The following is a 115,343-nucleotide window of genomic DNA, read 5'->3' as shown; positions in this document are numbered from 1 at the left end:
GCCGAGCGCAGCACGGCGCTGAGCGTCGCCGTGCCGACGGCGAAACCGGGTGCCGGAGCGAAGTCCGCCGCTCTGTCCTCCAGCCCCTGGGGCATCCAGGTCGGCGCCTTCTCGACCCAGGCCGCGGCGCTGCGCAGCGCCCGCGAGACCGCCAAGCGCCTGGGGACCGCCGCCGCCGGAGCCAGTCCCGAAATCGTCCGCTCCGGCGGTCTCTACAAGGCGCGCCTGACCGGGCTGGCCGCGGCGGACGCAGCCACCGCCTGTGCCGCCCTGAAAGCCGCCGGCCAAGGCTGCTTTGCCGTGAAGGGGCAGTGAGGCGCGCGCAGACGCACGTCCTGGCCGCACGTCCTGGCGGTTCCGGTGTGAAGAACGGCCTCAGTGCCGTTCGTGCAGGCAGTGGGCATGGTCGGCAAGCACTTCGATGACGTGGCAGCTGCGCACCTCCCCCTGTCCGCACTCCTCCACCATCCGCCGCACCTCGTCGCGCAGGGCCTCCAGCCGGGTGATCTTCGACTCGATCTCCGCCAGATGGGCGCGGGCCAGCTGGTCGGCTTGGTCGCAGGGTTGGGCCGGCTGGTCGGCCAGGGCCAGCAGCCGGCGGATCGCCTCCACCTCGAAGCCCAGCTCGCGGGCATGGCGGATGAAGCGCAGGCGCCGGACCGAGGCATCGTCGTAGGTGCGGCGGTTGCTGCCGGTGCGCGGCGCCTCCGGCAGCAGGCCGATGCTCTCGTAATAACGGATGGTCGGAATCTTCACGCCGGTCCGCGCGGCAAGCGCCCCGATCGTCAGGCTGGGCGTCGGATTGGCCATTGGTCGAATTTCCCTCTTGATCCTCCAGTCGCTGGAGATTTTAGGCTCGGTATCCGTCGGCGGCAATGGGCCGGCAGAAGGAGCTTTGCCATGCATGGGATCGAGGACGACATCCACACCGGCGAGACCGGCCGCCGTACCAGCCGCTACCGGGTCTCCGGCATGGATTGCGGGTCCTGCGCCGCCAAGATCGAGACGGCGCTGCGCCGGGTGCCGGGGATCGAGGCGGTGCGGGTGTCGGTGCCGGCCGGGACGGTGACCGTCGCCCATGAGGCCGGACTGGCGGCCGACGCGGTGGTCCGGCCGCTGGCGGCGCTGGGCTATGGCGCCACCCCCGCCGATCCTGTCGAGGCCGGCCCGGTAGCGTCCTGCGGCGGAGGCTGTTGCGATCATGGACATGAGCATGGCCATGACCACGGGCACGATCATGTCGGCGAGCATACCCATACCCATTCCCAGGGCCATCCGCAGGGCGATGAGCCCTGGTGGCGCGGACGCAAGGCGCGGCTGACCCTGGCGGCAGGCGCCGCGCTCGCCCTTGCGACGGCCTTCGGCATGCTGGTTCCGGCGACGGCGCCCTGGGCTTTTCCGCTGGCGCTCGCCGTCGGGCTGGTGCCGGTGACACGGCGTGCCCTGGCGGCGGCGCGGGCCGGCACGCCCTTTTCCATCGAGACGCTGATGACCATCGCCGCCGTCGGCGCCCTGGTCATCGGTGCGGTTGAGGAGGCGGCGACGGTGCTGGTCCTCTTCCTGGTCGGCGAGTTGCTGGAAGGGGTGGCGGCCGGCCGGGCGCGGTCCAGCATCCGCGGCCTGACCGCGCTGGTGCCCGATACCGCCCTGCTGGAGCGGGACGGGGCGGCTCCGCAGACCGTCCCCGCCGCCGGCTTGGCGGTCGGCTCCGTCATCCTGGTGCGCCCTGGTGACCGGGTGGCCGCGGACGGGATCGTGCTGTCCGGCGCGAGCGCGGTCGACGAATCCCCGGTTACCGGCGAAAGCCTGCCCAAGCCCAAGGCCGCTGGCGACCCCCTCTTCGCCGGCACCATCAATGCCGAAGGTGCGCTGCGCGTCCGCGTCACCGCGGCAGCGCGCGACAACACCATCGCCCGCATCGTCCGGCTGGTGGAGGAGGCGCAGGAAAGCAAGGCGCCGACCGAACGGCTGATCGACCGTTTCGCCCGCTTCTACACGCCGGGCATCGTCGCGGTGGCGGCGCTGGTCGCCGTTGTGCCGCCGCTGGCCTTCGGCGGTGGCTGGGCGGAGTGGGTCTACCGCGCCCTGGCGGTGCTGCTGATCGGCTGTCCCTGCGCGCTGGTGATCTCCACCCCGGCGGCGATTGCGGCTGGTCTGTCGAACGGTGCGCGGCGCGGGTTGTTGCTGAAGGGCGGTGCCGTGCTGGAGGCGCTGGGCCGCATCACCGCCGTCGCCTTCGACAAGACCGGCACGCTGACGGAGGGTAAGCCGCGCATCACCGACCTGATCCCGTTCCAGGGAAACGAAGCGGATCTGCTGGCCGATGCCACGGCGCTGGAGATGGGGGCGAACCATCCGCTGGCCCGTGCAGTGCTTGCCGAAACAGCGGTACGCGGCCTTGCCCCGGCCGCGGCGGACGAGGTCACGGCACTTCCCGGAGCGGGGGTGCGCGGCCGGGTGGGAGGTGGCCGGTCAGGGGAACGGATGATGGCGCTGCTGTCGCCGCAGGCCGCCGGTTCCGTTCTGACAGCCGACCAGGCCGATCGGGTCGCAGCCCTCGCCCAGGACGGCAAGACGGTCTCGGTCCTGCTGGCCGGCGAGGCGGCCGTCGGGCTGATCGCGCTGCGCGACGAGCCGCGTTCCGACGCCCGCAGCGGGATCGAGGCGCTGGAGCGCGCCGGCATCCGGTCGCTGATGCTCACCGGTGACAACGCCCGGACCGCGCAATCCGTCGCCCGGGCCCTTGCGGTGGAGCCGCATGCCGAATTGCTGCCGCAGGACAAGCTGCGCATTGTCCGCGACCTCCAGGCCCGCGGCGAGCGGGTGGCGAAGGTCGGCGATGGCATCAACGACGCCCCGGCACTCGCCGCCGCCGATGTCGGCATCGCGATGGGCGGCGGCACCGACGTGGCGCTGGAAACCGCCGACGCCGCGATTCTGCACGGCCGGGTCGGCGACGTGGCGGCGATGGTGGCGTTGTCACGCCGCACCATGGCCAACATCCGCCAGAACATCGCATTGGCCCTGGGCTTGAAGGCGGTGTTCCTGGTCACCACCGTGTTCGGCGTCACGGGGTTGTGGCCCGCCATCCTGGCGGATACCGGCGCCACCGTGCTGGTCACTGCCAACGCCTTGCGCCTGCTGTCCGCCCGCTCCTGAGCGATGGAAGCAGTGTTTTGATCTTGTTTGGAGAATTGCGATGAATATGACGAGGCGGATGATGTTGCGGGGGGCCGCGACGGCGGTTCTGGCGCTCGGCCTCGGGGCCGTGGCGCTGCCGGGAGCGGTCCGCGCCGCGCAACCTGCTGTGGAGGTCTGGAAGGCCGCGGGCTGCGAATGCTGCGACGGCTGGGTGCGGCACATGCGCACAGCCGGCTTCGACGTGACTGTCCATACCGTCGACGACGTGACCCCGCTGAAGCGGTCTGCCGGCGTGCCTGACGAGCTCGGTTCCTGCCACACGGCGCGGGTCGGCGGCTATGTGCTCGAAGGCCATGTGCCGGCCGCCGACGTGACGCGGCTGCTCGCCGAACGGCCCCAGGCCCGCGGGCTGGCGGTTCCCGGCATGCCCCAGGACGCCCCCGGCATGGATATGGCCACCGGCCAGCCCTATCAGGTCATGCTGTTCGGCGTGGCCGGCGGTCCGCAGGTCTTCGCCCGGCATTGATCGTCCGACGTAGGACGCTTTATCGCCCGCCGGCCCACCCCGCCGCCGGTGAACTGTCTGCGGGGTGGGCCAGGATGCTGCTGACAACGGCATCAAGATCGCCGCCGCGGTAAAGCGTCCCTTCGATGCCTACCCGTTGCGCCGCCAGCAGGTCGGTATCGCGGTCGCCGATCAGGAAGCTGCCCTTCAAATCCACCGGCCAGTCAGCCATGGCCTGCAGCAGCATTCCCGGTTCGGGCTTCCTGCAGCTGCAGTCGGTCCGGTATGGCGGTTCGCCATGCTCGGGATGGTGCGGGCAGTGATAGAAGGCGTCGATGTGGGCGCCGACGGCGCGCAGTTCGTCCTGCATCCAGCGATGCAGGGTCCTCACATGCTCTTCGCTGTAATAGCCGCGGGCGACCCCGCCCTGGTTGGTGACGACGAAAACCAGGAAGCCCGCATCGTTCAGTCGCTTCACTGCCTCCTTTGCGCCCGGCATCCAGGTGATCTGGCCGGGAAGGTGTGCATAGCCGACATCCTCGTTCAACACGCCGTCGCGATCGAAGAAAGCGGCCCGGCGGCGGCTGCGGGCAGGAATGGTCGACTGGGCCAGGGCAAAGTCGTCGGGCACGCCGATGTCGAGGAAGAAGCCATCATAGACGCGCCCCTCGATCGCCTTCTCCGCCACCAGCCGGGGGAAGAGATCGGTCTCGATCGAGCAGGGCGAAGCCGGCAGCCGATCGATCACCCGGCGGTCGAGCAGATAGACGCCGCCGTTGATCAGTCCCTCTCCCCGCCCTCCCTTCCCGTGCATGGCGGCGACCCGGCCATCTTCCAGGGCGATGGCGCCGTAGCGGGCAGTGTCGGGAACCCGCCGCAGGGCCAGCCGGGCTAGAGTGCTGCCGTCGGCCGGCAGGGGGGGGGTGGCAAGGTCGTTGAGGTTGATGTCGAACAGTGTGTCGCCGTTGAGCATCAGGAATTGCGGGGCGAGCAGGTCCGCCACCGGCCGCAGGGCGCCGCCGGTGCCGGCCGGCTCCGGCTCCGCCACGCAGCGCAGCTGCAGGCCCGGGTGCCGCATCTCTTCGCAGAAACGCTCGATCTGCTCGCCGCGGTAGCCGGCCAGCATGACGATGTCGTCGAAGCCCTGCCGGACCAGCCCGTCGACGAGATAGGCCAGGAATGGCCGCCCTGCCAGCGGCAGGAGGGGCTTCGGCGTGTCGTCGGTCAGCGGCCCGAGCCGCGTTCCCCGTCCGCCGACAAGAATGACAGCCTGATGCACCATGGTTGCGAAGACTCTTTCTCTCGATCGGCCAGCCGGGACCTTCGGCGGGAAGCAGGCCTGGTTCGCGTTGAAGATCCGTCCGGATGTGCTGTTGTCAATCGGGATGTGGTGCTTCCCGTCCGCCGGATGTCCGGCCTGCCCGTTTCCCTGGATGGTTCCTGTTTCCCCGTCATCGAGTCCGTTTTTCTTCCTGGGTGAACCAAGCTTAGCCTTGGGTGCCGATGGCATGGGAAAACTATCCAGTCAGGCGAGACGCCAGTTGGCGCGGTAATTGACGATGAAGGTGAAGGCGGTTGCCGTTTCGTCATGAGGCAGCAGCGGCTCATGCTGGGGCAGGCAGGACATGACGAAACAGAGCCCGGCCGGGACTGCCCGCAGGGGCAAGGCATCGGCGATCGCCAGAGCCTTCGCCTCTCCGGCGAGATAGTCGGGATCCCGGGTCTGGGTCTGGAAGGAAAGCTTGCGAAGGCCTTGCGCATAGTCGCGCCGAGCCCCGCCGCGCGGCAGGAAGACCGATCCTGCGACATTATCATCCTGCGGCGCCCGCCCCAGGAACAATGACACCCCTTCGATCCCCAGCCCTTCGGCTTCGACGCGTTTGAGCAGTGCGTGCAACAGCATGTCGTCAAGCCTCCGACGCACCGGCGACGGAGGCTTTTCATTTGAGGGCGGATCGGCGGCCGGCGGTCAGGCCGGCGTTGCCGTCAACCGGTGTGCCAGGAAGAAGCGCATCATCTCCGCCGTCGCGTCCGGTCCCTGCGGGTCGGTATAGGAGCCGGCGGGGCTTCCGCCGGCCCAGGCATGGCCGGCCCCATGGATGCTCCAATGTTCGCACAGCGTCCGGCCGGAGGAGTCGGTGTGCAGGGTTCGGCTGTGGGCGCGCCGGCCGGGGGCCGCGCCCTGCTGCACCTCCGTACGCAGGCCGGTCGCGGTGGCGATCGCCTGGGCGGCCACCCGGTCGCCGTTGTTCGGATGGACGACGGCATCCCGGTCGCCGTGGAAGACGATGGTTGGGACCGGCCGGGCTGCCCGTGCGCCGTCGGGCCTTCCGCCGTTGCCTTGGCGCATTGCGGCAAGGGCGGAGGGAAGGTCGTGGGCAGCGCCGGCCGGCAGGCCGGAATGCACGCCGACCGCTGCATAGAGGTCGGGATAGGCCGTCCCCATGATCGCCGCCGCGGCGCCGCCGGCCGACAGCCCGGCGATGTAGACCCGGCCCGGGTCGACCGGATGGTCGCGCATGATCCGGCGGGTGATGCCGGCCAGCAGTTCCGGCTCGCCGCGGTCGCGCCGCTGGTCCTCGGGGTTGAACCAGTTCCAGCAGCGCTGGGCGTTGGCGGAGGCCGGCTGCTCCGGATAGGCGACGAGGATCCCATGCCGCTCGGCGAAGACGTTCATCCGGGAGCCGGCGGCGAAATCGTCGGGCGACTGGGTGCAGCCGTGCAGCATCACGACCAGCGGCCGCAGCCCGTCGCCGTGGTTGGCGGGTACATAGAGCTTGTAGGTGCGCGTCCCCGCCGCCCCGCTGTAGCTGTCCGTCACGAAGGATGCGCCGTCCGGCAGCGGGGCGGCGGCCGGGCGCAGGGCACCGGTGCCGCCGGCTCGGCCGCCCATCGTCCGCAGGCGCGTGGCAAGATCGCGCAGGGTTTCGCCCAATCCGGTTCTGACCAATCCGGTTTTCTGCCCCCTGCCCGCCCCTTTTCCCGGTCCGTCCGCGGGTTGGGCATCGCCTTGGGGGATGAGTTGGGGGGAGGAATCGAGTTTTTCGAACTCGCCTTCCAGGACAGTTGGAGCCGGTGCGGCCGTGGGAGCGGCGGCGCGCTCCCCCCGCAGCAGGCGCTGGACGAGGCCGGTCGCTTCGGTGAGACGGCCGGCCCTGGTCAGGCGGGCGACCTCGGCCATGCCGGGAAGGCCGGTGGGAGGTGTTTGGGGCATGTGGAGCTTTCTCGGTTCGGGGGGGGGCCGGGGACGGCGATGCCGCAGGCGTCAGCGGATGCGGTCGGCGAGTGCCGTTTTGACGGCTGCCGGCGCATGCAGCGCGCCCAGCACTGTCAGCGAGGCGATGGTGGCGCGGGCAAGCTCGGGGGGGACATCTTGGGCGATGGTGGCGAGCCCGAGGATACGGATGTCCAGCATCCGCCCTTCGGCCTGTACGGTTTCCAGGTCGGCTCGGCTGAAATGGCGCAGGCCCAGGTCCACGCTCTTGCGCGTCACCGTCTGCCGGATCACGTCGGCGTGCCGGTCGACCTGGTTGCGGATGGCGGTGCGGATGAAGTCGGTGCGGTTCGAATAGAACCCCTCTTCGACCAGCAGGTCGATATTGCCGAGATCGACATAGCCGAGGTTGATCGTGATCTTTTCGCTGTCACCCGCCTTCGGTCGCAGGTCGTGCACCGTGCCGTTCATCATTACCATCCATTTACCATCTGAATGGATGGTAAATGGATGGTGGAAGCCATGGCTTCAAGGCAGGCACCCATTTTCCCAACGGTCGTTTTCCGGAAGGAGAGCTGGCGGCGAAGACGGAGGTTGCCTTTGCCGCGCCTGACCATGGACAATGCTCCAGACATCCGGGCGATTCCGATGCGTCGGGCAATCTCCGGCCTCGGACCCGTTCCGGCCCAGTTCCAGGTTCCGTCCGATCCCTCCGGCCGCGGGTCGGCATCACCAATCTTTTCATCGGAGGGTCTTCATGCGCATACGCCTGGGCTACCAGTTGAACTTCAGCTTTCCCGCGCCCACGCCGATGATCGTGATGCTGAACGTGCATTACACGCGCGTCGGCGATCTGGAGCGGCCCGACCATATCGTCACCAGCGTGCCGGCGCCGATCCAGGGCTATCGCGACAGCTTCGGCAACTGGTGCAGCCGGCTGGTCGCGCCCGCCGGCCTCGTCACGATCAGCGCCGACAGCATCATTCGGGACAGCGGGATCCCCGATCCGGTCGAACCCGGCGCCGTGCAGCACCGTGTGGACGAGTTGCCGGCCGATACCCTGCTGTTCCTTCTGGGTAGCCGCTATTGCGAAACCGACGTCCTGTCGGACGAGGCGTGGCGGCTGTTCTCAGGGGCCGCGCCGGGTTGGGCGCGGGTGCAGGCGATCTGCGATTTCGTCCACAGCCACATCACCTTCGGCTACGAGCATTCGCGCCCGACGCGGACCGCCGCCCAGGCCTATGCCGAGAAGCGCGGGGTCTGCCGAGACTATGCCCATCTCGCCATTGCCTTCTGTCGCGCAATGAACATTCCCGCGCGCTACTGCACCGGCTACATCAGCGACATCGGCCAACCGCCCCCCTATGGGCCGATGGATTTCGCGGCCTGGATGGAGGTGTATCTCGGCGGCCGCTGGCATATCTTCGACCCGCGCAACAACGCTTCCCGGATCGGGCGCATCCTGATCGCGCAGGGGCGCGACGCGGCGGACGTGCCGCTCACCCACACTTTCGGTCCCAACACGCTGACGGGCTTCCAGGTCTGGACCGATGAGGTCGTCGCCTGAGACGCCGTTGATTTGCAAGAGAGATCTTGCGCCGTAGGGAGGGCCCCGGGGCGGAAAACCGAAGCCTCCTGCCGGCCGGTCACGGCCAGCCTATCCATTCGGACCATTATGCCCGGCCGGTCATCGCGGTCTCCGGGCCGGCTTTTTCCAACACCATGGAAGGGGCCGGCGGGACGGGCGCGCGGGCGCGTTCCCGCCGCGGCAACTGCGCGGTCCGGTGCAAATCCTCCACCCAGGGCGACGGGTAGGTGTCGGTGCCGAAGACCCAGACGGTGGCGGTGCGGCCGTCCGCCGTGCGCAGCAGCACACGGGCGTCATGGCCATCCTTCCCGGCATGGTTGGCGGCCTGCACCGCAGCGATGAGCGCGCCGACCTGTCCGTTGGGGAAGGGGCCGTAGCGTTCCCCTTCCAGCACGATGAACCAACCGTCCGTTCGGCACGATACGATGTAATGGGCTGACAGGCTCATGGATCATTGCTCCTTGAAGGCGGTTGCGAAGGCGTTTGTGCCGGCCGCGGCCCGGGCGATGGTGAGGCGTGTCAGCAAGGCGCCCCGCAGCAGGCTGGCATGGCCCGGCGGCGGATAGGCTGGGGGAAACCGGTCGGGCAGCGCGCCAGGGAGCACCGGATGCCAGCGACGTTCGGCATCCACCCAGCGCACCTGTTCGCGCAGCACGTCGGCGCCATGGGGGCACCGTCCCTCGATGGACCGGAATGGGGGGATCATGGCCGCTTCTCCGGTTGGAAAGCCGGCGGCAGGATGCCTGCCATGGATGGAACCGTTTCCGAAGCCGCCGGGCGGAGGGCGTCGGCGGCGGCCTGCGGCATTCCGCCGTCGTTCGCACAGGACCAGCGGAGATGGCAGCGCTCTCCTGCCGCCGATTGCGCCAGCACGACGCTGGCGAAGCCGAGGCGTTCCGCCGCCTGGGCTTCGCGAATGGCCATGGCGAGCGCATCGGCCTGATCGGCGCAGGGCGGATAGACGAATCCGTCCGCCCGGACGATCCAGCCGGCATGGGTTTTCAGGATGAAGAAGGCAAGCCTTGTCCTGGCAGCCATGGAGGTCCTCCGATCTGGGCCGGAAGCCCGTCTGCCCGACCAACCGGACAGCCGCCTTCCGCCTTGGTTTGCGGGCGGCGTTCCCGACTGGTGCGGGACCTCATGGAACGGCTGTGGAAGGATGACCCTGCTTTCCGCCGCTCTTTCCGCCAGTTGGGCCGGGCCGATTTGTCGGCTATGGGGGCGGCGACCATGCCGTCCGGATCGGGTCATGCCAGGCAAGTCTTCGGATCCATGATCCTCAGCAGAAAGGGACGAGCCTGGAACAGTTTCAGCAGATTCCAAATGGTGCTCTGACGGACTGTTTGCAATGTTCATTGCGTGGCGGCCTTGCCGCATGCAGCAGCCCGCCCCAGCCGCAACCGGGAAGGTTGCGGTCAAGGCGGGCTGGGCATCCTGCGGGCGATTCTGCCCCGTCGGCACGTGACGTCGATCGGCGCCTGGCGGGTCACCAGTCGATCCGCACTTGCCGGATCAGCGCTTGCCGGGCTTGCCGCCGACAGGCTCCACCTTGACGTCGGTGCGGCGGGCGACAGCCTCGACGGTCTTCTCCTGCTCGGAGGCCGTCTTGGACAGGACGACCTCCTCGACCACGCGTGCCTCCTTGGTGATCTCCGGTGTTTCGGAGGTCGCCGTCAGTTCGACGGTCTTGTCCTCGAAGGCGGCCTTTCCCTCGTCCGGGCTCAGGGCCCGGTCGACCGTGCGACGCTCGACGTCTACCGTCTCGTCGCGCAGCATGATGGTTTCCCGCACCGGGGTCTCGGTGACCTGCGATGTGAGCTTCATCCCGCCCTTGGCGACCCGGCGCTTGCCGATCCCGATCTCCTCGTTCACCACCTGGAGGGTTTCCTCCTCGACGTTGCGGCTGCCGGACGCCTTCTGCGATGCCGGAGCGGCGGGCAGATCGATGGCCCCGTTCTTGTCGAGGATCGCCTCCGCGGCGTCGGCATCCTGGTCGGCGATGTCGGCCGCCACCAGGGTGTGTCCCTGCCGGACGGCAGCGCCATACCGATCGGCCAGTTCCTTGCGGAAGCCGTGTCCCAGCAGGCCCTGGGCAGCCTTGTCGGCGCTGTCGGCGCCGCCGAAGGTTTCGATGTCCTTTTCCTGGCAGCCCGCCGCGATCAGGGCCTGGAAGGCCTTCTTGGCGGAACCGGTTTCCTTGTAAAGTCCGACGACGATCGTGCTCATGATGCTCTCCGTTTGGATTTTGGGTGTTTTGGATGGATGCTTGAAGCGTTTCAGGCTGGCCGTTCCGCGGGATCGTTCACCGGAGCGTCCGGAGTGGGGTCCTGTTCCACGATGACCTCCTGACGGCGCACCGTGATGCGGTCGGTCATCTTGCGGCTCGTGGTGCGGCGGGTGATCCGGACCTCCTCCACCAGCTTCAGGCGGACCTCGACGGTCGCCACCTCCTCGATCACCGAGATGATGGTCGTGTCGCCATCCTGGCGGTCGGGGATCGGATGATCGACGAACCGTCCGATGGGAACACGCTCGACCTCCAGCGTCTCCACCGTTAGCTCCGCTTCGACAGGCTGCATGTGTTCATGATTGACGGTGCGGGCGCGAACGGTCCCGGTCACCTGTCCGCGCTTGTGCAGGGTCACCTGCTCTTCGACGGCGAGAAGCGTCTGCGGCCCATTTTCAGAACTGGTCAACGGAGGTCCTCCTGCGGCCCTGATGGGCAGTCGATTGGAACGACGGCCGCACGGGGCGTCAGGCGCCGAACCGGCCGGGGCTCTGCTTCTTCACATCGTCCGTCAGGCGTGACGCGGCCTGGGCGACGCGGACATTGACCTCGAAGAAGGCCAGCCATCCGCCGAGCAGGTAGCGGTTTCCCGCCTGCACGATGTCCAGCGGCCCCTGTGCGCGGAGCATGCTGCCCATCATCTCGTTCTGTCGTTCGACGGCCCGGTTCATGAAGGTGACGGCTTCCGAGAAGGCCGTTCCATAGCCCGCCGTCAGGGCGCTGCCGAGTTCCGTTGCCCGATTGAGGGACTGTTCGGCCGCCCGGCCAACATCCGGAATGCTTTGACCATTGCCGGCGCCGGGCAGCTTCGGCGGCCAGGGCCTTTGCTGCTGGCCGACACCGCGGGCGCCTTGCATGGCCACTGCGTCGGCTTTCGGTGCATGCTCTTCGCTGGCGCTGCGGATGCTGCGTCCCTTGGACATTTCCGTTTTCGTTGCAGTTTCGTCGCTGGCGCTGCGGATGGTGGGGGTCGTATGTGTGCCGTCGTCCATATCGTCTCCGTTGTGTATTTTGGGCTTTTGAATTTCTGGAAGGAGCAGGGAGCGTTGCGCTCGACCTGAATGACTTATGCGTATATTATGCTGCGTTGCGAAAAATCAATATACGATCAAACAAAAATCGGATATTTGCACTATAAATAGTTTGAGAAAAAGATTTCAGTCCCAAAATTTATCATTTTTGATTTGTTAAGTTAATGATATAACGGCAAAAATCATCAATAAATTCGATTTCACAATTTTTGTTTCAGCAATATTTATAAAAATATGTTGGCTTTTCGTAAATATTTTGGTGTTTTCGGTATCCATCGACGCCGACGGGCTTGCTTGGACGGTGCATCTTGAGCTGCACATGACGACGGGCGGTCACGGTTATTTCGAGAGAGCGAAGAATGGTCTGCCTGGATGAAGGCTCGACAAGCAGGAAAGCCGACAGGGTGTATCATATAAGATATTCATCACTCATGATGAGCAGCCGCCACTCCGCTGCAGCCCTCGCTGCCGCCTACCCTTTCATGGAAGTTCCTTCGATGACCAGCCGTACGACTGCCGTGACCGTCGCGTTCGCCCACCCCTTCAAGTTCCGCAACATGGACGAGGAGCGTCCGGCGGGTTCCTATTCGGTGGAGATCGACGAGGAACTACTGGAATCGCTCTCCTTCGCCGCCTACCGCCGCACCGGGGCGTGGATCCGCCTGCCGTCTGGCCCGGGCGGGAGCGGCATGGAGCAGTTGGTACCCATCGAGCCCGATGAAATAAGCGGGTCTTTGGAGACGGCGATCGCGGCCCGCGTCATCTGATGCATCGAATTCATTGAGGACCACCGGGACTACTTTCCTGTCCGGGTGCATGTGCATGGTGCTTTGGGTGTCTGCGAGCAGCCGTTACGCATGGCGTGGGCTGCCGAAAAGTGGTCGGGCGGCTGGAAGCCTCCGACCGAGGTCCGGCGCCATGGGCGCCGTCAGGGCCGCCATGACCTGTCAATGGCCCCCGACCTGTTGGGCCAGGCATTCCAGGTGGCCGAGCCCACCAACCCGGGTCTGGCTTGCCTCACCTAATCTGCCCACCGGCGAGGGCTGGCCATATCCGTTGGCGGTGCTCGACCTGGCGACCTGCAGATGGCGGGCTGGGCGGAGGAGAATGCCCATGTCGATCAGGTCCTGAGTGCGACCATCTGGCGCAGGGCCTGCTCGGCGGCGGCGAAGACGCTGTCCCAGTCGCCGGGGGTGGTCTGCCGGAACAGGCGCATCGACGGGTACCAGGGGGTAGTGTCTCCCTTGTTCCCGTAGACCCAGTAGGGCATGAACTGCAGCAGGTTCCACACCGGACGGCCGAGCGATCCGGCCAGATGCGCCACCGAGCTGTCGGTCATGATCACCAGATCCAGCCGTTCCAGCACAGCCGCGGTGTCGGCGAAGTCGTTGAACTGCGGCCCCAGCGGCGTGATCAGCGTCGAGGTCCCGAGCGTGTCCATCTCCGCCTCCGGCGGGCCCTTCTGGATGCTGTAGAGCCGGACCTTCGGCACGTCGAGGAAGCGCAGGAAGCGGGTCAGCGCGGTGGCGCGGCGGGCATTATCCTTGAAGGTGACGCGGCCGGACCAGATGATGCCGACCTTCAGTGTGCCGTCCGGGCCGGGTACCAGTCGTGCGGCCTTTGCGCGCGCCTCGGCCGGGATGGTCAGGCGGGTCGGCGGCGGTACCGTCTCGATCATGGTGCCCAGCCGGTGCGGCAGGCTCATCAGTGGGCAATGCACGTCATAGGGCGGATAAGCGGTGCCGGCCTGGATGAAGGCATCGACGCCCTCGAGGCCGGTCAGCAGCCGTTGCAGCTCCGGATGGCATTCCAACAGCACCCGGCCGCCGCGAGCCTTGACCATCGGTGCGTAGCGCGCGGTCAGCAGGACGTCGCCGAAACCCTGCTCGGTGGTCAGCAGGATGGTTTTGCCATTCAGCGGTCCACCATCCCACATCGGGCCTGCCGCGATACGGTTCTGATAGGTGGGCAGCGACAGGCGGGAGTCGTAGTCGCCGAACCCCTCGACATAGCGGCCGAGCTGAAGCAGCGTCAATGCGCGGTCCCAGAGCAGCGACGGATCGCCGGGCTTGGCACGCAGGGCGACGTCCAGGATCTCCAGCGCGCGGTCGAAGCGGCAGCCGAGGCGGAGCGCCACCACCAGATTGGACAGCAGGCCGGAGCTGCCGCCGGACAGCACCACTGCGTGCTCCTGCGCGGCGATGGCCTCGTCATAGCGCTCGACGTCGCCCAGCACGTTGCCAAGGTTGGTCCAGGCGCCGACATGGCGCTGGTCGAGTTCCAGGGCACGCCGCTGGCAGGCGATGGCCGCTTCCGGCTTGCCGGCCTGCCGCAGCAGGGCGCCCAGCGCGCTCCACACATTGGGGTCGGTCGGCTGCTGCTCCAGCATCCGCTCCAGCAGGTCGATGCTGAGGCCATGGGTCCCCTGGGGCGTTGCCGGGGCGGCCTGAGTCATGTTTGCCTTCATATCACTGTCGCTGGTGGTCGGCGGATGGTGGAACGGATCGTTCGAGGGTGCGGGAAGGGGATAGACGGCCCGTCAGGGAGAGTCAAACCGTCCCTTCGCCATCCCTTCGCCATGCCTTGTCCGCCGGTGAGGGGGTGGAAGGCGGTGAAGAGGGATCAGCGCCGGCGCAGATCCTGAAGGTCGATGTCGTCGATCCGGAAACCGGCCTGCCGCAGCGCCTTCAGGACGATGACCTTCTGGGCGGTGCCTTCGCGGGCAGCGGCCTGCCGCAACTCCTCCACCAGATAATCCGGCAACATGGCCTGCCAGGGCCGGGTCGGTGCCGGTCGCAGGATGGCCGGCGCCGGAACGGGGGCTGGCGGGATAGCGGCCGGGGCAGCGGGCGTCGCGGCAGGGGCATCGACAACGGCGGCAACGGCCGGAGCGCCGAGGGAGGTGCTGGCGGCGGCTGGCGCCGGCTCCGTGTCGGTCGGCAGGAAGCCCTTGCTCAACCCGTACTGGCGGATCGGATCGATGTCGTCCATGTCCGAACCGCTCATGCCGATGCCGCCGAGAGGCGGACGGGACGGCTTGGCGGCGGGTTTCACGGACGGTTTGGCGTGGCTGTCGGTCGGCATGGGCGCTCCGGTTGGGCGACGGCAGGTAAGCCATGAAGACTTATCATGACTTGGTCTCCTGTCTTCAGGACATGCATCGGACACAGGGATGGCCTTGACGAAATACCGTCCGCCGTTGCTCCGGAAGCACAGCGGGTAAGTGCTTGAGGGGGCGGGAACTGCTACAGCTTCGACAGAAAGATCATGATAATAAATGAAGTCATGATATATTATTTTGATAATGAGAGCGGGCTGGAGGCGTGGTGGTGCCGTGAACCTTGTCGGCGGTTCTGCTGTGGGGCGCAAGATCGGCGATGATGGTCCAGGTGTTCTGCCACCAGAGTTGCCGCTGAACAGGTGCGCACAATAAAATCAAATTATATCATAAAGAACAAACATGATATGAATTCATGAAAGACAGAGTTCGTTGGTGGTCATATAATCTGGAACGGCGGCGTGAGGCCGGTGTTCATCCTTGCCATTCCGCTGCGCTTTTCGGCTCGCAAGACCGATGGGGCGCGTTGATGAGTACAGGGCGCCGATCACGGCGCGGCGGGCTTGAAAGACATATCATTAAATAATAAGATCATGAAATATTATGATCCCCTTAGATTGGGCGCAGCCCTGTGATGGACGCACCAGTTGTGGGCGTTGTGGGCAGAGCCCCCTATGCGGTGGTGATGTGCGGTGGCGAGGTCCATGTTGTCCTTCCCGCAGAAACCAAGTCAATGTGCCGAACCTCTGACACATCCGGTTGTTGTCCTGCTCGGCTGGCCTCCCTGCATCCGGTTCATCAAGGCAACCGCACATGCCGAGCTCGCTGGCCGTTGCGGGCGGTCTTGCTCCAATTTTTATTATTTCATGAAATAATATAATTATTTCTTACTCCGTGAGATCCCTTTGAAGGAGCCACCGGGCAATGGGCTTTCCGCTGTGATCGAACTGAAGTCCGTCAACGCATCAAGAAAACATTGTATAACATGATATAAAGTTGATTAATCATATTATAATTTCATGATAGTATAGGCTGCTGCGGGGGGAACCGTTACGCCGCCACGAGCCGGGCAGGCCGGATGAGGGTGGGGATGCCACCCACCCTGCCCTGCTTCGCTCCCGCCCGGGCAATCAACCAGACGGTAAGTGTGGGATGCACCGTATGGGATCAGGCGCGCGGGATCAGCGGGTTGGCCGGGGAGTTTTCCAGGAAGGACACGAACTCGTCGGTGAGCGCCCGGACGTTGAGGTCGGCGTTGCTGTCGGGGTTGACCTCGCCCGGGCCGTGGCCAGTGTAGGTCATTTCTTTCAGCAGCGAACGCTCGATCAACTCGGTGCGGAAGGTCGGCACGGCGTGCTCCTCCAGCAGGCTGCGAGCGTGTCGGTCGACGCGGGATTCGATCGCCGCCTGGGTGCGCACGATCACCACGCTGGAGGCCGGGGTATGTTTCAGCACGCCCACGGAATCCGCCACCACTTTGAAGGTACGCACCGTTTCCTTCACGTCCATGAAGGACTGCTGGGTTGGGATCAGAACCCCGTCGCTGACCGAGAAGGCGTAGAGCATGGTCAGGTTGCCGAAGCCGGCAAGGTCGATCAGCGTGTAGTCGAACTGGGGGGCGTTCTCCTGGACCGTCTGGCGGACATTCGATTCCGTGATCTCGTCGATCACCCGCACGCCGACGTCGCGCCGCCGGCGGGCCCATTCGGCCAGATGGCGGTTGGGATCGCAGTCGAGCAGCAGCACGCTTGCGTCGCGCCGACGCAGTTCGGAGGTGAGGGCCATGACCAGGCTCGTTTTGCCGACACCGCCCTTGGTGGAGGCGAAGCTGTTGATCCGAGGCATGCAGGAGGTTCCCGGCTGAAGGGAGAAGGCGAACCCGAAGAGGGATTTCGCTGATTTGCAGGGCGGATTTACACGTAAGAACAGGAAAGATGGAAGTGGTTTCACGTCATGAAGACGAACCATGAAATCATGAATAATGATTTCATGGTTCGTCTTCATGATTTTTCCGTCCAGCTGTCATCCCCGCGGCGCCTCGGCGGTGGTGCCGGCACGACGCTTCAGCCGGTGTACCGCGTGCTGGCCGCCGCCGGTGGCGCGGACCGAATAGAAATAGGCGCTGTCGTCGGTCCAATAGCGGCCCTCGCCGTCGACCATCACCGTCCGGCTGTGGATGTCGGTTGGGTAGATGGTCAGCCGCGGTGCCGGTTCGTCGGTGAAGCCGGCCAGATGCACGGCGGCGAGCGCGGCCTGATCCAGAAACCAGTAGGGCGCGCCGGCGTCCAGGAAATGGCGGATATAGCGCCGGGTCAGGTCGAGGAAGCGCAGTGCCCCGCGGGTCGGCCGGACATGCAGCACGTCGGCATAGAGCAGGCTCCAGATGTCCAGCCGCTTCAGTGCGTGGCTCATCATGCCGAGGTCGGAGTGGGCCGATGAGGCCAGCAACGGGGTGAGGTCGCGGATCGCCAGCAGGTCGACATCCAGCATCAGCACCGGCCGCTGCCAGCGGATCAGCAGGTCGGGCAGCACCAGGAAACGGCTGCATGCGAAGTAGGTCTTGGCGAACGCGCCGAGCGGGGCGAGGTCGATCGTCTCGCGCAGGACGACGAAGCGCTCGCGGCCATGGGTGGCGGTCAGCGCGGCGAGCGTCGCTTCCGTTGCAGCATCGGGATTGATCAGGTGGAGCGCGATGGCGCAATCGAGGCCGCTGTCCTCGACGATGGAGCGCACCATCGCAGGCAGGAACTTGCCGGCATAGACCGCGTCGCAGGAGGCGTAGACAACCAGGGGGCGGGCGGAGGCCGCGGCACCCTCCTCGATGGTGGCGCGGATGCCCGCAGGGGGCGGGGCTTGGCGCAACGCGCGCAGGAAGGCCGGGTCGGTGCGGGTCACGCCGTCGCGTCCGCCATGGCGCTCGGCCGCTTGGCGGAACAGGGTGTCGGCCTCCTCCAACCGGTGCTGTTCGGCACACAGGCAGGCCAGCCGGCTGAGGGTGAAGGACAACTCGGGGAAGCGCTCCAGCGCCCGGCGGTAGGCCCGTTCGGCGCGCAGCCCCTGGCCGTCGCGGCGCAACGCGTTGCCGCAGGCGACCAGTCCGACGGCATCTTGCCGCCCCTGGAAGCGGGCGACATCGCCGGCTTCGCCCAGATGGGTCAGCAACTGCCACAGGTTGGAGCGGCGGGTCGGGTCCTGCGGGGTGAGGCGCCACGCGTCGAGCGCATGCTCGGCCGCCGCCGCCATGTCCTCGCCCACCAGCAGCCGGGCGAGTGCGTCGTGCGCGGCGAGTCGCTCCCCGCTGCCGGTGCCGGCGCTCTCCAGCGCTTGGCGGCACAGCGCCTTGGCGGTCTCGCGTTCGCCCGCCGCTTCGGCACGGAGGGCGGCCTGGAGAGTGTCCTGGGCGGCGTGAAGAGGATCGGGGATGGTCATCGTCGGCTCGGCCAGGGACGGGGTGGCGGTTTCATCCCACGGGCTCCGCCTGTCTGGCAAGCAGCGGCAAACGGCGGGGCGGAGCCGTCACCCGTGGAATGTCTGGAACCAAGCGAAACAGGTTGGACCGCATTCCCCTCGCGGTGGAGGGGGCGGAGGCCTCCGAGTCGCGGTTCCGGGTCGGCATGGGGTGGCGCAGGGCCGTGGAAAAGAGACGAAGACCGAGGAATTTCCGCCCTTTGGAAGACGCATGGCTGCCAAAAGCGGAAACGCAGCCGTTCTTGAAGAACGCGCTTGAACAACCGCGAGAATACCATCAACTGTTTGTATGGACCCGGGAAAGGGTTCCAGCCGAAACTGTGCCGCGTCGGTTCGTCCGACGCGGCACTTTTATCGTCGGAGGCGATGGTTTCGACGTCAATCATCGGCCGGCATGCGGTCCGGACCGCAAGCCGTGGCGGGAGCGCCGGGTCATGAGCATCGCCGACGGGCTGAAGATCGCCTTCGACATCCATCTCGCCGGTGACCTGGAGCGGGCCGAGGCCTTCTATCGCGAGATCCTGCGGCTCAGCCCGGGGAACCCGATGGCGGCGACCCTGCTGGGCCTGATCCGCTCGCAACGGGCGATGACCCGCCAGAGCAAGCACAAGACCCTGGCCCTGCTGCGCGGCCGGGGCTTCCGGCCGGCCACCGTGATCGACGTCGGCGCGCAGACCGGCACCCCGCCGCTCTACGAGGTGTTCCCCGATGCCCACCATGTGATGATCGAGCCGGTGGAGGAGAACGAGCCGGCGCTGCAACGGCTGTGCGCGCAACTGCCCAGTGCCGAATACCTCATCGCCGCCATTGCAAACCAGGGCGGGACGGTGTCGCTGGCGGTATCCGACAACCGGCTCTATGCTTCCGTCGTCCTGGCCGGCCACCAGCCAGGGTCGGGGGACACACTGCGGACCGTGCCGGCCGTCCAACTCGATGTCCTGTGCGCCGAACGCGGCTGCGCCGGCCCCTTGTTGGTGAAGATCGATGTCGACGGGTTGGAGCTCGAGGTGCTTGCCGGCGCGGCGACGCTGATGACGCCGGACACCGTTTTCGTGATCGAGGCGACGGTGGGCGACGCGACCCCGCGCTTGGCCCCCATCATCAACGCGATGGCGCCATTCGGCTTCCAGGTCTGGGACATCGTCGATGCCCTGTACCGGCCCGACAGCGACCGGCTCTGGCAGGTGGATTTGGTGATGGTCCACCGCGACGGCCCTTACGCCTCCACCCCCTGAACCGGCATGTCCTGAGCCGCTCCCTCGTCGGCGCGGTGGTCGGATGCTCGGTGGCGCAGCGCGTCTTCGATGCGGTCGATGGCGTCGTCCCAGCGGCCCGGGGCGGACTGTCGGAACAGGCGCATGGTAGGGTACCAGGGGCTGTCCTCACGGTCGAGCATCCAGCGCCAGTCCGGGGCGAAGGGGATGAAGACCCAGACGGGGACGCCGAGCGCGCCGGCGAGATGGGCGACGGAGGTATCGACGCAGATCACGAGGTCGAGGCCTGCCATGATGGCGGCGGTGTCGGCGAAGTCGCGGATGTCGGGGGAGAGGTTGAGGATTGGGAAGCCGCCGGGCGGGTCGGCGGCGAGCCCCTCGGTCGGTCCCTTCTGGATGGAGACCAGGGTGACGCCGGGGATGGCGGCGAGCCGTGCGAAGGGGGCGAGCCCGATGGAGCGGTTCCTGTCGTTGCCGTGGGTGGGCGATCCGGCCCAGACGATGCCGACCTTCAGGCCTCCTGCCGCCGCCCGCAACCGCTCCGCCCAGCGCGCCACCAGCGCCGGCTCCGCCGACAGGTACGGCACGCGCGACGGCACCGTCTCCAGCCGGGTGCCGAACAGCAGCGGCAGGCTCATCACCGGGATCTGCACGTCGAAATCGGGTAGCGGCCCGCCGGTTTCCACCACGGTCACGCCGGGCAGGCTGCGCAGCACCGGGGCCAGGGTGTGCTGGCATTCGAGAAAGATGCGGCCTTGCTCCCCCGCTTCGCGTGCCAGCAGCGGCAGGTAGCGCACGAATTGCAGCACGTCGCCGAAGCCCTGCTCCCAATAGACCAGCAGGCGGCGGCCCTGCAGCGCCGACCCGTCCCAGCGCGGCTGCACGAAACTGCGTTGCGGCGAGGGCAGGCGGCCGTGCTTCCAGCGCCATTCGTAGCGCCGCCATCCCTCGACGAAGTCGCCGATCAGCAGGCGGACCAGGGACTCGTTCCAATGGGCGCCGGCGAAGGCCGGGTCCAGGGTGCGGGCGCGTCGGAAGGCCAGCAGCGCTTCCCAGAAGGCGCCCCGGTCCTTCACCGTCGAGCCAAGATTGCTGTAGGCCCCGCTGTGCTGCGGGTTCAGCGCGATGGCACGGCGAAACCGCACCGCCGCCTCGTCCAGCCGGTGGGCCATGCGCAGCAGGGCACCGTGGTTGTTGGCATATTCCGCCTCGTCCGGGACCAGGGCGACGGCGCGGCCGAAGACTTCCTCCGCCTCGTCCAGGCGCTGCAACCCTTCCAGCAGGATGCCCAGCTCGTTGAGGACGGCCGGCTGGTCGGGCTTGAGCCGCGCCGAGGCGCGGTAGGCCGTCGCCGCCTCACCCCGGCGGCCGAGCCGGTACAGCAGCGAACCCAGGTTGTTCCAGCTGTTGAGCGCCGCCGGCGTCAGCATCAGCGCCCGCCGGAACAGGGCCGCCGCCTCGGCGGTCCGGCCCCGGTCGGCGTACAGCAGCCCCAGATTGTTGATGGCCGGGGCGAAGGTCCGATCCTGGGCGATGATCCGTTCATACAGCCGGCAGGCCTCGTCGGCGCGGCCGCTTTGCTGGAACTGGACCGCCGTCGTAAAGGCTTGCTCGATGGTCATGAGGTCCGCGGCGCCCCGGCATGAAGGATCCCTGGCAAGGATCCGGGTGGAGGGTGTGGTGACCGGCAGGGAAGGAACGGCCGGATCAGTAGCAGAGATTGCCGGACGCTGCCAAGGAGCGGCACGGGTTGTCATCGCCAAGAGGGCCATCGTCAAACAGGCTATCGTCAAACAGGCCATCGTCAAACTCCAGGCCGGTGCGCTAGGAATGCCCGACGGCTGACCTCGCGACGGACCCTCCCATGGCCCTCTCCCCTTCCGAGCTGTTCGGCCAGGCGGTCGGGCATCACATGGCCGGCCGGCTGGCCGAGGCGGCGCGGCTGTACCGGGCGCTGCTGGACGCCTGTCCGGGGCTGGGGCCGCCGGCCCGCAACCTGGACCGCCTGCTGCACGACCTGATGGTGCAGGCCGGGGAGCGGTGGCGCGCCGGCGACCCTGCCGCCGCCATCGCGCTGCTGGCCGGGGTGGCCGCGGCGCTGCCCGACCGTGCTGCGCTGTGGCACGAGCTGGGGGGGCTGCGGCTGGCCGCAGGCGATCCGGCCGGGGCGGAGTGCAGCTTCGTCCGGGCCGGCGCGCTGAGCCCGGCGGACGCCATCCATGTCTTCGCGCTTGGCAGTGCGCGGCTGGGGCGTGGCGACGGCGACGGGGCCGAGATCCTGTTCCGCCGCGCCCATCTCCTGGCGCCGGACCTGGCGGAGGCGTTCGGCAACCGCGGCATGCTGGCCCAGGCCGCCGGACGGCCGGCAGTGGCGGTGACGCTGCAGCACCGGGCGGCGGCGCTCCAGCCCGGCGGGGCGGGGCACCATTACAATCTGGCGGTCGCCCTTGCCACGCTCGGCCGGCATGGCGAAGCGCTGTCCGGTTACGAGCGCGCCTTGCGGCTCGACCCCGGCGATGGCCGGGTGCGGCTGAACCGCGCGCTCACCCGGCTGCGGCTGGGCGACCTGCCCGGCGGCTGGACCTTGTGGGCGCAGGCGGGGGCGGAGCGCTTCCCCGGCGTTCCGGCTTGGAACGGCGAGCCGCTGGAGGGGCGGCGCATCCTGCTGCATGCGGTCGAGGGGAACGGCGATACCCTGCAATGCGTGCGCTACGCCCCGCTGGTCGCCGCGCGCGGCGGGCGCGTGGTGCTGGAGGTGCAGCGGGGGCTGGTGGCGCTGCTGCGCGGGATGGACGGGGTCGAGGCGGTGGTGGCGCAAGGGGCGCCGCCAGGGCCACCGCCGGTCGACTGCCATGCCGCCATCATGGATCTGCCGCGGCTGTTCGGCACCAGGCTGGACAGCATTCCGGCGATCATGCGACTTGCCGCCGATCAGGCACGTGCTGCGGCGTGGCGGGATTGGCTGGGCGCCCTGCCGGCGGCATGCCTGACGGTCGGTCTGGTCTGGGCCGGCGATCCCCGGCCGCATGACCCCGACGCCCACGCGATGGATGCCGTGCGCAGCCTGCCCCTTGCCCGGCTGGCGCCGCTGGGCATGCCTGGATCCGATGCCGCATCCGGTGCCGCGGGAGGCATCCGCTTCATCAGCCTCCAGAAAGGGGCGGCAGCGGCCCAGGCCGCCGATCCGCCGGCCGGCATGGTCCTGCACGACCCGTCCATGGCGCTGCGCGACTTTGCCGACACCGCCGCCCTGATCGACGGGCTCGACCTGGTCATCACGGTGGACACTGCGGTGGCCCATCTGGCCGGGGCGCTGGGCAAGCCGGTCTGGGTCCTGTCGCGCTTCAACGGCTGCTGGCGGTGGCTCGACGGGCGGGAGGACAGCCCCTGGTATCCGAGCCTGCGCCTGTTCGTGCAGCCTGCACCGGGCGACTGGGACAGCGTCGTCGCCCGCGTCGCCGCCGGACTCGCCGCCACCCTCGCCGGCCGGCTGCGGGCGCCGGTGGGCTGATAGGCGCTGCGGCCGGGGCTTGCATCGGCGGGCCGGCCCCCGCATCAATGGCGCTCGTCGAAAAGGGGCAAGAGCGGGTGGCATGACGCGGCTTCTGCTGATCAATTACGAGTTTCCGCCGCTGGGCGGCGGGGCTGCCAACGCCACCGACAACACCGCGCGCGAGCTGGTGGCGCTGGGGGTGGAGGTGGTGGTGGTGACCTCCGCCTTCGCCGGGCTGCCGCGGGTCGAGCGCCGGGCCGACGGGGTGGAGATCCGCCGCATCCCCACCCTGCGCCGTCGCCGCGACCGCAGTTCGGTGGTGGAAATGCTGGCTTTCCTCGCCAGTTCGCTGGTGATGGTGCCATGGATCGCCGCCCGCTGGCGCGCGCATGCCACCATCGCCTATTTCGGCCTGCCCTGCGGACCGGCGGCCTGGACGGTCAAGGCGCTGTTCGGCGTGCCCTATGTCGTCAGTCTGCGCGGCGGCGACGTGCCGGGCTTCCAGTATGACGGCATCTCGCTCTATCACCGGCTGGCCGGGCCGGTGATCGGCTGGTTGTGGCGCCGGGCGTCGGCCGTGGTCGCGAACAGCGGGGGGCTTGCCGATCTGGCGCGTCGCTTCGCGCCGGATCAGCCGGTCGCCATCATTCCCAACGGCGTCGACGCCCGGCGCTTCACGCCTGCCACCGCAGCGGCCGACGCGGCTGGCGGCCTCTCCCTGCTGTTCGTCGGCCGGGTGGTGCGGCAGAAGGGGCTGGACGTGCTGTTCGACGCATTGGCATCCTTGCCGCCCGCCCTGCTGGCGGGCGTGACGCTGCGCATCGTCGGCGACGGCCCGGCCCGGCCGGAGCTGGAGGCGCAGGCGCAACGGCTCTGCCTGTCGGAGTGCATCCGGTTCCTCGGCTGGCTGGGGCGCGACGAGCTTCCCGCCGCCTACCGGTCGGCCGACGCCTTCGTCTTCCCGTCGCGCGACGAGGGCATGCCGAATGTGGTGCTGGAGGCTATGGCCGCCGGCCTGCCCGTGGTGGCGACCCGCATCGCCGGCAACCGCGATCTGGTGGTGGACGGGGAGACCGGCCTGATGCTGGAGCCCGACGACGTGCCGGCGCTCGCCTCCGCCATCGCCCGGCTGGCCGGCGATGCGCCCTTGTGCCGCCGGCTTGGCGAGGGCGGACGACGCCGGGTGGTGGAGCATTTCTCCTGGCGCGCGGTCGCAAGCTCCTACCGTGACCTTGCGCTCGCCGCTTCTTGAGGCACCCTTGCGAACGTTCGGGTTGTTGACATCCGGCGGCTTTCGGGAGCGTATGGCGGCGCGGCGGATCGGGTCGGACAGCAAGGGATTGGGCAGCGTGGTGGAACCGGCAAAGGCGGCGGATGGGCAGACGGGAAGCAACCCCGCCCTGGCCTTCGACTTCGGCGAGAACTGGGACCATTATTCGCGCACCGTGCTGGACGAGCCGCGGCTGGCCGCCGCCGTCGACAGCCTCGCCGGGCTGGTCGGCACCGACCGGCTGAAGGGCGCGCGGTTCTGCGACGTCGGCTCCGGTTCCGGCCTGTTCACCATCGCCGCGGGCAAGCTGGGCATTGCCCGGGGCCTCGGCTTCGATGTCAACCCGACAGGCGTGGAGGTGGCGCGCCGCAACCTCGGCCGCTTCGCGCCGGAGCTTGGTCCCGAGGGGGCCGACCGCATCGAGTTCCGCCGCGGCTCGGCGCTGGATGCCGGGTTCGTCGGCTCGCTCGGCCGGTTCGAGGTGGTCTATGCCTGGGGCTCGCTGCACCACACCGGGGCGATGTGGCCGGCGATCGAGACGGTGGGACAGTTGGTGGAGCCGGGCGGCACCTTCGTGCTGGCGCTCTACAACCGGCACTGGACCTCGCCGCTGTGGACCCTGATCAAGGTCGTCTACAATTTGTCGCCGGGCATCGTCCGGAAGCTCTGGGACTGGATCCTGGGCTCGCTTATGTTCCTGGCGACCTGGGCCGTCACCGGCTCCAACCCGTTGCGCAAGGAACGCGGCATGGAGTTCTGGGTCGACGTGACCGACTGGCTCGGCGGCTACCCCTACGAATATGCCAGCGTGGACGAGGTACGGGCGCGGATGGACGCGCAGGGCTTCGACCTGCTGGAGGTCCGTCCGCCGCGCGTGCCGACGGGCTGCAACGAATTCATCCTGCGCCGGAGGCCCGCATGAGCGACGACGCCGTCAAGACCGCCCATCACCCCGCGGCCGCCGCGGACCATCCCGGCGGCGTCGATTACGACGACAGCTGGGAGAACCGCTGGAACGACATGCGCAAGTTCGGCCCGACCGGCCGCCACCTGCGCCGCATCGTCACCGAGATGGTGAGCGGGCTGGACTATGACAGCCTGCTTGATGTTGGCTGCGGCCAGGGTTCGCTGCTCGCCACGCTGATGCCGCTGAAGCCGCAGGCGCGCTACGCCGGCGTCGATTTCGCCGCCAAGGCGATCGACGTCGCCCGCCGTCGGGCGCCGCAGGCGGAGTTCGCGCTGCTCGACGTCACCGCCGGCCATCTCGACCGCCGTTACGATCTGGTGGTCTGCACCGACGTGGTCGAGCATATCGAGGACGACGTGACGGCTCTGCGCAACCTCGCCGCCATGACCGACCGCTATCTGCTGGTTTCCACCCTGCAGGGGCGGATGCGCGACTTCGAACGCACGGTCGGCCACCACCGCAACTATGCCCGCGGCGAGCTGCAGGCCAAGATCAGGTCGGTCGGGCTGGAGATCGAGCGGGTGGTGGAGTGGGGCTTCCCCTTCTTCTCGCCGCTCTACCGCAACGTGCTGGGCGCCGCCAGCGGCCAGGGCACCGAGGGGCAGTACGGTCCCGGCCGCCGCCTGATCGCCGAAGCGCTGTTCCACCTGTTTCGCCTGAACTCCTGGTCCAACGGCGACTACATCTACGTGCTGGCCCGCCGGCCGGGGTCGTGAGGACATTATTTCCTCGTACCACTTCATGATCTCATGAAAAAGTATCATTAGAGTGGGTCATCGCCTGAAAGCCGTGGTCAGTGTGCTGCTGGTCGCCCTGCTGCTGTGGCGGGTCGATGTGGCGGAGGTCGGGCGGGTGCTGGCGGTGGCTTCGCCCGGACTTATGGCGCTTGCCGCCTTGCTGTTCTTCCTGATGCACGCGCTGAACGCCCTGAAGCTGCGGGTGCTGCTGCCGGAACAGCGGGCGGGGCGGCTGCTCGCCTACACGCTGGTGGCGCAGCTCTACGCGCTGGTGCTGCCGGGCCAACTGGCTGGGGAGGCGGTGAAGGCCTACCGCCTCAGCCGCGACGAGGGGCGGGGCGAAGGGCAGGGCGAGGCCGACGGCGGGCGCATCGTTTCGGCCGTCGCCTTCGACAAGATGACGGGGATCGGCGGGCTGCTGCTGCTGACTGGCGGTGGGCTGGCGGTACAGTCGGCGCGCTTCGGCGACGGGCTGCTGCTGGCGGTCGGGCTGGTGCTGGCCGGGCTGGTCGCTGCGGCCGGGCTGCTGGCCTGGACACCGGCGCGCGCCGCGCTGCTGACCGTGCTGGGCTTCCGTGCCGGACCGAAGCGCGAGGCGTGGCTGCTGGGACCGCTGCGCCGTTTCCTCGACGCCTGGCACGCCCAGGCGCGGCGGCCGGGGCGGGCGGCGCTGTCAGTCGCCGGCGGGATCGCGGTACAGGTCTGCGCTGTCGCCGGAAGCCAGGCGCTCGGGCTGGCGGTCGGCATCGATCAGCCCTTTTCCGTTTGGTGCGCGGTGATTGGGCTGATGTCGGTGATCGTGCTGATGCCGGTCACCGTCGCCGGCATCGGCCTGCGGGAGGCGTCGCTGATCGGTCTCCTGGAACTGGTCGGCGTGCCGCACGCCCAGTCGCTGGCGCTGGGCTTCGGCATCCTGGCCTTCCAGGTGCTGGTGGCGCTGCTGGGCGCCGTCGTCGACCTGACGATCCTGCGCGAACGCCGCCCGGCCTGAGGGCGGTCGCCATCCCCGTCCCGTAAACCAATTATCCGTTGCGCTCGCCGGAGCCACCGGCCATACCATGGCCGGGCGTTTCACCCCACATGACCCGCACCCTCGGACCTGCTCGATGACCCTCCTGTTCTCCCCCGGATCCGCCACCACGGACACCGGGACGGTTTCCGTCTCGGTCCTGATCCCGGTCTACAACGAGGAGGACAACATCGCGCCGCTGTGCGGCCGGCTGATCCCGGCGCTCGACGGACTGGGGCGCAGCTTCGAGGTCATTTTCGTCAACGACGGCTCCACCGACGGGACCGAGGCGGAGTTGCAGCGCGTCGCCTCCGATCCCCGCATCCGCGTCATCAACTTCCGCCGCAACGTCGGCCAGACCGCGGCGATGATGGCCGGCATCGACCACGCCCGCGGCGACGTCATCGTGCCGATGGACGGCGACCTGCAGAACGACCCGCAGGACATCGGTGGGCTGCTGGACAAGCTGGACGAGGGCTACGACGTGGTGTCGGGCTGGCGCGCCGACCGCCAGGACGGCTTCCTGCTGCGCACGCTGCCCAGCAAGATGGCCAACAAGCTGATCTCCACCATCTCCGGCGTGAAGCTGAACGACTATGGCTGCACGCTGAAGGCCTACCGGCGCCAGATGCTGCAGGGCTACCGGCTCTATGGCGAGATGCACCGCTTCGTGCCGATCTACGCCCGCTGGCAGGGAGCTAAGCTGACCGAGATTCCGGTGCGCCATCATCCGCGCCGCCACGGCCAGTCGAAATACGGGCTGGAGCGGGTGCTGAAGGTCGTGCTCGACCTCGTCGTCGTGAAGTTCCTGACCCAGTACGAGACCAAGCCGATCTACATCTTCGGCTTCGCCGGCCTGATGTTCATGGGGTTGGCCTTCCTGGGCGGGCTCTATGCGGTCTACCTCAAGCTGGTCGACGGCATCTCCTTTATCATGACGCCGCTGCCGTTGTTGGTGACGATGGGGCTGGTCACCGGCGTGATGTGCATCCTGATGGGGCTGCTGGCCGAACTGCTGGTCCGCATCTATTTCGAGAGCCAGGGCAAGAGCCACTATTCGATCAAGACCATGCTGAATTTCGACGAGCCACCGCCGCGCGGCTGATCGGACGTCTCTCCAAAAGAAGACAGCCCCGGCATCCTCCTCGGTGCCGGGGCTGTTTTGCGTCATGGTGCCGGCGGTGCCGCCACCACCCCGCCGGGCGGCGTCAGTTCCTTCAGCGCGCCGGAATGCGCCATGGCGAACAGCCGGATCCGCTGGCCGGCCGCCTCGGCCGGCAAAGGCAGGGTGAAGCCGCTGTCGGCGAGGCGCTCGTCGTGGAAGGCGGCGGCGACGTCGCTGCGGGCGCCGCCGGTGGAACCGGTCGCGACGACCCGGTCGCCGATGACCGCCAGCACGAAGCTGGCCGGCGCCGCCACGGCGGTATCGGCGGCCCAGCCGGCCAGAGCCAACGGCCCGTTGGGGATCTGCAGGATCCGGTCGAGCGAGCCGTTCACCTCGCTGTTCCCCTTGGGGGAGCCCAGCGGCATGTCCAGCCGCAGACCGGACTGGTTGAACCCGGATCCGTCGAGCCGCCCGTCCTGCAGCAGCGTCTGAAGGATCGCGCGTTCCGAGTGATTGGCCATGTCGGCCAGGATCGGCGCCAGGAAGTCGGCCTTCAGGTCATAGGCGGCGTGCAGGAAGGGGGCGATGTTCCGTGGCGAACTGGACAGGCAGACCAGCGGGCGGGTCCAGTCCAGCCCGGCGGGCGTCCGGATGGCCTGGAGGTGGGTGGCGATGCAGCGCTGCGCCATGGCGTCGCGCCCGGCCACCATCCGGTTGAAACCGGCCACGCTCCAATGCCGCAGGACACCGCCGCCCACCCCATGGCCGAGGGCGAGCAGGGCAACCAGCGCCAGCCCGATGGGAACCGCTGTCCGACGGCCGGCCAGCAGGGTCCAGCCGGCGACCGCCGCCGGGAAAACCAGCAGGACCGGGTAGGCATAGCGCGGGGTCAGGCCGCAGCGCATCGCGGCGGCGATGCCGTCGCCGCACAGGCCGGCCCGGCCGAAGGCGGTGGTCATGGTGACGATCACCGCCCCGGCGATCAGCGACGCGATGCAGAAGACGGCGTGCCGGCGCTCCACCCCCGCCCGGCCGAAGGGCAGGACGGCCGCCGGGATCAGGCAGAGGACGAAGGCCGCGATGCCCACCGCCAGCGACAGCGGCGCCCCCACCGTTTCCACCGGCAGGCCGGTGGCGGTGGCGAAGGCGCTGAACAGGAAGCCCCAGAACTCCGGCCGCCAGGGGCCGACCAGCGGCTGGCCGGTGTGGTTGGCGTAGGAGCCGCCGAAGGTCATCCACAGCATCGCCGCGGTCAGCAGCAGCCCGCCGCCGACCGCGACCACGGTGCGGCGGTCGCCCAGCCGCTCCTGCCACGATCCGCCCTGGCGCAGGGCAAGCACCGTCCCGACCCCGGCCGCCCCCAGCGCATAGCTGGCGCCGAACACCCCGGTGGAGCCGAAGGCCAGCAGGAACAGCGTCGCCAGGGCCGCCCGGCCGCGGGCGATGCTGTGCAGGAACAGGAACAGGCAGGTGAAGAAGATCGGCTGCGCCAACCCCATGTGCTGGAAATAGAAATACTCGTTGTTCAGCGTGCCGGTCAGGAACAGCCCGGCCGCAGCCACCGGCACTGCCGCCCAGCCCGGCCGCACGCAATCGCGCAGCAGCACCACGGCGTAGGACGCCAGCATCGCCGCGAAGGCCAGCCAGCCCAGCAGGCGGAAGGCGATGAAATCGACGCCGATGGCGTGCCACAACCCGTGGGTCAGCAGCTTGAAGAACGGCGCCACATGGTCGCTGTCCTTGGCGAAGATCGAATGCAGGGTCAGCGGCTGCTGCACCCCCTGCGCCGTGCCGAAGAAATAGCCCCAGTCGTCCCAATAGGGCAGGCCGCTGCTGGCGTGCATGTTCATGGCGCACTGATAGGCGACGATCAGCGCCCCCACCCCCAGCAGCAGCTTCAGCAGGATGCGGGCAAGCGCCGAGCCGTGGCCGGCCTCGCGTGTGGCCGTGTCCAGGGTGAAACGGCCGGAGATGTCGCCGGAAATGTCGGAAATCATGCGGCACTTTCCATCGGTGTCGGAATGGTCGCGGGACGGTCCAGCGCGGTGGCGAGCGCGGTCCAGGCCCACAGCAGGCCGCGGTGGTCGGCCTGTCCGCTGCGGTGCTCGTCCCAGCGTGCCGCCAGCCAGGCGCCGTCCACCCCCAGGCGCGCCGCGGTGTCCAGCGACGGCTGGGGCAGATGGCGCAGCCAGCGGCTCAAGGGTATGCCGAAGCCCTTCTTGGGCCGGGCCAGGATCTCTGGCGGCAGCAGGGGGGCCATCGCCTTGCGCAGGATCCACTTGCGCGTGCCTTTATGGAGCTTCGAGGAGGCCGGCAGGCGGCTGACGAAGGCGACGAGGTCGCGGTCGAGGAAGGGCGAGCGGGTCTCCAGCGAGCAGAACATGCTGGCGCGGTCGGCCTTGATCAGCAAATTCTCTCCCAGATAGAAGCGGCCGTAGAACTCGATGGAGCGGTCGACGTCGTGGCGGCTGGCGCCCGACGACCACAGAGCCTCGGCCTCGTCGTAGAGGTCGTCGGCGGTCAGGCTGACGCCGAACAGTCGCGACACCTCCTCCACCGAGGCCGGACCCAGCCAGGACGGCATCCAGTGCGGCGGCCGGTGGCCCAGCCCGCGTAGCGCCCGGCGCAGCTTGAAGTCGAAGCTCATGTTGCGGTCCGACCGCGGCAACCGGTGGGCCACCGCCTCCGCCAGCCGGTGCAGCGGGCCGGGCACCGTGTGATGGTAGAGCCGCGCCGTCCTCAGCGCATCGAAGGTGTCGTAGCCGGCGAACAGCTCATCGCCGCCATCGCCGGTCAGCGCCACCGTCACCTGTTCGCGGGCGAAGCGTGACAGCAGGTGGGTCGGTAGCAGCGAGGCGTCGGCGATCGGGTCGTCCAGCCGGCCGAGCAGGCCGGGCAGCAGGCCGGCGGCGGTGTCGAGGTTCAGCGTGCGGCAGGCATGGTCGGTGCCGTAGTGGCGCGCCGCATCCGCGGCATAGCCGGATTCATCGAAGCTCGGCTCGTCGAAGCCGATGGTGAAGGTCTTCATCGAGGCGGGATCGCGGTGCCGGGCGGCGAGGGCCACGATGGCGGCGCTGTCGATGCCGCCCGACAGGAAGAAGCCGACCGGCACGTCGCTCAGCATCCGGCGTTCGACCGCGCGGTCCAGCAGTTCGCGCAGTTCCTCGGCCCATTCGTCGGGACCGCCCGGTGGCTGGTCGTCGACCACCATGCGGTATTCCCAATAGCGGCTGACCGACAGCCGGCGGCTCGTCAGGTCGTAGACCATGGTGCAGCCGCCCGGCAGCTTGCGCACCGCGGCGTGGGCGCTGAGCGGGGCGGGGATGAAGCCGTAGGCGAAATACTTGATCAGCGCCTGGCGGTCGAGGCCGGCAGGGACGTCCGGGTGGGCCAGCACCGCGGTGGCTTCCGAGGCGAAGACCAGTCCGCCGGCCGTTTCGGCGTAGAACAACGGCTTCTTGCCGAAACGGTCGCGTCCCAGCACCAGCCGTTGCCGGCGGCGGTCATACAGGCAGAAGGCGAACATGCCGTTCAGCCGCTCCACCATCTCCACGCCCCATTCGCGGTAGCCGTGCAGCAGCACCTCGGTGTCGGAGTGGTCGGTGACGAAGCGGTGGCCGGCCTGCTCCAGCGCGCGGCGCAGCTCGGGCGCGTTGTAGACCTCGCCGTTGTAGACGATGACCAGATCGCCCTCGGCCGTCGCCATCGGCTGATGGCCGCCGTCGATGTCGATGATGGCCAGCCGGCGGAAGCCGAGATGTACCGGCAACGGGCCGTTGCGGTCGGCGTGGCCCTGGTCGGCGTAGGTGCCGTCGTCGTCCGGCCCGCGGTGGCGGATGACGTCCATCATGGCGGCGAGGTCGCGCTCGCCGCCGGGTCCGGCGAAGCCGGCGAAACCGCACATGGGGGTGCTCTCCCGGGGGACTGCCGAAGGTGGCGACGGGGCTAGGTTTAGCGTCTCGGCCGGCCGGGTGCCATGGCGAAATGGCTGGGGATCGGGGGAGGCGGCCGGGGATGATGGACCGGGTGCTGCGCCGTTTGGTCCCGTTTCTGTTACGCCGTGGCGGCGGGGGTGCGGTTGACCAATCTTTCACAAACGGATTAGTACTGTGCCGCGCGCGGATTTTGCTTTGGAAGAGCTGCAGAAAATGAAGGCTGTCATACTTGCGGGTGGTCTCGGGACGCGGCTTTCCGAAGAAACCGATCTGCGGCCTAAACCGATGGTCGAAATCGGCGGCAAGCCGATCCTCTGGCACATCATGAAAATATATTCGTCACATGGCATCAACGATTTCGTGATCTGTCTTGGCTACAAGGGCTATGCGATCAAGGAATATTTCTCCAGCTATTCCCTCCATAATTCCGATGTGACCATCGATCTTCGAACGAATACGGTCGAGGTTCATCGCCGTCTGGCCGAACCCTGGCGCATCACGCTGATCGAAACCGGGGAGAACACCCTGACCGGCGGCCGCATCAAGCGGGTCCTGCCCTATCTTGAGGACGAGGAGGCTTTCTGCCTGACCTACGGTGACGGTGTCGGCAACGTCGACATCTCGGCTTCGGTCGCCTTCCACAAGGCGCATGGCCACGCCGCCACCATGACCGTGGTGCATCCGCCCGGCCGCTACGGCGTGGTCGAACTGGAGGGCGATCGCATCGCCGCCTTCCAGGAAAAACTGCCCGGCGACGGTGCCCGCATCAACGGCGGCTTCTTCGTACTGTCGCCGACGGTCGGTCGTTACATCGACGGCGACGACACCATGTGGGAGCAGGAGCCGTTGCGCGGTCTGGTCGAGGCCGGCGAACTGCATGCCTGGAAGCATGATGGCTTCTGGCAGTGCATGGACACCATCCGCGACAAGCGCCTGCTGGAGGATCTGTGGATCGCCGGCAACCCGCCCTGGAAGAGCTGGTGATCCGCCGATGGCCGCGCACGCGTCGTTCTGGTCCGGCAAGTCGGTTTTCCTGACCGGCCACACCGGCTTCAAGGGAAGCTGGCTGACCTTCTGGCTCAGCAGCATGGGCGCCCGGGTGACCGGCTACGCGCTGGAGCCGCCGACCAGCCCCAGCCTGTTCGAGACCGTGGCCCTGCGCGACCGCATGGCCCACAGCGAGATCGCCGACATCCGCGACCGAGAGCGGCTGGAGGCGGCGCTGTCCGCCGCCCGTCCCGACATCGTCATCCATATGGCGGCGCAGCCGCTGGTGTTGCGCTCCTACCGCGACCCGGTGGAAACCTATGCCACCAACGTCATGGGCACGGTCCATCTGCTCGACGCGGTGCGCCGGGTCGACAGTGTGCGCGTCGTGGTCAACGTCACCAGCGACAAGTGCTACGAGAACCGCGAGTGGGTCTGGGGCTATCGCGAGAACGAGCCGATGGGCGGCCGCGACCCCTACAGCAACAGCAAGGGCTGCGCCGAACTGATCACTGCCGCCTTCCGGCAGTCCTTCTTCCAGCCCGGCACCGGGGCCGCGGCGGTGGTGTCGGGGCGGGCCGGCAACGTCGTCGGCGGCGGCGACTGGGCGGAGGATCGGTTGGTTCCCGACCTGATCCGCGCCTTCCTGGACGGGCGCCCCGCGGTGGTGCGCAACCGGCACTCCACCCGGCCGTGGCAGCACGTGCTGGACCCGCTGCACGGCTATCTGATGCTGGCGGAGGCCGCCTGGAACGACCCGGCCGGCCACGCCGAAGGCTGGAACTTCGGACCGGCCGAGGGCAGCGCCCGCCCGGTCCACTGGATCGCCGACCGGCTGGTTTCCCTGTGGGGCAACGGCGCCGCCTGGGTGGACAACAGCGGCCCGGCCGGCCCGCACGAGAACCGCTTCCTGGCGCTCGACTGCGCCAAGGCCCGGCAGACGCTGGGCTGGGCGCCGCGCTGGGATCTGGCGGAGACGCTGGCCCGCACCGTCGACTGGTATCGCGCCTATGGCCGGGGCCAGGACATCGCCGGCCTTATGTCGGCCCAGCTTCTTGCGTATAACGAGGCCCGCCCGGTTGCCTGAGGCGCCGTCGGCCTTCCGCTTCCCCGCATCACCGTTTCCGTGAGACCGTCATGACCTCCTCCTCCTCCTCGCCGGCCCCTTCCTTGCCGGCCGGTTCCGCGGATCGCCGGGAAGACCTGCGCCGCCGGATCCTGGATCTGGTGGCCGAATATGCGGAGGTCGCCCACGCCGACCGGCCCTTCGACCCGGAACGCTCGCCGGTTCCGGTCAGCGGCAAGGTCTATGGTGGCGAGGAGATGGCGCTGCTGGTGGACTCGGCGCTCGATTTCTGGCTGACCACCGGCCGCTTCAATGACGCCTTCGAAAAGCGGTTGGCCGAGTTCCTCGGTGCCCGCAACGTGCTGACGGTCAATTCCGGTTCGTCGGCCAACCTGCTGGCGCTGACCTCGCTGACCTCGCCGCTGCTGGGCGACCGCGCGCTGCAGCCGGGCGACGAGATCATCACCTGCGCCACCGGCTTCCCGACCACGGTGAACCCGATCCTGCAGAACGGGATGGTCCCGGTCTTCCTGGACGTCGACATCCCGACCTACAACATGGACATGCGCCTCTTGGAAGAGGCAGTGACCCCGCGCACCCGCGGCATCATGCTGGCCCACACGCTGGGCAACCCCTTCGACCTTGCTGCCGTCACCCGCGTGGCGGAAAAGCATGGGCTGTGGGTGGTCGAGGATTGCTGCGACGCCCTGGGCGCCCGCTATGACGGCAAGCTGGTCGGCAGCTTCGGCGACATCGGCACCCTCAGTTTCTACCCGGCCCATCACATCACGATGGGCGAGGGCGGAGCGGTCTTCACCAGCAACGCCAAGCTGAAGCGCTCGCTGGAATCCTTCCGCGACTGGGGCCGAGACTGCTGGTGCCAGCCGGGCCAGGACAACACCTGCAAGCAGCGCTTCAACTGGCAGCTCGGCGACCTGCCGCACGGATACGACCATAAGTATATCTACTCCCATCTCGGCTACAATCTGAAGATCACCGACATGCAGGCCGCCGTCGGGCTTGGCCAAATGGAGCGGCTGGAGGGCTTCATCGCGGCGCGCAAGGCGAATTTCGATGCGCTCAAGGCCGGGCTGGCCGATCTGGCCGACGTCCTGATCCTGCCGGAAGCGACGCCGAACAGCGACCCGTCCTGGTTCGGCTTCCCGCTGACCGTGGCCGCCGACGCCCCTTTCACCCGCGACGAGCTGACCCGCGAGCTGACCCGCGCCCGCATCGGCACGCGCCAGCTGTTCGGCGGCAACCTGCTGCGCCAGCCCTATATGAAGGGCCGGCCGCACCGCGTCGTCGGCGAGCTGACCAACAGCGACGTCGTTACCGCACGCACCCTGTGGATCGGCGTCTATCCGGGCCTGACCCCTGCCCACATCGCCTACATGCTCGACACCATCCACCGCTTCGTCCGGGCGCGCTGATGCGCGTCCTGGTCACCGGCGCCGGCGGCTTCCTCGGCGCCCATGCCGCTCACCGTTTCGCCCGTGCCGGCTGGACGGTGTTGGCGGCCGGCCGGGAGGGCAGCGCGCTCTGGCGGCTCGACCGGCTGGGCGTGGCCGCAGAGCCGGTGCGGCTCGACCTGACTGCGCAGGGATCGGAGATCGCCGCGGCGGTGGCCGGCGCGCGCCCCGACCTCGTCGTGCATTGCGCCGCCTATGGTGTCGACTACCGGTTCCAGGACGTGGCCGCCTCTGCGCGGACGAACCTGGAGGGCACGCTGCATCTCGTGCGTGCCGCGGCGCAGGCCGGGGTGGGGCGCTTCGTCCATGTCGGCACCTGCTACGAATACGGTCCCTCCGACCGCCCGATCGCCGAGGACGCGCCGCCGGCCCCGCGCAGCCTCTACGGCATCACCAAGGCGGCGGCGACCCTGGCGGCGCTCGGCACCGCCGCATCGCACGGGCTGGCGCTCGCCGTGGTGCGTCCCTTCGGCATGTATGGGCCATTGGAGAACGACACCAAGTTCGTGCCGATGATCCTGCGTGCCTGCCGCGACGGACGACGCACCGAACTGACCGCCGGCGGCCAGTTGCGCGACTATGTCCATGTCGGCGACGTGGCCGACGCCTGCCGGCGGCTGGCTGAGCTGGCTGACTTCCCGGCCGGCGAGATCGTCAATCTCGGCTCCGGCGCGCCGATCACCATCCGCGCCCTGGGCGAGGCCGCGGCATCCGCCGTCGGCCATGGCGGCGAGGCCCTGGTCTGGGGGGCCTTGCCCTACCGCACCGACGAAGTGATGAGCATCGTCGCCGATGCCGGCAAAGCCGCCGCACGGCTCGGCTGGCGGGCCTCGACCCCGCTGGACGAGGGGATGCGGCAAACCCTGGCCTTTCTCGATCCACCCGACAACCCCGGAGCTCCTCCGTGCGCTACCTGATCACCGGAGGCTGCGGCTTCCTCGGCAGCAACCTCGCCGCCGCCGTTCTGGAGCGTGGCGAGCAGCTCTGCGTCTTCGACAACCTGTCCCGCCGTGGCAGCACGCTGAACCTGGACTGGCTGCGCGCCCAGGGCGCGTTCGAGTTCCGCCATGGCGACATCCGCAATCCCAACGACGTGCAGCGTGCGGTGGCGGAGCTGCGGCCGGACGTGGTCTTCCACCTGGCGGGGCAGGTGGCGATGACCACCTCGCTGGCCGATCCGCGGCTGGATTTCGAGATCAACGCGCTCGGCAGCTTCAACCTGCTGGACGCGGTGCGCCGCTCGGCCCCGGAAGCCCTGGTGCTCTACAGCTCGACCAACAAGGTTTACGGCGACCTGGAATGGACGCCCTACGAGGAGACGGAGACCCGCTACGTCGCTCCGGCCTTCCCCGACGGCTTCGACGAGACGGCTCCGCTCGACTTCCATTCGCCCTACGGCACCTCCAAGGGTTCGGCCGACCAGATGATGCTGGACCATCACCGGGTGTTCGGGCTGCGCACCGTGGTGTTCCGCCATTCCTCGATGTATGGCGGCCGGCAGTTCGCCACCGCCGACCAGGGCTGGGTCGGCTGGTTCTGCGGGCTGGCGGTCCAGGCCGGGCGTGGGGAGCTAAAGACTCCCTTCACCATCAGCGGCACCGGCAAGCAGGTCCGCGACGTGCTCCATGCCGAGGACATGAAGACCCTCTATTTCAGTGCGGTGGAGCGGGCCGACGCGGTGGCGGGCCAAGTGTTCAACATCGGCGGCGGCATGGCCAACAGCCTGTCCCTGCTGGAGCTGTTCCGCCTGCTGGAGGAACTGCACGGGGTGGAGATGCGGTTCGAGCGGCTGCCGCCGCGCATCAGCGACCAGCGCATCTTCGTCGCCGACATAGCCAAGGCCCGCCGCCTGCTGGGCTGGCAGCCGAAGGTCGACGCGCGCCGCGGCGTCTCCAACATGCTGGCCTGGATCGCCGGGCAGGGGTAAGAGTAAATTTCTGCCCAAACTCTGGTGGGAGAGATGGAGCCGATCCCTTCTCTTCCGCTATATGGCTTCAGGTTTTGGCCAGTTCCGTCAAATCTAATCATGCTTGGTGTCATCCCATGATATTTTGTGTTTTTTCCTATAACAGGCCAAAGTTGTTGGTAAGAGCCGTCATGTCTCTTCCAAAAGATTCGGAGTGTATTGTTTTTGATAATGGATCAGATTCTTTTGATCCAAAGGAAACGCTTTCTCAATGTGGAAGGAATATTATTCTTTATCGTGTCCACCATAATATGGGCATTGACGGAATTTTTATGGAGGCAATTAATTTTCTTAAGAACAAAAATGTGGGCTGGGCTTGGTTTATTGGGGATGATGATTTTCTGATTGAAGAGTCGCAATTCGTTTTCTCAAAAAAATGGAATGCAAACATCGTGATTGTTAATTCCATAGGGGAAAGCCAGATAGAAAAATACAGGGATTCAGTTGGAATTCAAAAAGAAATAGAATATATTGCAGCAACACCAAAGTTATTTTTCAGAAATTTTTCTTTGAGGATGCCGTTCGGAAGCGTTATCCTTAATGTAAATAATATAGAGCTTTCAAATACCGAAAGATGGAATGGGACTCATCATCTTTACAGCGGGTTGTTGTGGGATCATTTGTCAAATTCTGCAAAAGATGAATGTGTGTTCATTGATACACCAGCTTTTTGTCGTGGAGAAGGGCAACAGACATGGACTTCGTATAAGAAGGAAGTCTATGAACGTATTGGAATATGGTTCGGTCTGATCCCAGATGCTTTCCGTGCAGAGGCGGAAACTGTATTCAACAGAGTGTGGCTTCCACATAATTGCCCAAGCCAATTTCGCGAATTGGCAATGAAGTCTTATTTGAAACAGTTGTCGAAGTAAAAATTTTATCAAAATTAATATTTGCATAGACAATGTTTTCCAGATATGCAAGTTGGCATGATTGCGTTGTTTTTCTTTGTGTTTTATATAACGTGCGTATGATGATCCGGACTCATAACCAGTAGGCGACGGTTGCCACGATGTGGACGGCAGCCATGAAGTTGGTGGCGGAGCGGTCATAGCGGGTGGCTCACGGCGATCATCCACACGGAGTTTGCTTCGGATGTCGCGCGGAAGCTGCGGTTCAAGCCACCCAAACTGCTCCAACGTCAACCGGAACTGACCGGCGCTCTTCAAAGCCCCCTTCCAGGGCGTGGAATCACAACGACTCCCTGCGGGAAAGGCTCATTGTGGGTCCGGACCCTATACATCGACCCCATAGGCCCGCAGGTAATCCTCGTAGGGGATGACGCGGCGGGCGTTGCGCACCTCCTGCCGCCACAGGGCGGCGGCGGCCAGCCGGGCGGGGGACGGAGCCATCGGCGACTTCATGAACCACATCAGGGCGTGATGGTAGCAGGCGAAGAAACGCCCGCTGGCGATCAGGTCGGAGGTGATGCCGCCGCGGCGGAAGGTCACGAGCGGTTCGGCGACATGGACGACATAAGGGTAGCGGCTGGCGGCGATCAGGTAGATCAGGCAGTCGGGGCCGGCGCCGTGCGCGTCGAAATCACTGGCTGAATCACCCCCCGGGCCGGGGCCGAGATCGCTGATGATGCCGTCGCGCAGGTCGGCGGTGCGGAACAGGGCGGCGCAGGGGGATACCGGCAGACCGCCGAAGTTCGACAGGTATTCGAAGACGAAGGTGTCGGATGGGAAGGTGTCGACGAAATACTGGTGGATGGTGCCGTGCGACGCGCCGGCCTCGTCCACCAGCTTGGCCGGGGTGAAGACGAAGGCGACCCGCCCCTGCAGGCGGGGCAGGGTGCGCTCCAGATAAGTCGGCTCCAGCCGGTCGTCGGAGAACAGGATCTTGGCGACAGGCGCCCGCGCCTCGGCGACGCAGCGGCGCCAGTTGTTGACAGGGCCGATGTTGGCGTCGTTGCGGAACAGCCGCAGCCGCCCGTCCTCCTCCGCCAGTCTCTGGCAGATCGCCCAGGTGCCGTCGGTGCTGGCGTTGTCCACCACCACCACCTCGATGTCCAGCACCGTCTGGGCGAGCGCCGAGCGGACCGTCTCCTCGATCTCCCGCTCGCGGTTGTAGGCCGGGATTAGGATGCTGACGAGCGGGGAGGGCGTGGCGGCGCTCATGCCTGCGCCGCCTGGGCCTGCGCCGCCTGATGCCGGTTGCGTTCCTCGATGTAGGCGTTGAAGTCGGCCACGGTGATCAGAGGAAAGCTGTCGATATACTGGACCGCGCCCTGCCCGATCTGTTCGACCAGGAAGGTGAAGATCGCCAGTTCCACCCGCTGGTCGATCTTCGTCAGCTCCGCCCCGCGCTTGGCGTGCAGCGTCGTGTAGATGCGGTTCAACTGGGCGGCGCGGGTTTCCGGCGACTTGCGGTAGTTGGTCACCGCGCCGTTGCCGGTCTGGATCTCCCAATTGTGCTCGCCGTCGCGGATGGTGATCAGCGGATCGAACAGGTAGCCCAGCCGCTGGCCCGAGAGGCCGAGATACCAGTGGGCGTATTCCTCCGACCCGCATTCCCAGGATTCCACCATCGGGGCCAGGAATTGGGCGGTGCGGTAGAGGCCGGTCAGGGTGTTGACGAACAGCGGCGGGGCCGGCGGAACGTGCAGCGACACCGGGTTCAGGTAATAGCCTTCGATTACCGCCTCTGCCCCCGGCCGCAGCGTGCTGTGGAACGGCTGCGGGTGCGGGAGCCCGTCCATCAGGATGTGGTGGGCGTTGGAGAAGCAGGCGTTGACTTCCGGCACCCGGCGCAGGAACTCGACCTTGCGGCGCAGATTGTCGGCGTCCCAGAAATCGTCGTCCGCGGTGAAGGTGAAGAACTCGCCGGTGATGAAGCTGAAGGCGCGGCGCGCGTTGCCGTCCATCCCCAGGTTGGTCTCGTTCTTGTGATAGCGGACGCGCGGATCGGGGTAGCGGCTGGCGACGAGGTCGCGCGTCTCGTCATTGTCCGAATTGTCGGTGATGATGATGTCGTAATTGCCGTAGGTCTGGGCGAAGACCGTGTCCAGTAGCTCGCGCAGCATGTGCGGGCGGTTGCGGGTCGGGATGCAGATCGAGACTCTGTCTTTTGCGAGTTCCATAACGTCTTTCTCTGCCGCGTCTTCGTCCGCCGCGTCTCTTCCGCGAGGGGGGCCGGCATCCCCGTTGCGGGCGCAAGCGATATCACCCTGAAATGGACGGGGTCAACCTGACCCCGCCCCGCCCGTCCTCACGTCTACCCCCGAGCCCGCGCCCAGGCCTGGTACAGCCCGCCGAAGATCGTCGGGTGGTCGGTCTCCAGCCGGTCCCAGCGGGCGAGCGAGGTCATTGCCGGATCGTCGGGGAAGCGCTTGCGGTAGAGCGCCGCCACCGCCGGGTCGGCCAGCCGGAAACCGAGGAACTCCAGGTCCAGCGCTTCCAGCGCGTCGGCCAGCCAGGGCAGGGTGACGTGCAGTTCGTGGACGTGCAGCAAAAGGTCGCGGCAGGCGCTGGTGCCGTAGAAGTCCGGCGACTGGACGACGACCCGCGCGGGGTGGTCGGCCGGCAGGGTCAGGATGTCCTGGCGCAGGCGGCGGATGCCGGCGGCGGTCGGCGGATGGCCGCCTTCGGCGATGACGTGGCGGGCCGCCACAACCGGGCGGCGGGCGGCGGCGCTGTAGAGCCCGATCTCCATCACGCCATGCGGGCGCAGCATCCCGCGCAGGACGCGCAGGCCGGCCGCCGGGTCTTCCATGTGGTGCAGCACGCCGACGCTGTGAATCACGTCGAACCGGCGGCCCAGCGCCCCCAGCTCCAGCAGGTCGGCCTGGGCGTGCTCGATCGCCAGCCCCAGCCGTTGGCTCTGCCGCCGGGCGTAGGCCAGGCTGCGGCGGCTGAGGTCGATCGCCAGAACATGGGCGTTCTTGATGGTGGCTGCAGCCCAGACCGCCTCGCGGCCGGTGCCGCAGCCGGCGACCAGCACCTCCGGCGCCTCCCAGCTCGGCGTCTCCCAGGCGGGGGAGGCGGGCAGGGCGGCATGCGGGAACAGGGCGTGCAGCAGCCGGGGCAGCGGCACCGGTTCCGGCAGGATGCCGGTGTTCAGCCAGCGGGGGTAGGGGTTCTCCTCGTACTGGGCGCGGACGCCGATCGACACCGCGTTGTGGATCGGCGTCAGCACCGGCAGTTCCGCCTCGATGCGTGCCTCGGCCGCCGGCTCGATGACCTGGCGGTCGAGCAGCCGGCCGATCTCCTCCGGCCAGGACAGCGCCACCAGCCCGGCGGCGCGGTCCCAGCGATGCAGCGGGCGGTAGGCGCCGAGCAGGGCGATCAGGACCGCCGGCGGCTGCTCCCCGCGCTCCAGCAGGCTCTCCGCCGCGCGGACCAGCGCCGCCAGCACCTGGAACTCGCCCTCGGTCTCGGCAAAGACGTATTCGTTGAGGAAGCACTGCTCGGCGAGCGCCGCGCACAGCAGGCGCCAGGCCGGCCGGTCCGGCAGGCCCGGGCCGGTCAGCGCCAGCAGCAGCACGCGGCGCAGCCGGGTCAGCGCCCGTTCCAGCACGGGATCGCAGACCGGGGCGCCGCGCAGATGGGCCAGCAGCAGCGGATCCTCGGCCAGCCCGGCCAGCGACCCGTCGCCCAGCAGGGCCCGCGCCTCGGCATCCAGCTCCGCGCCATTGGTCTCCGGCAGGGCGGCGAGCCGTGCCAGTGGCGATGGGCTGGCCGGGGCCGGGGCGGAGGCCAGCAGCACGCCGGCGATGGCGCGGACCAGCCCGGCGACTTCGACCTCGGGCCGGCCGAGCGCGGCCAGCAGGTCGGCGCGCAGGCCGGCGTCGCTGTCGGCGGCGGGCAGCGACAGATCGCGCAGGGCGTCGGCGAAGGCGATCCAGTAGCGGGGAGTGTCGGGCGCCAGCCGGATCGCCTGACGGACGTAGGGAACGGCACGGTCGCGCCAGCCGCCGCGCAGGAACAGCGCCGCGATGCGGAAGCACAGCTCGGCGTCGGCAGGAGCCGTGCGGGCGATGGCCAGTGCCTCGGCGTCGGCCTCCGCCACGCGGCCGGCGTCGATCAGCAGCGACAGCAGGGCCAGCCGCAACGGCAGCGACGCCGGCTGGCCGACCATCGCCTGGCGCAGCTGTCCGATCGCCGCGTCGGGGTCGCCGATGTCCTTGTGCAGCCGGGCGAGGTTGTTGTGGACCTCCGGCAGGTCGGGGGCGATGCGCAGCGCTTCGCGGTAGGCCTCTAGCGCCCCGGCGGCGTCGCCACCGGTCTGCAGGGCGACGCCCAGGTTGGCGAGCAGAGCGGCATGGCCGGGCGTGTGGAGGCCGGGTGTTTGGGGTTCGGACATGCGCGCCAGCCCGTCGCGGCAGACGGCGACCGCCTCTTCCCAATGGCCGGCGACGCGCAGGCTGTCGGCCAGCCGCAGCCGGGCGTCGAGATGGTCGGGATCGGCGGCCAGCACCCGGTGGAAGGCGGCGATCGCCGCTTCCGGCCGGCCGGCGCGGTGGTGCAGGCTGCCGATCAGGTGCAAGGTACCGACCAGCCGCGGCCGCAGCGTCACCGCCTGCTCGGCGAGGTCCAGCGCCTGGGCATCGCGGCCGAGCCGGGCCAACAGCGAGGCGTGGTTGCCCAGCACCTCGGGCACCACCGGCCCCTGCGCGAGTGCTTGGCCGAACAGCGCGTCGGCTTCGTCGGCACGGCCTTCCAGCATGCGGACCAGCGCCAATGTGCCGACCGCCTCCGTCCGGGCCAGCCGCCGGGCCTGGGAATTGGCCAGGGGGTCGGCGGCCTCCGCCAACCGCAGTGCCTCGCCGCAGGCGTCCGCCGCGTCGGCCAGCCGATTGCGGCGCAGGTGGATGAGTGCAAGTGCCCGGTTTGCCTGCACCAGCGCAGGACCGGTATCGCCACCAGAAGCACCATCGGGAGCATTGCCCGGCGTGCGCCGCAGCGCCTCCCGCGCCGCCACCTCTCCGTCGTCGATGCGGCCGATGGCGGCGAGTGCGAGGGCAAGCGCGCTCCACACCTCCACCCGCCCCGGGGCCGTGCGCGCCGCCTCCTCCAACCACGCCACGGCCTCGGTCGGCCGGCCGAGGATGCGGGCGGTCTCGGCCAGTGTCATCAGTCCCGCCGCGTCCCGTGGCGGGACCCCGCACAGAGCCCGGTACGTCCCCTCCGCCTCCTCCGGCCGCCCCGACCGGCAAAGCTCCAGGGCTTGTGCCAGGCGGTGATTCGGGGCGGCGAGGGCGGCGGTCTGCTCGGTCATGTGGGGACCTGTTGGCTTGGAGAGGAGGAGATGGGCGGGAGGTCCGGTCGATGCGCCTGAGCAGGTTTCTCCGGATCGGGCCACAGGCCCGGCCTGGAGAAACCTGCTTGGCTGGTCAGTAGGCCTGGTAGGATTTTTCCTCGACCAGTTCGGAGCCCAGCAGGCGGTTGAGGTCGCGCTTCAGCGCGGCGCGGCGGTCGTTGGTGTGGTAGACCCGGCGGGCCAGTTCGACGAAGCGCGGGCCGAAATCCTTCGCCCGCTCGCAGTCCCGGATCTCGTCCTCGATCTCCCACAGCGTGGTGTTGACCGTGCGCAGATCGTCGATCAGCGCCGAGACATCCGCCCGGCCGGTGTCGGCCTGTGCGGCCACGGCGTCCAGCGCCTCGCGCTCGCGCCGGACGTTGGCCAGCTTGTCGGCGTCGGCGATCCGCTCTGCCTTGATGTCGAGGATGGTGATCTTGTCCAGCAGTTCGCCCCAGGATACGGGCGCCAGGATCGGCATGGTCGGATTTCCGTTTTGGATGCTGTGCGGGGTGGCGGCGCAGTGGTCGGATGCTCGGTGGCGCAGCGCGGTTTCGACGCGGTCGATAGCGTCGTCCCAGCGGCCCGGGGCGGACTGTCGGAACAGGCGCATGGTGGGGTACCAGGGGCTGTCCTCACGGTCGAGCATCCAGCGCCAGTCCGGGGCGAAGGGGATGAAGACCCAGACGGGGACGCCGAGCGCGCCGGCGAGATGGGCGACGGAGGTATCGACGCAGATCACGAGGTCGAGGCCTGCCATGATGGCGGCGGTGTCGGCGAAGTCGCGGATGTCGGGGGAGAGGTTGAGGATTGGGAAGCCGCCGGGCGGGTTGGCGGCGAGTCCCTCGGTCGGTCCCTTCTGGATGGAGACCAGGGTGACGCCGGGGATGGCGGCGAGCCGTGCGAAGGGGGCGAGCCCGATGGAGCGGTTCCTGTCGTTGCCGTGGGTGGGCGATCCGGCCCAGACGATGCCGACCTTCAGGCCTCCTGCCGCCGCCCGCAACCGCTCCGCCCAGCGCGCCACCAGCGCCGGCTCCGCCGACAGGTACGGCACGCGGTGCGGGATGGTGTCCATCTGGGTGCCGAACACCTCGCCCAGGCTGAGCATCGGCAGATGGAGGTCGAAGGCATCGGTCGGAAGCTGACCGGTGACGAAGCGCTCCACCCCCGGCAGCCCGGCCATCACCCGTTCCAGCGGCGCCGGCAGGCCGAGCAGCACGCGCCCGCCGCGGGCGGCCACCAGGGGGACGTAGCGGCAGAATTGCAGGGCGTCGCCCAGCCCCTGTTCGCCGTGCAGCAATATGCGGTGGCCGTCCAGCGGCGAACCGTCCCAGCGCGGCTTGGGCATGGCGGCGTGGGTGGGGGCGTCCTTGCAGCGCAGCCGCCACTCGTACTCCCGCCACCCCTCCTCGAAGCGGCCGGCGACCAGCAGGGCCATACCGAGGTTGCGGCGGCTGTCCGGGCCGGCCGGATCGACCGCGATGGCCCGGCGGAAGCTGAGGATCGCCGCGTCCAGCCGGTTCTGGTTCAGCCGGGCATTGCCGTGGTTGGCATAGCCGCCGGCGAAGCCCGGATCGACCGCGATGGCCCGGATGTGGGCAGCGGCGGCCTCCTCCAGCCGTCCCTGCTCCTGCAGCGACAACCCCAGGCTGGTGTGGCCGGCGGCGAAGCCGGGGTCGAGCGTGACGGCGCGGCGGTGCCAGTCCATCGCCTCGACCGGGCGGTCCAGCCCGCGCAGCGCGATGCCCAGATTGTTGGAGGCGGCGCTGTGGGTGGGGTCGAGGGCCAACCCGCGGACGTAGGCGGCGACGGCGCCGTCCAGCGCGTCGCGCTCCTGCAGCACGTTGGCCAGCCCGTTGTGGCCCTCCGCCCCGGAGGGGGCGAGGCGGATCGCCCGGCGGTAGGCCTGTTCGGCCTCGGTGGAGCGTGCCAGCGTGCGGCACAACCCGCCCAGGCTCTCATAGGGGACCGCCAGATCCGGCCGCAGGGCGATGGCACTGCGATAGGCCGCCGCCGCCGCCGTCATGCGGCCGTGGTCGCGCAGGGTGTTGCCGATATTGATGCGGGGTTCCGCCATGCCGGGATCGATCCGCAGCGCGCGGGCCATCAGCCGCAGCGCCGCGGCGCCCTGGTTCCCGCGCCGGGCGACCAGTCCCAGCAGATGCAGGGCATCGGATTGGTCGGGCGAGATCTCGAGGATGCGGCGGTAGATCCGCGCCGCCACGGCCAGTTGGCCGCCCTGATGCTGCTGCACCGCGGCGGCGAGCGCCTCCTGAATGGTCGCCATGCTCGATCTGTCGTCCTTGCCCCTGACCGTCTACTCGCCGCAACGGAATAACGGTTGTTCTTGAATTCTCCAAGCGCATCCTCGTCGCGTCGATGAGGGAAATACAGTCTGTGTTATGAACTTGTAACAACGATGCTTGCCGCCGGCTAAGCTTGGGCTTGGGATCGCATGGGTCCGATCAGCGAAAGTCGCGCAAGTTTTCGTCGCGTCGCGCTCGATTCGAGAACAGGCTGTGCCGCCCTGCCCCTGCAGCGGGCGGCGGGCGGTGGCGGGCACAACTTCGAACCTTGCTGTTGCGAATTCGCCATACCAGGCGTTTTTCAAGACTTTGCAAAGGCTTGTTGGTGGATGGACAAGGAGATGGGTACTCTCCTCTGATAGCGACTAGAAAGCGGGCCGATTCGTCCTACCCACTTCGGTAGAAACGCATTGCCTTGGGTGCATTCCTTCGGATAACAAGGGCATGGTGCGTTAGCTAGCGCTAGGACTGAGTCTGCCTGCCTTCATCCGAACGTTAAGCACACCTTAGAGTGGTTCATCCGCCGGCGAACCAAACCTGAAGGGGATTACTAATGGCTGGAACCTACACCGTAGACGTTACTACGGGTTCGACCCTAACACTGGGGCAATTCTCAACAATCATCGGTGGCCAGGGTACTGACGTCATCACGCTCGGGACGTCCGGGAATACGGTGTCGATTTCGGCGTTGGAGACCCTGATCGGTACTGCCAGCACCGATTTCATCACGCTGACTGCCGGTTCCACCCTGCAGGTCTCGCTGCTCGAAACCCTGGTGGGCAGTTCCTCTTCCGACGTCGTGTTCTTGAACGGCACGGTTGGCGCGACGATGCTGGTGGACGTCCTCGAGACGATCGTCGGCGCGGCCGGGACCGACGTGATCTCGATCGCCACGTCGGGCTCCACGATGCTGGTGAGCCTGCTTGAGACGATCACCGGCGCCGCGGGCACTGACGTCATCACGCTGGGCACCGCCGGCAGCACGCTGCTGGTTTCGGCGCTCGAGACCCTGACGGGCGCGGCCGGCACGGACGTCGTGACGCTGGGCACCGCCGGCAACACCCTGCTGGTTTCGGTGCTCGAGACCCTGACGGGCGCGGCCGGCACGGACGTCGTGACGCTGGGCACCTCCGGCAACACCCTGACGGTGACTCTGGTCGAGACGCTGACGGGCGGCGCGGGCACGGACGTCGTGACGCTGGGCACCGCCGGCAACACGATCCTGACGAGCCTGATCGAGACCCTGACGGGTGGCGCGGGCAGCGACATCATCACCATCGCGACCACCGGCAGCACCCTGACGGTCAATCTGGTCGAGACGCTGACCGGCGCGGCCGGTACCGACGTCATCACCATCGGCACCGCCGGCGGCACCCTGCTGGTTTCGGCGCTTGAGACGGTCACCGGCGGCGCGGGCACCGACATCGTCACGCTGGGCACCGCGGGCGGCACGCTCACCGTCTCCCTGCTGGAGACGCTGACCGGCTCGACCCTCAGCGACGTCGTCACCATCGGGACCGTCGGCAGCACCCTGACGATCCTTGCGGTCGAGACGATCCTCGGTCTGGCCGGCACCGACGTCATCACGCTGAGCACGGCGGGCAACACCGTTCTCGTCGGCGGCATCGAGACGCTGACCGGCTCGACCCTCAGCGACGTCGTCACCATCGCGAGCACCGGCAGCACCCTGACGGTCAATGCGTTCGAAACGCTGACCGGCGCGGCCGGTACCGACGTCATCACCATTGGCACGGCCGGCGGCACGGTCACCGTCAACCTGCTCGAGACGCTGACCGGTAGCGCGCTCTCCGACCTGGTGTTCCTCGGCACCGCCGGCAGCACCCTGACGGTTTCGCTGGTCGACACCCTGATCGGCGGCACCGGCACCGACGTCGTCACCCTGGGCACGGCCGGCAACACGCTGCTGCTGCGCGGCATCGAAGTGCTGACCGGCGCGGCCGGCACCGACGTCGTCACGCTGGGCGACACCACCAACACCCTCATCGTTTCGCTGATCGAGACGCTGACCGGCGGCACCGGCACCGACATCGTCACCATCGGGACCAGCGGCAGCACCCTGTTGGTCAACGCGGTCGAGACGCTGATCGGCGGCACCGGCACCGACGTCATTACCCTGGGCTCGGCCGGCGGCACGGTCACCGTCAACCTGCTCGAGACGCTGACCGGCAGCACGCTCTCCGACCTGGTGTTCCTCGGCACCGTCGGCAGCACCCTGACGGTTTCGCTGGTCGACACCCTGATCGGCGGCACCGGCACCGACGTCGTCACCCTGGGCACGGCCGGCAACACGCTGCTGCTGCGTGGCATCGAAGTGCTGACCGGCGCGGCCGGCACCGACGTCGTGACGCTGGGCGACACCACCAACACCCTTACTGTTTCGCTGATCGAGACGCTGACCGGCGGCACCGGCACCGACATCGTCACCATCGGGACCAGCGGCAGCACCCTGTTGGTCAACGCGGTCGAGACGCTGATCGGCGGCACCGGCACCGACGTCATCAGCCTCGCTTCGGCCGGCGCGACGATCCTTGCCAGCCTGGTCGAGACGATCACCGGCGGCGCGGGTTCGGAACTGGTGTTCCTCGGCACCGCCGGCAACACGCTGACGGTTTCGGCGATCGACATCCTGATCGGCGGCACGGGCACCGACGTCGTCACCCTGGGCACGGCCGGCAACACCGTCCTGCTGCGCGGCATCGAGACGCTGACCGGCGCTGCCGGCACCGACGTCGTCACGCTGGGCGACACCGGCAACACCACGCTGGTTTCGGCGCTTGAAACCCTTATCGGCGGCTCGGCCACCGATGCGATCGCCCTGGGTACGGCCGGCAATACCCTGCTGGTTTCGGCTCTGGAGACGCTGAGCGGCGCTGCCGGCACCGACGTCGTCACCCTGGGTTCGGCTGGCAACACCCTGCTCGCCACTCTGCTCGAGACGCTGACCGGCGGCGCGGGCTCCGATGTCGTCGCCCTGGGCACGGCCGGCGGCACCCTGCTGGTTTCGGCTCTGGAGACGATCACCGGCGCTGCCGGCACCGACGTCATCACCATCGGCTCGGCTGGCGGCACGCTCCTCGCCAACCAACTCGAGACGATCGCCGGCGGCACGGGTTCCGATCTGGTCTTCCTCGGCTCGGCCGGCAGCACGCTGCTCGCTTCGGGTCTGGAGTTCCTCATCGGCGGCGCGGGCACCGACCTCGTCACCCTGGGCACGGCCGGCAGCACCGTCACGGTCCGTGGTCTTGAGGCACTGATCGGCGGGGTTGGCACCGACGTCATCACCATCGGCGACACCGGCACCACCATGCTGGTTTCGGCGCTTGAAACCGTCATCGGCGGCTCGGGCATCGACGCCATCACGCTGGGCACGGTCGGCAACACCCTGCTGGTTTCGGCTCTGGAGACGATCACCGGCGCTACCGGCACCGACGTCATCACCATCGGCTCGGCCGGCGGCACGCTGCTCGCCAACCTGCTCGAGACGATCACGGGCGGCACGGGTTCGGAACTGGTGTTCCTCGGCACGGCCGGTTCGACGGTCACGGTGTCGGGCATCGATATCCTGATCGGCGGCACGGGCACCGACGTCGTCACCCTGGGCACGGCCGGCAACACCGTCCTGCTGCGCGGCATCGAGACGCTGACCGGCGCGGCCGGCACCGACATCGTCACGCTGGGCAACACCGGCAACACCCTGTTGGTTTCGGCTCTCGAGACGATCATCGGCGGCACCGCCACCGACGTCATCAACATCGGCACGGCCGGCAACACCCTGTTCGTCTCGGCCATCGAGACGCTGACCGGCGCTGTCGGCACCGACGTCGTCACCATCGGTTCGGTCCTGGGCAACACCATGCTGGTGACCGGCCTCGAGACGCTGACCGGTCAGGTCGGCACCGACGTCGTCACGCTGGGCACCGTCGGCAACACCATGACCGTCTCGCTGCTCGAGACGATCACCGGTTCGGTCGGCACCGATGTCATCACGCTGGGCACGGTCGGCAGCACGCTGCTCGCCAACCTGCTCGAGACGATCACGGGCGGCACGGGCTCCGATCTGGTCTTCCTCGGCTCGGCCGGCAGCACGCTGCTCGCTTCGGGTCTTGAGTTCCTGATCGGCGGCGCGGGTACCGATGCGATCACGCTGGGCACGGCGGGCAACACCCTCACGGTCCGTGGTCTCGAGTCCCTGACCGGCGCTGCCGGTACCGACGTCATCACCATCGGCGACACCGGCACCACCATGCTGGTTTCGGCTCTGGAGACGCTGGTCGGCGGTTCGGCCACCGATGCGATCACCCTGGGCACGACCGGCAACACCCTGCTGGTTTCGGCTCTGGAGACGATCACCGGCGCTACCGGCACCGACGTCATCACCATCGGCTCGGCCGGCGGCACGCTGCTCGCCAACCTGCTCGAGACGATCACGGGCGGCACGGGTTCGGAACTGGTGTTCCTCGGCACGGCCGGTTCAACGGTCTCGGTGTCGGGCATCGACATCCTGATCGGCGGCACGGGCACCGACGTCGTTACCTTCGGCACGGCCGGCAACACGCTGCTGCTGCGCGGCATCGAGACGCTGACCGGCGCTGCCGGCACCGACGTCCTGACGCTGGGCAACACCGGCAACACCGCGACGGTTTCGCTGTTCGAGACGATCGTCGGCGGCACCGCCACCGACGTCATCAACATCGGCACCGCCGGCAACACCCTGTTCGTCTCGGCGCTCGAGACGCTGACCGGCGCCACCGGCACCGACGTCGTCACGCTGGGTTCGGCTGGCAACACCCTGCTGGTCAACCTGCTGGAGACGCTGACCGGCGGTTCGGGCATCGACGCCGTCACGCTGGGCACGGCGGGGACCACCCTGTTCGTCTCGGGCCTCGAGACGCTGACCGGTGGCACGGGCGCCGACGCCATCATCCTCGGCACCTCGGGCAACACCCTGCTGGTTTCGGGCCTCGAGGCGCTGGAAGGCGGTTCGGGTAGCGATCTGGTCTTCCTCGGTTCGGCTGGAAACACCTTCCAGACGGTTGCCCTGGAGTTCCTGATCGGCGGTGCAGGCACCGACGTCGTCACCCTCGGCTCGGCCGGCAGCACCACCACCGTTCGTGGTCTTGAGACCCTGCTCGGCGGGGTTGGCACCGATGTCATCACCATCGGCGACACCGGCACCACCATGCTGGTTTCGGCTCTGGAGACGATCACCGGCGGTTCGGCCACCGATGCGATCACCCTGGGCACGACCGGCAACACCCTGCTGGTTTCGGCTCTGGAGACGATCACCGGCGCTGCCGGCACCGACGTCATCACCATCGGCACGGTCGGCAGCACGCTGCTCGCCAACGCCCTGGAGACGATCGCCGGCGGCACGGGTTCGGAACTGGTGTTCCTGGGTTCGGCCGGTTCGACGGTCCTGGTGTCGGGTATCGACATCCTGATCGGCGGTGCGGGCACCGACCTCGTCACCCTGGGCACGGCCGGCAACACCGTCCTGCTGCGCGGCATCGAGACGCTGACCGGCACGGCCGGCACCGACGTCATCACGCTGGGCAACACCGGCAACACGCTGGCGATCTCGCTGATCGACACGCTGACCGGTGGCACGGGCAACGACCTCGTTTCGCTCGGTACCACCGGCACCACCATGACGGTGTCGCTGATCGAGACGCTGACCGGCGGTGTGGGCACCGACGTCATCACCCTGGGCACGGCCGGCAACACCCTCGCGGTGACGCTGATCGACACGCTGACGGGTGGTGCGGCGACCGACGTGGTCACGCTCGGCACGACCGGCACGACCATGCAGGTCTCGGCCATCGAGACGGTCACCGGCGGTGTGGGCACCGATGTCATCACCATCGGCACGACCGGCAGCACGCTGCTCGCCAACGCCATCGAGACGATCACCGGCGCTGCTGGCACCGACCTGATCTTCCTTGGCTCGGCTGGCAACACGGTCCTGGCTTCGGGCATCGAGCTGCTGATCGGCGGCACGACCACCGACATCGTCACGCTGGGGACGGCGGGCAACACCCTCATCCTGCGTGATCTCGAGACCCTGATCGGTCAGGCCGGCACCGACGTCGTCACCATCGGCGACACGGGCACCACCATGCTGATCTCGGCGCTGGAAACCGTCATCGGCGGTTCGGGCACCGACTTGGTCATCCTGAGCACGGCCGGCAACAGCCTGCTGGTTTCGGCTCTGGAGACGATCACCGGCGCTGCCGGCACCGACGTCATCACCATCGGCACGGTCGGCAGCACGCTGCTCGCCAACGCCCTGGAGACGATCGCCGGCGGCACGGGTTCGGAACTGGTGTTCCTGGGTTCGGCCGGTTCGACGGTCCTGGTGTCGGGCATCGACATCCTGATCGGCGGCACGGGCACCGACCTCGTCACCCTGGGCACGGCCGGCAACACCGTCCTGCTGCGCGGCATCGAGACGCTGACCGGCCTGACCGGCACCGACGTCATCACGCTGGGCAACACGTTCAACTCGCTCCTGGTGAGCGGCATCGAGACGCTGACCGGCGGCATCGCTTCCGACATCGTCACGCTGGGCACTGCGGGCAACACCCTGCTGGTGTCGGGCATCGAGACGCTGACGGGTGGCGTGGGCACCGACGTCGTGACCATCGGCACGGTCGGCGGCACGATCCTCGCCATCGGCATCGAGACGCTGATCGGTGGCACGGGCCTCGAGGTGATCTTCACCGGTTCCGCCGGTGCGACCCTCACCGTGTCGGGTGCGGACTACGTGATCGGCGGCGCCGGCACCGACGTCCTGACCCTGGGCACGGCCGGCAACACCACCACGATCCGCGGCATCGAGACGCTGATCGGCGGTGCGGGTTCCGACCTGGTGATCCTGGGCGACACCGGCAACACGATGACGCTGGGTACCGACATCGAAACGCTGGTCGGCGGTTCGGCCACCGACGTGCTATCGCTCAGCACCTCGGGCGCCACCCTGTTGACCCGTGCGATCGAGACACTGATCGGCAACGTGGGCACCGACGTCATCACGCTCGGTGACACGGTCAACACGATCACCGTGACGGGCATCGACACCCTGACCGGCGGCGCTTCCACCGACGTCGTCTTCACTGGTACGGCCGGCGTGACGATGACGGTTTCGGGCGTCGAGTTCCTGGTCGGCGGCAGCGGCACCGACATCGTGACCCTGGGTTCGGCGGGCAACACCGTCATCACCCGCGGCATCGACACGCTGTCGGGCGGTGCGGGCACCGATTGGGTGTTCCTGGGCGACACCGGCGTCACCATGGCGCTGGGCAGCGGCATCGAGCTGCTGATCGGCGGTGCGGCGACCGACGTCGTCACGCTGGGCACCACGGGCAGCACGCTGCTGACCCGCGCGGTCGAGACGCTGATCGGCTCGACCGGTACGGATGTGATCACGCTCGGCGACACGGCGAACACGCTCACCGTGTCGGGCATCGACACGCTGACCGGCGGCGCTTCCACCGACATCGTCTTCACCGGTTCGGCCGGCGTGACGATGCTGGCTTCGGGCGTCGAGTTCCTGGTCGGCGGCACCGGTTCTGACGTCGTCACCCTGGGTTCGGCGGGCAACACCGTCATCACCCGCGGCATCGACACCCTGACCGGCGGTGCGGGCAGCGACTTGGTGATCCTGGGCGACACCGGCGTCACCATGCGGGCCGAGAGCGGGATCGAAATCCTGGTCGGCGGCGCGGGCAGCGACGTGGTCAGCCTCGGCGACGGTGGTTCGACGATCCTCCTGCGCGGCATCGAGACGCTGGCGGGTGGCACCGGCAACGACGTGATCACTCTGGGCAACACCGGTGTGACCATGTCGCTCAGCAACGTCGAGACGCTGATCGGCGGGACCGGCACGGACTCGGTGACGGTGACGGCTGGCTCGATCCGCTTCCTCGGCGGCACGGGCGACAGCATCAGCCTGGCGTCGGGCAGCGGGACCGACACGATCGTGTACTCGTCCTTCACCGACATCAGCGCTCTGGGGGCCAACACCGGGTTCATCTCGGTGAGCAACTTCCAGACGGGCACCGACAAGGTGCAGTTGACCGGTACGGCCCGGACCACGGCGGACAAGAATGGTAACTCGGCGCTGACCACGGCGTCCGCGGCGACCAACGGGGTGAGCGTCACCAACGAACTGGTGAGCCTGACCTCGGCGGTGAGCGGCAGCCTGACGGAAACCGACCTCGCCAGCTTCCGCTCGGCTCTGGGGACGCTGACGAACTCGTCGGCTGGTGCGAGCACCCTGGTTCTGGCCAACAACGGCACGAACTCGGGTCTCTACCAGGTGGTCGATACCAACGGCGACGGCCAGGTGGCCGCCACCGAGGTCCGGCTGCTCGGCGTCTACAACGGCACGGTGCTCTCGCTCTCCGACATCAACCTCGGCTGAGCCTAAGCATCACGGTAAAAGGGAAGGGGCGCCCGCAAGGGCGCCCCTTTCTTTTTGATCCTGCCGTTTTCATCGTTAGCGTAAGAAGCGATGGCACGAAAAAAGGCGGCGGCCGGGAAATCGGCCGCCGCCTTGTCGTCTGGCCCCGGGGCTGTGCGCCGGGTGGGGGAGGGGTCAGTGAGCCGGCAGGGCCGACAGCCGGTCGACCATCCGAAGGATTCCCTGGGCCAACCGGACGATGGCTGGCGAGCCGATAAAGAGCTCGCGCAGCGCATTCCCCTCGCCGAAGCGCAGCACGAAGCCATTCGGGTTGAAGATCACTGCGACTTTGGCGCTGTCCGACAGGACATGCTGGGTGCGCCCCTGGAACACGGCATCCAGGATAGACCGCGCCAGTTCGCGTGCATCGTCGATGGCCAGGCAGGATATTTCCGGTGCCAGCCGGCTTTCGTTGAACAGGTAAACGCCTTCCAGCCGCAAGGCGTCGCTTTCCTGCCTGCCAGCGTCCGGTAAGGCCTCCTCATGCAAAACTCCCTCATGCAAGGCGATGTGGGAGAGGAACTTGCCGTCGGGAAACAGGACGGTGCGGTCGTCAACCTCGATGTTGATGACGAGCTTGCTCTTGGCGAACATGAGGCGAGGCTTTCGGGAGGAGGCGGGGAAGAGGACAGGTGATCCGACGCGTGCCGGAAAAGGCGAGCCGGCTCAGCCGGCGGCCCGGAGTGCCATCTCGGCGTCGAGCAGTCCGCTCACCACCTCGGTCATGCGCCGTTCGGCGCTCCAACCAAGCAGGCGCTTCGCCTTCTCGGGATTTCCGATGCTGAGCGCGATATCGGACGGGCGCATCAGGGCCGGGTTGCTGCGGACGTGCCGACGCCAATCTAGGCCGAAATAGGCGAAAGCCCGGTCGACGAAGGCGTCCAGGCGGTTGGCTTCGCCGGTGGCGATGACGAAGTCCTGCGGCTCGTCGTGGGCCAGCATGCGGGCCATGGCGTCGACATACTCGGGCGCCCAGCCCCAATCGCGGGCGATGCTGAGGTCGCCCAAGTCCAGCATCTCGGCCTTGCGCTCGGCGATATCGGCGGCGCCGCGGATGATCTTCTGGGTGACGTAGCGGGTCGGCCGCAGCGGCAATTCATGGTTGAACAGGATGCCGGAGCAGGCGAACAGGCCGTAGGCCTCGCGGTAGTTGGCGACTGCCCAGTAGGCCGCGGCCTTGCCGACGCCGTAGGGGCTGCGCGGATGGAATGGCGTGGTCTCGTCCGCCGGTCGGTCGGTATTGCCGAAGCACTCGCTGGACGAGGCATTGTAGAAACGGGTGTCGAGGCCCAGGAAGCGGATCGTCTCCAGGATGTTGATGGTGCTGGTGATGGTGCTGTTCAGAGTTTCGACCGGCTGGTCGAAGGACAGGCCGACCGAGGCTTGGCTGGCAAGGTTGTAGATCTCGGCCGGGCGGACCCGGCTGATCACCTCGAGCACGCTGCGGAAGTCGGTCAGCCCGGCTGAATGAAGGGTTACCCGATCGAAGATGCCGAGCCGCCGCAGGTTGGCGAAGCTCGACATCTCGCGGTCGCGCGACGTGCCGTGGACGCTGATGCCATTGCCCAGCAGGAACTGGGCAAGGTAGGCGCCATCCTGGCCCGACACGCCGAAGATCAGGGCCGTCTTCGGGCTGCTCCTGGTCGTGCCGCCGATGTTCATGAAGGGAGCCTCGCCGGCACGGGTCGCGACAAGGGGGTTACCGGCGCTCGATCCCTTCGGAAAGCAGGCGCAGGTCGGCCTCGACCATTTCCCGGACCAGGTCCGGGAAGGCAGTGGTGTGCGTCCAGCCCAGCTTCGCATGTGCCTTGCTGGGGTCGCCCAGCAGCAGGTCGACCTCGGTCGGACGGAAATAACGGGGATCGATGCGGACCATGACCTTGCCGGTCTGCTGGCACACCCCCTCCTCGTCGACGCCGTGGCCGCGCCATTCGATCGACCGGCCGATGTGGCTGAAGGCCAGTTCGACGAACTCGCGTACCGAATGGGTCTCGCCGGTGGCGAGCACGTAATCGTCCGCCTCGTCCTGCTGCAGGATGCGCCACATGCCTTCGACGTAATCGCGGGCGTGGCCCCAGTCGCGCTTGGCGTCCAGGTTGCCGAGATACAGGCAATCCTGCTGGGCGGTCTGGATGCTGGCGACGGCGCGGGTGATCTTGCGGGTGACGAAGGTCTCGCCGCGGGTCGGACCCTCGTGGTTGAACAGGATGCCGTTGGAGGCGTGCATGCCGTAGGCTTCGCGGTAGTTCACCGTGATCCAGTAGGCGTACAGCTTGGCGGCGGCATAGGGGCTGCGCGGGTAGAACGGCGTGGTCTCGCGCTGCGGCGTCTCCTGCACCTTGCCGTACAGCTCCGAGGTCGAGGCCTGATAGAAGCGGGCTGTCTTCTCCATGCCCAGGATGCGGATCGCTTCCAACAGGCGTAGGGTACCGATGCCGTCGGCGTTGGCGGTGTATTCCGGCGTCTCGAAGCTCACATGGACGTGGCTTTGCGCTGCCAGATTGTAGATCTCGGTCGGCTGGATTTGCTGCACTAGACGGATCAGGTTGGTGCTGTCGGTCAGGTCGCCGTAATGCATGAAGAAGCTCACGTCCTCCTCATGCGGGTCACGGTAGAGGTGCTCCACGCGTCCCGTGTTGAAGGAGGAGGACCGGCGCTTGATGCCGTGGACGACATAGCCCTTTCCCAGCAGAAGCTCGGCAAGATACGCGCCATCCTGGCCGGTGGCGCCGGTGATGAGGGCAACTTTGCGCAAAGGACCGACCCTTGATCTGTACGGTGTTGATGATCGGGCACTATCGTCAAGTCATCTGACGAAGGCAAAACTCTTGGTTTTTCGCCTTCCAAGGGTTTCAGAAGGCCGCCCCGGCGGCGTTCAGGATGTGCGGTACGCGGCACGAACGCTGTTGATGCGCCCAACCGGGGGCGATAGGGTGCGCGCCGAACAGGCCGGGGCGCACGGGGCGGTTCCATGGGGATGTTCCCGGGCGGAGCGCTCTGGCCGGATCGACTTCCAAGCCGCACTGCACGGATCATCATGACCACGGTTGCCGAAGCATTGCAGATCGCCGTCGGGCTTCACCGCGCCGACCGCCTCGACGAGGCGCGCGCGCTGTACCTGCGTATCCTGGAGGCCGATCCGCGCAACGCCCAGGCTCTCCATCTCCTCGGGCTGGTCGAACGCCGGCAGGGGGGCCGGGACAAGGCGCTGGAGCTGATACGCGCCGCCCTGGAGAACATGCCGGAGATGGCCGACGCCTGCTGCAACCTGGGCAGCATGCTGTCGGAACTCGGCCAGGTCGACGCCGCCGCCGCCGCCCACCGCCGGGCGCTGGTCCTCGATCCCGCGCTGGAGGCTGCCCATAACGGCCTCGCCACCCTGCTGTGCAGCCGCGGCGGCCCGCGCGACTGGGCGGTGGCGGCGGCGTCCTTTCGCCGCATCCTGCGGCTGCAGCCGGACCGCCCCCATGTGTACCACGACCTCGGCATCGCCTTGCGCCAGGACGCGGCGGTCGAGGCGGCGCTGGGCTGCCAGCGGAACGCGCTGTCCCTGCGGCCTGACTTCGCCTCCGCCTTCGGGAAACTGGGCAACCTGCTGGTCGAGCTGGGCCGGTTGGACGAGGCGCTGGTCTGTTTTCGCCGGTCGTTGACGATGGAGCCGGACAGTGGATCGACCCTCTACAACCAGGGCAATGCCCAGCACGCCGCCGGGCTGACCGAGGCGGCGGTCGACAGCTATATCCGCGCGGCGCGCGGCGGCGTGCCCCTGGCGCTGACCCGGCTGGCCGACGTGCTGACCGGCCTCGGTCGCGAAGGGGAGGCGGAGGCGGTGCTGCGGCTGGCGCTGACCACCGCCGGCAGCGACGTGCCCGGCGCCATCGACATGCTGTCGGCCCTGCTGGTGCGCCAGGGGCGGCTGGAGGAATCGCGGGGCTTCTTCGCCGACTACCGCTATCCGCACGCTGCCGATCCTGACGCCTACCGTCTCGAATGCCTGACCGCCGTCGCCGAAAGCTGGCTGGCGGCCGGCGACTGCGACCGCGCCGTGGCGATGCTGGCCGGCGTGCACGGGCATGGCAGCCGCTTCTTCACCGTCAAGTCGATCGCCGGCCTGCAGCAGGCCATGGCCCGGCAGGGCGGACGGCTGGAGCGGCGGGACAATCCGGATCCGGGTCAGCCGCGCATCTGCTCCTCCACCCTCGCCACGCATGGGCAATTCGCCCACAATGTGCTGGAATATGTGATGTTGCGGCTCTACGCCGAGCGATACGGCTACCGGCTGGAGACGCCGGACTGGGTCGGCGGCCATTACTTCGACCTCGACGACCCGCGGCCGAGCGGCGGGCTGAAGCCGCTGCATTTCGCCCGACGCATCCTCAATGACCTGCTGACCGGGCGGCGCGACGATCCGCGTCCGAACGTCGACATCCTGTCGCCGCTCTTCCTGTTCGAGCATCGTGAGGAATGGCGGGAGCGGGTGCAGTCCTGGCTGCGGCCACGCGCCGCATGGATGCCGCAGCTCGACCCTGTGATGCAGGCGCTCAAACGCCGCGGCAACACGGTGGTGGCGCTGCATATCCGGCGCGGCGACTTCGTGTGGTTCCGCTACACCATCACCGAGACGTCCTGGTACGTCGACTGGCTGACGGCGCTGTGGCCGACGCTGGACCGGCCGGTGCTCTACATCGCCACCGACGATCCGGCGATCATCGGCGACTTCGCGGCCTTCGCCCCGGTCTCGCTCGGCGACCTCGCACAGGACGGGCTGGTGGAGCCATGGACGGGGTTGGAGTTCCTGCAGGACTTCCACGTCCTGATGAACGCCGACGTGCTGGGCGTCAGTGCCCAGAGCGGCTACAGCCAGCTGGCCGCCCTGCTGAACCGCGACGCCCGCCTGTTCGTCGAACCGGACGCGGCGGCGCGGCGGATCAAGCCTTATTCACCCTGGATGCCGTCCTCGCGGACGTCGTCTGTCTGACACCGACCAAAGCGACGCCCTCAGCGGGCGGGAGGGCAGCCCCATGGATCTCGCGACCAAGGAATTCTACGACGACTTCTGGCCTCGTTACGTCCCGATCTACGAGGAAACCAAGAAGTACATGCTGGAGACGCTGACGGAGCGCAGCATCGGCCGGGCACTCGACGCCGGCTGCGGCCATGGCATTTGTTCGGTCATCCTGTCGGAGATGGCGGAGCAGGTGGTGTCGGTCGACGTCTCCTCCGACAGCCTCGCCACCGCCCGCCAGCAGGCCCAGCGATTCAGCCGCGAGAACATCGAATTCCACCACCAGGACCTCCAGGAACTGGACCACGGGCTGGGACCGTTCGATCTGGTCTGGTGCTGGGGCGTGGCGATGATGGCGCCCGACCCGATGAAGGTCATGCACAACCTGATGACCGTCACCAAGCCGGGCGGCACCGTCTATCTCGGGCTGTACCTGAAGACCTGGCTGTCGCCGGTGCATGAAGGGGTGCGCCACTTCTGCCGCGCCTACATGGACACGCCGGCCCGCCGCAATCTGGTCGGCGGCTTCTTTACCGGCCTGACCAAGCTCGCCTGCGTCCTCAAGGGGCAGGAGATCAACCGCCGCGCCGACAACGTGTCGATCCAGGCCCAGGTCGAGGACTGGTACTACCCGCCCTACAAGACCTTCTATTCGATCGAGGAGATCGTCGCGCTGTTCGAGCGCAACGGCTTCAAGGCCGAGTGCATCCAGGACCGGCTGGGCCGCATGAAGAGCGCGACGATCTTCGTGATCCGGGCGACCAGGAATGGCTGAGGAGACAGCGGGGCAGGACCAGCCGGCCGACAGCTCCGAGCGGGCCCCGCCCGACTGGGCGGAGTTGGGCCGGCTCTTGTCCCGCGGCTACATCGACAGCGGTTTCATCGGCGGCGTCACCCGTGTGCCGGTGGAGCATGTGGTGCGCGACATGCTGTCGGAGGCGCGCGCCGACGAGCAGGTCGCCGAATTGCGGCGTTGCGCCGCGGCTGCTGGCATCGATGCCGGCAAGGCCCGCATTCTGGAGGTCGGGTCGGGCTGCGGTATGACCGTTGTGCGTGGACGAACGGCGCACGGGCTGGACATCCACGGCATCGAGCCCAGCATGGGCGAATACAGCTCGACGCTGGACGTCTGCCGCCGGCTGATCGAGCATTACGGCCTGCCGGCCGACGCGGTGCGCGACGCCACCGGCGAGGCGATCCCCTTCGCCGACGCCAGCGTCGACATCGTCTATTCCTCCAATGTGCTGGAGCATGTCGGCGACCCGGTGGCGGTGTTGGACGAGGCGCTGCGGGTGCTGAAGCCGGGCGGGCTGCTGCTGGTCGTCGTGCCCAACTACGGATCCTGGTGGGAGGGGCATTACGGCATCCTGTGGGTGCCCGGGATGTCGGCGCGGCTGGCGAAGCTGTATGTCCGGCTGCTGGGCCGCGACCCGGCCTATGTCGATACCCTCAATCTGATCGACCGCCGCTGGTTCGACCGTTGGCGCGCCCGCCATGGCGCGCGGGTGGAGGTGCTGGACTGGGGTTGGGATCTGTTCGAGACGCGGCTGCGCACGCTGGGGTTCGGCGATTGGGCGGCCTTGTCGGTCGCCAAGCGCATCGTCACGCTGGTCCACCGCTCCGGTCTGCTTGAGCCGGCGATCTGGCTCGCGCGGCGCCTGCACTGGGAAACGCCGATCATCTTCGTGGCGCGCAAGGGGTGAACGGGGGAGGCTGATCGGAGCCAGCCTCCGGCCCTTGCGACCGTCATCCCCTCACCCCCGCCGGCAGCAGGTCCGGCGTCGAGGTCCGGCCCGATGCGGTGGAGCAGCGCCTCGTCGGCGTGGGGCAGGCCCTTGGCGGTGTTGTCCTGCTTGTGCAGGTCGACCAGGCTGACGCCAGGGATGGCCGTCAGCGGGCGGACGACCTCGAAGGGGACGGAGCGCTTGGGGTCGGCATCGCGGGTGGCGTCGCCGTTGCTCCAGCACAGGCCGGCGCGCAGGCCGCCCAAACAGGCCAGCCGCTCCGCCCTCGGCCGCCCTCGGCCGCCAGGGCGACCGTGTCGTCGGGCAGCGGCCGGCCGTCCCAGATGGGGATCGGGCTTCCGTCGGCGTGGAACCAGACATTGTTCTTGCGCGCCTCGAAATCGGCCATGCCGCCGACGAAGTCGCCGCGCCGCAGCCGGTTGATGCCGGCGATGTGACGGGCGTCGGTCAGGGTGGGCTGCAGACGCAGGGCCCGGCGGCAGACCGTGAGCGATCCCTTGGCGCGGGCCATCTCCTCCGGCACCAGGGCGACCTGCAACTGGGCCGCCGGGTTGCCGGGATCCAGCATGGCCGAGGCCCTGGCGTTGCGCAACAACTCCTCGAACTCCGCCCCTCGCGAGACGGGGTTGAGCAGCAGCGCCCCGCTGAGGGCGATGCGGGTTTCCGGATGGTCCGGACGCAGCCTGGCGGCGTCGTGCAGCACCTGACGGCTTCGTCCAGCCGCTCCAGCCGCAGCAGCACGCCGCCCAGCTGGTACAGGGACTCGGCGTCGCCGGGAAGCTCTGCGGCCAGCTGCCGCAGCAGGGGCAGGGCTCCGGCATGGTCGCCGATGCCCTGTGGCGTCCGGCACAGGTTCTGCCGCACGGCGGTGAAGTCCGGGGCCAGCCGGCAGCGATCTGCGCATCAGCGCCGCGGCGGCGCGCTCCGCCCGAACCGCTTCTCCACCAGCCCCGGAAGCTGCAGCCCGTTATAGTCCGCCGGCTTAAGCACGAGCGCCGCACGGTAAAGCGACCCGGCCTCGTCCAGTCCATCGGCCCGATGGGCTTCGACGGTGCGGAGAAGGAAGGGTGGCGTTTGGGTCATGGAACGGCTCGCGACGGACATGCGGCCGTTACTGTCGGCCTTTGCAGGGCGCCTTTATGGCCGGGGGATGGCGCCAATTGCAATTCCGGAAGTCAGTGCCTCGGTTGACCCGAAAAAACCCGCCGTGCTATGGCCGCAAGGCAGAAGACAGCACCATCCGCCTTCATCTCCCCCGCCGGTCAGTGGATATCCGCTTCATGGGTCAAGACATCGCGCACGCCATACAGCATTACCGGTCCGGGCGCCGAGACGATGCCCTGGCCCTGGCCGAACGGGTGTTGTGCGAAGCTCCCGACGACGGCGGTGCGCTTAACCTCGCCGGCGCCATCCTGTACGAGCTCGGCCGCCTGGACGAGGCGGAGGAACGGCTGTCGCGGCTGGTGGCGCTCGATCCCGCCTTCTTTCAGGCGCGCATCAATCTGGCGGTGGTGCAGCAGGTGAGAGGCGATCAGATGGGAGCGGTCGCCCAGTTCCGCATGGCTGCGGCGTTGATGCCCGACCGGCTGGAGGTGCAGGACCGGCTGGGCAACCTGCTGCACATGCTGGGCGATTATGCCGGGGCGTTGCGCCATCTGCGCCGCGCCGTTCGGTTCGCCCCCGGCGACCTCGACCGCCGGGTGCTGTTGGCGGTGTCGCTGCTGTCGAATGGCGGTTATGCCGAGGCGGCCGGAATTCTGGCCGATGTGCTGGCCCGGCAGCCCGGCCATGCCGATGCCCGTGGCCATCTGGCTATGGCCTGGCTGTCGCTCGGCCGGCCGGATATGGCGGAGGCGGTGCTGGCGGAAGGCGGCGCGGCATCGGGTGAGGCAGTGAACACCCTTGCCCGCGCCCGGCTCTACCGCCGGATCTCCCAGGACGCTCGCCGGCCGCAGACCCCGGACGGGATTTTGGTGCGTGCACCCTTCTCGGTGCTGTCGGGCTATGGCGACTTTGCCCAGCATTTCGTGCGCAGCCTGATGGAGTGCGGGCAGACGCTGGGATTGGCCGGGCTCAGGGGCGACGAGAGCTGGCGCCCCTCCTTCGGCGATCCGATCCTGCAGGCAGCCGCACGCCGGCTGGGTGAGCCGATGCGGGCCCGGCTGGCGCTCAGCGTGCTGACCCCGCCGCTGGTGGAGCCGATCCCCGGCGTGCCGACGGTCAATTACACCATGTTCGAGGGGCCGCGTATCCCGGCGAGCTGGGTCGCCTGCAACCGGGCGCATGATCTGGTGATCGTGCCGACCAACTCCTCGCGGCTGGCCTGGATCGCCTCCGGCCACCCGGAGGACCGTATCCGCGTCTGCCCGCCCGGCATCGCCCCCAACCCGGCGGACGCCGGTGCGCGGCCGCTGATGATCGCCGGGCCGCTTGGCCGGGCGGTGATGGATTACCGGGTCCGTGTCCTTAACATCTCCGATTTTATCGCGCGCAAGAATTTGGACGGCCTGCTGCGGGTCTGGCTGCAGGCGACCCGCGCCGACGACGATGCGATCCTGATCCTGAAGGTGGGAAAAGGCGGATCGGCCCTGGTCGGCGAGGTGCGCCGGCTGGTCGAACAGGGCATGCGAGCCACCGGCCGCCGGCTGGAGGCCGCCGCCCCCATCGCCTTGCTGACCGACCGCTATGACGAGCAGGGGATCGCCAGCCTCTATGCCATGGCGACCCATTACCTCAGCCTGTCGCACGGCGAGGGCTGGGATTTGCCGATCACCCGGGCGGGCTGCCTGGGGGCCGGCCTGATCGCGCCGCGGCACAGTGCCTACACCGCCTATCTGAACGACAGCGTCGCCCACCTGATTCCCTGTACCACCGGTCCGGCGCTGATGCCCTACAGCGACGCCTACTATCCGCCCTTTCACGGACTGGACTGGTGGCACCCGGACGAGGATGCAGCTGCCGACATCCTGGCCCGCATCATCCGCAACCCCGAGGGCGAGCGTCGCGACGCCGCCCCCATCTGATGGAAAACTTCACCTGGGATGCCGCGGCGCACCGCCTGCTCGATGCCCTGGACAAGGTGGGACGATAGCGGGCCGTCTGCCGGCAGGGCGCTTTTCCGAATTCCCGCGAAAAGCCTGCGAGCGCTGCGATCATGTCATGGTCGGTCCTGTTTTTGGAGCGCATGCGCGAGAAACTTTTGACCCTTCCCAAGTCAAAAAAGAACCTGCTATCTTATCTGGAGTGAGTATATTTTCTTTGCCACCACAGATATGGTGCTGAAGTGACGGAACCTATTCGGAATGAATTGAAGGAAGAGATCGACTTTGAACGGGTGGTGTTTTTGCATATAGCAAAGACCGGAGGCACAACCCTGGATCATATATTGCGGGGAAATTTTCACCCATATGAAGTATTTCCGGAGAGATTATCGGGAATTTCAGCTTGGCCGCCGCATTACTTGTTGAGATACAAATATTTTTCCGCACATGAAAGCTTTGATAGATTTAATGCTTTTGCCCCAAAGCCATTTAAGATGGTAACGGTTCTTCGAGAGCCGATCGATCGGTTGATTTCTCAGTATTTGTATTGGAGAAGCCACACAAAAGAGCATATCGAGGCCAATAACCTGCATTATCCTCGCCTTGCAAAAGAATATAGCCTGAAAGAATTTCTAAAATTCCCCATTCCTGTTTTGCAAAATTTGGTTGAGAATGTCACTGCAAGATATCTGACCGATCATACAATGAAGAATGATTGGGAGGTTTGGCGGAGTGGCGATGAGAGTGAAATGCTTGATCGCGCTCTAAAAAATCTTTCAAAGATTGATGTATACGGTATAGCCGAATTCATGGATGATTTGGTCGATATCATATGCCGGCATTTTGATATGCCAATGCCTTCTGTTATCCCACGAATGAATGAAACAAAAAAGAATAACATGGATGGAACGTCGTGCTTCGAAGAAGTCGATGATTTTCCGATCGATGATGAAACCGAAGAGCTTTTGGTAAAATTGAATTGCCTTGATACAATCATATACAATGAAGCTGCAAAGCCATTCCTCGAGAGAGCGAAAAAGAATGGCAGGCGCCTTTCCGGCATCCAATCATCCTGCGGGCGAGCCGTCGCGCATTACGCCAGGAGCGTTTTCACGGCTGAGCCGGGCGAGGTTGGGTTTCTTCTCTTCGGCCCCTATAGCCGATTCAGGAAAGGGAATTACACAATTACTTTGGAAGTAAAAATCTCGAATCTTCCCAAGGGTATGATGGACGGTACGGATATCGGCTTCGTCGATGTTTCCTCAGGAAAAGGAAACGTGATTTACACCCATCGGGGTATAAGGGTAAAGGATGGAGCGGGCGAAGGATATCATAAACTATACGTAGACTTTTCCTTGGAAAAGACGGTTATAGATTTTGAGGTGAGGGTCTATACATCAGGAGTTTGCTCTTTCTCGATAAATCAGGATGTCCGCCTTCATGAAAGGATTGCCTGATGCAGGCAGGGTGATGATGTCATGCTTGCTGTGATGGCCCTTTATGGGCGGCATTGCCTCCGGGGTGCTGGCTCTCGGCCATGAGGAAGCGGCGGCCATGCCGGCGGCGCTCCCTTTTCTGCTCCGCCACCGGCCGGCCGCCTCATTGCGTGGCATCGACGAAGGACTCCGCGAAGGCGCGCCATGTCCGCTCGGTGCGGATGAAAGCCTTGGCGCGGGCGGCGCGGGCCTTGGCTTCGCTTCGGTCAGAGTGGATTTGCTCCAGCGCCTCCACCAGTTCGTCGACCGAGGATTCGCCCCAGCCGAAGCGGCTGCCGTCGCGGTCGTCCACTGGCACCTGATGGTCCAGCGACAGGCACAGATCGTTGCCTTGGCTCGGGCTCTTCAGCAGGTCGCGGTGGCCGGTGTTATTGGACAGCACCACCGGCACGCCGCAGGCCATCGCCTCCATGGCGACGAGGTTGGTGGCGCCCTCGCAACGGTTGGGGAACAGGGCGGCGTCGCAGTCGGCCAGCACCCCGGCGATCTGGTTGCGGCCAAGGAAGCCCAGGTCGAGGAACCCCTCCTCGTCGGCGCCGTTCTCCAGCGCCCAGGTCTTCACGTCGACCATCCGGTTGGGCAGGATGCGCGGCGGCATCGGCACCAACGGCGATTCAGCCATGGTCATGCCGACCTCCGGCCAGGCGTTCTGCCAGGCGGTGACCAGCAGCGCCTCCGGGTGGCGTTGGCGGAAACGCAGGAAGGCGGCCAGCACGATATCCTGGCCCTTGCGGAACTCCAGCTTGCCGCCGGAGAAGACGACGAAGCGGTCGCCGAATCGTCCGCTGGGGGAGGCTTCCACCATCTCGGCCGGATCGATGCCCTGGAAGGAGAGGCCGACATTGTCGAAACCCCAGATCTCCAGCAGCTGCTTGTTGTAGGTGGAATGCACGACGATGCGGTCGTACTGGCGGGCGCGGGCCATCACCTCGGGCGTGAAGCGGGTGTTCTCGTAGGCGATGACGCCGACGTTGCGGCGTCCTCGGAAGCGGGACGACGGGCCGCCGGCGGTGAAGCCGTTGCCCAGCGCATGCAGGACGTCGAACTCCTTCAGCAAAAGCATGTGGCCCTTGGCATTGTCCGCCATGGCGATGATCTGCTGGCTGGGGCCTTCCAGGGGTTGGAGCTTGGCGCGGTTCTCCGGGCGCAGGGTTCCCATCAGCGGCCGTTCCAGCAAGAGGAGCGGTCGGCCCATGTCGGCGAGATACAGCGCGGTGTGGACGCCCACCAGTCCCCAGCCGTGGACCTCGGTGAGCTGCCAGGTGAAAGCCAAGTTCGGAATCATTGGGAAAACCCTGTTCTGGCGGGCCGGTCCTGCCGGGCGGCGAGCGCCGGCGGACGATCCCGCGCCGGTGGCCGGTTTGTCAAGTTGGGCCGCCGGCTTGCCGAGCCGACGCGACCCGGCCGGGCGTGGGGCATCGCACCGGCAAACGCATCTTCCGGGTTTCAGGAGATACCCTCCATCGCGCTCAGGCGGCGGGGTGCGCCATCCAGTCGCGCCACATGGCGCGGTAGGCCGCTTCGACGCTATGGGCGAAGCCCCGGTAGTCGGTCAGCGGAGCGGCGTTCAGCCGGTCGCGCATGGTCTGCCGCAGGACGGACAGCCGCTCCGGATCGCCGGCGATATCCACCGCCGTGGCGATGTAGCCGGCCTCGTCGGCGGCGATCAGGTCGGTCAGGCCGCAATGAGTTAGCAGGCTGGCGCCGACGCGGGAGACGTGCGTGTTTCCCGCTACGGTGACCACCGGCACGCCCATCCACAGCGCCTCGCAGGTGGTGGTGGTGCCGTTGTAGGGGAATGGGTCGAGGGCGATGTCGATGCGGTCGTAGGCGCGCAGATGTCCGTCGGCGGCGTGGATGCGGGCCAGCAGGTCGATCCGGCCGGCGTCGATGCCGTGCTGGACGAAGCTGTTGAGATACCGCTGGCGTGTTTCCCCGTCGCCCATCTGGGCACTCTTGATGATCAGGCGCGATCCCGGCACGCGCTTCAGGATTCGGACCAGACCCGCACCACCTCACCGGTCACCTTGGAGGTGTTGTTGAAGGAGCCGAAGGTGACGTGGCCGTTGGTCCCCATCGGCGGCTCGGCGGGCGGGCCGACATCGACCGGCGGCCGGTAGCTGTGGAAGCCGTGGGGCAGGCGGACGATGCGCTCGGCGCTCAGCCGGTCGGCTTCGCCCATGGGGTCGGCGACGGCGTCGCTCAGCCGCCAGTCGATGGCGCGCATGCCGGTGGTGTCGGGATATCCCAGCCAGGTCGCCTGGACCGGAGCCGGCTTGCGGGCGAACAGGGTCAGGCGGTTGTTGGCGGTGTGGCCGGTCAGGTCGACCAGGATGTCGATGCCGTCCTGCTCGATCAATGCCGCGGCGCGGGCGGCGTCGACCCCGGCCAGGGAACGCCAGCCGTCGGCCATTCCCTTCAGCCGTTCGGTGACCGTGTCCGACCGGGTGACCGCATGGTAGCAGAAGACCTCGAAACGGCTGCGGTCATGCTCGCGGATCAGCGGTTCGGCGAAGAAGGCGACCGAATGGGCGCAGAAATCCGGCGAGACATAGCCGATGCGCAGGCGCCGGTCCGGCTCGCGCCGGTTCGCGTACCGCTTGCCGGCGGGCAGCAGCGGGTCGGCATGGCGTTGCGCCCACACCGCATGCGCCTTGAAGGTGGTTTCGGGCGGGACCGCCGGGGTGTAGTGCAGGGCCAGCAGCAGGTTGGAATGCATCAGGGCGTGGCCGGGATGCGCCTCCAGCCCCTTCTGGAAGATGGTGATCGCCTCCTCGATGCGGCCCATCTCCTTTAGCGTCTCGCCCAGGTTGTTCCACGCCTCGGCCGATGTCGGGTCGGCCTTCAGCGCGGCGACGAAGCATTCCACCGCGCGGGCAAGCTCGACCGCGCCCTTGTGCAGGTCGCCCAGGTTGCACAGCGCCGCCGCCATGCCGGGCTTCAGCCGCAGCGCCTCACCGTAGGCGGCCTTGGCCCCCTCGCGGTCGCCGCGGTTGCGCAGGATATTGGCGAGGTTGAAGTGGGCTTCGGCATAGTCGGGCTTCAGCCGGACGGCGGCGCGCAGGGCGTCCTCCGCCTCGGCCGTCCGGCCCATGTCGAGCAGCAGGCAGCCGTGGTTGCTGTGGACGAAGGGATCGGCCGCGTTGCGGGCGAGCGCCCTGCGGTAGCAGCCCAGCGCTTCCTCCCAGTCGCCGCGGGCGCGCAGGATGATGGCGAGGTTGTTGTTGGCGTTCGGATGCCCCGGATCGGCAGCCAGCACGGCACGGTATCCCGCCACGGCCTCTGCCGTCCGGCCGGCCCGGTGCAGCGTCAGCGCCCGGGCGAAGCCGGTATCTGCCGTCCCGTCCTCCCGGACGGCGGAGGCCGTGGAGCGCGGGGCCTGGGAGGAGGCCGGGCGTTTGTTGGCCTTGGCCGGCTTGCGTGGAGGCTTTTTCATCGGGCTGCCCGCTTGGCTTCAAGTCTTCGTCGGCAAAGGGCCGTCCCGTCGGTCGATAGCAATGACGGCGCGGTGTCCGCAAGCGGCATCTCGTCCGCCGCCCAATGGGCGGAGCGGGGACATATGATGGATGACCGATGCCGCCGGGGACAGATGGCTTGCCGCTGTCATGGGTATTCTGCTATTTCAGCGGAACCGCGTGGCTAGGCATCGTCCGCAAGTGGCGGACGCACACGCTCCGTAGCGCCCCCGGTTCCAGGAGCGCATGGTTGGTGTGACCGGGTGACCGAACGGTATGAAGACCTTGCTTTCGCGACGCACTCTACACCCTCTACGGCGGATCCCATGACCCTCGCTGCCGAAGTTCCGTGCGCCCACACCGGGCTGCACTCCCTGGCCGCCGTTGCGCGTCAGCGTGGCCTCGACGTCTCGGCCGAGCGGCTTCAGCACAGCAACGTGATCGGGAACGAGGAGCTGGACACCGCGCGCCTCCTGCGCGTTGCGAAGTCGATCGGCCTGAAGGCCGAGGCGACGACGCTGGAGTGGGAGGATTTGGGCAAGCTGCAGGACGCCTTCCCCGCCATCCTGCGCCTGCGCAACGGCAACTCGATGGTGGTCGTCGGCTTCGGCAAGCAGGGCAATACCGACGTCGCCATCCTGCAGGATCCGCTGGCCGGCCAGGAAACCATCCTGCCGGTCGACCGCATCCGGCTGAGCCAGGCCTGGGCCGGCGAGATCGTGCTGCTGAAGCGCGACTACGGCCTGACCGACGTCGAGCAGCCCTTCGGCCTGAAGTGGTTCCTGGTGGAGATCCTGCGCGATAAGCGCATCTTCCGCGACATCGGCATCGCGGCGATCCTGATGAGCCTGTTTGCGCTCGCCGTGCCGATCTTCTTCCAGCTGGTGATCGACCGGGTTCTGGTCCACCGCAGCCTGGGCACGCTCGGCGTGCTGATGATCGGGATGGTCGGCGTCATCCTGTTCGAAACGGCCTTCTCGTATCTGCGCCAGTACCTGATGCTCTACGCGACGAAGAAGATCGACGCGAAGATGAACGTCCAGGTCTTCAACAAGCTCGTCGGCCTGCCGATGCATTATTTCGAGCGGGTATCGTCCGGCGAGATCGTCAAGAACGTCCAGCAGGCCGAGCGCATCCGTAACTTCCTGACCGGCCAGCTCTTCATGACGCTGCTGGACACGGTGTCGCTGGTCATCTTCCTGCCGATCATGTTCATGTACAGCGTGCCGCTGACCGCCCTGGTCCTGGCCTTCTCGCTGCTGATGGCGATCAACATCGGCATCATGATCCCGCTGATCAAAGGCCGGCTGAAGGATTTGTACCAGGCGGAGATCCGCCAGCAGTCCTTCCTGATCGAGAACATCCACGGCATGCGCACGGTGAAGTCGCTGGCGCTCGACTGCCGCCAGAAGCAGGAGTGGGACCACCGCGTCGCCCGCGCCGCCGAACAACGTTTCGACGTCGGCCGCATCATGATCATCGGCCAGACGGTCGCCATGCCGCTGAACCAGCTGATGATGGCCTGCCTGCTCGGTCTCGGCACCTATCTGGCGCTGAACGGCGAGCTGATGATGGGCGCGCTGATCGCCTTCTACATCCTGGCCGGCCGCGTCACCCAGCCGCTGCTGCAGATGGCCCAGCTGGTGCAGCAGTTCCAGGAGGTGTCGATCTCGGTCCAGATGCTGGGCACGATCATGAACCACCCGCCGGAAGAGGGCCGCACCGGCCGCGGCCTGCGCACGCCGCTGCGCGGCACGGTGGAGTTCCAGGACGTGCGCTTCCGTTATGCCCCCTCATCCCCGCCGGCGCTCGACGGCGTGTCCTTCACCGCGGCCGAGGGCATCATCCTCGGCGTCATGGGCCGCAGCGGCTCGGGCAAGACCACGGTGACCCGGCTGCTGCAGGGGCTGCACCGGGCGCAGGAAGGGCTGATCCGCATCGACGGCCGGGACTTGCGCGAATACGATCTCGACCATCTGCGCGCCTCGATCGGCGTGGTCCTGCAGGACAATTTCCTGTTCACCGGCACCATCCGCGAGAACGTCTCCGCCGCCAAGCCGGGGGCGACGACCGAGGAGATCCTGAAGGTGATCCATCTGGCCGGCGCCGACGAGTTCGTCGAGCGGATGCCCAAGGGTCTGGACACCATGCTGGAGGAAGGGTCGTCGAACCTGTCGGGCGGGCAGCGCCAGCGTCTGGCCATTGCCCGCGCCCTGCTGACCAACCCGAAGATCCTGATCATGGACGAGGCGACCTCGGCGCTCGACGCCGAGAGCGAGGCGATCGTCCAGGCCAATCTGATGAACATCGCCCGTGGCCGCACCGTGATCATCATCTCGCACCGCCTGTCGTCGCTGGTGCCGTCCGATGTCATCCTGGTGATGGATCGCGGCAAGGTGGTCGACAGCGGCCGCCATGACGAGCTGCTGGGGCGCTGCGACATCTACCAGCATCTCTGGCACCAGCAGAACCGGCACATCTAGGAGCGCGTCCCCTTGACCGCACAGAAGCTCGCGACCATCCAGACGACGCGCGTCCCTGCGAACGATGTTGCGCGGGAGGGACCGGTTCCGCCGCTCGACAAGCGTGCCAAGGCGCGCGGCAAGGCGGCGGTCGGTGCCTTCCAGAAGGATACGGAGGCGATCCAGAACGCCCCCGACCCCTTCCTGGCGCGCATCACGCTGCATCTGCTGGCGCTGTTCGTCATCGGGATGATCGCCGGGCCACCTTCTCCTACCTCGACAAGATCGTCGCCTCCCAGGGCAAGATCATCTCGACCGAAGCCAACATCATGGTCCAGCCGCTGGAAATGGCGGTGATCAAGAAGATTCTGGTCCATGCGGGCGACGTCGTGCGCAAGGGCGACGTGCTGGCCACGCTGGATCCGACCTTCACCCAGGCCGACGTCCTGCAGCTGGAATCCCGCCTCGCCAACGCCGATGCGCAGATCGCCCGGCTGGAGGCCGAGCATGACGGCAAGCCCTTCGTGGCCGGCAACGACCGCTATGGCTTCAGCACGCTGCAGCAGGCGCTGTGGCGAGAGCGGCAGGCCCAGTACCAGTCGCAGATGCAGAATTACGAGGAGAAGCTCGCCCGCCTGCAGTCCAACGTCTCCAAATACGAGATGGACCGCCTGCATCTGAACGAGCGGCTGAAGGTGGTGCGCGAGATCGAAACCATGCGGTCCACGCTGCTGGCCTCCCAGGTCGGCAGCAGGCTGAACCTGCTGCAGGCTACCAGCGACCGCATCGACATCGAGCGCAACCTCGTCCTCAACCAGAACGAACTGCAGGGCAACCGCCACGATCTGCAGGCCCTGTTGGCCGAGCGCGACGTCTTCATCCAGCAGTGGAACGGCAAGGTCATCGAGGAACTGACCACCCAGAGCAACGAGCGCGAGGCCCTGCGCGAGCAGTTGACCAAGGCGCGCAAGCGCCAGTCTCTGGTCCAGCTCGACGCCCCGGTCGACGCCATCGTGCTGGAGGTCTCGCCCAAGGCGGCCCCCGGATCGGTCGCCAAGGAGGCCGAGGCGCTGTTCACCTTGGTGCCGGTCGGCGCGCCCCTGGAGGTCGAGGCCAACATCGATGCCCGCGACCTTGCCTTCGTCCAGGTCGGCGACAAGGTGCGCGTGAAGCTCGACGCCTATCCCTATCTCCAGCACGGCTCGCTGGAAGCCGAGGTATCGACGATCAGCGAGGACTCCTTCTCCAACAAGGACGATCCGGCCAAGGCGCTCTACTATCGGGCGCGGGTCAAGCTGCTGACGACGACGCTGGACAATGTCCCATCCAACTTCCGCCTGATTCCCGGCATGCCGGTGACGGCCGACATCAAGGTCGGCGAACGCCGCATCATCACCTATTTCCTCCGCCCCATCCTGCGCGGGGTCGACGAAAGCCTGCGGGAGCCCTGATCTTGTTCGGCAAGCTGCTGAAGCGCAACAAAAGCACCTCTTCTCGCAAGCCGGACTTCAAGCGCGGTCTCGCCGCCTTCGAAGCGGAGGACCATGCCGGCGCGGTCGCCGACTGGCTGCCGCTGGCCGAGCGTGGCGATGCCGAGGCGCAGTACCGCATGGGTCAGCTCTATGCCCGCGGCCTGGGCGTGGTGCGCGATTTCGGCGACGCCGCCCACTGGTTCCGCAAGGCGGCCGAGCAGGGCCACACCGAGGCGCAGTTCTCCCTCGCCCTGTGCTACGCCAACGGCGAGGGTGCGGCGCAGGATACCGCCCTGCCGGTGCGCTGGTACAAGACCGTGGCCAAGACCAACCCGGCCGCGGCCGAGGCCAATCTGGCCCTTCTCTATCCCAACGGGCTGGGCATTGGGCCCGACATCGTCCAGGCCGTGCACTGGTACCGGCTGGCGGCCGAAGGCGGCCATGCCGAGGCGCAGCACCACATGGGCCTGCTGCATGCCTTCGGCCAAGGCGTGCCCCAGGACCATGCCGCCGCCGCCGACTGGTACCGCCGGTCGGCCGAGGGCGGCTATGCCGTGGCCCAGCATGCGCTCGCCTCGTTCTACGCCAACGGCCAGGGAGTGGAGCGCGACCTGGAGCAGGCGATGGCCTGGTACGGCCGCGCCGCCGCGCAGGGCTTCGCCAACTCCCAGTTGGCGCTCGCCATCATGCATGAGCAGGGCAGCGCAGGGGAGGCCGACCCGGCCCGTGCGGCCGAGTTCTACCGGCAGGCGGCCGAGCAGGGCCATCCGGTGGCCCAGGTCAATCTCGGCCTTCTCTATGCCCGCGGCCACGGGGTGCCGAAGGATTACCGCGAAACCCTGAAATGGTGCCGCCTGTCGGCGGAGAAGGGCAATGTCAACGCTCAGTTCAACCTGGGTCTGATCCATTCCAACGGGCTGGCCGGCGCCACCGACTACATCGAAGCGGCGGTCTGGTACCGCAAGGCCGCGGCGCAGGGCAATGTCGGTGCCCAGGTCAATCTGGGTCTGATGCTGGCGCATGGCTGGGGCGGACGGCCCGACCTGCTCGAAGGGGTGGACTGGCTGCGCAAGGCCGCGGCGCAGGGCCATGCCGGCGCCATGACCAACCTGGGCGCGCTGTACGCCAGCCATGACAGCAAGGCCTACAACCCGATCCAGGCCTATGTTTGGTACATCATGGCCGCCGCCGCCCAATCCGGTCCCGAGCGTGACGGTTTGGAGGCCAAGGCCCATGAGATCGGCGCCAACCTCAGCAGCGAAGACCGGCGCAAGGCGCAGGTCATCATGGAAGACTGGAAGAAGCATCCCAAGCTGGTGGCGACGGTCTGATACCGGCGGCGCCGGTCATTGACCTGTGTCGCTGGAGGGCCGCGACTGCGGCTCTTCGGGCACATGTCCGCCCCGGCGATTAGCGTTTCGTGCGTTTAATCCGAAACGCACGAAACGCCAGCTTTATGTTTGGCGATCGGATTCACGCATTCAAATCGATGCCGATTTTACGCGATCCGGTATCACTCCGCGGGATTGCTCGGTGGATCACTTGGCGCAATCATCATGCGCTGGACTCATGCCTCCTGTGAGGTGGCTGTTGCCGGGCGGAGGGGTGATGTGTCGGGGCCGGCCTGCCATATCGGGGTTGTCCCCCAGAACGGCTATGCAGGCTGGACCGGTGGCGTGCCCAATGTTAGGAAGCGGCAGCAAGGTATGAAAAGCGAGATCCGGCGTGAGCACTGAGTCCCTCCTGTTCCCTCTGCGCGGCAAGCGCGTCTGGGTGGCTGGCCACCGCGGCATGGCCGGGTCGGCCATCGTGCGCCGGCTGCGCCAAGAGGGATGCGACATTCTGACCGTCGGCCGCGATGTGATGGATTTGCGCCGTCAGGCCGAGGTGGAGGCGTGGATGGCCGAGGAGCGCCCCGACGCCATCTTCCTGGCCGCTGCGACAGTGGGCGGAATCCAGGCCAATAGCACCCGCCCGGCTGAGTTCCTCTACGACAACCTGACGATCGAGACCAACGTCGTCCACAGCGCCTACAGGTGCGGTGTGAAAAAGCTGGTTCTGCTCGGTTCCTCCTGTATTTACCCGCGGCTGGCGCCCCAGCCGATGAGCGAGGACCAACTCCTCACTGGACCGCTGGAGCCGACCAACGAATGGTATGCGATCGCCAAGATCGCCGGCATCAAGCTGTGCCAGGCCTACCGCCGCCAGTATGGCTGCGACTTCATCGCGGCGATGCCCACCAACCTCTATGGTCCCGGCGATAACTTCGACCTTCAGCAAGGCCATGTCGCGGCGGCGCTGATCGCCAAGATCGATCGCGCCACGGAAACCGGGGCCGACACGGTGGAACTGTGGGGGACCGGTGAGCCGCTGCGCGAATTCCTGTTCGTGGACGACCTTGCCGACGCGCTGGTCTTCCTGGCCGAACGCTATTCCGGCGAGGAGCACATCAATGTCGGCACCGGTGTCGAGGTCAGCATCCGCGGGCTGGCCGAATTGATTGCCGATGTTGCCGGCTGGACGGGCCGTTTCCAGTTCGATACCAGCAAGCCCAACGGTTCGCCGCGCAAGCTGATGGACAACAGCCGCATCGCCGCCATGGGCTGGACGGCTCCCACCAGTCTGCGCGACGGCTTCGGCCAGGCCTATCGCTGGTATGTGGAGAATTTGACGGCGGGGGCACTGCGCGGCATCGCCTCCTGATCCCAGGGGCGGGATGCAGCGCCGCCGGGGATTCCCGGCGTCACGCCGCTGTTGCGGGCTCCTGTGCCATCAGCCCTGCCAGCCGTTCCGCCAGGGCGTCCCGTTCGGCCAATGCGGCGTCCCGTTCAGCCAAGGCCGCGATCTGCAGGGGCGACAGGATTTCGGCCAGCGGGAAGCCGGTTGCCCCAGCCGCCGCGACCGGTTCGGCCGCACCGATGAATTCGCCGATGGGCATGCCGTCCTTGTCGAGGGTGATGTAGCGGAACTGCGCGTGCGCACCGGAGAGCCGGCCCTCGGTGTCCCAGCGGACAAGGAACTCGTAGGGCTGCTTGGTGGTCTGCATGATCGTGCTCCTCTTCAGGGTATGAGGGTTCAGGACACGGTGGCGCCGTCGGGCCATCGCCAGCCGGCTCCGTCGCTGACCGCCAGCCTTTTGCCGCCGCTCCCGTCGGATACGTAGATCAGGCCGCGGGCCGCCGCGGTCGGCAACGTGGCGACGGTGTAGCTGGGCAGCACCGGGACCGCGCCGAGGGCCAGGCGGCCGGCGCTGGTGCCGATCGCCGGGTCCCCCCCGCTGCTGCCGGTGACGGTGATGCAGCGGCTGGCACCGGACGCCACCACCACCCGCAGGCTTTCGTTCCCGATGCCTCCGCCGACGGTCACCATCGTCACCGACAACCCGGATCGCGCCACCTGGAACGCCGTGGCCGCCGCGTTGTACGCATCGGTCAAGGTCTGGATCGAGAATTGCCCGCCGTTGACGTTCAGGCGCCATAGCTTCTCGTTGTCCGCTCCCGCCTGGTTCTCGATATCCAGATTGGGGTTGCTCGATCCGATGATGCGCACCCGCTGATCGGCCGGGGCGAGGGCGATATATCCGTTGTTGGCGATGGACAGCCGGACCGCTCCCCCGGTGGCGAGTGCCACCGTGTCGGTGGCCGGAAAGAACAGGCCGGTGTCGCGGTCGCCGGACGGGGAAACGGCGGTGGACGCCGCGCTGCCGGACGGCACCGTGACGGCACCCGTGAAGACCGGGGCGGCGAGGGGCACCTTGGCGTTCAGCGCCGCCTGCAGCCCTTCTACATCGGCCATGGCATGCCCATGCCCGGCAGCGGCCAGCCCCTGGCGGATGGCGGCGACGGTCGTGCGCAGGGTGGCGGTGCCGTCATCGACCGGCAGGATTTCACTGCCGGACAGGGTGCCCGCGGTGGCGAGTTGATGAATGGCGATGTCGGACATGTGTCACCTTTCGACGAGACGATCCCCTGAGCGCGTCGTGAGCGCGTTCCCGGAGCGGGTGGCGAGCGCGCCGACGAAGCGCCGCGTCGCCGCGAGAAGACGACCGATGCGGGCGAGCATCACAGCATCTCCGACACATGCAGCGCGCCGTCGGTGGTGGCGCGGACGGCCGCCAGCGACTTTCCCGGAACCACCCGGAAATATTCTGGCGCTCCAGCGGGTAGATAGTGCCCGTCGGTGTTGGCGGACGGCGCTTGGCCGAGGGCGATGAAGCAATGTGCGGTGGCGACGACCCGGATCACCGTCGTGGTGGGGAGAAAGGGGACGGATGCGCGCGACGCGACGCCGAACGGCACCGTTTGTGCTGTGCCCGGCCGCAGTGCCTGGATGCGTTGGCCATAGTCGTCTGTGGGCAAGAGGGGCATGCCGCTTTTCTCCTGACTGTCCGGGGGGGCATGGGCAACCCGAAGGCGCATGCGAAACGCCCCGCCGCGGCGGGAGCCGGGCGGAGCGATGAAGGCGGTTCTTCGGTGTTTGTGTTTTGTTCTTATTCTTGCGCAGCGCGTGTTGTCAAGCGTGAGGCGGAAAAACGGCAAGGCAATCGCTTCAGGTTGGCAAGGCGTGGGAGGGCCGACCGCGGTTCTCCCGCCAGGTCCGGCTTCCTGGCATCGCCATGAACCTCGTCCGGAAACAAGCCGATGAACTCAGCCTCAAGATCCGGCGAAAGCGTGCGAACCGTGATCCCGATTGTCTCGAAAACTCATTCGGCAATCCGATCCGTAACCTGAAGTGATACCCCTGGGAAAATGGGATGCGCGGCGCCCCTTCCGCCGCGCACACGATCGAATTCAGACGATTTGTGCTTATATGCTTTTGAGTCTATACCTTTTGAGTCCGAGATCATGTGCCGCAGAGCGCGAATATGTTGTTGCCGAGGGATGATTATGGCATTAGAGGTAAATCGAAAGAGAATGTATGCGGTAGAGATTTGGCCTCCCGATGTCATGTTTCGCATGGCTTAGAGGGCGGTTTTGGCAACTGTTCGGGGTGGAAAATCTGGAGGACATGTCCTGTGGATGGGTCTACCGTGAGGCATTGCGAACGCCGGAATTTTTATGGGCGTCCGGGCCTCGCTGCATCGGCGCCTGCAGGTGGAAACGCTGGGATTGGCCGAGGACAGCACAATCATGAAGACCATCCCCGTTGCCGCCACGGTGATCCCGGTCATTTTGTCGGATGGATCGGGAGGCCGCCTTTGGCCCCTGTCCCGCGCGCTTTATCCCGAGCAGCTCCTGCCCCTGCCAAGCGATCTGAAGATGATCGAGGAAACCGCGCGGCGTGTCGTCGGGGAGCGGTTCGCGCGTCCAGGGCAAGCGGATCACAGTCAAGCCCGGCGAGACGCTGCCGCTGCAGATGCACCATCACCGTGCCGAGCATTGGATTGTGGTCGAAGGCGTCGTGCTGGTGACGATCGAGGCCCAGTCCGGCGGTTGTCTGGGTGAATATGACATCATCCGCTTCGAAGCGGTACGGACGAGGCCTTCAGCCATCGTGACGTTTTTTTTGAGTGGTCTTGAGATTTTTGGCAGGCTGCGCAGCGCGCATTGACAACCGAAGGCGGCTTTTGTGGAAAACGTTGGATACAAGCGGATAGACAAGTGCCGGATCAGCGGAAGCGATCACCTTGTTTCGGTCCTGGACCTTGGGCGGCAGGAACTGACCGGCGTCTTCCCCCATTCCAAGAGCATTCCGGTCACGCGGGGGCCTCTGGAACTGGTGTGGTGCCCGGACAGCGGTCTGCTGCAACTGGCGCATTCCTATGACGCCGGGGAGATGTACGGCGAGAATTACGGCTACCGTTCTGGTCTTAACCAGTCGATGGTGCGCCACCTGACGCAGAAGATCCAGAACCTGGAGGCTTTTGCCGGGGTTTCGGCTGGCGACGTGGTTCTGGACATCGGCTCCAACGACGCGACCTCGCTCAAGGCCTACCGGACGGCCGGTCTGAAGCGGATCGGCATCGATCCGACCGGGCTGAAGTTCAAGGCCTTCTACCCCGAGGACATCACCCTGGTGGCTGACTTTTTCTCGGCCGAGGCGTTCCGGCGGGCAAGCGACCGGCCGGCGCGGGTGATCACCTCGATCGCCATGTTCTACGACCTTGACGATCCGATCCGCTTTGCCCGCGAGGTTCACGACGCTCTGGAGCCGAACGGGCTGTGGCACTTCGAGCAGAGCTACATGCCGTCGATGCTGCGCACGGTGTCGTACGACACGATCTGCCACGAGCATCTTGAATACTACTCGCTGGGAACGATCGAATACATCCTGCGCCAGGCGGACATGCGGGTGGTGGATGTGCAGATGAACGGCGTCAACGGCGGCAGCTTCGCGGTGACGGCGGCCAGGCGCGGCAATCCGATCCGGCGCAACGAGGCGGTGATCAACTGGCTGCTGGAGCAGGAAGAGCGGATGGGGCTGAACACCCCGGTCCCCTACCGTGACTTCGAGGCCCGGGTGTTCCGCCACCGGGCCGACCTGACGCGCCTGCTGCAGTCTCTGGCGGCGGACGGCAAGAAGGTGCTGGGCTATGGCGCCTCGACGAAGGGCAACGTGGTCCTCCAGTTCTGCGGCCTGACGGAGAAGGAACTGGTCGCCATCGCCGAGGTGAACCCGGACAAGTTCGGTGCCTACACACCCGGCACCCACATCCCGATCATCTCCGAAGTCGAAGCGCATGCCATGAAGCCGGACTATTTCCTGCTGCTGCCATGGCACTTCAAGGAAGGCGTCGTCCAGCGAGAGCAGGCATTCTTCGCACGAGGCGGCAAGATGATCATCCCATTCCCCGAAATCGAGATCATCTGAAAACCGGACGCTCCCGAAAAGCGTGCATGTCCTTATCGATGCGCGCTTTCTTCTTGCCAGGACATGAGGCCGTGTTCGGGCGGCTCATGGTCCGGTCCCCGCGCCGGCCGGTTGCGGACGCGCCGATGATTTTCCGTTCCCGCCGACCGTTGTCGGGGGCCTGCCGCCAACGGCCATGTCAGCAGGCCGTGTTGGGCGCGTTTCCGGCCCTTTCCCCTTTGTTCGTTGCCGAACAGATCATGAGCCTTCATGATCCCGGCCTGCAAGGGCAGGGATCGTCGAAAGAGCCGAGATCTCCTTGATGCTCCGTCAGAGGGTTTTATGCGTAGCTTTTCGACCAGGGATGCAGTGCTGTTCGATTTGACGTGGTTCTTGACCCACCCGTCCCGTGGCGGCGCCCAAAGAACCATGATCGAGTTGATGCACAACTGGCCGAAGGACAAAATCCTCGTTCCGGTGGCGGTCGACAAGAAATCCGACATGCACATGATTTCTTTCGATGTTCTGAAATTCATCGGAAAATTTTTCCAATGCACCGATGAGAGCGGAGACACGGAGATTTCACGGGAACTGGCGGCGTTCATCGACCATCCCCTGGAGGCGATTACGGAGAGCCAGTTCGATGCCTGCGACGGCATTCTTTTGCCTGGGCCGGCCTGCAGCGAGCATCACATCGAATTCTACGACAAGGCCTTATCGACAAGACCGGGCAAGCTGTACGCCATCTGCCATGCCCCCGATCCATCGTCTGGAATGGAAGGGGGGGATCGGTATTTCCATGTTCTGCAGTGTCTGGAAAACATTGCGTTCTCCTCACGCAAAGCACAAAGGGACTTTGAGCTGCGCCTTGCGGGGCGGAGCTTGCGGAATCCGATCGTCGTCGGCGGTGGTTCGGACGCATTCGAGGATTTGATCTGCACCCCGGACAACCGGCGGCCGGAGTTCGTGGTTGTCGGAACCGTCGCCACGCACAAGAACCATGTCCTTGTCCTCGATGTTTTCGAGGCGATGTGGGCCTCCGGTCTAGTGGTCCGCCTGACCTTCATCGGTCAAGCCGGCGCTGTCGGTCCGGAGGAGGCGGAGCGTCTGGATGCGCTGTGCCGCGATCAGCCTTTGTTCACATGGGAAAAACACGCCTCCGACGCGGAGCTGTGCGAAATCCTCCGATACGCAACGGCGCTGCTGTATGTGGGGGAAGGATTTGGCTTGCCGGTTCTCGAAGGCCTGCGCGCCGGCATCCCGGCAATCGTCTCCAGAAGCCTTCCCGCCCTGGAGTTCGCCCATGGCGGATTTCTGGCGATCGACGTCACTTTCGACACGCTGACCGCCGCCGTGCGGGCCTTTCTCGATCCCGAAGCTGTGGCGGCCAAGCGCCGGGAAATCGACCGGAGCCTGCTGCCGGGCTGGGACGAGGTCGCCCGCAAAACGGCCGGCTGGATTTACGGTTCCATGGAGGGTTCCGCACTGAACTCCCTGGCGGCGTCGCCCATAACCGGCTTCCAGGACCGTTTCGAAGCCGCGCGGGCAATCCACCGCATCGTCGATCAGGATGGCCCGGCCTTTATCGATGCCTGTTTCCTGGCACTGTTCGGGCGCAGGGCCCGTGGTTCCGAAATGGCCGGCTGGTCCAGGATTGGAGAGAAGGTCTCGCCGGACAAGCTCGACCTCTTTCTACTCATAGCTTCCGGCGAGGAGTTCATCCAGGTCCGTGGCGCCGAGGAACTTCAGAGATGGATATGCGGGGTCATCTTCTACCGGGCACATCCGGGTCTTCCCTACGATGCGGTGCCCGGCGGCCATCTTTCCCCGAACCATGCCGGAGAGGCGGCAAGCCAGCAGGGTTCAGTGGACCCGCTTCTTGATGAGTGTCTGCAGAAGTACCGGGCTCTGCTGAAGGCGGACATCGAGGACTTCGTGGAACTGTGTTTTCACCTCCTTCTGGACCGTCCCGCCGAAGAGAGCCTCAGGAAGGGCTATATGGACTGGCTCGTGCCCCGCCAGACTCCGGAGGCGCGGAAACTCATCATCAAGGAGATTGCGACATGTCCCTTCAACCGGGAGCGCAAGCCCGAGCCGTGGCTGGCATGCATGGAAGCCCTTGCCGAGATCGACGTGTTCGATCCGAAGCAGGTGTTCCTGCATAAGGAGCTTCAGACGAGGCTGCCGTCCCGCTCGCTCTTCAAGATGCTGATGTCGCTCGATGATGCGGCATTCATCCGTTTCGCCCTGCGCGTCGATTTCGGGCCGCGCGACGGAGAGGTCAAGCCGCTTGTGCTGGTGCCGGAGCATCCCATGGACCTTTCCGTCAAAGCAAAATATCTCCTCTATCTGGCGACGCTCGGCAAGGAGGCGCGCTTGACGAAGGGCATGAAGACCTGGCTTGGCCGGATTGCCTTTCCATGAAAGCCACATGTCCATGCGCCGGCATCATCCTTGCGGCGCATGGGCATGCAGGTCATGATCCGGCCAGCCGAAGCGTGGGCTGAGAGCAGCCTCCAGCCGCATCCTGAAGCGTCCGACGCTCCAGTCGTTGCAGAATGGAGCGAGGCCGGAAAGGTTTCCGTGGGCAATGGCGGCGAGGCTCCGCTCGCCAAGGGCGAGCGGCGATCCGGCGAAGCGCCGTCCGGCGCCGTCGACCGTCGTCGCCAGCGGCCGCTGGACGGACAGGGCAAGGTCCATGCAGCGGGCGAGGCGCTCGTCATGGTCCGTCCCATGGACGAAGACATTCACGCTGTTGGTGGCGAAGACGTCGCAGAGTGCGGCCTGTGACCCCGCTCGTGGCAGCAGGTCCAGTGTGATGCCAGCCGCCTTGGCAAGCGGGCGGACGCTGTCCAGGACCGCCTCGACCTGCCCCATCGCTGCCTCGTCGAGGATCGGCATCAGGGCGATCTCGCATGGCCCGAGACCGCATGCCACCTCGACGATCCGGCGGACGGTCCCGGGATCGGGCTCCGCCAGAACGCTGCCGACGCGCATCCGGTCGCCGGGGGGCAGTTTCACGTTGGTCAGGTCGGGCACCATGCGGCCAATGTAGCTCAGCGAACCGTTCCGGGGATCGGGCAGCCCGCCGGTGACCAGCACATGGTCCAGACCCCGGAGCAGCGGCCAGCCCGCCAACGCCTCGATCCGGTCGTGCCAGCAGCCGAACCGGTGCACGCCGACCACCGCCGACAGGATCCTGGCGAGCGCCTCGATGTTTCGGCAGAACCCGGCGTCGATGACGAGCGCGTCCAAATCCTGCTGGGCGCGCAGGATCGTGGCGAGTGTCGCCAAACGGGTGCAGCGCTCGTGCAGGAAGGTGAAACGGTCTGATTGGCGCATGAATTCGATGGCGTGCCCACCCAGCCCCTCCAGCGGCGACCCGTCGTCGCAGATGTCGAGCATCAGGATGCGGGGGCGGCGCAGGGCGGCGAGGGAGCGGGACAGCCTTCCGGACACGCGCAGGCCCGGCCCGCCGGGGGGTGGGGTGCCGGGAATGGGTTGCCGACGCTTCCGGGCTTCCGGTCGAGCAATCCATGATCGCCGAGGATGCTGCGGAAGGCAGTGATGTTGCGCTCCGGCGCCCAGTCGCGCCGCATGCGCTGGACCTCCGCTCCGGAGAGGGCAATGGATTTGCGCAGCGAGCGGTAGGGATATGGGGTGATGTAGCGGTGCAGGTGGCGGAACGTGTCGTTCGTCGATACTGCCAGCGGGCGTCCGGACGCCACCGCCTGATCGGTCGTCGCCGCCAGCCCCGGTTGGTTCCGGGTGTACATGAAGCAGTTGAGCGTGTTTCCCGCGCACCATTCCACCAACTCCTCCTTGGTGAAGAACCGGTGCGAAACGCGGACCTCGATGCCGGGCTTTGCCACGCTGTTGCAGAGGTCGCCCAGATATTCGGCGTAATTCCGGCCATGCAGGCCGAAAAAATAGTCGTCGGCGTAGGTTGCGGGGGGGATGTTGATGCGGATGACCGCGCGGTCGAACTCACGGTTGACCGCGTCGACGACGATCTCGAAGCCCTTGCCCGGCGTTCCGAAACCGAAGCTGCCGATGACGGGCAGCCCGGCCTCCACCGGCCGGGCCGATGGCGTCACGGCTTCCAGCGGACGCGGGAAGGGATGGACTGCGGGATCCGTATCGCCGATGGTGGGATCGAGCACGAGATAGCCGTCGAAATCCCCGCGCGGCGCGTGGACGAATGCGTCATCGCGGGCGACCTCGAGGACGATGCAGAACTTGAGGCCGCCCAGCAGGCGCAGCCGGCCGGAATCCAGCAGGGCCGCCCCCCGCATTGTCAGGTGATGGTAGTTGAAGACCCAGAAATCATAGGCCTCGGCGGGCTTCGGCTGCAGGCCGGCCCCCGGCTTCGCCTCCAGCCTGAGGTCATGGAGCGCCGCGACGTCGAGTTGATCGATCTCCGCATAGTCGAGCGTCCAGTCGGAGCCTTGGGCAAGCGCCCGGTACACCATCAGGCCGATTTATAAATGCTGCAATTCGCCTTTTCCGTATTCACGAAGAGGCCGGTCGGCTTGCGTCGCGTCATCGCCATGCCCTCAACCCGCATCGGTCCGGCCGCCGTCCGGTGGACGCATGGCCTGGAGAAGCCGGGCTACGCCGTCTCCGTGCGGCGGAACCGATTGGTCGCTTTCCGGCCATATGGGATCGGGGGATGCTCCGGGTGCCGCCCGGAGCGCGGCCAGGAGAGCGTCCGCCAGCATGTCGATGTCTCCGCCCGCAATGCCCAGCCCGACGGTCCGGATACCGGCTGCCGCCTTCCGATGGCCCGGTGCTTCAGACGATCCTGCAAAGCCCCCCGCGCCCTGCCTGGAGCCGATGCACAGTGCGGCGGCCTTTTCGAACAGCAGGCGCTCCAGCCGGTTATCGGCCACGGACAGCCACAGAACGCTTCCCTCCACCCCCAGCCGCGCCGCCACCTGTCTTGCCTCGGCCTCGACCGCCGGCGACGAAGCCCCGACCAGCAGGCGGGCGGTGGGGTGCGTTTCGAGAAGAAGGCTGAAGGCAGCCAGCAGCAGGGCCTGCTCGTCGAGGTTGGAGCCGCTGGTCGGCGCATACAGGAAGGGTGCCGTGCCGGAAATCTGCTCCAGGAAACCATCCAGGGGAGAATCGGCCCCGCACAGCGGCACCCAGGCAACCCGTGCCGGCGGCAGGTCGAGCTGGTGGGCGAGCCAGTCCACCATGCCCCGCGCATCGGTCAACAGCAGGATGGCCCGACGGGCGAGAAGGGCGGTCTGCAGCCTGACGGCCGGGGAGGCCGTCGCGGCGGAAAGGGTGGCGATGGCTTGTGGCAGGAACAGGATCGAGGGCTTGGAGAGCGATACGGCTTCGGGGAACAGCCCCGCCCCCGGCACCACGACGGCGGCAACCTCCGGATCGTCGACGAGCCGCTGCAGGCAGCGCAGGCGGAACAGGGCGTCGGTGAGCCGTTCCGTCGCCGGCGTCGTGCCGGGATCGATCCCGACGACGGTCTCCAGCATCAGGGCCACCGCGTCCGTCCGGTCTTCCACGGCATCCTGTCTACCATCGAGCTGCTCATGGTCGATGGCATGGAAGGCCAGCCGCCCCTCGGCCACTGCTCCGCTGTACCGGTCGCAGAGCGTCGGCAGGTCGCTGGCATAGCTGGTCAGGATCAGGCGGCAGGAGGTTTCCGCCAGAAGTGTGTCGACCAGCAGGCGGAGCTGTTCCCGCACCTGATCCGCATGGGGGACTTCCGCCCAGAAGCCGGTGCCGGAGGGGTGAAGATGACCCAGGCACGCGATGACCGGCTCGCCGGCTGCGCCGAAGCGGTCCGCTGCCGACACGTCCCCGGCACGGATGCTCAACGGCGGAACCGGCGACGGCGGAGCGCTGTCGAGCAGCGCCTGCATCACCTCGTCGAACCGTGGGTTGACATGGTCCGGGTCGTAGAGCTTGCGAACCTCGGTCTGCGAGGCAAGGATCTCGTGGACGAAGGGCGCATCCCCCTGACATAGCCACTGCATCTTAGTGCGGGTCTCGTCGGGGGTCTTGCCCAGGCCCGGCGTGTCGCAGCCGAAGAAACGGTGCAGGAGTGAGCCCGGCGCGAACAGGACCGGCCCGCCCACCGTCATCATTTCGATCGGCGGCAGATAGCAGACGTTCCTGTCCCGGTAGGAGTAGAAATAGCCGGCCGCCTGCTGGAAATGGCGGATCAGCATCGCGCGGTCCAGACTTCCCACCACCCGCGGGTCGCCGACATCGGCGCGCTGAACCCCGTAGATCCGGATGAAAGGGTCCGGATAGACGGCGTTCAAGTGCTGGTACATCTTGTTGAAGAACGGGTTGTGGATGTTGGGGACGCTGACCATGATGGTCCGGCTGTGCCCGTGCGAAAGCCAGGTGTCGCGATGCTTGAAGGTGTCGAGCGGCAGGGAATAGGGAACGCTCGATACGCACCGCGCACGGAACCACGGGGCTTCGTCCTCCACCACCTGGTCGCAGAACGGAACGATGTGGAAGTTCGGGTGGCTGACCAGCCGTGCCCACAGCTTCCGGTCGACGATGTCCGACGACAGGTGGCCGTGCTGTCCGTAGATGCGGTAGATGATCGGGCCGTGGAAATGCCGCAGGACCGGCTCCAGCCAGACCGGCGTGATCGTGACGATGATCACGTCGAAATAGGTGTTCAGGATATCGACGATCTTCGGAGAAAAATCGGCATAGAAGAAATTCGTCGTCGACAGGATCCTGAAGACCTCCTCCGGCAGGGTGGTCGGCTGTTCGGCGTCCCAGTCGAGATTGGCCGACTGATCGTAGACCGGTGCGATGTAGGGTGGGTTGAAGACCTCATAGCCGAGCTCCCGCAGGCGCGGCAGCTCGGTCCTGGTCAGAACGACGTGCATTCCCAACCAGAAGATCCGTTTCCTTGCCGGTGCCTTACCCTGCGCCCACATGACCGCTCCTCAATCCGGGCGCTCCTGCCGGGGCGCCCTCAGTCTTTTCAGCATATCCGTGGCCAGTGCGGCGGCCGTCCCGACTTTAGGCTTCTGATTTTCCGTGTGAGACACGGTTCACGCGATTCCGCTTGAACCGATCACGCTCTAGGGTGAGGCAGCAAGTCCCAGCAGCGCTTCCGTGCGGTGCGGTTCCGTCAGCAGCGCCGCGATCACGAGGACCAGGCGTGACTGGGCGAACGGGCCGGCGAAGCTGGCACATTCGGACGACCGGCAGAGATGCTGCGCCACCATCAGCCAGCCGGCCCTGGGTTCGTCGCGCATCACCGCGGCGTAACCGTTCCGTCCGTCGGAATTGGCCGGACGGCCGAGCACCGCCAGATAACAGGCGTCGACATAGGCGTTCGTGCCGCCGGCCTGGGCCTGGTGAAGCCGTCGGGCGATGGCGACGGCGAGCGCATCGACGAGTTCGACGAAGGTCGCGTTCGGCCCGCTTTCCGCCCCGGGAGATGCCGCAGGGGTAAGGCGCCCAAGGATTTGGAGCATCGCGGTTTCCCGGGGCATGCCGAGCGACAGGCGGTAGGCCAGGGCGCTGCGGGCGGCTGGTTCGGCCCGCCGGCCGGCAAGCGTTTCGTGCAGCCGGGTGACGAAGTCCGCCTCGCCCATGGCCAGCAGCGAGGAGACGCGCCTGACCAGGGATGGCCGCGAGATGAGGCGGTCGGCCAGCAGTGGGCGGATCCGGTCTATGCAGTCGGCGGAAAAGACCGCCGTGCAGTCGTCGGAGGCGAGGCTGGCGCACACAAGCGCGCGCCAGCCGCCCGCCCCGCCGGAAACCGGCCATGCGGCCTTTTCTTCCGGAGTGGGAAGCCGTCCGCGGAACTGGAGGAAGCAGGTCTCGGTGAACCCCTCCCCGTCCAGCATGCGCAGGCCATTCCGGCAGTGTTCGAGAAGCCGCGTCCCCAGGAGCCGCTGGACGGTGGCCGGCTCGTCCGGATCGGGCAGGAGGCGGGCGCGGAAGTCGATGCCCGCCATCACTTCGGCGATCAGCCGTTCCCGCGACACCCCCAGGGCAAGCCGGACATTCAGGGCGTCGATCTCGTCGACCCGGCCCGCCCGGCCCAGAAGCCGCTTGTGGAACAGGGCGGTGAATTGCCCGTCGGGTGCCTCCAGCAGGCGTTCGACGCTGCGCATCAGCGGGGCGGTCAGGAAGGCGTTGTGGCGCGGATTGGCGTCGATCACGGCCGCCGCCATGTCGCCATAGGTCTGCCGGGCCTCCGGTGAGCGCATCAGACCTTCGATGACCTGGAACGGGGAGTGACGGCGGTGAATGTCCAGATGATGCGCGGCGTCCATCTCGTCGGCGTGTCGCAGCAGGATGCTGGCGTGGCAGAGGGACACGAACGCCCCGGCGTCCACTCCGCCGTCGGTCCCGGTTTCTGCGGCGGCGTCCCGCAGCCTGATCAGGACGGACTTGGCCGCTGTCAGGCGCACAGCCTCCAGCGCGTCCGGGCCAAGCCCCATCCAGTGGGAGGCGATGAAGGCGAGCAGGGCCTCCCGACATGCCCCGGCCTCGCGCAGATCCCGCATGGCGGCCGACTGGTCGGCGGCGGGCTTGCGTCCCGTCAGGGCTTCGAAGACCTGTGCGGCGCCCGCCGTGTCGCGCAGGGCCGAGGCATCGGCAAAGCGCCGTTCGATGCCGGAGCCGCGCGGACGCAGGTCGCGCAGGGCCGGCGGGGCGACGGACGACAGCAGGAGCATGTCGTTGCAGACGGCCGGCGCCCTGCCCCATTCCGGATCGGACAGGACGATGGACGCTGCGCCATACAGCCCGATCCAGCGGTCCCAATCCGCCTCCAGGCTCACCGGACCGGTGAACAGGCCCTTTACCAGAGCCTGCCGGCGCGTGCCGGAAGAACTGCCGGTGAACAGGCAGAGGCTGCGCCACAGCGCCAGGTCCAGGGACTTCCCGGCCAGGACGCCGGCCAGGGCGGTGGGGAAATCCTCGGCGGGAAGTGTGTCGAGGCGGCTCAGCCGGTCGATCTCGGCCGGCAGGCGGTCGAGTTGCGGCGGCATCGCGCTGCGGTTGCCGGGAGCGTCGGCGATGACTGCGAGCAGGTCGTGATGGATGCGGTCCGCGCCGGGCCCGCCCGCCCGTCCCGATGTCAGGGCCAGGCAGGTCAGCAGGGTTCGGACGCCCGCCCGCCGGTCGCTCATGCCGGTTGCGACGCTGTGATGGACGAGGTCGGCAACCAGAAGCGGAGGCGAAGCGGAATTGAGATCGACCAGCCGGCGCAGCCGGCCCGAGCCGTACCAGCCCTCGAGGTCGAGGCTCAGGTCCAGCGCGGCCTTGGCGAAGGCGTTGGCGGTGCCGAACAGCAGGTCGCGGCAAGCCCGCAGCGATGCGGAGTGCAATCCGCCGGCCGCTATCGCCCCGAACCCCAGATCGTCGACGGGCTGGACCGGCGCCGATCGTTCCTCGATCCAGCCGTTCAGATCCTGTCCGAACTGCGTCCAGGTCTTGAGCGTCAGGTCGGCCAGTTCCACCTTCGTCGCATGATGGACCTCCCGGTCCAGCAGCGACAGCACCGCGGCTTTCAAGGCCGCCGCGTCATGGGGCGGAACGCGGATTTGTCCCCGCGGCGGGATGTCCGCCAGGGACGGGTAGTCGGACCGCACGATGGTCGGGACGCCGGCCTGGAGGCTTTCCAGCGGCCCCAGTCCGAATCCTTCGCCGTCGCTGACATAGACCGTGCCCCAGGATGAGGCCAGGGCGTCGCGGATGTCCGCGTCGCCCGGAGCCCGGACCCAGCGGAAGCGCTTGGGATCGCGCCCGTCCTCCTCCATCGCCTCGAAGAGGTCGTCGGAGGTGGCGCCATCCGGGTTGCCGAGGAAGGCGAGGGCAACGTCGGCGCCTTCGTCCCAGAGGGAGCGGAAAGTCCGGAGGACGAGCAGGTGCCCTTTGCGGTCCGTCACCGTGCCGACGACGGTGAACAGCGGGGTGCCCGGCCGATCGGCGGCCTGCTGCGCCGGAGTCAGCGGCAGCACCGTGCCGAAGGTGTCGCTGCCCAGAGTGACGATCCGGATGTTGTCTGTGTCGCGCCGTCCCATGACGGCGATAACCTGGTCCCGGGTGAAGGAGGAGATCGTCGCGATGTTTTCCACGCTCAGGCAGAAGCGGAAATACTCCATCGCGAAGGGCAGATGGTTCTTGAAGTGGTTGGGCTGCCCGATCGGGATGATGTCGTAGATGAGGAAGAAGACCCGTTCGCGCATCCGCCTGGTCAGGTGGGCGTAGAACTCGGCGCGGACGGTGTTGTAGAAGACCTCGATGTTGACCACCGCGCGTGCGGAGAGAAGGGTATCGCGGCCGACCCGGCAGAGGGGGCGGGCGGTCAGTTCCGCGATTCTGGCGCTGACCGTTCCAAAATCGTCCGCTGCGAAAAGCTCGTCGGCGAGCAGGTCGAGCAGGGCATGGTCGTGCACGACCACCATGCCGTCCGGTGCCACGGTGAAGGGTACGAGCCGACCGCGGTCGGACGCCGTCGCGATCATCTGGGCCAGCGTCCTCTGGATGCCGGTCCGGTGGAAGCTGCTGGTCGTTTCTGTCAGGTCGAGCCAGATCCGGCCGTAGAGCAGGGAGCCGATCAGATCGGCATCGAGGGCCGCCGCCGTCACTGTCATCGCGCCCGTGCCAGGTGAGAGAGAAGAGATTGGGTGTAGGCGGACGCCGTCCGCTCCCCGGCATAGGCCCGGAGCCGTTCGGCGCGGTCACCGATGGGGCCGGCCTCGATCGTACGCCTCAGGGCGAGGGCAACCTCAAGGGAACTCAGCATGTCGCTCACAGGCAGGACGGCGCCCTGCGGCGCGTCGGCGGATGCGGCGAGTTCGGCATTGGCGACGCTCGGCATGCCGGCGGCGATGCAGTCGACCAACCCCCCGGCGAACCGCCCGAAGGCAACCTTGCTGAGCTGCAGCCCGACATCCGCCGCGATCAGATACTGGCGTATCGTGTCCGGCGCCGGCGCATCGCCATGGCAGATGACCATCCCGGACAAGTGCAGGCGGTCCAGCATGTGCTGGATGAAGGGTTGGACACCCGGTTCGCAGGCGGCGGCGATGTGCCACTGGACCGGCACTCCCCAGTGCTGGAGCAGATGGACAGCCCAGAGGGTTTCCTCCAGCGCGGTCAGGTGCGAGGGAGGGGAGAAGCTGACGATCAGGGCGCAGCCGGGAGGGACGCCGAGCCGGGCGCGCGTCATCGCGATAAAGGCCGGCGTCAGTTCTTCCGCTTCCAGGCGCTGGGATGGCAGGGCTGAAAGGCCGGCGACCGGCCGATGCAGTTCGGCCGACAGGCGCCGGGCGACGTCCACGCCGTGCACCAGGATCCGGGGGGTGCCATCGGCGATCGGTTCCAGGAAGCTGCGGGAGACCGGCATGGAATGGTGTTCCCAGGCGTCGATGGTCGCAGCGTCGACCATCCGGCGGCAGACGCGGTCGATGAATGCGTCGAGTTTCGGCTTTTCCAGACGGCCGCGCCAGTAATCGAGCATATAGCCGTCCCGCAGCAGCAGGCTGGGGCGCACCGCCATGGCGAAGTCGACGACAAATCCGGCACTGTCGTGGCGCTCATCGCACAGAGCACCCGGCTGTGCCGGCCGAACGCCGTGTAGGCGGAGAAGGGGCGGATGCTGGTTGCCGGTCCCAGTCCGGCACGGCTCTCCCCGTCCGGGGTGTAGACGGTCAGCCGCACCGTGTCGGGCAGGCCTCGTTCGATGCCGCCGACCAGGGCGTCGATGGCCGGGTCGCTCCCCAGATAGGTCGCCAGTTCCAGTTCCCGAACCTCGGCGTCGGTCCCGGTGGGTTGGGCGGTTGGGCGCTGCAGGATGCGTTCGACCGTTTTCATCAGGACGGCCGGGGTCCGCTCCGCTGCGCCGGACCCCGTCATGGGAGTGGGGGGAGCGGACTGTGCGGTATTGAGCGCGGTACGCAGGCAGGCGGCCAGGACGGCTGCGTCGGCGAGGTCGGCGCTCTGGATGTCGGGGATCGGCATGTTCGGGCCGGCGATCTGCGTCTCCACCCACGGCCCCGGCGGTCCCTGGAGGATCAGGCGCCTGCCTCGGGCTGCCGCCTCGGCTGCGGCGACGAGATGGTCCGGGGTCGCCGCGGGCACGACCACCGCCGCAGCTTGGTCCAGCAGCCAGGCCCATTCTTCCGGTTCCGGGTTGGCGAGCCGGTGCGTTGTAACGTGGACAGGGGTGGCCGACGGTGCCTGCCTAGGCGTTTCCGGCAGCGAATCCCCGACGACGATGACGGCGACGATGGGCGTTCCGTGCCGGACCTCGATCTGGCCGATCGCGGAGAGGAAAGAGGCTTCGAAGGCTTGCGTCTCGTCGAAGCCAACGAGCAGTAGGATACGGCCTCCATCCAGTCCCGGCACCGGGCGGCCCGACATCCTTTCCACCGTGGATCGCGCGGTCATCGGTACCGGATGGACCGGAGGTATGGCCGGTCCGAGGATCCGGCGCAATTGGCTCTCCACCTCTCCAGCCGCGGGTTGGCCGGTTAGCAGGGCGTCATAGCGACGCAGCATCGTTATTCCGCTCAGCGTGGCATGGTAACCACCGCCCGCTTCACGCATGAGGTTCACGGGATCGATGTAGGCGATCGAAGCGGCTGCTTGGGCAAGAAAACCCCAGACCGTACCAGAAACAGGATCGAATGGGCATGGGTCGAAAACAAGAAACGGCCTGCCCGGGATGGGGCCGTCCTCAATCCTGCGCAAGGGGAAGGGAAAAGCGGATATCCCGGGCAGCCTGTCTTCCCCGACAATTCCGATGCACTCATAGATGTTCGAAAAAAATTCGATCAACATCTGCACGGAAAAACATAAACTTCCTAGATTAAATTCTGAACCATATCGAATATTAATTTTGATATAGCAGATCATTTTCCGACCTTTTTGGAAATTATCAAATTTATTACCAAAGATATACGAACAAGTCAACTTGTTGCCAGCTCTGGCCCAATCGCTTTCCGGGCGTCAGAAAGGATGCTCCCGACTTGATGCAGAAAGCACACCATCCTGTCTGGAAAATCAGTTAAGCAAACATTTCAAATGCTTCGTGAAGTGCGCCGTTGGCTCCAATTCCAGTATTTTATTGCATGCAGATGATTGCTTCGTTAGATGTGTGGAATAAGAGTAGATCGAAGTGGTCCTGATGCATTGCCTGACAAATGACACCTTCGATTGTTGCTTTCCATTCTCTTTCTTGAATAAATTAAAATGAAAAGATAAAGTAATTCCCAATTAATTTTTGGATAAAACAAAAATTTTCCCAGTATATTGAATTTATCTATTGACGAATCAGGCGTCCGGTTTGTGCGGGAACCCGGAATGACAGAAAAGTGCAGGCTGATCGATATGCTACGGAATGGCAGTCGCGCCAATGGTGCCGAGCTTTCCTGTGCGTTATCGGTAACAGGGAAGCCTTCAGCCATCGTGACGTTTTTTTTGAGTGGTCTTGAGATTTTTGGCAGGCTGCGCAGCGCGCATTGACAACCGAAGGCGGCTTTTGTGGAAAACGTTGGATACAAGCGGATAGACAAGTGCCGGATCAGCGGAAGCGATCACCTTGTTTCGGTCCTGGACCTTGGGCGGCAGGAACTGACCGGCGTCTTCCCCCATTCCAAGAGCATTCCGGTCACGCGGGGGCCTCTGGAACTGGTGTGGTGCCCGGACAGCGGTCTGCTGCAACTGGCGCATTCCTATGACGCCGGGGAGATGTACGGCGAGAATTACGGCTACCGTTCTGGTCTTAACCAGTCGATGGTGCGCCACCTGACGCAGAAGATCCAGAACCTGGAGGCTTTTGCCGGGGTTTCGGCTGGCGACGTGGTTCTGGACATCGGCTCCAACGACGCGACCTCGCTCAAGGCCTACCGGACGGCCGGTCTGAAGCGGATCGGCATCGATCCGACCGGGCTGAAGTTCAAGGCCTTCTACCCCGAGGACATCACCCTGGTGGCTGACTTTTTCTCGGCCGAGGCGTTCCGGCGGGCAAGCGACCGGCCGGCGCGGGTGATCACCTCGATCGCCATGTTCTACGACCTTGACGATCCGATCCGCTTTGCCCGCGAGGTTCACGACGCTCTGGAGCCGAACGGGCTGTGGCACTTCGAGCAGAGCTACATGCCGTCGATGCTGCGCACGGTGTCGTACGACACGATCTGCCACGAGCATCTTGAATACTACTCGCTGGGAACGATCGAATACATCCTGCGCCAGGCGGACATGCGGGTGGTGGATGTGCAGATGAACGGCGTCAACGGCGGCAGCTTCGCGGTGACGGCGGCCAGGCGCGGCAATCCGATCCGGCGCAACGAGGCGGTGATCAACTGGCTGCTGGAGCAGGAAGAGCGGATGGGGCTGAACACCCCGGTCCCCTACCGTGACTTCGAGGCCCGGGTGTTCCGCCACCGGGCCGACCTGACGCGCCTGCTGCAGTCTCTGGCGGCGGACGGCAAGAAGGTGCTGGGCTATGGCGCCTCGACGAAGGGCAACGTGGTCCTCCAGTTCTGCGGCCTGACGGAGAAGGAACTGGTCGCCATCGCCGAGGTGAACCCGGACAAGTTCGGTGCCTACACACCCGGCACCCACATCCCGATCATCTCCGAAGCCGAAGCGCATGCCATGAAGCCGGACTATTTCCTGCTGCTGCCATGGCACTTCAAGGAAGGCGTCGTCCAGCGAGAGCAGGCATTCTTCGCACGAGGCGGCAAGATGATCATCCCATTCCCCGAAATCGAGATCATCTGAAAACCGGACGCTCCCGAAAAGCGGTCTGGCGCGGACAGCCTGTCTGGTGCAGTAAGACAGCCTGTCCCGGTAAATGTGAGGGTGTGCATCGTGGATAAGCTCCGGTCCCTACCGGAAGGGGAAAGCCCCCGCATCATGGTGACCGGCGCCGCCGGGTTTGTCGGCCGGCACCTGGTGGAAGCCCTGCTGCGCCATCTCCCGGACGGGGGAAAGGTCATCGCCTGCAGCCGGGTGAACAACGATGGCACCCTGCCGGATGCGACGCCGGACGCCGTGTCGGGAGCCGTCGATTCCGTCCAGCTCGACATCGCCGACGGCGACCGGATCGACGAGGTGGTGCGGCAGGTGCTGCCGACCCACATCGTCCATCTGGCCGGCGTCTCGACCCTGGCTGCGGTCGCGTCGGCACCCGACCGGGCCTGGCAGATCAACCTGTTCGGCACCTTGCGTCTGGCCGAGGCCCTGGCCCGCCACCGACCGGGCGGCTGCTTCCTGTTCGTCGGCAGTTCCGAGGTCTATGGCCGGGCGTTCCAGGGTGGCCGCGCGGTCGACGAAACCACGCTTCCCGATCCGACGAACCTTTATTCCTGCACCAAGATCGCGGCCGATCTGGCGGTCGGGCAACTGGCATCCGACCGGTTGAGGGTCGTGCGGGCACGGCCGTTCAACCACATCGGGCCGGGGCAGCGGGAAGACTTTGCGGTGTCCGCCTTTGCAGCCCAGATCGCCCGGATCGAACGTGGCCTCCAACCGCCGATCATGCGTGTCGGCAACCTGGAAAGCGAGCGGGATTTCCTCGACGCCCGGGACGTGGCGGATGCCTATTGCAGGATCGTCGACCGTGCCGGCCAGTTGCCCAACGGGATCGTGCTCAATGTCGCCTCCGGCGTGCCGCGGTCCATCCGGTCGGTCTTGGACGACCTGTTGGGCATGGCCCGCATTCCCATCGAGGTGGCAACCGACGAGACGCGGATGCGCCCGAGCGAGACTCCGCTGGTCCTGGGCAACGCCAACCGCGCACGCGAACTGCTCGGCTGGGCGCCGACACATGCATGGACAGACACAATCGGGGATATCCTGGAGTATTGGCGCCGGCGCGTGGGCAATCCGGCCTGCGATCCGGCCAGAGATCCAGGTGCGGCTTCCTCCGCCCTCTCTCCGCTAGTGCGTGCCCGATAATATCGATAGATCGCTTGAAATGGAAAAGCACAGTATTTTCTTCGACGCTCGCTGTCTTCAGGATCCGAATTATCAATACCGCGGTGTCGGACGTCATTCCTCAAGCATCTGTGTCCGGCCTCCGGAAGGGAATTATTTTTCGGTCGCCTGCTGCTCGCGCGACCTGCCGCCCCTGCCGCCGGAATACGCGGCTCTGTTCGACCGCGTCATGTTCAGGTTTCCGCGGGACCTGGACCGAACGGCGTCGATCGTGTCCCTGTCCCCGATGACCGACAGCACCGACTTCGCCGCCAAGCCGCATGTCGGAACTCCCCTGGTCCGTGCCTCGCTGATCTACGATTTCATTCCCTGGGACCATTACGGCTATCTGGGCAGCAAGGACGCCATCGACGATTATTGCCGGCAGATCGACGGCCTTCGCGATTTCGACCTGTTTTTCCCGATTTCCGAATATTCGGGCCGGCGCTTGGCGGACATATGCAAAGTCCCGTCCGGGTCGATCGCGGTGACCGGGGTCGGTGTGCATGACGACTTCTACTCGGCCTGCACCGTGGGGGATGACAGGGCCGCCGCCATCCTCCGGACTTTCGGTCTTGAGCCCGGCCGCTACATCGCCTTCGTCGGTGGCGGCGATCCCCGGAAGAACGCGGACCTCGTCGTCGAGATGGCCGGGCGGTATGCGGCCACGGCCGAAGCGGACGCCGTGCCGCTGGTCGTCGGTGGGCAATATCCCTTCGTCATGCGCGAAGCCCTGACCGCGCGCTACCGCGACTGCGGCGGCCGATCGGACGGTATCATCTTCCTGCCGCATATCCTGGACGCGGATCTGGCGGCGATCTACCGGGGCAGCCTGGCGACGGTGGTCGCTTCACTGATCGAGGGGTTCTCCCTGCCTGTGGTCGAGGCCATCGCGGCGGGATCGATCGCCCTGGTGTCGGACTGCGAAGCCCATCTGGAACTGGTTTCCACACCGGAAGCGATCTTCAGTCGCACCGACGCCGGCGATGCCCTGGCGAAACTCACGTCCATCGCCAGGCTGGATGCCGCGGGGCGGAGGCGGTTGCTCGCACGGCAGCGCACGCACATCGACCGCTTCCGCCCGTCGGCCGTGGGCGACCGTTTCTGGTCGGCACTGGGCACAGCCATCGAAACCTCGCGGCGGACTGCCCCCCGCACCTCTGCCACCACCTCCACCTTCGGACCGGCCCCGCTGCGCCGGGCGCGCCCGCGCCTGGCCTTCGCGACGCCGTGGCCCCCGCAGCGGAGCGGGGTCGCGGCATACAGCTTCAGCACGGTCAAGGCGCTTTCGCGCCATGCCGATGTGGATGTGTACTGCGAGGTGACGCCGAAGGATGCCCCACCGCTTCCCGGTGTCCGGCTGCTGCCGGTGGCCGAACGGATCGACCAACGCCAATATGACCGCACCTATTTCGTGATCGGAAATTCGCATTTCCATACGCCGATCCTCAAACAACTTCTGGAGAATGGCGGCTCGGCGATCATCCATGATTCTCGTCTGTTCGAATATTATTACACCACGATGGGTGGGCGGACGCCGGCGTTCTGCCGTCTGGCGCAACGCCTGTTCGGGCGCGAGGTCAGCGAGCAGGACCTGCAGCTCTGGCTTGGGGATCAGCGGACCCTTCCCGACCTGTTCCTTGGCGACGTGATCGATTCAGCCGCCGACATCATCGTCCATCATCCCGGCTTCATGCAGGAGATCGTCACCCGTTACCGGCGCCAGCCCCTGTACATCCCTTTCGCCACGTCACCGCTGTTCGAGGACAGGGAACTGGAGCCCGATGCCCGCCGGGCGGTCCGCTCCGAACTGGGGCTGTCGGCGAACAGGCTGTCGCTGGCGACCTTCGGTTCTGTATCCCCCTTGAAGGGGGCGACCGAGTGCATCTTCGCCCTTGGCGAACTGCATGACTGGAACATCCCGGCCGACCTTTACTTCGTCGGCGGCCTCGATCCGGACTTCAAGGACAAGCTGGTTCGGGACGCGGAGTTCTGCGGCGTCGAGCGTGCGGTCCATTTCTTCGGGGACTATGCCCCGGACGACCTCTACCGGAAGTTCCTTCTGGCGGCCGATTGCGGCATCCAACTGCGGAAGATCGGTTTCGGTCAGGGGAGCGGCGCGGTCGCCGAATGCGCCATGGCTGGCCTGCCGACGGTGACCAACAACGGCATCGCCGCATCGATCGAAGCGCCGGACTATATCCGGCGCATCCCCGATATTTTGAGCCCACCCCTTATCGCCGAGCAGATTCTGGAAATGCACGGTCAGGGAGCCTTTGAAAAAAGAATATCGGACGTCCGAAACTCATACATCGAGAAGCACAGCTTCGAAAAATATGCCAAATCTCTGCTTGATTCGATTTAGATGATCGTCGGGAATCCGGCCTGTGTCTGGAGGATGTTTTGCTTTCTTTTGTGATAAGAGATGCCGTATTGTTCGATCTGACGTGGTTTACGTCATCGCCAAATCGCACAGGAATTCAAAGATACGTCTTCGAGTTGGCGCGGAATTGGCCGCGCAACCGGGAAATCCTGCCCGTCGTCATCGACGGGGAGGGCATGCACATCATTTCCTCTGAAATATTTTCTTTGATGGCCGCGCTCTTTGCCTGCGACCGGAAGAGCGATCTGACGATCCTTTTGCAAAAAATCGAGGCTTGCCGGCATAAGAAGTTGGCCCGCGTCGATGTCAATGACATCTCCTGTTGCGCCGGCATTTTCCTGCCGGAAACCACGTATAACGAGGATCAGATCAGACTTTATCTGGATATCGTCAGTGATTTCCCAGAAAAGATTTTTGCCATGACATATGATTTCATATCATGGCTCTCGCCTGACTATTTTCCACATTTCAACTGTTCCCAGTACGGCGTCACCGGGTATCTGCGTCTTCTGCGGCGAATCAGGAATCTTGGCTTCCTGTCCAGCCAGATGAAGACCATCTTCGAATCCCGGATTCTTCGTGGGGCCGTCGGCAATCCCATCGTCCTCGGCGGCGGCTCGGAAGCCTTCGAGGGGGCAGAGAACCAGCCGGACAGCGCACGTCCGGAGTTCGTCTTTGTCGGGACCGTACAGCTGCGCAAGCAGCATTTCCTCGTTCTCGACGTCTTCTGCGGGCTGTGGGCCTCCGGATGCAATGCAAGGCTGACCTTCGTTGGCCAAGCCGGCAACATCAGCGAGGCCGAGGCCGGCCGCCTGCAGGACCTGTCCGAAAACCAGCCGCTGTTCTCCTGGGTGAAGGAGGCGGCGGACAGCGATATCCGCAACATCCTGAGGCGGGCGACGGCCTTGCTCTACCCGAGCACGGAGGAAGGCCTTGGACTGCCGCTGTTCGAATGCCTGCGGGTCGGGATTCCGGCGATCGTATCGCACACTCTGCCAGCCCTGGAATTCGTCACCGGCGGATATGTCGCGATCGAGGTGAACGTCGAAACCGTTGAGAGCGCGGTCCGCTCCTTCCTGGACCCGGCCTTCGCCGACGCCAAGAGACGGGAAATCGACAAGGACGCGCTGCCGACTTGGGACTGCATCGCCCGGAATGTCGCCGACTGGATCCACGCGTCCGGCGGGCAGCGGGCGCCGGGGTATACCCTGGACGCGGCCGAGGTTCCGGCCATCGGCTTCACCGAGCGGTTCAGGACAGCCGGAATCATCCACCGCCTTGATCGGCACGATGGTATCGCCTTCATCCGCGCCTGCTTCGGAGAACTGTTCGGGCGCGCGCCGACGGAAGTCGAGTTCCTGTTCTGGAGCAGGGTCCGAGAGCAGCTCTGTCCGTCGAAGCTGGACCTTCTCCTGCTGATGGCGTCCAGCGACGACCATATGGCGCATCACGGGGCACGCCGCGGTGCTGAAGCCTTCCGGAATTGGGTGCTCGGCCTGAGCCTGTACCGGAACTGTCCCGAGCTTTCTTTTTAGCCGTTTTCCTATGATACCGGGGGCTTCCAATGCATGCCCCAACGGGAGGCACATCACGAACTCCATCGCCTGTTCGTTCTCGGCGCCAGGCGCGGCGTAGACGGCACTCATCCTTCTCGGCCAGTCCGCACGGTTCTCTCTCTTGCGCCGGAAGCGTCGTCCATAGGCATCCACAAAAGCCCTTTATTCCATACCGGTTCGCATTCAGGTTAGTGCCCGGAATTCGAACTGCCCTTTACTCGACCGGGTACCATAGTGAACACGACTGATCTCATGACCCGCGCTGTTGCGCATCATCAAGCCGGGCGGTTGGGCGATGCCGAGCCGATTTACCGCGCCGTGCTGTGCCAATCGCCTGACGAGTTCAATGCTCTGCATTGCCTGGGCTTGGTGTGCTGGCGGTCCGGGGATCCGGGCAAGGGGGCTGCGCTGATGCAGCGGGCAATTGCCATTAACCCCAGGTTCGATGCACCCTATATCAACATAGGAAACCTCTACCGCAGCCTGAACGAACGAAAAACCGCCATTGAATGGTACGAGCGCGGCGTCGTAGCCAACCCCGGCTCCATGCCCCTGCGTGAGATGTTCTGCGGCATGGCCCTTGACTTCGCCTTGACAGCCTTCAACCAGAACGACCTGGAAGCCGTCGGGGCTTGGGTTCGCCGCAGCTTTCTCCGGTTGGCCGACGCTCCCGGCCTCACCCAGTTCCTCTACGACCTGTATGAGAGGCAGATCCAGTTTGCCCTGTTTACCGGCCAGCATGATGTGGCCGAAGCCTGCCTGAGGGTAAAGAACCGTTTCGATTTTCCTGCCGTGCCGGCCAGCGAAATCGACGTTTTCGTGGTGGATCTTCACGACTTTCCGGAATGGTGCGCCGCCGCCGGCCTGTCCGTCCGGCTCTGGCATGCGGATGCCCAGCCTGTGCCGCAGACGGTGTTCGACGATTATCCCGCCTATCTGCACCGGTATCTGGACACCCTGCCGGCACTCGGTGCTTCTCCGATCGGTGTGACACTCGACGCCGGGATCGAGGTAATCCAGGGCTTCTACGTCAAGGACAACTACGAGAGCTTCGTCCTGGCCGATCGTCGGCACATGCTGCGCGAGAGCAAGACCAGCGTGGTGGGTGGTTCAATTGTACCGCTGGTCGGAGTGACGCCGGGCCTGGTCAATGGAGCGATCCGCCTTCCGCGGCCACTCTACTCGGTGGTCGACTTTCCGGAACCCACCATCTTCGTGCGGTCGACCCCCAACTACTGGCACTTCATGGTCGAGGTGCTCCCCATGCTGATCGCCTGCGCCCAGGTTCCGGAAGCCCGGGACCTGCCGATCGTCCTCTTCGACGTGCGCGACTATCAGTACGAAATGTTCGACCTGATCGGCGTGGCCCGCGAGCGCATCATCGACATGCGCCGCACCCTCGGTCCGGAGGGCGTCCAAGCGCTCTACCGCTTCCACCGGGCTGTGGTGCCGTCACAGGTGTCCTACCCCATCGCATACCGGTGGTTGCGTGAGGCGATGCTGCCGCATGTCCGCCCCGGCCGTGGACCGTTGCCCCGGCGTGTGTTTCTGTCACGCCGCAACTCCTATCCGAAACATCGCATCGCCAATGACGCCGCGGTGGGTGATCTGCTGGCCGGCTACGGCTTCGAGGTGGTCCTACCTGAAACGCTGAGCGTCCTGGAAACCATCGAGCTTATCGCTCAGGCCGAGATCGTCGTCGCCCCCATCGGCGCCGGGACATCCAACCACCTGTACCTGTCTCCTCGCGCCACCTGGATCCACCTGAACAATGCGGACTTCTTCCATCCGGACTCTCCGTGGAACGATCAGATGGGCACCCAGGCCACGCTGATCGGGCATTTCAGCCACCTGACCGGGGCGTTCACCGGCGACCCCGCCGGGTTTCCCGACCGCTTGGTCGATCGGCTGGATATTCCCATCGACATCGACCTCACCTCCTTGGCCCGCTTGGTCGAGGAAGCGATTGCACGCCTATAGGCCGGACGCCTTTGGCGCGCTCCCTTACCGCACTTCGGAGCGCCGGCCCCGGGCGGCCTCCAGGGCGGCGTTCAGGCGGGTGACGTAAAGGTCCTGCACCGACTTGCGGTTCAGCGTGCGGCGGACCAACTCCCGTCCCGCCTCGGCGCGGCGCCGGGCCTCGGGCTCGTCGAAGCGGACGCGGCGCATTGCCGCCGCCGCCGCGGCGACGTCCGGCTCGAACCAGGCGGCGCCGGGGGTCACGTCGATATACTCGTCGGGTTCGATGAAGCGCTCCCGCCCGTCGACCAGAAAACCGGTCCGGTCGGTCATGTAGTCGAGGTTGGCAGAATAGCGCGAGGCGATGACCGGCTTTCCCATCATCATCGCCTCCGCCATCGTGTAGCCGAAGCCTTCCGCCCGGTGCAGCGAGACATAGCAGTCGCAGTTGCGCATCTCCGCCAGGGAATCGGCATAGGGAAGATCCTGGTCGCGGATGACGATGCGCGGGTCGAGCCGGGCCAGGCGGTCGAGCTGGAGCCTGTGGGCGGTGTCGGCGACACTGCGCGAACTGGCGCGGTAGCGGATGCGCAGGAGCAGCCGGACATCGCCGCAGGACGAATCGTCCGGCGGGAAGGCCAGCCGGAAGGCCCGCGCCGCCGCCAGCGGGTTCTTGCGGGTATACCAGCTGCGGGCGTCGAAGCAGAAATAGAAGGTGAAGGGCCGATCGCCCCGCCGGCCGGCGCCGTCCGCTCCCTCCGGAGCCGGGGCGGTGGCCCGTTCGTCCACGCAGTTCGGCACCACATGGATGGGACCGTGGAAATGGCGGGCCAGCCCCTGGGCGCAGAAATCCGACAGGGTCCAGATCTCGTCCATCAGTTCCAGCGTCAGCAGGCTGGAGCGCGGCGGCAGGCTGGTTTCCCATAGGAAGAAGCCGATGTTGTAGGCACCGGCGAAACGCTCCATCCCGTGGTTCACCATGTCGCCGGGGGCGCCGATGATGCCGAAATGGATCAGGTTGACCGGGTACAGCGCTTCGGTGGCGTGATGCTGCGGCAGGACCACTGGCGGCATGGTCACCGGCACGCCGGCCCCCGCCAGGATCTCGCGCGAGAACAAGGCGTTGCGGCTGATGCCGGTGCTGCCGTCGAAATAGCCGAACAGGTTCACCCCGCCCGTCGGGGCGCCGCCCTGGACATTACCGTTCCCGCCGCCTTGGGCCGGTCGGCGGGTGTCATGGGTCACGGCCGCGGCCTCCTGCCGGCGGCGCAGGCCGTCCAGGGTCAGGCCTTCCGCGCCCGGTATGTCCAGGAAGGAGAAGAAATAGCCGAGACCGCTCCACTCCCGTCCCGCATGCTGGATCCGGCGGTCGAACAGTGCGCGCACCGCGGGCGGCAGGAACAGGTCGTCCAGGTTCCAGCGGACCAGCCACAGGCTGATGCTGAGCAGGATGACGAACAGCGCCTTGTCGTCGCGCAGCGCCAGCTTGCTGCCCAGCGCGTCGTCCATCGCATGCATCTCGACATAGAAGCGGGACAGCAGCCCATGCCCGGCCGTGCCGCCGCCTTCGACCGTCAGGGCGGCCGGCCCGTTCAGGTAATCGGCATGTTCGGCGGCGAGCGCCGTCTTGGGCAGGCGCGCCTTGCCGAACATCCAATGGACCAGGTTGCTCAGTTCCGCGGTGCCGGTCGGCTGGCTGGCCGTGCCCAGCACCTGTTCCTTGTATTCGGCGAGCAGGCGCGACCGGAACATGCCGCCGGCATCCTCCTCCCCCGACGCCAGGAAAGCGGTGACGTCGGCCGGGAGCGGACACCAGGCATGGTCGGCCAGATTGAAGCGGTCGGCATGCCGCACTAGGAAGCGCAGCAGGTCGGCGGCGCTGCGCAGATGGAAGTCCCGTGCCGCGCCCAGCCGGTGGAGTTGGTGCGCCAGGAAGGCGCCGATGGTCAACTCCGCCTCCTCGTATCCGGGGGCGGGGCGGATCAGGCGCGGATCCTCCACCCGGTTGCGGGCACGCTTGGTCAGGTTCAGGGTCTCGGCGAGCGCCGTCCGGCACAGGGTCTTGCGTTCAGGCGTCATCCCGGACAGAGCGGTGTCGATGATCGCCCGATGCAGGCTGGTGACGATGGGGGCGTTGGGAATGGAGGCGGCGGTGCCGTGGATGCGGATGTCGACGACGCAGTCCTCCACCCCCAGCAGGTCGGGCGGCAGCGGGATGTTGAAGACGCCGAACCCCTTGTGCCCCGGCAGTGAGGCGAGCGCCTCGTGATACTCATTGCACGGATAGGTCCCCATGAACCAGCCGTTGACGTAGAGATCGACCAGGCATTCCAGCTCCGGCTGGGACTTGTTGACCAGCCAGCCGTAGATCTTGCTCGTGGTGATGAACTCCAGCCTGCCCTGGTAACCGATCTCGCTCATAATCCGTCCTGTTCCAATGAAGGCTGGTGACGTGAAACCTGAAATCACAAGAGCGAAATGCTCGAAAGATGTGCAGGGCTCCCGCATGGAGGCGCTGCTTGCCATCCCGGCCGGATATCCATTCCGCAGGGGCTGGTATAGCGCGACGGAGAGCGCGTCGATAGGGAGGTCGACTGAGATACTCCCGCCTAACGACCTGTCGCGGCGCCGGGAACGTCGGTAATCCGGATCTTCCCTAGACTTTACAGCCATAATATTTTTCAATAAATCATAAATTCCTCCAAAAAAATTGGGCGTCAGAAGAGATGAAGGGAATGGCCACCGCAGCGCCAACACGTCCTCGTTTCCTGATCGTCTCGCATCGCGGAATGCGGTGTGGCGTGCAACAGTTCGGCCGACGTCTGTTCCAGCTTCTCTCCTTGTCCCCGGACATAGATTGGCGTTATGCCGAGTGTGCCTGCATCGATGATTTTCTGAGCGAATGCATGGACACCGCCCCCTCCGCTGTGCTGTTCAACCTTCACGAGGGGACGATGCCCTGGGCGGCTGGCCACGGCATCCTCGCCTGCGGCGTGCCCTGTCTCGCCGTTATCCACGAAGCCTACCAACTGACGCGGGAGAGACTGGAAGCGACACCGTTCGACGGGTTTCTTTACCCGGATCCGTCCTTTGTCCCCGCCAGCCCTTTGATCTTTCCGGTCCCGCGCTTCACACCGCCGGTTCGCCCGCCCGCCCCAGCGCCGAAACGGTTCACGGTGGGCTGGTTCGGGTTCGCTTCCCCCGGAAAGGGGCTGGACCGTCTGTGCGCCCGCGTGAATGAGGAATTCGACACGGCACGCATCCGTCTCAACCTGTCCCCCCATGACCGGAAGGACCTGTTTCCCGAGCAGATGACGCAGTCCACCATCGCCGCTTGCCGAAGGATGATCCGCAAGCCGGGGATCACGCTCGACATCACGCGCGATTTCATGGACGAGGACATGCTGCTGGACTTCCTTTCGGAAAACACGATCAACGTTTTTCTTTACGATGACCTGTCCGGACCCGGTCGCGGCATCTCCAGTTGCCTCGACTACGCCCTGGCGGCGGGCAGGCCGGTGGCGGTGAGCCGCTCGCCCATGTTCCGCCATGTGCATGGCATCAATCCGTCGATACGCGCCGACAAGCGCCGCTTGAGGGACATCGTCGCCTCCGGCCTCGCCCCCCTGGCGCACCATGTCGCGCGCTACGAACCGGGCGCCGCCCGTGTCGCATGGAACAGGGCCGTCCTGGACGCGCTCGATCGGTTGAAAGCCCGGAAGTCGGTGCCCGACGGCCGGGGGTACAATAAGCTTCTCTCCAGCGCCTCGCGCGCCAGCTACGGCAAGCGCGTCGCGGTTGCCGGCGGCCGGGGTGCCGGTGCGGGCGGGACAGCGGTCCGCAGGTTCAAGCAGGTCAGCGTCCAGCAGGCATTCGTGATCGACACGGTGGAGCGGCTGGCCGCCGATTTCTTCGAACCGCGCATTCTCGCCATCGGATCGCCGGATGACGTCTGCATCGCTGCGCTTCGCGCGAAGGGCTGCATGCTGGATCGGATCGACCTGGAGGAGAGCGAGCCCGCCCTCGCCCGGCAGGGCACCGTATCCCATGACGTCGTTTTCTGCACCGTCACGCTGAACCGCCTGGCGGACGACGCCGCCTTCATCCGGGCGGTCGCCGACCTGCTCGCTCCCGGCGGCGTGGCCATACTGACCCTGGAGCTCACCCATCTGGAGTTCATGGACGGCTGTCCTGTCCCCCCGGCGGGACAGAGGCTCTACATGCCCGATGACATTCTCGGACGGCTCATGCCGCTGCTTCCGGACTGCATCATGCTGGATCCGCCCCGATGGGTCGGTGAGCATGGGGCCGGTGGCGGAGCTTCCCCCTCCACCCCTGCCGCCTGGGTGTTCCGGAAGTTCGATGCGGCAAGGTTGCGGTATGCGATGCCGGTCTTGGCCGGACACCCCGACCAGGCCGGCGGCTCGCATCTGGCCCGGCTCCAGGAACTCCAGGAGCACGGGCATCTGCACATGGCCCTGCACTCGCGCGGGGTCGCCGGCTTCGACAATGACGAACGTATCTTTTCCATCCCCGCGGAACAGCCGGGCTTCCTGATATTCGGCCCCTATGTCCCCATCGAGGCAGGGATCTGTTCCTGCAGCCTCCTGCTCCGCCTGGAAACGACCGGTCTTCCGGATGACATGGCCGTTGCAGTCATTGACACGGCTTTCGATGGCGCCGTGCAGCAGCAGACCCACACCGTGACCCCGGACGATCTTGCACCGGACGCATTCTCTCCCGTCACGGTCCGCTTCGCCGTGCCGAAGCCGGTGGCCGCGTTCGAGGTTCGGGTGCGTACGATTTGCCCGGTCGCCATGAGCGCCGTCGCAGCCGTGGCAATATGGTCGCAAGCCACGCCTCATGACATGCCGGTTCCGGTCGCCGCCGGTTGAGGGCGCATGCCAAGAACCCGGCCCGGCGTGCCGAAGCCATTGCTCTGCCTGGGCACCAGACCGGTTCTAATCGGCGCTCCATCATTACAAGATTGAAACTGTGCTGCCGAAGACCATTCGGGGCGATTATAAAAATTTCTACAGTCCCCAAATAAATCTAATATTTTATCCCGACAATGAAAGTGCCGCGCAATGTATCCGGGATAGGCTTCTGCGGCCATATGTATCTGGTAAGTATTGGTCATATCCATTCTGATTCCCGGATTCCGATAAATTTGCTACTATATGCGAATCGATGTTTCATGAGAAAGGTAATGACTTTATATATTTTCCAAGCATTCACATAATGACGAAATCTATATGAAGAATTATTGTTTCAATCCAATCATCATCATCCCTGCGGGTGAAAAATTTCCTTTCACATTTTCATTCGCGATAAATTGACAAAGAGCTTAAAATACGGCAGTTGTCTTATGGAGATTGCGGCGTCCAGAATATTTCATTTGCCTTGGTGTCTATAATGTTGGCAAGTCCTAGATTTTTGGAAACGGCGACATGTATTTTTTCGAATTCCTGTCAAACTCCGATGATTGCGAGCGGACAGGATCCAATGATCGCTCTCCTTTACGCTAGGGACGAGTGTCTTCGAATCCGGTTGTTTTGCCAGCTGGAAGGAAGTGCATGACGTTGTTTGGAAAGTATCTTTCTTTCCGGAAGGTACCATTGTCCAAGGGCACGTACCTGATGCTTCCGGTCAAAGGCTCAATTCTCCGCCTCCGGCGTGGAGGACCATGATGCGGCCTGCGATCCTGGCCGCGGAAAAGCCCGCAGAGCCACCTCCCGGATGGCCGCCTGCAGCTTTCAACCTAGAGTCACTAAATTCCATCATGCACAGCCGTGCAAAGCATATTCATCAGCGGCGTAAGCTCCTGGTGGAAGGCGCCCGGCCGATGAAGGGGAGTCGCCCGGCGCTTTTCCTCCTCGCCGGCGGCAGTGAGGGTGGTGGCGGATGGCAGCGATGACCGGCCAAGGCCGGCAACTTGAACATGCTGCCCGCTTGCCTCGTGCGACGCCGGCATCGGCTAGGGAAATCAGGAGAGTGTGATGGTGCAGGCGGATCTGGTTTTCAAAGCCGGCAAAGGGCGGATCTTCTGGCTCGGCGCGCACAAGTTGCTGGTAGGGACGGAACTCGCGCGCCTGCGCGCGCTGGGATACGAGGTCTTCAACCCTCCCTATCTGAGCCATGTTTCCGATCAGAGCGTGGCGGCGACCTGGGACCAGAGCCAACCGACGACACTTCCGCCCGAGATCTTCGACAAGCTTTCGAAATACAATTTCTTCTACAACTCGATCAGTCCCGAGATCGCGGAGATCCTGAACACCTATTTCGATGCCGTGGTCGTCACGATCGTCGCCCGATGGATGTCGGAGATTGTCCGGGTTTATGACGGCACATGCATCTACCGTGCGTATGGTCAGACTCATCTGCTCGCGGAGGAGTTTGAACTGTGCGGCGTCCGTCCACTGATCGAAAGCCGGGACAATTTTCATTTCTGCCCCCATGCGGACGAGACGATGGAACAGGAGGCTGACTGGCTTCGCAACCGCGGTACCGTCATACCCTACTGCCTGTCGGAGGACATCTTCCAACACCGCGGGATATGGGACGCATCCACCGACCGCAACGACAGCATCCTGGTGACCGCGCCTAACATCCTGGGGAACCCGTTCCACCGGGCGCACTACGACTTCCTGACGGAATTCTTCCATCAGAAGCATTTCAAGTATTGCGGGGTCCAGCTGATCGACATCGATGACGATCATGTGCCCGGATCCCTGGACCGCAAGACGCAGCTCAGGATGTTCGCCGACGCCAGCGGCTATCTCTACACCTACCGCGATCCGAGGGTCTGCTATCTCCCGCCTGTGGAGATGATCGTGCTCGGCGGTCCGGTCGCCTATCTCAGCGGCTCGCTGCTGGCCCGCTACATCGGCAAGGGGGCCCCCGGGGAGGCCGCCTCGGTCATGGGCGCCCATCGGATCGTCGACTCCTTCCGCGCCAAGGACCGCGTGTTCATCGACGAGGTCCGGCAGTCGCAGAAGCATGTCGCCACGCTCTACGATCCAGCGCATGTCTGGCCCATCTTCGACCGTGAAATGGATCGCATGATCAACACCCGGCCGGCCGTCGGCGGCCGGCCGCAGCCAGGCGCCGATGGCCGGCGCCGCTTCATCGGGGCATTCATCGATACGACCGGCCCGCAATCCCCCGCCCATTCTCCCACCATGCGCGCCCAGCAGATCGCGGACGCCCTGTCGGCGACCGTGATCGAAACCCCGGTCGGCGACGAGGACCGCAGGCGCCTTGCGGCAATTGCGGGCACCGAAGGCCCAGGGCCGGCCCTGCGGGAAGCCGCCCGCCTGAACGGAGGGGATGTCGATTTCCTCGAACGGATGATCGGCCGGCGTTCGGGAAGGAACCAGACCGTCGAAGACCTCCACCGTGACTTCGCGCCGCCGGGATCGCTCCTGCGGATTGGCCGGTGGGAGATGGATGAAGCCCTGAAGCGCTACGTTCGGGTGACGGATCGGGGAGAGTCCGGCTTCCTCCTCTTCGGACCCTTCGCGACGCTGCCGGAGGGGGATTATCGGCTGGAGGTCAGTGGCAGGATCACCCCCACCCATATCCCAGCCGGCAGCGCCGACGTGTCCTGCGACGGGGTCGTTAAGGCATCGGTGACGCTGACGAGCGGGACGTCGCAGTACGAGCGGTTCACTTGCGACTTCCATGTGGGAAGTTCCGACGGGAAGTACGAGTTCCGCATCTTCACGAATGGGGCTGCCTCCCTGCGCATCGAACGGCTGGCTGTCATCAAGCTGTCCGACTGAAGGCCTGTCAGACGGTCCGCGTATCCCGGAGTTTCCAATGTCGCACCTGCCCAAAACCCTGTGCCTCGGTTGCCATGATCCGATTTCCAGGTGCGAGGCCGAGCGGCTCGCTTCGCTCAGCACGCGCGTTCATGTGGACACTCAACGGTCCCCCGCAGGCATGACGTCCACGGCCTCCGTGCCGCCCGCAGCCGTTCTGGGCGGCTATGACGCCGTCATCGTCTGGAACGATCTGTCGCTGTTCGCGGAACTGATCCGGGCCTTTCCCGGCTTCATCGTCTTCCGCAGCCATGGCGACCGGACCCGCGTGGCGGCCGCCCTCTGGCAGTGCTTCGTGCGAACGATCGTCGAGAGCCGCAACAACATCCGCGTCCTGTTCTCCCAGCCGGAAGACATTGGCCGCGAGGAGCCCTGGATCGCCCGGCTGTCGCGCTGGACGCAGCAGACGGCGGCGGACGTCACGGACAATGCCGTCGGTACATGGAGCCGGTCGCCGCACAGCGGACGGCCGGTCGGAATGCTGGTCCCCAAGGATGCGGGCAGCTTGCACCGCCCTTATCTGCAGAGGACGACCCGCTTCATCCTGGACAACTTCGCATCGGATGGCTTTCAGCCGATCGACGATCCTGCCGGAAGCCATGATGGTGCCGAGCCGTCCGTCATCGATGTGCTGCAGGGCGTTTGCGGCCTCTTCCATCCCTATGTCGGGGAGGGCAAGTTGCCACATGCCACGATCGCGATGCTGCTCCTGGGTGGCCCGGTCGTTTATTTCGAGAGAAGCATGCTCAGCCGCCGGATTCCCCCCGGCAGCCCCGGCGAGGTGCGGACCATCGAGGATGCGAGGGCGCTGTGCCGGCGGCTGCGGGAAGGGGACCAGGCCCTGGCGAATGCGATGATCCATGCCCAGGGACCGGTCCAGGGGCATTACCGGCAAAGCAATGTGTGGCCGAACTTCGACCGCAACATGCGTGAGTTCATCGCGGAGGCGGTGCTGGTCATGGGCAAGCCGGGCAGCCGCCCGGTCTTCGTTGATCATGGCGATTGGGGAGCCAGGGAACTGGCCAGCCGGATCGTCGACGGGATCAAGGCTCCGATCCAGGAGGAGCCTGCCCTGCGCCGCCGGTTCATCGAAACCATGTACAACGTCCTTCTGGAGCGCGACCCAGACCCGTCGGGACGGGCGCACCACGAACGCGAACTGCAGGAGCATGGCCGGGGTGACATCACGCTGAACGCCTTCATGAATTCGCAGGAGATGCGGCTCCGGTGGCCCGTGAACCGGACGATACGCTGGCTTGCCTCTTCTTCCTGACCGGCCGGCGCCGGCAGTGGTCCCGCCCGATCCATCATGCTGAACGTATTTGAGAATACCAGGAGTGTCTTTTGATGATCCGCGGCGCATTCATTAATACAGAGCCGGCTGTCTGCAGTATATTTGAAAGCGGGAAGATGGTTTTTGACTGCCTGAAGCAGTCGAATTTTTATAATCTCGATTACATCACGCTTGAACAGATCGATATCGAACACCTGAAGGTCAATCGGACGTTCAGGCTGAAGCAGGGCCGGGAGAACACCGAAGCGAGCCCGCCGAAGCCTTATGATTTCTGGGTACTGAACTATCATCCGAGCACGATGGCGCCGTTCCTGCCGCAGGAGCTTCTGCCGCACCTGGAAGGGCCGAAATTCGCCATCGTTCTGGAAGTCGAGCCGGACAACCCGATCAAGTTCGTGCCTGCCGAACGTTTCGACAGCTGCATCGTCCTGGATCCGACGGCGATGCCAACCGCAAAAGTGACGCCGTTCCCCCGCCCCCTGCGGGGCGTGCCCCGCAAGGGGCGCCTTCACAACCGCGACATCCCCGTCATCGGCTCCTTCGGGATGGGGACTCCCGGCAAGGGATTCGAGCATGTCGTCGAAGCGGTCAACCGCGAGTTCGAGCGCGCCGTCCTCCGCATCAACGTTCCGTGGGCGACGCATGTCGACAGCATCATGTTCAACGTGCATCGGATGGAATACTCCGAATACATCGAGAATCTCTGCCGCAAGATCGCCAAGCCGGGCATCGAGATCGAATTCACCAGGGATTTCCTGGAGGAGGAGGAGCTTGTCGACTGGTGCGCCGACAATGATCTCAACTTCTTCTTCTACACGCGCCGCCAGTCCGGCCTGTCGGCGACGACCGACCAGTGCGTGATCTCGGGACAGCCGCTCCTCGTCTCGTCCAACGACACGTTCCGGCACATCCACCCGTACATCGCCCCCTATCCCAAGACGTCGCTGCGCGACGCTATGCGCACGACCTCGGACGCCGTCCGCCGCCTGCAAAATGATTGGTCCGGCGTGACGTTCCACGACACCTTCATCGACATGCTGATGGCGAACGGCATCATCGTGGGGGAGCGGGGCGATACGGCGGTACGGGCGGCGCGCCACTCCCCAGCGACCGTGGTTCTGGCCATCGCCGGAGCGGACGGTCAGGATGCCCCGATTGCCGACCCCATCTCCTATGTCCAGCGCGTCGTCGCCGCGCTCGGGCGCACGGGGGAATACAAGCCGGTCATCATGCGCTATCGCGATGCCGACGATTTCCAGCGCGGCGTCTTCTGGCTGCGGCCGAGCGCCATCGTCCTGTGCGGAACGGTCGAGGATCCGGGGCTGCTGCCCGCCCTGGAGCAGGCCGGGCAAGTGCTCTACCACCTGCCCCTGACGCCCGGCCAGCCGCTGCTGGCCCAGGGGCTCCAGGCCCCGGGCCTGCAGCAGAAGGTACAGAGGATCGAACGCGCCCCGGTCATCCCCTATTACACAGCTCTGCCGCCGCTCCCGCCCGGACCGATGCGGGTCTGCGTGTTCGGTGCCAGGACGCAGAACAACAGTTTCGAGCTGATCGTCAGCAAAATCCAGCGGGATAAGCCGGGCGCTCTCGTCCTCGTCGCCCGCCTGCCCTCCGAGAACGAGGAGGACGACCGCCTGTTCGCCACGAAGCTGGAGGCCATGCAGCCGCAGCTCCGGCTGACGCCAGAGCTTCAGGTGGTGGTGGTCGACATGCCGCGCGACGCCTTCGGCGTCATCCACACCGTGGGCACCTACGACCTTCTTCTTTTTGCCAACGACAGGACGCACAGCGCGGAATTGCTGGATTACTGCGATCTGGCCCTCAGCACGGAGCGCGCCGTGGTGTTCACGCGGCTGGCGCCCTTCCCGGAGATCCGGAACGGCACCTTCCTGGAGGATGCACCCGTCGAGGCGCTTGCCCGCAAGGGGATGTCGGCGCAGACGGCGCTCTACAACATCCACAGCGAGGGCCGGCTCTACAGCGAATTCGACCGCCTCCAGCGCGCAAACGCCGCACCGCCGCCGGCCGACCAGCTTCAAAGCGGCTGGCTGCCCTCCGCTTCCGTCGTCGAGGCCCGGTCTTTCCCGCGTCCTAGCGGCCTGCTGGAAGAGGAGGAGAGCGCTTGGCTGGCGAAGGGCAACCGCCTGGACATCCTCCAGGCTCCCGGTCTGTCCTGGGCTCGGAAGCATGCCGCCGCCTATGTCACGCCCCAGCAGCAGTTCCTGGTCGCCGCGGTCGAGTGCGTGTGCAACTGGTCCCCGTCCAGCCGCATCGTGACCTTCGGCGACGAGGCGAGGGGGGCCATGCTCGTGCTGCGAAAGCTCGGCTATTCCCTGGAGGCTGCCGATGAAAGGATGATCCCGGCCGGTTCCGCCGATTGCGTCTTCGGCTCCTGCGCGCTGTCGGGCATCGCCGACGCCCGCGATTTCCTGGCCCGGGTCGTTGCGCTGCTCAAGCCCGGCGGCAGCGGCGTGTTCACCTTCTTCCAGCGCGAAACCTACGCCGACGACGAACAGGAGAACCCGGACTTCCCGACGACCGATCCGAGCGAGCTGTTGGCCCTGCTGGGCTCCCTGGGAGTGACGCCGGTCGGTCCGGTGCGGTGGCGGTCGCAGCGGCCGTTGCTGGAGCCCAGGCCCTTCTCGGCCCCCCAGCTTGCCGGCCTGGTCTTCCGGAAGCATGGCGCCGCAGCGCCATGACGGCCATGACCCGGCCCGTCTGGGAGGTGATCGACCGGCGCACGCTGCTGCGGACGACACGCGACGTCGAGGTGTCGGTCGAAACCGTGCAGTTGCCGGATGGCCGGATCATCGACGATTACTATCAGGTCAAGGCGGATGACGCCGCGAGCGTCTTCGCAGAAACCGGCGACGGGATGGTCCTCACCATCGGCCATTACAGCCACGGAGCCCGGCGCCACTGCATCGGGCTGCCGGCCGGCCGCATCGGTGCGGGAGAGACGGCGGAGGACGCGGCAAGGCGGGAGCTGCTGGAGGAAACCGGTTATGCGGCCACAGAGTGGGCCTTCCTCGGCTCCTTCGTACGCAACGGAAACCAGGGCGGCGGCATGGATCACCTGTTCCATGCACGGGGTGCCCGCCGCGTCGCCGAACCCGCGTCCGGAGACCTCGAAGACATGGAGATCGGGCTGATGACGCGCGAGGCGTTGCGGGCCGCTCTTCAGGACAACAGGATCGCCGTCCTCGCCCATGCCCTGGCCGTGTCGCTGGGACTTCTGCGCGGTGGGAAACCGGGCCTTTAGAAGGACGGCGCGTCACATGCGCATCAAACAGCGCAGGTCCAGTTCGACGGCCGGGCGGATGCCCGCACCGGCGATCGAAAACCGCTGGTATGCTCCTACGGGTTGGCCGGCAGGATAAAGCCTTGCGGCGGCCGGCCGGCGGTGTGCAGCGACCACATGACCCGATAGGCGCGCTCCAGGTTGCGGGTGAAGCGGCGGCTGTCGAACAGCGGCGTCGTCATCCGTCCCTCCTCCAGCCGGCGGCGCAGACCGGCGCGGCGGTCGGGGGCGCCGGCGAGCGCCACCGCCAGTTCCTCGTAATCGGCCAGCGACCGCGTCACCGTGTCGGGCATGCCGGCGGCGTTCAGCAGGCTGGCCGCCACCCGCGAGGCGAAGCTGTCGCCCAGGCAGGTCACCACCGGGCAGCCGGCCCACAGCGCGTCGCTGGTGGTGGTGTGACCGGTGTAGGGCAGGGTATCGAGCCCCAGGTCGGCGACGCGGTAGCGGGCGATGTGCTCGGCCAGCGGACGCGATGGCGCGAAGACCAGCCGGGCCGCATCGACGCCGTGGGCGGTGGCGGCCCGCTTCAGGTTGGCGGCGGCCAGCGGGTTGGCCTCGAACAGCCACAGCACGGCCCCGGGGACGCGCTTCAGGATGCGCATCCACACCGCGAACATCGCCGGGCTGATCTTGTAGGCGGTGTTGAAGGCGCTGAACACCACGCCGGTTTCGGGCAGGCCGCAATCGGCGCGGCTGGGGATACGGTCGGGCAGCGGACGGTGGCGGTCGTTGATCTGGTAGGCGTCGGGCATCAGCACCAGCCGCTCGGCGTAGAAGGGCTGGTGTTCCGGCGGGGTGACGAAGCGGTCGCCGATCACGTAATCCATGTGCGGACAACCGATGGTGCCGGGATATCCGAGATAGCTGACCTCGATCGGCGCAAGCCGGCGCGATAGCAGGTCCAGCCGGGTCTGCTTCGTGTAGCCCTTCAGGTCGACCATGATGTCGACGCCGTCGTCGGCCATGCGGTGGGCGACAGCGTCCAGCGGCACGCTGCGGATGTCGCGGAAGCGGTCGAAGGCCTGGACCAGCCGCCGGCGCATCGGGCTGCCGTCGTCGGGGCCGTAGGAATA

82 protein-coding genes and 4 pseudogenes (2 of these 86 running past the window's edge) are annotated in these 115,343 nt (G+C 66.3%); 43 read left to right on the top strand and 43 right to left on the bottom strand.

The features are described from left to right. On the top strand, positions 1–315 hold the 3' end of the coding sequence (locus ABMY26_RS36310) for a D-alanyl-D-alanine carboxypeptidase family protein (protein WP_372400598.1). It extends 912 nt beyond the left edge of the window; only the last 315 of its 1,227 coding nucleotides appear in the window; the start codon falls outside the window, past its left edge; it ends in the stop codon at positions 313–315. A 60-nt stretch (positions 316–375) separates the two neighbouring features. Here ABMY26_RS36310 and ABMY26_RS36305 read toward each other — a convergent pair whose 3' ends face one another. Next, positions 376–810, bottom strand: a complete 435-nt coding sequence (locus ABMY26_RS36305; RefSeq protein WP_372400597.1) for a helix-turn-helix domain-containing protein — start codon at positions 808–810, stop codon at positions 376–378. A 90-nt stretch (positions 811–900) separates the two neighbouring features. On the opposite strand from ABMY26_RS36305, the gene ABMY26_RS36300 reads away from it, so the two are divergent. Continuing rightward, positions 901–3,159 (top strand): heavy metal translocating P-type ATPase, encoded by a 2,259-nt coding sequence (locus ABMY26_RS36300; protein ID WP_372400595.1) that lies wholly within the window; start codon positions 901–903, stop codon positions 3,157–3,159. 40 nt (positions 3,160–3,199) lie between these two features. Beyond that, entirely contained in the window at positions 3,200–3,667 is a 468-nt protein-coding gene (locus ABMY26_RS36295) for a DUF411 domain-containing protein (protein ID WP_372400593.1), read from the top strand. A gap of 19 nt (positions 3,668–3,686) precedes the next feature. Here ABMY26_RS36295 and ABMY26_RS36290 read toward each other — a convergent pair whose 3' ends face one another. From ABMY26_RS36290 to ABMY26_RS36275, 4 genes are all read right to left on the bottom strand, one after another. Next, a complete protein-coding gene (locus tag ABMY26_RS36290) occupies positions 3,687–4,928 on the bottom strand; it encodes an HAD-IIIA family hydrolase (protein ID WP_372400592.1) in 1,242 nt (413 codons plus the stop codon). A gap of 243 nt (positions 4,929–5,171) precedes the next feature. Then, positions 5,172–5,549: a minor capsid protein gene (locus ABMY26_RS36285; protein WP_372400591.1), complete on the bottom strand. Its 378-nt coding sequence runs from the start codon at positions 5,547–5,549 to the stop codon at positions 5,172–5,174. Between the two features lie 66 nt (positions 5,550–5,615). Then, positions 5,616–6,860: a PHB depolymerase family esterase gene (locus tag ABMY26_RS36280; protein WP_372400590.1), complete on the bottom strand. Its 1,245-nt coding sequence runs from the start codon at positions 6,858–6,860 to the stop codon at positions 5,616–5,618. A gap of 51 nt (positions 6,861–6,911) precedes the next feature. Further along, positions 6,912–7,331: a CopG family transcriptional regulator gene (locus tag ABMY26_RS36275; RefSeq protein WP_372400732.1), complete on the bottom strand. Its 420-nt coding sequence runs from the start codon at positions 7,329–7,331 to the stop codon at positions 6,912–6,914. 286 nt (positions 7,332–7,617) lie between these two features. Between ABMY26_RS36275 and ABMY26_RS36270 the strand changes: the two genes are divergently transcribed. Further along, positions 7,618–8,427, top strand: a complete 810-nt coding sequence (locus ABMY26_RS36270; protein WP_372400589.1) for a transglutaminase family protein — start codon at positions 7,618–7,620, stop codon at positions 8,425–8,427. A 106-nt stretch (positions 8,428–8,533) separates the two neighbouring features. Here the strand turns inward: ABMY26_RS36270 and ABMY26_RS36265 are convergent, their stop codons facing one another. From ABMY26_RS36265 to ABMY26_RS36240, 6 genes are all read right to left on the bottom strand, one after another. Next, positions 8,534–8,896 (bottom strand): hypothetical protein, encoded by a 363-nt coding sequence (locus ABMY26_RS36265; protein ID WP_372400588.1) that lies wholly within the window; start codon positions 8,894–8,896, stop codon positions 8,534–8,536. 3 nt (positions 8,897–8,899) lie between these two features. Then, positions 8,900–9,154, bottom strand: coding sequence for a hypothetical protein (locus tag ABMY26_RS36260; protein WP_372400587.1), 255 nt, complete (start codon positions 9,152–9,154; stop codon positions 8,900–8,902). After that, the gene (locus ABMY26_RS36255; protein WP_372400586.1) at positions 9,151–9,486 is read right to left on the bottom strand and encodes a hypothetical protein; all 336 of its coding nucleotides are present in this window, start codon (positions 9,484–9,486) and stop codon (positions 9,151–9,153) included. The genes ABMY26_RS36260 and ABMY26_RS36255 overlap by 4 nt, the downstream gene beginning before the upstream one ends. 474 nt (positions 9,487–9,960) lie before the next feature. Beyond that, entirely contained in the window at positions 9,961–10,674 is a 714-nt protein-coding gene (locus ABMY26_RS36250; protein WP_372400585.1) for a YsnF/AvaK domain-containing protein, read from the bottom strand. 50 nt (positions 10,675–10,724) lie between these two features. After that, positions 10,725–11,144 (bottom strand): YsnF/AvaK domain-containing protein, encoded by a 420-nt coding sequence (locus ABMY26_RS36245; protein WP_372400584.1) that lies wholly within the window; start codon positions 11,142–11,144, stop codon positions 10,725–10,727. A 58-nt stretch (positions 11,145–11,202) separates the two neighbouring features. After that, a complete protein-coding gene (locus ABMY26_RS36240) occupies positions 11,203–11,727 on the bottom strand; it encodes a hypothetical protein (RefSeq protein ID WP_372400583.1) in 525 nt (174 codons plus the stop codon). Positions 11,728–12,263: 536 nt separating this feature from the next. Between ABMY26_RS36240 and ABMY26_RS36235 the strand changes: the two genes are divergently transcribed. Continuing rightward, complete coding sequence (locus ABMY26_RS36235; protein ID WP_372400582.1) at positions 12,264–12,533, top strand: hypothetical protein; 270 nt, start codon at positions 12,264–12,266, stop codon at positions 12,531–12,533. A gap of 353 nt (positions 12,534–12,886) precedes the next feature. On the opposite strand, the gene ABMY26_RS36230 is transcribed toward ABMY26_RS36235, so the two are convergent. The 4 genes from ABMY26_RS36230 to ABMY26_RS36215 form a co-directional block, all read right to left on the bottom strand. Beyond that, positions 12,887–14,221 (bottom strand): tetratricopeptide repeat protein, encoded by a 1,335-nt coding sequence (locus tag ABMY26_RS36230; RefSeq protein ID WP_372400581.1) that lies wholly within the window; start codon positions 14,219–14,221, stop codon positions 12,887–12,889. Between the two features lie 167 nt (positions 14,222–14,388). After that, positions 14,389–14,850, bottom strand: coding sequence for a hypothetical protein (locus ABMY26_RS36225; protein WP_372400579.1), 462 nt, complete (start codon positions 14,848–14,850; stop codon positions 14,389–14,391). Between the two features lie 1,141 nt (positions 14,851–15,991). After that, on the bottom strand, positions 15,992–16,669 hold the full coding sequence (locus ABMY26_RS36220; protein ID WP_372400578.1) for a ParA family protein: 678 nt from the start codon (positions 16,667–16,669) through the stop codon (positions 15,992–15,994). A 177-nt stretch (positions 16,670–16,846) separates the two neighbouring features. Continuing rightward, positions 16,847–18,253: a tetratricopeptide repeat protein gene (locus ABMY26_RS36215; protein WP_372400577.1), complete on the bottom strand. Its 1,407-nt coding sequence runs from the start codon at positions 18,251–18,253 to the stop codon at positions 16,847–16,849. 473 nt (positions 18,254–18,726) lie between these two features. Between ABMY26_RS36215 and ABMY26_RS36210 the strand changes: the two genes are divergently transcribed. Beyond that, the gene (locus ABMY26_RS36210; protein WP_372400576.1) at positions 18,727–19,527 is read left to right on the top strand and encodes an FkbM family methyltransferase; all 801 of its coding nucleotides are present in this window, start codon (positions 18,727–18,729) and stop codon (positions 19,525–19,527) included. Here ABMY26_RS36210 and ABMY26_RS36205 read toward each other — a convergent pair. Beyond that, positions 19,509–21,128, bottom strand: coding sequence for a tetratricopeptide repeat protein (locus tag ABMY26_RS36205; RefSeq protein WP_372400575.1), 1,620 nt, complete (start codon positions 21,126–21,128; stop codon positions 19,509–19,511). The genes ABMY26_RS36210 and ABMY26_RS36205 overlap by 19 nt on opposite strands. Before the next feature lie 242 nt (positions 21,129–21,370). On the opposite strand from ABMY26_RS36205, the gene ABMY26_RS36200 reads away from it, so the two are divergent. The 6 genes from ABMY26_RS36200 (at position 21,371) to ABMY26_RS36175 (ending at position 28,087) form a co-directional block, all read left to right on the top strand. Beyond that, complete coding sequence (locus ABMY26_RS36200; RefSeq protein WP_372400574.1) at positions 21,371–23,017, top strand: tetratricopeptide repeat protein; 1,647 nt, start codon at positions 21,371–21,373, stop codon at positions 23,015–23,017. 82 nt (positions 23,018–23,099) lie between these two features. After that, on the top strand, positions 23,100–24,251 hold the full coding sequence (locus tag ABMY26_RS36195; protein ID WP_372400572.1) for a glycosyltransferase family 4 protein: 1,152 nt from the start codon (positions 23,100–23,102) through the stop codon (positions 24,249–24,251). A 52-nt stretch (positions 24,252–24,303) separates the two neighbouring features. After that, entirely contained in the window at positions 24,304–25,191 is an 888-nt protein-coding gene (locus tag ABMY26_RS36190) for a class I SAM-dependent methyltransferase (protein WP_372400571.1), read from the top strand. Further along, complete coding sequence (locus ABMY26_RS36185) at positions 25,188–25,952, top strand: trans-aconitate 2-methyltransferase (RefSeq protein ID WP_372400570.1); 765 nt, start codon at positions 25,188–25,190, stop codon at positions 25,950–25,952. The genes ABMY26_RS36190 and ABMY26_RS36185 overlap by 4 nt, the downstream gene beginning before the upstream one ends. Positions 25,953–26,004: 52 nt before the next feature. Further along, entirely contained in the window at positions 26,005–26,964 is a 960-nt protein-coding gene (locus ABMY26_RS36180) for a lysylphosphatidylglycerol synthase transmembrane domain-containing protein (RefSeq protein WP_372400569.1), read from the top strand. 115 nt (positions 26,965–27,079) lie between these two features. Further along, on the top strand, positions 27,080–28,087 hold the full coding sequence (locus tag ABMY26_RS36175) for a glycosyltransferase family 2 protein (RefSeq protein WP_372400568.1): 1,008 nt from the start codon (positions 27,080–27,082) through the stop codon (positions 28,085–28,087). A gap of 62 nt (positions 28,088–28,149) precedes the next feature. On the opposite strand, the gene ABMY26_RS36170 is transcribed toward ABMY26_RS36175, so the two are convergent. Further along, positions 28,150–30,084: a hypothetical protein gene (locus ABMY26_RS36170; protein WP_372400567.1), complete on the bottom strand. Its 1,935-nt coding sequence runs from the start codon at positions 30,082–30,084 to the stop codon at positions 28,150–28,152. Next, complete coding sequence (gene asnB, locus ABMY26_RS36165) at positions 30,081–31,991, bottom strand: asparagine synthase (glutamine-hydrolyzing) (RefSeq protein ID WP_372400566.1); 1,911 nt, start codon at positions 31,989–31,991, stop codon at positions 30,081–30,083. The genes ABMY26_RS36170 and asnB overlap by 4 nt, the downstream gene beginning before the upstream one ends. 244 nt (positions 31,992–32,235) lie before the next feature. On the opposite strand from asnB, the gene rfbF reads away from it, so the two are divergent. From rfbF to ABMY26_RS36135, 6 genes are all read left to right on the top strand, one after another. Then, complete coding sequence (gene rfbF, locus ABMY26_RS36160) at positions 32,236–33,006, top strand: glucose-1-phosphate cytidylyltransferase (RefSeq protein ID WP_372400731.1); 771 nt, start codon at positions 32,236–32,238, stop codon at positions 33,004–33,006. A gap of 7 nt (positions 33,007–33,013) precedes the next feature. Then, complete coding sequence (rfbG, locus tag ABMY26_RS36155; RefSeq protein ID WP_372400565.1) at positions 33,014–34,096, top strand: CDP-glucose 4,6-dehydratase; 1,083 nt, start codon at positions 33,014–33,016, stop codon at positions 34,094–34,096. A gap of 50 nt (positions 34,097–34,146) precedes the next feature. After that, the gene (gene rfbH, locus ABMY26_RS36150) at positions 34,147–35,508 is read left to right on the top strand and encodes a lipopolysaccharide biosynthesis protein RfbH (RefSeq protein ID WP_372400564.1); all 1,362 of its coding nucleotides are present in this window, start codon (positions 34,147–34,149) and stop codon (positions 35,506–35,508) included. Further along, positions 35,508–36,464 (top strand): NAD-dependent epimerase/dehydratase family protein, encoded by a 957-nt coding sequence (locus ABMY26_RS36145; RefSeq protein ID WP_372400563.1) that lies wholly within the window; start codon positions 35,508–35,510, stop codon positions 36,462–36,464. The genes rfbH and ABMY26_RS36145 overlap by 1 nt, the downstream gene beginning before the upstream one ends. Next, positions 36,452–37,474: a GDP-mannose 4,6-dehydratase gene (locus ABMY26_RS36140; protein ID WP_372400562.1), complete on the top strand. Its 1,023-nt coding sequence runs from the start codon at positions 36,452–36,454 to the stop codon at positions 37,472–37,474. The genes ABMY26_RS36145 and ABMY26_RS36140 overlap by 13 nt, the downstream gene beginning before the upstream one ends. A 170-nt stretch (positions 37,475–37,644) precedes the next feature. Beyond that, entirely contained in the window at positions 37,645–38,385 is a 741-nt protein-coding gene (locus ABMY26_RS36135) for a hypothetical protein (RefSeq protein WP_372400561.1), read from the top strand. Positions 38,386–38,497: 112 nt separating this feature from the next. Here the strand turns inward: ABMY26_RS36135 and ABMY26_RS36130 are convergent. From ABMY26_RS36130 to ABMY26_RS36110, 5 genes and pseudogenes are all read right to left on the bottom strand, one after another. Continuing rightward, positions 38,498–38,575, bottom strand: a pseudogene (locus ABMY26_RS36130) (IS5/IS1182 family transposase); the annotation flags it as partial. Positions 38,576–38,748: 173 nt separating this feature from the next. Further along, complete coding sequence (locus tag ABMY26_RS36125) at positions 38,749–39,636, bottom strand: glycosyltransferase family 2 protein (RefSeq protein ID WP_372400560.1); 888 nt, start codon at positions 39,634–39,636, stop codon at positions 38,749–38,751. Next, on the bottom strand, positions 39,633–40,598 hold the full coding sequence (locus tag ABMY26_RS36120) for a glycosyltransferase family 2 protein (protein WP_372400559.1): 966 nt from the start codon (positions 40,596–40,598) through the stop codon (positions 39,633–39,635). The genes ABMY26_RS36125 and ABMY26_RS36120 overlap by 4 nt, the downstream gene beginning before the upstream one ends. 134 nt (positions 40,599–40,732) lie before the next feature. Beyond that, entirely contained in the window at positions 40,733–43,735 is a 3,003-nt protein-coding gene (locus tag ABMY26_RS36115; protein ID WP_372400558.1) for a tetratricopeptide repeat protein, read from the bottom strand. 115 nt (positions 43,736–43,850) lie between these two features. After that, positions 43,851–46,043 carry a tetratricopeptide repeat protein gene (locus tag ABMY26_RS36110; RefSeq protein WP_372400557.1) on the bottom strand — a complete coding sequence of 731 codons (2,193 nt, stop codon included), beginning with the start codon at positions 46,041–46,043 and terminating at the stop codon, positions 43,851–43,853. Between the two features lie 707 nt (positions 46,044–46,750). On the opposite strand from ABMY26_RS36110, the gene ABMY26_RS36105 reads away from it, so the two are divergent. Beyond that, positions 46,751–54,505 carry a calcium-binding protein gene (locus ABMY26_RS36105; RefSeq protein ID WP_372400556.1) on the top strand — a complete coding sequence of 2,585 codons (7,755 nt, stop codon included), beginning with the start codon at positions 46,751–46,753 and terminating at the stop codon, positions 54,503–54,505. Positions 54,506–54,679: 174 nt separating this feature from the next. On the opposite strand, the gene ABMY26_RS36100 is transcribed toward ABMY26_RS36105, so the two are convergent. The 3 genes from ABMY26_RS36100 to gmd all read right to left on the bottom strand — a co-directional run bounded on the left by ABMY26_RS36100 (position 54,680) and on the right by gmd (position 57,299). Next, positions 54,680–55,138 (bottom strand): hypothetical protein, encoded by a 459-nt coding sequence (locus ABMY26_RS36100; protein WP_372400555.1) that lies wholly within the window; start codon positions 55,136–55,138, stop codon positions 54,680–54,682. Between the two features lie 72 nt (positions 55,139–55,210). Then, positions 55,211–56,206, bottom strand: a complete 996-nt coding sequence (locus tag ABMY26_RS36095) for a GDP-mannose 4,6-dehydratase (RefSeq protein ID WP_372400554.1) — start codon at positions 56,204–56,206, stop codon at positions 55,211–55,213. Positions 56,207–56,243: 37 nt separating this feature from the next. After that, positions 56,244–57,299 carry a GDP-mannose 4,6-dehydratase gene (gmd, locus tag ABMY26_RS36090; RefSeq protein WP_372400553.1) on the bottom strand — a complete coding sequence of 352 codons (1,056 nt, stop codon included), beginning with the start codon at positions 57,297–57,299 and terminating at the stop codon, positions 56,244–56,246. A gap of 282 nt (positions 57,300–57,581) precedes the next feature. On the opposite strand from gmd, the gene ABMY26_RS36085 reads away from it, so the two are divergent. Genes ABMY26_RS36085 through ABMY26_RS36075 form a run of 3 tightly spaced genes read left to right on the top strand, consistent with a single transcriptional unit; the run spans position 57,582 to position 61,252 of the window. Beyond that, positions 57,582–59,522 carry a tetratricopeptide repeat protein gene (locus tag ABMY26_RS36085; RefSeq protein ID WP_372400552.1) on the top strand — a complete coding sequence of 647 codons (1,941 nt, stop codon included), beginning with the start codon at positions 57,582–57,584 and terminating at the stop codon, positions 59,520–59,522. A gap of 43 nt (positions 59,523–59,565) precedes the next feature. Further along, a complete protein-coding gene (locus ABMY26_RS36080; protein WP_372400551.1) occupies positions 59,566–60,324 on the top strand; it encodes a class I SAM-dependent methyltransferase in 759 nt (252 codons plus the stop codon). Further along, positions 60,317–61,252 (top strand): methyltransferase domain-containing protein, encoded by a 936-nt coding sequence (locus ABMY26_RS36075; RefSeq protein WP_372400550.1) that lies wholly within the window; start codon positions 60,317–60,319, stop codon positions 61,250–61,252. The genes ABMY26_RS36080 and ABMY26_RS36075 overlap by 8 nt, the downstream gene beginning before the upstream one ends. Positions 61,253–61,439: 187 nt before the next feature. Here the strand turns inward: ABMY26_RS36075 and ABMY26_RS36070 are convergent, their stop codons facing one another. The 3 genes and pseudogenes from ABMY26_RS36070 to ABMY26_RS36060 all read right to left on the bottom strand — a co-directional run bounded on the left by ABMY26_RS36070 (position 61,440) and on the right by ABMY26_RS36060 (position 62,377). Beyond that, complete coding sequence (locus ABMY26_RS36070) at positions 61,440–61,997, bottom strand: hypothetical protein (RefSeq protein ID WP_372400735.1); 558 nt, start codon at positions 61,995–61,997, stop codon at positions 61,440–61,442. Positions 61,998–62,053: 56 nt separating this feature from the next. Continuing rightward, positions 62,054–62,158: pseudogene (locus tag ABMY26_RS36065) on the bottom strand (hypothetical protein); the annotation flags it as partial. Positions 62,159–62,197: 39 nt separating this feature from the next. Continuing rightward, entirely contained in the window at positions 62,198–62,377 is a 180-nt protein-coding gene (locus tag ABMY26_RS36060) for a hypothetical protein (RefSeq protein ID WP_372400549.1), read from the bottom strand. Between the two features lie 197 nt (positions 62,378–62,574). Between ABMY26_RS36060 and ABMY26_RS36055 the strand changes: the two genes are divergently transcribed. After that, the gene (locus ABMY26_RS36055) at positions 62,575–64,317 is read left to right on the top strand and encodes a tetratricopeptide repeat protein (protein ID WP_372400548.1); all 1,743 of its coding nucleotides are present in this window, start codon (positions 62,575–62,577) and stop codon (positions 64,315–64,317) included. A gap of 284 nt (positions 64,318–64,601) precedes the next feature. Next, complete coding sequence (locus ABMY26_RS36050; protein ID WP_372400546.1) at positions 64,602–65,792, top strand: sulfotransferase family 2 domain-containing protein; 1,191 nt, start codon at positions 64,602–64,604, stop codon at positions 65,790–65,792. 142 nt (positions 65,793–65,934) lie between these two features. On the opposite strand, the gene ABMY26_RS36045 is transcribed toward ABMY26_RS36050, so the two are convergent. From ABMY26_RS36045 to ABMY26_RS36035, 3 genes are all read right to left on the bottom strand, one after another. Further along, entirely contained in the window at positions 65,935–67,104 is a 1,170-nt protein-coding gene (locus ABMY26_RS36045) for a glycosyltransferase family 4 protein (RefSeq protein ID WP_372400545.1), read from the bottom strand. 196 nt (positions 67,105–67,300) lie between these two features. Beyond that, the gene (locus tag ABMY26_RS36040; RefSeq protein ID WP_372400544.1) at positions 67,301–67,813 is read right to left on the bottom strand and encodes a hypothetical protein; all 513 of its coding nucleotides are present in this window, start codon (positions 67,811–67,813) and stop codon (positions 67,301–67,303) included. Between the two features lie 5 nt (positions 67,814–67,818). Continuing rightward, positions 67,819–69,267 carry a tetratricopeptide repeat protein gene (locus ABMY26_RS36035; RefSeq protein WP_372400543.1) on the bottom strand — a complete coding sequence of 483 codons (1,449 nt, stop codon included), beginning with the start codon at positions 69,265–69,267 and terminating at the stop codon, positions 67,819–67,821. 345 nt (positions 69,268–69,612) lie between these two features. On the opposite strand from ABMY26_RS36035, the gene ABMY26_RS36030 reads away from it, so the two are divergent. The 5 genes from ABMY26_RS36030 to ABMY26_RS36010 all read left to right on the top strand — a co-directional run bounded on the left by ABMY26_RS36030 (position 69,613) and on the right by ABMY26_RS36010 (position 75,923). Next, the gene (locus ABMY26_RS36030; RefSeq protein ID WP_372400542.1) at positions 69,613–71,769 is read left to right on the top strand and encodes a peptidase domain-containing ABC transporter; all 2,157 of its coding nucleotides are present in this window, start codon (positions 69,613–69,615) and stop codon (positions 71,767–71,769) included. 12 nt (positions 71,770–71,781) lie between these two features. Beyond that, positions 71,782–72,105: a hypothetical protein gene (locus ABMY26_RS36025; RefSeq protein WP_372400541.1), complete on the top strand. Its 324-nt coding sequence runs from the start codon at positions 71,782–71,784 to the stop codon at positions 72,103–72,105. Next, on the top strand, positions 72,033–73,199 hold the full coding sequence (locus ABMY26_RS36020; RefSeq protein WP_372400730.1) for an HlyD family type I secretion periplasmic adaptor subunit: 1,167 nt from the start codon (positions 72,033–72,035) through the stop codon (positions 73,197–73,199). The genes ABMY26_RS36025 and ABMY26_RS36020 overlap by 73 nt, the downstream gene beginning before the upstream one ends. 2 nt (positions 73,200–73,201) lie before the next feature. After that, on the top strand, positions 73,202–74,551 hold the full coding sequence (locus tag ABMY26_RS36015) for a hypothetical protein (RefSeq protein ID WP_372400540.1): 1,350 nt from the start codon (positions 73,202–73,204) through the stop codon (positions 74,549–74,551). A 460-nt stretch (positions 74,552–75,011) separates the two neighbouring features. Then, positions 75,012–75,923: a GDP-L-fucose synthase family protein gene (locus ABMY26_RS36010; protein WP_372400729.1), complete on the top strand. Its 912-nt coding sequence runs from the start codon at positions 75,012–75,014 to the stop codon at positions 75,921–75,923. A 40-nt stretch (positions 75,924–75,963) separates the two neighbouring features. Here the strand turns inward: ABMY26_RS36010 and ABMY26_RS36005 are convergent, their stop codons facing one another. The 3 genes from ABMY26_RS36005 to ABMY26_RS35995 form a co-directional block, all read right to left on the bottom strand. Further along, positions 75,964–76,266 carry a hypothetical protein gene (locus ABMY26_RS36005; protein ID WP_372400539.1) on the bottom strand — a complete coding sequence of 101 codons (303 nt, stop codon included), beginning with the start codon at positions 76,264–76,266 and terminating at the stop codon, positions 75,964–75,966. A gap of 29 nt (positions 76,267–76,295) precedes the next feature. Beyond that, the gene (locus tag ABMY26_RS36000) at positions 76,296–77,162 is read right to left on the bottom strand and encodes a hypothetical protein (protein WP_372400538.1); all 867 of its coding nucleotides are present in this window, start codon (positions 77,160–77,162) and stop codon (positions 76,296–76,298) included. Positions 77,163–77,281: 119 nt separating this feature from the next. Then, positions 77,282–77,587 carry a hypothetical protein gene (locus ABMY26_RS35995; protein WP_372400537.1) on the bottom strand — a complete coding sequence of 102 codons (306 nt, stop codon included), beginning with the start codon at positions 77,585–77,587 and terminating at the stop codon, positions 77,282–77,284. A gap of 690 nt (positions 77,588–78,277) precedes the next feature. Between ABMY26_RS35995 and ABMY26_RS35990 the strand changes: the two are divergent. The 4 genes and pseudogenes from ABMY26_RS35990 to ABMY26_RS35975 form a co-directional block, all read left to right on the top strand. Then, positions 78,278–78,466 (top strand): annotated as a pseudogene (locus ABMY26_RS35990) (sugar phosphate nucleotidyltransferase); the annotation flags it as partial. A gap of 43 nt (positions 78,467–78,509) precedes the next feature. Continuing rightward, positions 78,510–78,770, top strand: a pseudogene (locus ABMY26_RS35985) (hypothetical protein); the annotation flags it as partial. Positions 78,771–78,788: 18 nt separating this feature from the next. Beyond that, the gene (locus ABMY26_RS35980) at positions 78,789–80,030 is read left to right on the top strand and encodes a class I SAM-dependent methyltransferase (RefSeq protein WP_372400535.1); all 1,242 of its coding nucleotides are present in this window, start codon (positions 78,789–78,791) and stop codon (positions 80,028–80,030) included. Between the two features lie 408 nt (positions 80,031–80,438). Then, complete coding sequence (locus tag ABMY26_RS35975) at positions 80,439–82,433, top strand: glycosyltransferase (protein ID WP_372400534.1); 1,995 nt, start codon at positions 80,439–80,441, stop codon at positions 82,431–82,433. Between the two features lie 24 nt (positions 82,434–82,457). On the opposite strand, the gene ABMY26_RS35970 is transcribed toward ABMY26_RS35975, so the two are convergent. The 6 genes from ABMY26_RS35970 to ABMY26_RS35945 all read right to left on the bottom strand — a co-directional run bounded on the left by ABMY26_RS35970 (position 82,458) and on the right by ABMY26_RS35945 (position 92,888). Then, a complete protein-coding gene (locus ABMY26_RS35970) occupies positions 82,458–83,468 on the bottom strand; it encodes a hypothetical protein (protein WP_372400533.1) in 1,011 nt (336 codons plus the stop codon). Then, entirely contained in the window at positions 83,414–84,481 is a 1,068-nt protein-coding gene (locus ABMY26_RS35965; RefSeq protein WP_372400532.1) for a hypothetical protein, read from the bottom strand. The genes ABMY26_RS35970 and ABMY26_RS35965 overlap by 55 nt, the downstream gene beginning before the upstream one ends. An 84-nt stretch (positions 84,482–84,565) precedes the next feature. After that, on the bottom strand, positions 84,566–86,890 hold the full coding sequence (locus ABMY26_RS35960) for a hypothetical protein (RefSeq protein ID WP_372400531.1): 2,325 nt from the start codon (positions 86,888–86,890) through the stop codon (positions 84,566–84,568). 198 nt (positions 86,891–87,088) lie between these two features. Beyond that, on the bottom strand, positions 87,089–90,622 hold the full coding sequence (locus ABMY26_RS35955; RefSeq protein ID WP_372400530.1) for a glycosyltransferase: 3,534 nt from the start codon (positions 90,620–90,622) through the stop codon (positions 87,089–87,091). Then, positions 90,619–91,311 (bottom strand): hypothetical protein, encoded by a 693-nt coding sequence (locus tag ABMY26_RS35950; RefSeq protein ID WP_372400529.1) that lies wholly within the window; start codon positions 91,309–91,311, stop codon positions 90,619–90,621. The genes ABMY26_RS35955 and ABMY26_RS35950 overlap by 4 nt, the downstream gene beginning before the upstream one ends. Then, positions 91,218–92,888: a hypothetical protein gene (locus ABMY26_RS35945; protein WP_372400527.1), complete on the bottom strand. Its 1,671-nt coding sequence runs from the start codon at positions 92,886–92,888 to the stop codon at positions 91,218–91,220. Before ABMY26_RS35945 ends, ABMY26_RS35950 begins: the two co-directional genes overlap by 94 nt. Before the next feature lie 627 nt (positions 92,889–93,515). Here ABMY26_RS35945 and ABMY26_RS35940 point away from each other — a divergent pair. The 5 genes from ABMY26_RS35940 to ABMY26_RS35920 all read left to right on the top strand — a co-directional run bounded on the left by ABMY26_RS35940 (position 93,516) and on the right by ABMY26_RS35920 (position 101,873). After that, positions 93,516–94,757, top strand: coding sequence for a class I SAM-dependent methyltransferase (locus ABMY26_RS35940; RefSeq protein ID WP_372400727.1), 1,242 nt, complete (start codon positions 93,516–93,518; stop codon positions 94,755–94,757). A gap of 90 nt (positions 94,758–94,847) precedes the next feature. Beyond that, a complete protein-coding gene (locus ABMY26_RS35935) occupies positions 94,848–95,936 on the top strand; it encodes an SDR family NAD(P)-dependent oxidoreductase (protein ID WP_372400726.1) in 1,089 nt (362 codons plus the stop codon). Between the two features lie 19 nt (positions 95,937–95,955). After that, complete coding sequence (locus tag ABMY26_RS35930; RefSeq protein ID WP_372400725.1) at positions 95,956–98,319, top strand: glycosyltransferase; 2,364 nt, start codon at positions 95,956–95,958, stop codon at positions 98,317–98,319. 68 nt (positions 98,320–98,387) lie between these two features. Further along, positions 98,388–99,872: a glycosyltransferase gene (locus ABMY26_RS35925; RefSeq protein WP_372400724.1), complete on the top strand. Its 1,485-nt coding sequence runs from the start codon at positions 98,388–98,390 to the stop codon at positions 99,870–99,872. A gap of 273 nt (positions 99,873–100,145) precedes the next feature. Next, the gene (locus ABMY26_RS35920; protein ID WP_372400723.1) at positions 100,146–101,873 is read left to right on the top strand and encodes a glycosyltransferase 61 family protein; all 1,728 of its coding nucleotides are present in this window, start codon (positions 100,146–100,148) and stop codon (positions 101,871–101,873) included. Positions 101,874–101,897: 24 nt separating this feature from the next. Here ABMY26_RS35920 and ABMY26_RS35915 read toward each other — a convergent pair whose 3' ends face one another. Then, positions 101,898–104,273: a glycosyltransferase gene (locus ABMY26_RS35915; protein WP_372400722.1), complete on the bottom strand. Its 2,376-nt coding sequence runs from the start codon at positions 104,271–104,273 to the stop codon at positions 101,898–101,900. Positions 104,274–104,587: 314 nt separating this feature from the next. Between ABMY26_RS35915 and ABMY26_RS35910 the strand changes: the two genes are divergently transcribed. The 5 genes from ABMY26_RS35910 to ABMY26_RS35890 all read left to right on the top strand — a co-directional run bounded on the left by ABMY26_RS35910 (position 104,588) and on the right by ABMY26_RS35890 (position 114,231). Next, a complete protein-coding gene (locus ABMY26_RS35910; protein ID WP_372400721.1) occupies positions 104,588–106,747 on the top strand; it encodes a hypothetical protein in 2,160 nt (719 codons plus the stop codon). A 1,104-nt stretch (positions 106,748–107,851) separates the two neighbouring features. After that, on the top strand, positions 107,852–109,636 hold the full coding sequence (locus ABMY26_RS35905) for a hypothetical protein (RefSeq protein ID WP_372400720.1): 1,785 nt from the start codon (positions 107,852–107,854) through the stop codon (positions 109,634–109,636). A 37-nt stretch (positions 109,637–109,673) separates the two neighbouring features. Next, positions 109,674–110,948 carry a DUF4214 domain-containing protein gene (locus tag ABMY26_RS35900; protein ID WP_372400719.1) on the top strand — a complete coding sequence of 425 codons (1,275 nt, stop codon included), beginning with the start codon at positions 109,674–109,676 and terminating at the stop codon, positions 110,946–110,948. A 137-nt stretch (positions 110,949–111,085) separates the two neighbouring features. Further along, on the top strand, positions 111,086–113,668 hold the full coding sequence (locus ABMY26_RS35895; RefSeq protein WP_372400718.1) for a hypothetical protein: 2,583 nt from the start codon (positions 111,086–111,088) through the stop codon (positions 113,666–113,668). Further along, positions 113,665–114,231, top strand: coding sequence for an NUDIX hydrolase (locus ABMY26_RS35890; protein WP_372400717.1), 567 nt, complete (start codon positions 113,665–113,667; stop codon positions 114,229–114,231). Before ABMY26_RS35895 ends, ABMY26_RS35890 begins: the two co-directional genes overlap by 4 nt. A 95-nt stretch (positions 114,232–114,326) precedes the next feature. Here the strand turns inward: ABMY26_RS35890 and ABMY26_RS35885 are convergent, their stop codons facing one another. Then, positions 114,327–115,343: the 3' portion of a tetratricopeptide repeat protein gene (locus ABMY26_RS35885; RefSeq protein WP_372400716.1), read on the bottom strand. It continues 990 nt past the right edge of the window; the window shows 1,017 of its 2,007 coding nt (coding positions 991–2,007); its start codon lies off the right edge, out of view — the gene reads right to left on this strand; it ends in the stop codon at positions 114,327–114,329.

It is taken from the genome of Azospirillum sp. HJ39, assembly GCF_041507355.1.
Classification (GTDB): domain Bacteria; phylum Pseudomonadota; class Alphaproteobacteria; order Azospirillales; family Azospirillaceae; genus Azospirillum; species Azospirillum thiophilum.
Note: the sequence above shows the minus strand (reverse complement) of the source record. Positions and strands in the feature narration are given on the sequence as shown.

What these genes read in the sequence shown, in the direction of transcription:
- ABMY26_RS36305 (WP_372400597.1), bottom strand. Translation starts at nt 810, where the DNA reads ATGGCCAATCCGACGCCCAGCCTGACGATCGGGGCGCTTGCCGCGCGG.
- ABMY26_RS36300 (WP_372400595.1), top strand. Translation starts at nt 901, where the DNA reads ATGCATGGGATCGAGGACGACATCCACACCGGCGAGACCGGCCGCCGT.
- ABMY26_RS36295 (WP_372400593.1), top strand. Translation starts at nt 3,200, where the DNA reads ATGAATATGACGAGGCGGATGATGTTGCGGGGGGCCGCGACGGCGGTT.
- ABMY26_RS36290 (WP_372400592.1), bottom strand. Translation starts at nt 4,928, where the DNA reads ATGGTGCATCAGGCTGTCATTCTTGTCGGCGGACGGGGAACGCGGCTC.
- ABMY26_RS36285 (WP_372400591.1), bottom strand. Translation starts at nt 5,549, where the DNA reads ATGCTGTTGCACGCACTGCTCAAACGCGTCGAAGCCGAAGGGCTGGGG.
- ABMY26_RS36280 (WP_372400590.1), bottom strand. Translation starts at nt 6,860, where the DNA reads ATGCCCCAAACACCTCCCACCGGCCTTCCCGGCATGGCCGAGGTCGCC.
- ABMY26_RS36275 (WP_372400732.1), bottom strand. Translation starts at nt 7,331, where the DNA reads ATGAACGGCACGGTGCACGACCTGCGACCGAAGGCGGGTGACAGCGAA.
- ABMY26_RS36270 (WP_372400589.1), top strand. Translation starts at nt 7,618, where the DNA reads ATGCGCATACGCCTGGGCTACCAGTTGAACTTCAGCTTTCCCGCGCCC.
- ABMY26_RS36265 (WP_372400588.1), bottom strand. Translation starts at nt 8,896, where the DNA reads ATGAGCCTGTCAGCCCATTACATCGTATCGTGCCGAACGGACGGTTGG.
- ABMY26_RS36260 (WP_372400587.1), bottom strand. Translation starts at nt 9,154, where the DNA reads ATGATCCCCCCATTCCGGTCCATCGAGGGACGGTGCCCCCATGGCGCC.
- ABMY26_RS36255 (WP_372400586.1), bottom strand. Translation starts at nt 9,486, where the DNA reads ATGGCTGCCAGGACAAGGCTTGCCTTCTTCATCCTGAAAACCCATGCC.
- ABMY26_RS36250 (WP_372400585.1), bottom strand. Translation starts at nt 10,674, where the DNA reads ATGAGCACGATCGTCGTCGGACTTTACAAGGAAACCGGTTCCGCCAAG.
- ABMY26_RS36240 (WP_372400583.1), bottom strand. Translation starts at nt 11,727, where the DNA reads ATGGACGACGGCACACATACGACCCCCACCATCCGCAGCGCCAGCGAC.
- ABMY26_RS36235 (WP_372400582.1), top strand. Translation starts at nt 12,264, where the DNA reads ATGACCAGCCGTACGACTGCCGTGACCGTCGCGTTCGCCCACCCCTTC.
- ABMY26_RS36230 (WP_372400581.1), bottom strand. Translation starts at nt 14,221, where the DNA reads ATGACTCAGGCCGCCCCGGCAACGCCCCAGGGGACCCATGGCCTCAGC.
- ABMY26_RS36225 (WP_372400579.1), bottom strand. Translation starts at nt 14,850, where the DNA reads ATGCCGACCGACAGCCACGCCAAACCGTCCGTGAAACCCGCCGCCAAG.
- ABMY26_RS36220 (WP_372400578.1), bottom strand. Translation starts at nt 16,669, where the DNA reads ATGCCTCGGATCAACAGCTTCGCCTCCACCAAGGGCGGTGTCGGCAAA.
- ABMY26_RS36215 (WP_372400577.1), bottom strand. Translation starts at nt 18,253, where the DNA reads ATGACCATCCCCGATCCTCTTCACGCCGCCCAGGACACTCTCCAGGCC.
- ABMY26_RS36210 (WP_372400576.1), top strand. Translation starts at nt 18,727, where the DNA reads ATGAGCATCGCCGACGGGCTGAAGATCGCCTTCGACATCCATCTCGCC.
- ABMY26_RS36205 (WP_372400575.1), bottom strand. Translation starts at nt 21,128, where the DNA reads ATGACCATCGAGCAAGCCTTTACGACGGCGGTCCAGTTCCAGCAAAGC.
- ABMY26_RS36200 (WP_372400574.1), top strand. Translation starts at nt 21,371, where the DNA reads ATGGCCCTCTCCCCTTCCGAGCTGTTCGGCCAGGCGGTCGGGCATCAC.
- ABMY26_RS36195 (WP_372400572.1), top strand. Translation starts at nt 23,100, where the DNA reads ATGACGCGGCTTCTGCTGATCAATTACGAGTTTCCGCCGCTGGGCGGC.
- ABMY26_RS36190 (WP_372400571.1), top strand. Translation starts at nt 24,304, where the DNA reads ATGGCGGCGCGGCGGATCGGGTCGGACAGCAAGGGATTGGGCAGCGTG.
- ABMY26_RS36185 (WP_372400570.1), top strand. Translation starts at nt 25,188, where the DNA reads ATGAGCGACGACGCCGTCAAGACCGCCCATCACCCCGCGGCCGCCGCG.
- ABMY26_RS36175 (WP_372400568.1), top strand. Translation starts at nt 27,080, where the DNA reads ATGACCCTCCTGTTCTCCCCCGGATCCGCCACCACGGACACCGGGACG.
- ABMY26_RS36170 (WP_372400567.1), bottom strand. Translation starts at nt 30,084, where the DNA reads ATGATTTCCGACATTTCCGGCGACATCTCCGGCCGTTTCACCCTGGAC.
- asnB (WP_372400566.1), bottom strand. Translation starts at nt 31,991, where the DNA reads ATGTGCGGTTTCGCCGGCTTCGCCGGACCCGGCGGCGAGCGCGACCTC.
- rfbF (WP_372400731.1), top strand. Translation starts at nt 32,236, where the DNA reads ATGAAGGCTGTCATACTTGCGGGTGGTCTCGGGACGCGGCTTTCCGAA.
- rfbG (WP_372400565.1), top strand. Translation starts at nt 33,014, where the DNA reads ATGGCCGCGCACGCGTCGTTCTGGTCCGGCAAGTCGGTTTTCCTGACC.
- rfbH (WP_372400564.1), top strand. Translation starts at nt 34,147, where the DNA reads ATGACCTCCTCCTCCTCCTCGCCGGCCCCTTCCTTGCCGGCCGGTTCC.
- ABMY26_RS36145 (WP_372400563.1), top strand. Translation starts at nt 35,508, where the DNA reads ATGCGCGTCCTGGTCACCGGCGCCGGCGGCTTCCTCGGCGCCCATGCC.
- ABMY26_RS36135 (WP_372400561.1), top strand. Translation starts at nt 37,645, where the DNA reads ATGTCTCTTCCAAAAGATTCGGAGTGTATTGTTTTTGATAATGGATCA.
- ABMY26_RS36125 (WP_372400560.1), bottom strand. Translation starts at nt 39,636, where the DNA reads ATGAGCGCCGCCACGCCCTCCCCGCTCGTCAGCATCCTAATCCCGGCC.
- ABMY26_RS36120 (WP_372400559.1), bottom strand. Translation starts at nt 40,598, where the DNA reads ATGGAACTCGCAAAAGACAGAGTCTCGATCTGCATCCCGACCCGCAAC.
- ABMY26_RS36115 (WP_372400558.1), bottom strand. Translation starts at nt 43,735, where the DNA reads ATGACCGAGCAGACCGCCGCCCTCGCCGCCCCGAATCACCGCCTGGCA.
- ABMY26_RS36110 (WP_372400557.1), bottom strand. Translation starts at nt 46,043, where the DNA reads ATGGCGACCATTCAGGAGGCGCTCGCCGCCGCGGTGCAGCAGCATCAG.
- ABMY26_RS36100 (WP_372400555.1), bottom strand. Translation starts at nt 55,138, where the DNA reads ATGTTCGCCAAGAGCAAGCTCGTCATCAACATCGAGGTTGACGACCGC.
- ABMY26_RS36095 (WP_372400554.1), bottom strand. Translation starts at nt 56,206, where the DNA reads ATGAACATCGGCGGCACGACCAGGAGCAGCCCGAAGACGGCCCTGATC.
- ABMY26_RS36085 (WP_372400552.1), top strand. Translation starts at nt 57,582, where the DNA reads ATGACCACGGTTGCCGAAGCATTGCAGATCGCCGTCGGGCTTCACCGC.
- ABMY26_RS36080 (WP_372400551.1), top strand. Translation starts at nt 59,566, where the DNA reads ATGGATCTCGCGACCAAGGAATTCTACGACGACTTCTGGCCTCGTTAC.
- ABMY26_RS36075 (WP_372400550.1), top strand. Translation starts at nt 60,317, where the DNA reads ATGGCTGAGGAGACAGCGGGGCAGGACCAGCCGGCCGACAGCTCCGAG.
- ABMY26_RS36060 (WP_372400549.1), bottom strand. Translation starts at nt 62,377, where the DNA reads ATGACCCAAACGCCACCCTTCCTTCTCCGCACCGTCGAAGCCCATCGG.
- ABMY26_RS36055 (WP_372400548.1), top strand. Translation starts at nt 62,575, where the DNA reads ATGGGTCAAGACATCGCGCACGCCATACAGCATTACCGGTCCGGGCGC.
- ABMY26_RS36035 (WP_372400543.1), bottom strand. Translation starts at nt 69,267, where the DNA reads ATGAAAAAGCCTCCACGCAAGCCGGCCAAGGCCAACAAACGCCCGGCC.
- ABMY26_RS36030 (WP_372400542.1), top strand. Translation starts at nt 69,613, where the DNA reads ATGACCCTCGCTGCCGAAGTTCCGTGCGCCCACACCGGGCTGCACTCC.
- ABMY26_RS36010 (WP_372400729.1), top strand. Translation starts at nt 75,012, where the DNA reads ATGGCCGGGTCGGCCATCGTGCGCCGGCTGCGCCAAGAGGGATGCGAC.
- ABMY26_RS36005 (WP_372400539.1), bottom strand. Translation starts at nt 76,266, where the DNA reads ATGCAGACCACCAAGCAGCCCTACGAGTTCCTTGTCCGCTGGGACACC.
- ABMY26_RS36000 (WP_372400538.1), bottom strand. Translation starts at nt 77,162, where the DNA reads ATGTCCGACATCGCCATTCATCAACTCGCCACCGCGGGCACCCTGTCC.
- ABMY26_RS35995 (WP_372400537.1), bottom strand. Translation starts at nt 77,587, where the DNA reads ATGCCCCTCTTGCCCACAGACGACTATGGCCAACGCATCCAGGCACTG.
- ABMY26_RS35975 (WP_372400534.1), top strand. Translation starts at nt 80,439, where the DNA reads ATGATCGAGTTGATGCACAACTGGCCGAAGGACAAAATCCTCGTTCCG.
- ABMY26_RS35965 (WP_372400532.1), bottom strand. Translation starts at nt 84,481, where the DNA reads ATGGTGTACCGGGCGCTTGCCCAAGGCTCCGACTGGACGCTCGACTAT.
- ABMY26_RS35960 (WP_372400531.1), bottom strand. Translation starts at nt 86,890, where the DNA reads ATGCACGTCGTTCTGACCAGGACCGAGCTGCCGCGCCTGCGGGAGCTC.
- ABMY26_RS35955 (WP_372400530.1), bottom strand. Translation starts at nt 90,622, where the DNA reads ATGACAGTGACGGCGGCGGCCCTCGATGCCGATCTGATCGGCTCCCTG.
- ABMY26_RS35945 (WP_372400527.1), bottom strand. Translation starts at nt 92,888, where the DNA reads ATGATCTGCTATATCAAAATTAATATTCGATATGGTTCAGAATTTAAT.
- ABMY26_RS35930 (WP_372400725.1), top strand. Translation starts at nt 95,956, where the DNA reads ATGGAAAAGCACAGTATTTTCTTCGACGCTCGCTGTCTTCAGGATCCG.
- ABMY26_RS35920 (WP_372400723.1), top strand. Translation starts at nt 100,146, where the DNA reads ATGACCCGCGCTGTTGCGCATCATCAAGCCGGGCGGTTGGGCGATGCC.
- ABMY26_RS35915 (WP_372400722.1), bottom strand. Translation starts at nt 104,273, where the DNA reads ATGAGCGAGATCGGTTACCAGGGCAGGCTGGAGTTCATCACCACGAGC.
- ABMY26_RS35910 (WP_372400721.1), top strand. Translation starts at nt 104,588, where the DNA reads ATGGCCACCGCAGCGCCAACACGTCCTCGTTTCCTGATCGTCTCGCAT.
- ABMY26_RS35905 (WP_372400720.1), top strand. Translation starts at nt 107,852, where the DNA reads ATGGTGCAGGCGGATCTGGTTTTCAAAGCCGGCAAAGGGCGGATCTTC.
- ABMY26_RS35900 (WP_372400719.1), top strand. Translation starts at nt 109,674, where the DNA reads ATGTCGCACCTGCCCAAAACCCTGTGCCTCGGTTGCCATGATCCGATT.
- ABMY26_RS35895 (WP_372400718.1), top strand. Translation starts at nt 111,086, where the DNA reads ATGGTTTTTGACTGCCTGAAGCAGTCGAATTTTTATAATCTCGATTAC.
- ABMY26_RS35890 (WP_372400717.1), top strand. Translation starts at nt 113,665, where the DNA reads ATGACGGCCATGACCCGGCCCGTCTGGGAGGTGATCGACCGGCGCACG.